Raw genomic sequence first — 115,343 nt, forward strand, 5'->3', positions numbered from 1 at the left:
TCGCGGGTCGGCAGAGCTTTTCGCGCGATTCACAAAAGCGAGATTGCCGCAACCTCGATGGGCGTTGACGTGCGCAAGTTCAAGCTGAACGCCTTCGTGGTCAGCGGGATGTTCGCCGGAATTTCCGGCGGCTTGTACGCCCACTACATGGGGATTCTCGATCCGCAGCCGTTCGGACTGCACGAATCGATCAAATTTCTCACCATGGTCGTCATCGGGGGGATGACGAGTATATGGGGGGCGCTGATCGGCACCGTACTGATCGGCTTTATCAGCGAAGGATTGATTCTGCTCAGCGAAGTCATTCCAGGCTTGCAGGGCGACGTCGATACGATCGTCTTCGGCGGCATCCTCGTCTTGATCGTCATGTTCATGCCAGAGGGACTTGTGCCGCGGATTCGTTCCGCCTATGAAAAAGCGCAAGCGAAAAAGGCAAAAGAACTGGCCGCGAAGACGCAGTCTGGCGAGCGGGTAGAAAGGAAGGCGGCAACATGACAACTCTGTTGGAAGTGCAGGAGCTGTCCCGCGATTTTGGCGGGGTACGAGCTGTCAACCAGGTGAACTTTCAAGTGCGGGAAGGCGAGATTTTGGCGCTGATCGGCCCGAACGGCGCGGGGAAAAGCACCGTGCTGAACATGGTGTCGGGCGTCATTCCTCCCTCCGAAGGCGAGATTCGCTTCCAGAGCAAGCCGATGACGCGAGTCCCCGGCTACGAATACGCCGGATTGGGGATCACCCGCACGTTTCAAAACCTCCAGACGTTTGACGATATGACCGTACTCGAAAACGTCATGGTCGGGATGCATACGAAGACGCGCTCCAGCCTGTTTGCCTGCGGCATGAACCTCGGCAGCGCGAAAAGAGAAGAGAAAATGATGGAACAAAAGGCGCACGCCTGGCTCGGGCGTGTCGGACTGGCGCCGGAATCCCAGCAGCTTGCGGGAAGCTTGCCGTACGGAAAGCTGAGGCTGATGGAGATTGCCCGGGCGATGGTCGCCGGACCGAAGCTGCTCTTGCTCGACGAGCCGGCGGCAGGCCTGAACCATACCGAGACGGCGGAGATGAGCCGGATGTTTTGCGAGATTCGCGACAGCGGCACGGCGATTTTGCTGGTAGAGCATGACATGGACATGATTATGACGATCGCAGACCGCATCGTCGTTCTCGATCAGGGCACGAAAATTGCGGAAGGAACCCCGCGCGAAATCCAGGAGAACCCGCGCGTCATCGCGGCCTATTTGGGAACGGAAGAAGAGTAGGGGGAAAACAGATGGAGAAAGCGATTTTGAAAGTGGACAACATCACGGCTCGCTACGGTCCCGTAGAAGTGTTGCACGGCATTACGATGCAAGTCAACGAAGGGGAGATCGTCTCGCTGCTCGGCGCAAACGGCGCAGGCAAAACGACGTTGTTGAACTGCATCTGCGGGCTGCACAGCGCGAAGGAAGGGAAAATCTGGTTCCGCGATACAGACATTACGGGGATTCCGGCCGAGCTTGTGGTGCCGCGCGGGATGGCGCACGTGCCGGAGCGCAGGCAAATTTTTTCCACGCTGACCGTAGAGGACAACTTGTGGCTCGGCGCTTCTCATCGCATGCCGAAGACGAGCAAAAAAGAAATCGCCAAAGAAATGCAGACAGTTTACGAGCGCTTTCCGATCCTGGCGGAGCGGAAGTGGCAACTAGGGGGAACGCTTTCAGGGGGGCAGCAGCAAATGCTTGCGATTGGCCGGGCGCTTTTATCCAGACCGCAGCTTTTGCTGCTGGACGAGCCGTCGCTTGGCCTCGCTCCGCTGATTGCCAAGGAAATTTTGACGATCGTGCAGGAGATTCGCTCCCAGTGGGGCACGACGGTGTTGCTGGTCGAGCAAAACGCTCGCGCCGCGCTGGCCATCTCCGACAGAGCCTACGTCCTGAGTACGGGAGAGGTCATGCTCGAAGGTAGCGCTGAAGAGATCAGTAACGATCCGCGAGTGCAATCTGCTTATTTGGGTCACTCCCATCAGGCAGTTTGACATTATAGAAGATAGATAATCGAAGGGGGTTTTACGATGAAAAAACGAACGTTTGGCAAGTGGCTGTACCCGGTTGCGATTGCTTCTCTCGTCATGCTCAGCGCCTGTGGCGGCGGCGGGCAGCAAGCACAACAATCCGGCGGCGGGCAGACTGCAGCGACAGAGAGCAAAGAACCGATCAAGGTAGGGGCGATTTTCTCCCTGACTGGTCCGAACAGCCCGCTCGGCGTACCGGAAAAGCAGGCAGTTGAGCTGTTGGTCAAGGAAATCAACGGAGCAGGCGGTGTGGATGGCCGTCCGGTAGAGGTTGTGTTCGAAGACGACAAGTCTGATAACACCGAAGCGGTCAAAGCGATCAAGAAGCTCGTTTCCAAAGAAAAAGTAGTCGCTGTGCTCGGCTCGTCCGGCAGCGGCCCTTCGCTGGGGATGGCGGAGTTTGCCGCAGCCGAGAAGCTGCCGCTGATCTCGATGGCAGCCGCGGACCAGATTACCAACCCTGTGCGCGCAGGCATTTTCAAAACACCGCATACCGATGTGCACGGCACGAAGCGCATTTTTAAATATTTGAAAGAAAAAGGCATTACGAAAATCGCAACGCTCAACGACAGCAATCCGTACGGTAGCGGCTGGACGACCCAACTGCAAAAGTACGCGCCGGAGTACGGCATTACGATTGTGGCAGAAGAGAAGTACGGGACGAAGGACCCGTCCATGAGCTCCCAGTTGACCAAAATCAAAGGCACGGATGCACAGGCGCTGATCGTGGCAGGTACCAACCCTGGCCCGGCGACGATTGTGAAGGAAGCGAAGCAGTTGAACCTCGGCATTCCGATCATCAGCAGCCACGGGTCGGCGAACAGCAAGTTTCTTGAGCTGGTTGGCGACGCGGGCGAAGGCGTCCTGATGGTAGCGGGCAAGCTGCTCGTGCCCGATCAGGTCGATGCGAACGACCCGCAAGCGGCTATCATCAAAAAATTCACAGAAGGCTACCAGGCGGCGTACAACACGCAGCCGGACGGCTTTGCCGGATACGGCTATGACGGCTTGAACCTGCTCGTGGAAGGCTTGAAGCAGGCAGGCGGCGATGCTTCCAAGCTGGGTGAAGTCCTGGAAAAAGTGAAGTACGTAGGCGTTACCGGGGAATTTACGTTCTCGGCAGAAGATCACAACGGCCTGACGGAAGATAGCATGATTATGGTCGAAGTGAAGGATGGCAAATTCCAGATTGTAAAGTAGCAAAATCGATGAGGCAGTAGGAGACGATGGCTGTTCTTTCCGCAGACTTGACGATGGCGGGGAGAATAGCCGTTTTCGTCCCCGCGCCAGGAGGGAAGAAACATGTCGCAGCTTTTAAACAGCTTGCTTACGGTCGCGCCCATTTTGCAAAAAGCGTTTTTGTTCGATTGCATGGTCGGGGTCACCGACCGAGAAAAATTTCTCGCCTACTATCCGGCCCAAGGGCTGAATCTCGGGATCAAAACAGGGGACCCGCTGCGTCCGGGCAGCATCAATGCGACGGCGATTGCAGAAAACAAGCGGGTCGTGAAGAAGATCTCCAAGGAAATTTACGGCATTCCGTACATAGCAGTCGGCTATCCCATCGTCGAAAAGGGACAAGTGGTGGGCTGCCTGGCAACTGGCGTAACGACTGACCAGGAAGACCGTTTGCGCAACCTGGCGGAAAATTTGACGAGCGCGCTGGAAAACATCGCCCTGCATACCGAGAGCCTGGCGAAAGACGCGGAAAATCTGGCGCAGGCCAGCCACACGCTGAGCGACGCAGCGAGCCAGATGGAAGTGAAGATCGCGGAGACGACGCAAATCAACGAGCTGATTCGCAACATTTCCACCCGTTCGAACGTGCTTGGCTTGAATGCTGTGCTGGAAGCAGCGCGTGCCGGAGCGGCCGGGCGGGGCTTTTCCGTCGTCGCAGAGGAGATTCGCCAGCTCTCGCAAACGACTTCGACGTCGGCGAAGGATATTTTTCGCATTTTGGCTGAGATGAACGAACTCGTCGCCACAGTGTCCGGGGAGATGGAAAAGACGCTGAACCACAGCCTGCAGCAGTCTACGCGCATACAGGAGCTGGATGCGGTCATGCAGGAGCTGCGGCATATGGCAGAGCAGTTGAAGAAGGCGGCTGCCCTGTCCGGACGGCTGGAATGAGCTGGTTCACGACGGAAGCGTATTGCAAAAACGTATGACGTTATGTTATTATAACGTTATAAAAACGTATTATAAAATTATCATAATGGACAACGGGTAAAAGGAGGTTTTCTCCATGCAAACACAGATGGAACGTTCTGATTTGACGGAAAACGAAAAAATGGAAGCGTTTTTAGCGAGAATCGATCGTGGAGAAAAGATCGAAGCGGATGACTGGATGCCTGACGATTATCGGAACCAGTTGATTAAGCTGATTTCGATGCACGGCATTAGCGAGATCATGGGCGCTTTGCCGGAAAAGGAATGGGTTCCCAAGGCACCGACACTGCGCCGCAAGCTGGCGATCATGGCGAAGGTACAGGATGAGATGGGACACGGACAGCTTTTGTTGCGCGTAGCGGAAGATTTGCTGGCGCCGCTCGGCAAGACGCGCGAAGACTTGATGCAAGATTTGTTCGCGAAAAGACTGAAATTTCACAATGTGTTCCACATGGAAGCGCCGACCTGGGCAGATGCCGGGGTGATCGGCTGGCTGGTTGACGGAGCCGCGATCATCACTCAGTCCATGTCGCTCGATACATCGTATGCGCCGTATGCGCGGGCTTTGCACCGCATCTGTGCGGAGGAAAAATTCCATGCGCAGCATGGCGAGAGCATCGTGCTGGAGCTGGCAGAAGGCACGGAGGAACAGCGCCAGATGCTGCAAGAGGCGATTACCCGCTGGTGGCCGTCGCTGTTGATGTTCTTCGGACCGCCTGAGAACGGCACGATCACGAGCAACCAATCGACCAACATGCGCTACAAGATTCGCACGCAGACCAACGAAGAGCTGCGTCAGGTCTTTTTGAAAAAGTATTTGCCGCGCATTTTCCACCTGGGCTTCACGGTTCCGGACGATACGATCCACTTCGACGAAGAAAAAGATGAGTGGGTGTATCAGCAGCCTGACTGGGAAGCGTTCAAGCAGATCGTCAAAGGCAACGGCCCTCGCTCTGCTCATCGTCTGAACCTTCGGGAAACATCGTATGAAGAAACAAAATGGGTGCGCGATGCGATTATGTCGTACGGCCGCCACGTAGGGTAGGTGAATGAATATGAACAACGAAACAGAAGCCAAAAACAACTTTTTCATATACGAGGTATTCAGCCAAAAAAGCGTAAACTCTTCGTTTGTCCATCAGTTCAGCCTTCTGGCTCCGAACAAGGAAGTGGCTTTGGCGATGGCGCGCGAGAACTTCTTGCGCCGCGAGACTTGTTTTAATCTCTGGGTCGTCAAGCGCGACGATATTTACGGCTTGTCGCCGGAGGAGCGCCCGTTTTTGGAGCGGATCGACAACAAGAGCTACCGGGAGACGAGAGGCTACGGGGACTTGCAGGCGAGATGGCGCCATCACCGGGAGAAGTACGAAGAAAAACAGAAGCATGCGGAAAGCGGCAGCTAAGCAGGAGGGAAACAATCATGGGCGACTTTTCACGAGTAGAGACAGTAGAAGCGGCAAAGCAGAATCCAGAATACGCGCAAGCCTTGACTGATCTGTTGTTCCAACTGGCTGACGACGATTTTATTCTCGCGTACCGGGGCTCGGAATGGCTCGGGCTTGCCCCGCATATCGAAGAGGACGTCGCATTTTCTTCCATGTCGCAGGACATGATGGGCCATGCCGTGATGTTTTATGAAATGCTGGAGCAGCTTGGCGTGGGCAAGGCAGACGATCTCGCGCAGCTTCGCGAAGCGGATGCGTTCCGCAACGCGATTCTGGTCGAACGCAAAAACGGGGAAGGCGACTACAACAGCGATCCACACTACGACTGGGCGTATGCGATTGTCCGCAGCTACGTGTACGGCTTGCACAAGCAAGTGCGCCTCGAGGCGTTGCTGCAATCGTCCTATGTGCCGCTCACGCTGGTCAGCCGCAAAATGCTGACCGAGCATCGCTACCATCTGATGCACTGGCAAGTGTGGCTGAAGCAGCTTGCGAACAGCACGCCGGAAGCGCGGCAACGGCTGGAAGCGGCGATTGCAAAAGTATGGCAGGATGTTGGAGAGCTTAGCCAGCTCGGTCCGAACGCGGACAGCATCGTCCGCTGTGGCCTGATTGCCGCTGAGAGCGAGCTGAAGCAGAAGTGGCTGACGCTTACGCAAGATATTTTCGAAAAAGCGGGACTTGTCTGGCCGGGAGAGCCGGGAGTGCCGGCGGAGCGCGGCCGTCATGGACAGCATACGGCTGAGCTGGCGCAAGCTTTGGCTACCTTGTCGGAAGTGTATCGCATCGATCCGGCCGCGAGCTGGTAAAAAGGGGTGATCTGCATGGCGCAGGAAGGAATGCACGTACACGATGGGCTGGAAGCGACATGCTGGGAACTGCTGCAGCAAGTGACTGATCCGGAGATTCCGGTCATAAGCATGGTAGAGATGGGGATGATCCACCAGGTGCGGGTAGAGGACGATGTCGCGCATGTCGACGTGCTCCCTACCTTCGTCGGCTGTCCCGCGCTTGAGATCATGAAAAAGAACATCGCAGAAAAACTGGTGGAGGCGGAAGGCATCAGCAAAGTAGAAGTTCAGTTTGTCTACGACCCTGCCTGGACGTCCGATCGCATCGCGCCAGAGGCGAGAGGCAAGCTGAAAAGCTTTGGCATCGCACCGCCGCCAATCGATTTCAAACCGGGAGATGTCTGGGAGGTAACCTGTCCTTACTGCGACTCCCCATATACACAGATTGACAACCTGTTTGGCCCTGCCGCATGCCGCAGCATTTTGTACTGCCGGCATTGCAAAAATCCGTTCGAGGCCCTAAAGCCAATCTATTGAAGAGAGATTGAGAGGAGCGATAGTCATGGGAGAGTACAAGCAAATGTATATCAATGGGGAATGGGTTTCCGCCGAGGGCGGCGAATCGATTCAGATCGTCAATCCGGCTACTGGCGAAGTCGTGGGAAGCGCCGCTTTTGGGGATGATCGCGATGCCAAAAAAGCGATTGATGCCGCACATGAGGCGTTTGGAAGCTGGTCTCGCCTGACTGCTCGCGAGCGCTCCAAATATTTGTACACCTTGTCCGAACTGGTCAAAAAAAGCCGCGATGAGCTGGCTGGCATCATCTCAGCCGAAATGGGCAAGCCGCTCGGCGAGGCAAAAGGCGAAGTGCTGGGCGCGGCCGACAACTTCGTCTGGTACGCGGAAGAAGCGAAGCGCGTCTACGGCGAGACGATTCCTTCGTCCGTGCCGAACAAGCGGATCATGGTGCTCCGCCAGCCTGTAGGCGTGGTCGGGGCGATCACCCCATGGAACTTCCCGGTGAACATGGTCGCTCGCAAAATCGCTCCTGCTCTGGCGGCAGGCTGCACAGTGGTGTTGAAGCCTGCGGAGTCTACTCCTCTGTCTGCGATTCGCCTGTTTGAGCTGATCGAGCAGGCTGGCTTCCCGAAAGGCGTCGTCAACCTCGTCATCGGCAAGCCGGAATCGATCGGCCAGGAGTTTATCGAAAATCCGAAACTGAGCAAAATCGGCTTTACAGGCTCTACTCGCGTCGGCAAGCTGCTGATGGAGGGCGCAGCGAAGCAGGTGAAGCGCGTCAGCATGGAGCTGGGCGGACATGCGCCGTTCATCGTGTTCCCGGACGCGGATCTGGACGCGGCGGTCAAAGGGCTGTTTGAGAGCAAGTTCCGCAACTCCGGGCAAATGTGCATTTGTACAAACCGCCTGTACGTCCACGAAGATGTGGCAGACGCGTTTACCGAAAAGCTGGTCGAGCGCCTGAAACGGGCAAAAGTAGGGGACGGACGCCTGAAGGAGACAGAAATCGGTCCGCTGGTGAACGAGCGCGCGCTGAACAAAGTGCTGGAGCACATTGAGGACGCCAAGGAAAAAGGCGGTCAGGTCGTGTACGGCGGCAGCCGACTGACCGAAGGCGAATACGCGAACGGCTTCTATTGCGAGCCGACGGTCATCACGGGTGTGACAGAAGCGATGAAGATCGTCAGCGAAGAAACGTTTGGCCCTGTCGTTCCGCTCGTTCGCTTCACAGACGAAGCAGACGTGGTGCGACAAGCAAACGACACGCGCTACGGCCTTGCTGCCTACGTGTACACGCGCGACAACCAGCGCTGCTTCCGCATGGCCGAGCAGTTGGAGTACGGCATTGTCGGCATCAATGACGGCTCGCCGACCCAGACGCAAGCTCCGTTCGGCGGATTCAAGGAAAGCGGTATCGGACGCGAAGGCGGACGCTACGGCATGGATGAGTATTTGGAGACGAAATTCGTTTCCTTCGGAGTGTAAGCCAAGCGAGTTTTTTTACGGGACCAGAGGAATCTGGTCTCTTTTTTTACAGATAAGAATTTATAAGATTCTTATCCGGCATAAGTGTATTTGTCAACACTTTGTTCATTTTTCTTATCAAAGAAGAAGAGAATCAGCGGTATAATGGAGATTGTATAGAGGGCACCCTTATTAGGTAGATTAGAATTTAAAAAATTCCAATCGACATAGCGCGCAGCTCGGCCAGATTGTAAAACGAAGCGGGCAGCAAGACTTGCGCCCGGTTGGGAGCACTGGCCCCGCAACGACTGACGTGGCGAAGCCCCAGGCTTTACTATTAGGAAGGGAGGATTTGAATGGGTCAGCATCAACACGAGCTGTCAGCGATGAACGCGACGGCATCCTTTTCAGATTTGTGGAGTCCCGATGTGATGCTTTTCACTCTGCTTATCGCTACGGTATATTTCCTGGTGACAGGTCCCATGCATAAACGTTTTGAAAATGCCACGATGGCAACCACGAGGCAAAAGCTGCTGTTTGTTTTTGCCCTGTTGCTGTTTTACGCAGCACAAGGGAGCCCGATCAGCTATTACGGCCATCATTACTTGTTCAGCTTGCACATGCTGCAGCAATCGATCTTATACTTTGCCCTGCCTCCCATCGTGCTTTTGGCGATGCCTGAGTGGCTTCTGGAAAAAATCTTTCAGCCACGGCCGCTCAACGCGATGCTGCGAGCTTTTACACATCCGTTAGTGGCTGCGCTTTTGTTCAATACGCTGTTTTCGTTTTACCACATCCCGTTTATTTTTGACGCGGCGGCGCTTCATCATCAATGGATGACGGTCTATCACGTTATTTTGATCCTGGCTGCCTTTGCGATGTGGTGGCCGATTGTCAGCCCGTTGTCCGACAGCAAGAGACAACTGGCCGGATTGAAAAAGCTGGCGTACATCTTCGTCAACGGCGTGCTGATTACGCCCGCCTGTGCGCTGATTATTTTCGCGTCCGATCCGCTGTATGCGACGTACATCTCGGCTCCGCAACTGTTCCCGAGCCTCAGCACTTTCAGCGACCAGCGGCTTGGCGGAATCATCATGAAGCTGGTGCAGGAGCTTGTGTACGGCTCTGTACTCGCCTATGTCTTCTACCACTGGTATAAGCAGGAGAAGCAGGACGACCTGCCCATGGATGAACAGCCAGGCGCCCTGCTGATGAAAACGCCGGCTACGGATGAAGGCAGGGTATAGAATTATAGATAGATTATTCGAATGAGGTGTAGAAATGTCCATCTTGCTGCCTACGATAAGCACATCGTTTATCGTCATCAGCGGTATTCTTGTCGCTTGTGGCTGGTATGCGGTCGCGAAGAAACAAATTGACAAACACATGAAGATCATGAAATGGGCTGCCATCTGTGCAACGATCTTCTTTATCACGTATGTATCCAGAACGGCTTTTGTCGGAAACACGCATTTCGGTGGGCCTGACAGCTTGAAGCCAATCTACCAGACGTTCCTGATCTTTCATATCGTACTGGCTACGGTAGGGGGAGTAATGGGGCTGGTGACGCTCAGACACGCCTACAAAAACAACATTGCCGCCCACAGAAAAATCGGGCCGTGGACGTCGATTGTCTGGTTTGTCACCGCCATTACCGGAGCTACGGTGTACACCTTGCTCTACATCATTTATCCGGGCGGCGAGACAGCCGGCGTTCTGGATGTTATTTTTGGCAAGTAGGGCGTGCGCTTTTCAAGTTGACTAGCTTCTTTGGCATTCGATACAATGAAAGTTAGTTTTTCCAATTGGATATTCGCATGTTCAGATAGATTCAGACAGGAGGTACAAAACGTGGACCAGCAAGTGACAATGCAGGAATCGCTTGATACTGAGACGCCCCTGCACGCACAACCGGGAGAGCCGGCAACTTTTCGGGACTACGTAGAACTGACAAAGCCTGGAATTACGATGTCCAACCTGATGACCACTTTCGCTGCTTTATGGCTGGCATCTTACGGTTTTCCAGACTGGAAATTGGCGATTTTCACCATGCTCGGTACAGCTTTGGTGATTATGTCGGGTGCGACGTTAAACAACTACTATGACCGCGATCTGGACAAAAAAATGAAGCGGACCAAAGGGCGCGCGCTCGCAGCAGGGCGGATTTCTCCGCGCACCGCGATTCTGCTAGGAATCGGCTTGCTGCTCGCAGGTTTGGCCGTGCTGGCGGTATTCGCGAATCCGCTGGCTGCTGTCTGGGGACTGATCGGCCATATTTTCTACGTGCTGATTTACACACCGCTCAAGCGTGTGACTACCTTGAATACCGTCATTGGCGGGATTTCCGGTGCGGCTCCGCCAGTCATCGGCTGGGTAGCCGTCACAAACAGCATGGACCCGGCAGCGTGGCTGCTGTTCCTGATTTTGTTCCTGTGGCAGCCGCCGCACTTCCTCGCGCTGGCGATGCTGAAAACAGAAGAATACCGCGCAGGCAATCTGCCGATGCTGCCAGTCGTCAAAGGCTTCGCCGAAACAAAGCGGCAAATGGTGCTGTGGGGCTCTGTCCTGTTCCCGGCTTCGCTCCTGCTCTTCATCCACGGCAGCGTAGGCTACGTCTACCTGGCTGTGATGGGCTTGATGGGCATCGTGTACATGGTGCTGCTGTTCCAAGGCTTCAAGGCCAAGGATGATCTCGCCTGGGCACGCAAGCTGTTCGGCTATTCGATCCTGTATTTGACGATCTTTTGTGCCGTCATTGTCATCAGCACAATGGTGTACCATTATTGACACGAAACACTCACGAAATGTTCACGGAACATCCCTTGCTTAGCAGGGGATGTTTCATTAATGTAAGAGAGGGCAACAGTTAAGAGGCTGCTTCACCGTGAGTCTCAAACATCACAGGAAACAGGGTGTATTCACTATGGAAAAATGGCTGAAACCTCTAGCCGTTCTTGCTACTCTCGTCATGTTTATCGTCATGATCGCCGGGTCGCTTGTGACCAAAACGGATTCCGGTCTGGGCTGTGGAAACGACTGGCCGCTCTGTAATGGCAAGTGGGTCCCGGAATATACATTGGCATCAATTATTGAATACATGCACCGATTGATTACAGGTGTGGCTGGCATCGTTGTGGTTGTTTTTTCCGTGCTGTGCTGGCGCCACTATCGGGGCAACCAGGAAGTGCGCAATCTCGCCCTGTTCGGTCTGTTTTTTATCGTTCTGGAGTCCATTCTCGGCGCTTCTGCGGTCATTTGGCCGCAATCGTCATCCGTGCTGGCTCTGCACTTCGGGTTTTCCCTGCTGGCTTTTACCGGCGTGTTCCTCTTGACCGGGTTCGTGCTGCAGCGGGACAAGATGGAGAGCATGGTGCAAGATACGGCATCGACGGGTTTTCGCAACTGGATGTGGGCCGTGGCGGCCTATACGTACGGTGTGGTCTATCTCGGAGCGTACGTCCGGCATACCGGATCGAGCATGGCTTGTAGCGATTGGCCGCTGTGCCAGGGGCAACTGATTCCACAGCTCTCCGGCCAGACAGGCATTCATTTTGCCCACCGGCTGGGCGCGTTGCTTCTCGTGTTTTTGCTGCTCGGAACGATGATTTATGCCATGCGCCACTTCAAGGAAAAGCGCCGCGATCTGTACGGCGCAAGCATTCTCGCCTTCGTGCTGGTCATCCTCCAGGTGTTCAGCGGCGGATTCGTGGTTCTGTTCCAGCTTCACCTCTATGCTACGCTGCTCCACTCGATGATTATTACGATTCTTTTCGGGGTCATCAGCTACATGTGCTTGCAGTCGCACAAGTCGCCGCAAGCAGGCAAGCTGAGAAGATAGAGACAGTGATTCGCGCTTGAAAAAAGCCGCACTCCCGCTTTTGTGCAGGGGGTGCGGCTTTGTGCATTTTACGTTTGCGAACTGGCTTTACGGAACAGGGGTGAAGACGCCCTGGTCAAATTGGTAGACCACAAGCTTGGTTGCGGTCTTGCCGGGGAGGGGGATTCCAGTGTCCGGGTCAAGCTCTTGCTCTGTCGTCCAGTAGTATAGCTGCGGGATCTCTCCGCTTATAATCTGGTAGCTGCCGAGCGTCTGGAAAAGCTGACCGCCGGGAACGGAGGAGGTTTGCTTCAACAGTCCGCTCCAGGCTTCCACCAGCTTGCCTTTTTCCAAGTACCAGAGGTGAGCTTCGTAGACGCTCAGTCCGGTTCCTCCCGTATGGTCAACCGTTTCAAGCAGACGCGTTCCTGTCAGCTCGATGCGGCTGTCCAAATAATACGGGTCGAGCCCGGGATGGTTTACCTCCTGTGCATAATCCCAGCGTTCCGGTTGCAACTGCGGGACGTTCCACCGCTTTTCTGCGATGAGCGAATACGTGCGGTCGGGCTTTTGATCGAGGACGTAAAACGAGCCGATATGTACGCTTGCATTTTGCTTGGCAATAATCTCCAAATCAGCGTCTTCATCCAGATTGACCAGTTCAAAATCAAAGTGAGGCAGGTCAACAGGATCATGGGCACTTGCATTGATCCAGTTGATGACCTGCTCAGGTGTGGGGGGGACGGAAGCGGGCGACAAGGGAGCGGCAGCGTGGACCAGGCAGGGAAGAGCCAGTCCGGTGAAAGTGAAAAACAGCAGGCGGCGAACCAACAAGGGTAACAAGCTCCTTTCGGCGGATGGTAGGAAAGAACAGGGATCTAGTAGAAAGACGCAGGCAGAGCGCAAAAGTTACCGGCAAGTACCGTAAATTTCAACCACGCACCGCTCTGTCTTTTGTTACAATAAAAAGCAAACACATGATCGTGGAGAAAGGATGGGAGTCATGCGCATTTTACATACGGCCGACTGGCATTTCGGGCGGCAGCTCGAAGGCCGCGACCGCCGGGCGGAGCAGACGGCATTTGTGGACGAGCTCTGCCGGATCGCGGAAGAGCGGGAAGTCGATTTGGTGCTGGTGGCAGGAGATGTGTACGATTCGGTAAACCCGCCAGCGTGGGCGGAGGAGCTTTTTTACGAGGCGCTGGAGCGCTTGTCTGCGGAAGGCCGCCGGGGGGTTATCGTGATCGCGGGCAACCACGACCAGCCTGAGCGGGTCAGGGCAGCATCGCCGCTTGCCGCGAAGCACGGAATCGTTTTGCTCGGCTTGCCGAAGGAAGCGCCTTTGATCGCACAGTCACCGTCCCCGGACCGGGTACAGGTCGTCCAGGGAGGCCCTTCCTGGCTGGAGCTGAAGGTGCCGGGCTGTGAGCATCATGCGGTGGTGCTCGCGTTGCCGTACCCTTCCGAGTCGCGGCTGAAGGAGCTGCTCAGCGAGAGCTTTACGCAGGAGCAGATGCAGCTCGCCTTTTCAGAGCGGATCGCTCGGTTGTTTGCCGATTTGTCCGTCCATTTTCGCGAGGACACTGTGAATCTGGTCACGAGCCACTTGTTTGTGATGGGGGGCATGGAGACGGATTCGGAGCGGCCGATTCAAATTGGCGGCGCTTTGACGGTGTCTCCGCAAGCTTTTCCGAAAAACGCCGACTACGTGGCGCTCGGCCACCTGCATCGCCTGCAAAAGCTCAGCGACAAGCCGCTCGTGCGCTACAGCGGCTCGCCGCTCTCGTACAGCTTTTCCGAGGCGGGGCAGAGCAAGGCGGTGGTGTTGGTCGAGGTGGAGCCTGGGCAGGACGTGCGGGAGGAAATCATTTATTTGACGAGCGGCCGTCCGTTGGCGCGCTGGAAGGCGACAGAAGGAATCGCCCAGGTCGAGCGCTGGCTTGCCGAAGGACGGGACGCAGGCTCCTGGATCGACCTGGAACTGCACGTGACAGACGTGATCGACCCGGCGGAGTTTCAGCGTGTACGGAAGCTCTCGGACGACTTTTTGAAAATCCAGCGCGTCGTCATTCGCGAAGAGCGCGACGAGGAAGAGGCGCAGCGGGTGGAATTGACGGAGCTGACATCGGATCAGTTGTTTCGGCGTTTTTATGAGCGCAAAAAGGGAGCGGCGCCGGATGAGCGGCTCGTTGCCTTGTTCCAGCGGCTGCTGGCGGAAACCGGGGGAGAGGGGGAAGAAGCGTGAGGCCGATTCGATTGAAGCTGGCAGGGATGCACAGCTATCGGGAAATGCAAGAGGTTGACTTCGAAATTTTGTGCCAGGCGGGACTGTTTGGCATTTTCGGACCGACGGGCAGCGGCAAATCGACGATACTGGATGCGATCACGCTGGCGCTGTACGGACAGGTCGTCCGGCTCGGCGGCGGGAACCATCCCAAGGAAGTGCTGAATCAACTGGAGCGGCGCGTCTTCGTCTCCTTTACGTTTGAGCTGGGCACAGGTAATGAGCGCAAGCGATATACGATTGAACGGGAATTTGGTCTGGATAAAAAAGGGAACAAACGCCAACCCGAGGTGCGACTGATTCAGTCCGGCGCGTTGAGCGGAGAGCCGGATGTCGTGCTGGAATCGAAGGCGACGGCAGCTACTGCGGCGGTCGAGGAACTGATTGGCCTGACTTTGCAAGATTTTACCCGCGCGGTTGTTTTGCCGCAGGGGCAGTTTTCCCGCTTTTTGACGCTCAAAGGCAGCGAGCGCAACGAGATGCTGCAGCGGATGTTCCGGCTGCACATCTACGGGGAAAAGCTGAGCGAGCGCGTGCGGCACGCTCTCGACCAGGCAAAGGAGCAGATGCACCGTCTGCAGCTCGAGACGGCGGCGTTGGGAGAAGCGGGGCCGGAAGCGCTGGAGCAGGCGCGACAGACTTTTGAGGAAGCAGCGCAAATGGAGCGGTCGTTCACGGAGCAAAAGCAGGAGCTGGCCGGAAAGCTCAAGGAACTGGAGCAGCTCGCCCAGTGGCAAGGGGAGCTTGCCCAAGTCCAGCAGCAGTTGCAGCAGCAGGCAGCGAAGGAGGCGGAAATCGCTCTGCTCACGGCAAACATCCGCGAGTGGGAGGCGAGCATTCGCCTGTGGCCGCTGGTGCAGCAGTACGAGCGGCTCGATCAGGAATGGAGCGTGACCGGGCAGGCGCTGGAGCAAAGCCGGGAACAGCAGGGGACAGCACGGCTTGCCCTGGAAGCGGCAGAAGCCGAGTACGCGCGGGCGCAGGCGGAGCTGGCCGCGCAGGAGCCGCAACTGATCCAGCAAAAAGGCAGGCTGGTTCAGGCCCAGGAATGGGAAGCAGAGCTGAAAGCGATTCGCGAAGAGCAGTCTGTGCTGGAGCGCGAATGGCAGGAAGTATCGCTTGGCCTGGCGCAGACAGAGGCGCAGCTTGAGCGGGACGAAGCCGCTCTGCAAAAGTGGGAGCAGGAGTGGAACAAGCTTGCGGAAGAAAGCAGGCAGGCGATGGTGGCTCCGGAGTGGCGAGAGCGCGTCGCGCGGGCGCGGGAAGCGAAGCAGCAGTGGGAGCGGGAAGAAAAGAAGCTGCGCGAGCTGGAAGCGGAGCAGGCAACGGCCGTGTCTCGCCTGCAGGCGGCGACGGATAGAGCCAGTGTGGACAAGCGCGATTGGGAACAGTCCGCAAACCGGCTGGCCGAGCTCAAAGAACGGCTGGCAAAAGCGGTGGACAAACCGCTCATGAGCGACGAGGAATGGGAGCGGTCGCGCAATGTGCTGGCGGAAATGAAGCAGGTAGGCCGCCAATGGCGCGAAGGCTTGACGGCGATCGCGAGCTGGCAGGAAAAGTGGCAGCAGATCGAGCAGGAGCGGCAGCAAGCGGCGAAGCGTTACCAGGAGCTGGCTGAGGCGGTTCAGGCGTGCGAAGCCGAGGCTCTTGCGCGGCTTGCCGAACGCGAAGGGCTGCGCCAGGAGTGGGAGCGCTGGCAGCAGGAAAACATGGCCCGCTACTTGCGCGAGCGGCTGGAAGAAGGCAAGGAATGCCCGGTGTGCGGCTCGCTGCATCATCCGCTGGACGGCCAGGGTCATCCGGCAGACGGCGAAGCAAAAGCGGCGGGTGACGACCTGCGCGCCCGGATCAAAGCGTCCGAAGAAGCCGAGAAGGCAGCCGAGCAAAAGACAGCGCAGGCGAAAGAAGCGTGGGTGACGGCCAGGGGGACACTGGCTGCTGCCGAAGAGAGAGCAGCCGCAGCGCAGGCCGAGTACAAAGAGCTGGAAGCGCGGCTGGCCGCCGTCAAGGCGGAGTGTCACGGACATGGGCAGCCTTGGCTGGTAGAGACGTTTGAAGAGCTGATTGCCGTCTACCAGCGCGAGGAAAAGGAGCTGGCGGCCAAGCACGCCGAGCGGGAGCAGGCCAGGGAAGAACGGGAGCGCCTGCAAAAGCAGTTGGAAGTGCTGCGCGAGGAAGAAGCCGAGAAGAAGCGGTTGATGGAAAAAAGCGGCCTGCTGCTCGAACATGCGCAAAAGGTACTGGATGAGAGCATTGCCCGCGTTGCCGTTGCTGTGGCAGCGGCGAAGCAGTCTGGCGAAGAGCTGGATGCGGTGCGCCAAGAGATGTTGATCGAGGAAATTGAACAGCGCTACGAGGAAATCGGCCGCCTGGACCGGAAGCTGGCAGAGCTAGAGCGCATGCGCGCCGAGCAGGAAGCTTTGCGCAGCCAGCTTATGACACAAGTAGAGGCTGCCAAATCGCGAAAAGCCGATTGGAAATCGCGTGAATCCGCTCTCGGGGAAAAGCTGGCCGACCGAAAACGGATGTGGGAGCAAAAGCATGCCCAGTGGCTGGAGCGGACCGGCGGCATTCCTGCGCAGGAGGGGCTGGCGCAGATAGAACAGACGCTAGACTCGCTGCGCCAGTCGCTGACAGAGGCCGAGGCGAAGCGCAAGGCAGCGGCAGAGGCGAGACAGGCAGCCCAAAACGATTTGGTCAAGCATTCGGAGACGCTGGCCGTTTTGACCAGACAGCGCACAGAGGCGCATGAGGCTTTGTATCAGGGGCTGCAGGAGACGGGCTTTGCCGCCTTGGAGCAAGTGCGTGAAAAGTACGCAGAGCGCGGCAAGCTGCCTCAGGCGAAGGAGCAGGTCGAGGCGTATGCGCGCGTTTTGGGACAGCTTCGCTACGAGGAAGACAGGCTGCTGCAAGCCATTGCAGGCCGTACGATCTCGCACGAGGAGCTTGTGAGCGCCAAAGAAGCGTGGGAGACGTGGGAGCAGTCTTTTGCGGAGGCGCAGAAGCAAGTCGCCGTCGCCAAAGAGCACGTCGAGCGCATGGAGAAAAACCATAGCAGGTGGCAGGAGCTGCATCAGCAAATCGTCGAGTTGCAAGACGAGCAGAGCCGCCTGGAAGAATTGAAAAAGCTGTTCGAAGCGAAGGCGTTCGTCCAGTTTATTGCAGAAGAAAAGCTCGTGTCCATCGCACGGGATGCATCCTATCACCTGAAGCGGATGACCGCAAATCGCTACGGTCTGGAAATCGGCGACGAGGGCGAATTCGTACTGCGCGATGAAGGCGCGGGCGGGATGCGCCGTCCGGTCAGCACCTTGTCCGGCGGCGAAACGTTTTTGACCTCGCTTGCGCTTGCGCTCGCCCTGTCGATGGAGATACAGATGCGCGGCGGCCGACTGGAGTTTTTCTTTTTGGACGAAGGCTTTGGAACGCTCGATCCGGAGCTTCTGGAGGTCGTCATGGACGCGCTGGAGCGGCTGCGGATGGACGATTTTACGATCGGCGTCATCAGTCACGTCCCGGAAATACGCGTGCGCATGCCGCGCCGCCTGGTCGTGACGCCGGCAGAGCCGATGGGCAAAGGCAGCACGCTGCAACTGGAGATGGAGTAGGGAAGGGGAAAAAACATGGCAGTCCAATTCATACTGGGACGGGCAGGCACGGGAAAAACGGAGGAGATTCATCAGCAGATTCAAAAGCGGCTGCGCGATACGCCGCTCGGCTCCCCGATGATTTTGCTCGTGCCGGAGCAGGCCAGCTTTCAGGAGGAATACGCCCTCGCCAACCTGCCCGGGCTGGGCGGCGTGATAGGGACCCAAGTGCTCAGCTTCGGCCGGCTGGCTCATCGGTTGCTGCAGGAGCTGGGCGATCTGACGACGGTGGCGGTCGACGATCTCGGGAAGCACATGGTACTGCGCATGCTTCTGGAGCGGCACAAGGAAGAGCTGCAAGTGTTTGGCCGTTCGGCCATGCAGCCGGGCTTCGCCTCTCAGCTTGGACGTTTGATAAGCGAGTGCAAGTCGTACGGCGTCTCTTTTGCCGATTCGGAAAACGTGGACTGGGGCGGAGCCAATCTCAATCAAAAAATCAGCGACCTGCGCCTGATTATGAACGCCTACGAAGGGTACATGGCAGAAGGGTACTGCGATGCTGACGATATTTTGAACCGGGTCGCTGTCATGGTGCGCGACTCGGCCTACATCAGACAGGCGGAAATTTTCATCGACGGCTTTACGGGCTTCACCAACCAGGAGCTGCGACTGATCGAACAGTTGATGCTGCACGCCAAACAGGTGACGATTGCGCTCACCCTGGACCCGGACGAGCGCGACGCGTCTGTCGACGAGCTTGGGTTGTTCCACCCGACTTTGCGCACGTACCAGGCGCTGTCGCTGATGGCGCGGGAATCGGGCGTTTCCGTTGCCAAGCCGCTGCTGTTGACCGAGACGCGCCGTTTTGCCGACAGCCCGTGGCTGCGTCAGCTCGAACAGGTTTATTTTCAATGGGGGGCGCCGCCCGCAGTCGGCGAGCCTCGTCGCAACGATGAGGTTGCCTTGCTCTCTGCCGTGAACAGGCGGGCTGAAGTAGAGGCCGTCGCGCTGAAAATTCTCGCCCTTGCCCGAGAGGAAGGCTACCGCTGGCGGGACATGGCAATTTTGCTGCGGGAAATTGGCACCTATGCCGATGAGATTTCCGCCGTTTTTACCGATTACGGCATTCCGCACTTCCTGGACCAGAAGCGGACCGTGATGAACCATCCGTTGGTGGAGCTGGTGCGCTCGGCGTTGGAGGTCATCGTCACCAGATGGCGGTATGACGCAGTATTTCGCTGTTTGAAGACAGACCTGCTTACGCCAGACCTCGCCCATGAGCGCACGTCCCGCCAGGAGATCGACCGCTTGGAAAACTACGTGCTGGCTCACGGCGTCTTCGGCTACCAGTGGGCGGAGGAATCGGCCTGGCGTTTTCGCGGGCCGTCCGGTGCCGCCGAGGATGCGGAAGCAGACGAGCTGAGGCGCAAATACGCGGCTCCCTTGCTCGCTTTTGAAAAAGAGATGAAGCAGGCGGCAGGCAAAAACGTGCGGGAAATGACGGTGGCGCTGTACAATCTGCTGATCGCCCTGGACGTGCCGGGCAAGCTGGAATATTGGCAACGCAAGGCAGAGCAGGAGGGCGACCTCGATGCGGCACAGGTGCACGGCCAGGTGTGGACGGGTCTGGTCGAGCTGATGGACCAGGTCGTGGAGGTCATGGGCGACGAGAGCATGGAGCTGGCTACGTTTGCCCGCGTGCTCGACAGCGGTCTGGAAACGATTGAGCTTGGGCTTGTCCCTCCGGCCTTGGATCAGGTGCTGGTCGGGGCGATGGAGCGCTCCCGTCAGCCTGATGTCAAAGCTTTGTTTATTCTCGGGGTGAACGAGGGCATCATCCCTCTGCGCCCGAAGGAAGAAGGCATTTTGGACGAGGCGGAGCGCGAGCGGCTGGCGGAGATGGGCCAGGTGCTCGCGCCAAGCGCCAAGCAGAAGCTGATGGCGGAGCCGTACCTTTTGTACCAGGCGCTGACGCGGCCGTCCGAGCGGCTGATGCTGAGCTGTGCCCTGGCCGATGAGGAAGGCAAGGCGCTGCTTCCTTCCTCGGTGTTTTCGCGCATCAAGGAGGTGCTGCCAGACATCTCGCACCAGATGTTTTACAACGAGCCGACGGGCGAGGCGGACACAGATGCCTTTTTGCTCGGACAGCCGAGAAGGGTGTTCCGCCACTTGCTGACCTTGTTGCGCGCGATGAAAAAGACAGGCGAGCTGCCGGTGTTCTGGTGGGAGGTGTACGACTGGTTCGTCCGTTCCTCCCCAGAAGCATTGCGGGAAAAATGGCTGCTGTCCGGCTTGCGCTACCGGAATCTCCCGGACGGGCTGGACAGGCAGACGAGCACGACCTTGTACGGCAAGCAACTGAAAATGAGCGTGTCGCGCCTGGAGCGCTTTCAGGCGTGCCCGTTCTCGCATTTTTCCTCGCACGGGCTGAGGCTGTCGGAGAGAACGATGTACAAGCTGGAGCGCTTCGATGTGGGCGAGCTGTTCCACGCCTCGCTCAAGCGCGCGGTCGAAAAAATGAACGAGGAACATCTGGAGTGGAGCAAGCTGACGGAAGACCACAGCATGCAACTGGCGAGCGAGGTAGTGGCCGAGCTGGTGCCGCAGACCAGAAGCAGCATTCTCACGCGAACAGCGCGCTATCGCTTTTTGGCGGGCAAGCTGATGCGGGCGGTTGGCCGGGCGATCTACGTGCTGGGCGAGCACGCCAAGCGCAGCCGCTTCGCTCCGGTTGGATTGGAAGTTTCTTTCGGACCAAACTCCGACTTGCCGGGCCTCGTGCTCACCCTCGACAACGGCGTGGAGCTGCAACTGATCGGCCGCATCGACCGGGTGGACCAGTCGCTGGACAGCGAGGTTCCGTATTTGCGCGTGATCGACTACAAGTCAAGCCCCAAGCAACTGTCGCTGTCAGACGTGTGGAACGGCTTGAATTTGCAACTGCTCGTCTACCTGGACGTCGTCGTGGCAAACGCGGAGGAATGGCTGGGCAAAAAAGCCGAGATGGGCGGCGTCTTTTACTATCAGGTGGCCGATCCGTTTGTGACGGCGAAGCGGCTGCTGACGTCCGACGAGGCAGCCAAGGAGCGGGCGAAGCGCCTGCGGATGAAAGGCTTGATGCTCGCCGATCCCGAGTTGGCGAAAATGATGGACGGGTATGTAGAGCAGGGGCCGTCCGAGCTGGTTCCGTTTGAACTGAAAAAGGACGGGACGCTTTCTTCGCGTTCCTCTGTCGCTACAGCCGAGCAGTTCCAGACGCTGACGACGTATGTGCGCGACACGGTGAAGCAAATCAGCACGCGCATGACCGAAGGGGAAATCCAGATCAAGCCGTATTCCAACGGGACGATGACTGCCTGCGATTACTGTTCGTACAAGCCTGTGTGCCAGTTCGACGGGGAGACAGGCGGCAACGAGCACAGACAGCTTTCCAAGTGGAACAACAAACAAATCTGGAGCATGCTGGCCGAGCAGCAACTGGCAGGAGAGGGAGGTGCTACCGATGGCGGAGCAACAAGTGCAGGCCAAGCCTGAACAATGGACGGATGAACAATGGCAAGCGATTATTCAGCGCGGGGGCAACTTGCTGGTAGCGGCTGCGGCAGGCTCCGGGAAAACGTCGGTGCTCGTCGAGCGGATCATCCGGCGCATCATGGACGAGAGCGAGCCTGTCGGCGTCGACCAGCTTCTGGTCGTGACCTTTACGAATGCGGCGGCGGCAGAGATGCGGCACAGAATTGGCGATGCGCTGAGCAAAGCGCTGAAAGAAAACCCGTATTCTGCCCATTTGCGGCGGCAACTCGCCCTGCTCCAGCGAGCGACCATTACGACGCTGCACTCGTTTTGTCTGGGCCTTTTGCGCCAGTATTACTACCTGATCGACCTCGACCCGGAGTTTCGCATTGCCGACCAGATGGAGGGCGAGCTGCTGCGGCAGGACGTACTGGAGGAGCAACTGGAGGGCTGGTACGAAAGCGACCCGGACTTCCAGGCGTTGGCCGACATCATGCTGGACGGACAGGACGATCAGGCGCTGGCGACTTTGCTGTTGCGGCTGTACGAGTTTTCCCGCAGTCATCCGTCGCCTGAGCGCTGGCTTGCGGAAGCAGCCGACATGTTTGACATTCGCGCTGGGGCCGGTCTGGACGGGCTCGTCTGGGCGAAAAGCGTGCTGCGGTCTGTGGAGCTTTTGCTCGTCGGCATGGCTGGCAAGCTGCAGAGGGCGGCAGAGCTGGCAGCCTCCCCGGAAGGTCCGGCGGCTTATTTGCCGATGTTGGAAGCGGAAGCAGCGGCTTTGAGGCAGGCGGCTGCGGCTTGCAAGGAAGGTTGGGAGGCAGCGAGCCAGGCTATCCGTGGCGTTGCTTTTGCCAAGCTGCCGCCAGTCAAAGGAACCGATCCCGAGATCAAGGAGCAGGTTCAGGCGCTCAGAAACGGCGTGAAAAAGGAGCTGGCGGAGCAGATCGAGCAGTATTTTTCGATGACGGCCGAGCAATATGCCGCTGATTTGCAGCGACTGGCCCCGCACATGAAGACGCTGGCCCGGCTCGTTACCGAGTTTTCCGACGCGTTTCAGTTGGAAAAGCGGGCGCGCGGAATCGTCGACTTTGGCGATCTGGAGCATCTGGCCTTGCGCATTTTGACGGCAGCGGACGAAGCGGGCGAGGCGGTTCCTTCGCCGATATCGGAGCAGCTTCGCGAACAGTTCGCAGAAGTGCTGGTCGACGAGTATCAGGATATCAATCTGGTGCAGGAGACGATTTTGCGCATGGTTTCCCGCGACGGAACGAACGGTGCTTGCGCCAACCGCTTTATGGTCGGTGACGTGAAGCAGAGTATTTACCGTTTCCGTCTGGCGGAGCCGAAGCTGTTTCTGGAAAAGTACTTGACCTATCAAAAAGGCGCGGCAGGCGAGCAGGATGCGGACGATGACGCTCCGGGACGGCGGATCGACCTTGCCGCCAACTTCCGCAGCAGACGCGAGGTTGTGGATGCGGTCAACTTTTTGTTCAGGCAAATCATGTCGCCGGGCGTGGGCGAGATCGACTACGATCCGTCGGCCGAGCTGATTAACCGCGCCTCTTATCCCGAGGCAGAGCCGGGGAGGCTGCAGGCAGAGGTGCACCTGATTAACCGCAACGTCGAGCAAGAAGCGGGGCAGGAGGCGTCTGCAGAGGCAACGGAAGAGGCAGAGCTGGCGGGAATCCCCGAGGCGACAGGCGACTCGAGCGAGGAAGCGAGCGTCGCGCAACTGGAAGCGCGCCTGATTGCCAGCCGGATTCGCCGCTGGATGGAGCCGGGCGAGGGCGAGTCGCCACTGCTCGTGTTCGATAAAAAGGCAGGGGGAATGCGCCCGCTCGCTTACCGGGATATCGTCATTTTGCTGCGGGCTACGTCCGGCTGGGGGCAGACGATGCAGGAGGAACTGCATGCGGCGGGAATCCCTGTGTACGCCGAGCAGACGGCAGGCTATTTTGCGGCGACAGAAGTAGAGACGATGCTCTCGCTGTTGCGGGTGATCGACAATCCGTTGCAGGACATTCCGCTCGCTGCGGTGCTGCGCTCGCCTATCGTCGGCTTGCGCGAGGAACAGCTTGCCCAAATTCGCATCCAGTATCCGACGGGCCCTTTTCATCTCGCTGTCATCCAGTACGTGAAGGAGCGCCCGCCGCAGGAGTCGTGGGAAAAACGGCTGCGCCAGTTTTTCGCGAAGCTGGAAGGGTGGCGGACGCATGCGCGCAGGGGAGCGCTGTCTGAGCTGCTTTCCGTGCTGTACCGCGAGACGGGCTATCTCGACTACGTCGCTGCCCTGGAAAACGGACAGCAGCGGCAGGCCAACCTGCGTGCCTTGTACGACCGGGCAAGACAGTATGAGGCAGGCTCTTATCGCGGGCTGTTCCGCTTCCTGCGCTTCGTCGGCAGGCTGCAGGAGGCGGGCAATGACATGGGCGAAGCGCGTACGATCGGGGAAAACGAGGATGTCGTGCGGATCATGACGATCCACAAGAGCAAAGGCTTGGAGTTTCCCGTCGTTTTCGTCGCGGGCATGGGCAAGCAGTTCAACACGATGGATTTGAAAAGCCAGTTTTTGCTGCACAAGGACCTGGGCTTCGGGCCGATGGCCGTGGAGCCGTCCATTCAGTTGCGCTACCCGAGCATCGCGGCGCTGGGCATTCGGCAGCAGTTGCGCCGGGATATGCTGGCAGAGGAAATGCGCGTGCTGTACGTCGCCTTGACCCGTGCGCGCGAGAAGCTGATTCTCGTCGGTTCAGCCAAAGACTTGGCGAAGAGCGTCATGGACTGGGGCAGACAAGGTGATGGCGAGCGGCTCAGCGACGAGGATCTGATCCAGGCCAAAGGCTATTTTGACTGGGTAGGCCGCGCCTTGCTGCGACATCCGGCAGCAGGCGAACTGCGCGCGTATCCTGCGAAGCAAGGCGCAGGCGAAGAAGTGCGAGTCAGAACCGTTCCCGATGACTCCGTCTGGTCGTTTCATTTTCATCAGGCGGACGAGCTGAAGGCGCAGCAGGAGGCCATGAGCGATGACATGGCACTGTGGGAGCGCGCGACCAGGCGGGAGGAGATTGCAGAACGGCCAGGCGACGAAGCGCTGCGCAAGCTGGTAGAAGCGAGACTGGGCTGGACCGACCCGCACCCGGTTGCCTCGCGCGTGGCGGCCAAATGGAGCGTCAGCGAGCTGAAGCGGCATGCCAAGATCAGCAAAAGCGGGCAGGCGCTCACACTGCCTTCGATTACGGAAAAGCCGAAGTTTTTGGCGGAACAAAAATCGCACCGCCTGACAGCAGCCGAGAAAGGCACGATCACGCACCTGGTCTTCCAGCATCTCGATTTGCAGCGTCCGCTGGATGAGGCCGACATACGCGAGCAGGTGGCAGAGCTTGCGGCGCGCCGCTTTTTGACAGAGGAGCAGGTGCAGGCGGTGGATGCCGGACAAATTGCCACGTTTTTTGCCGACCCTCTGGGGCAGCGGATGAAAAGGGCCAAGGCGGTTCACCGCGAGCTGCCGTTTACGCTGGTGCTGCCCGCGCATGAAGTGGAGCCGGAGCTGGGCGAAGCAACTTCGGAGCGGATTATCGTCCAGGGTGTGATTGACTGTTTGCTGGAGGAAGACGACAATCGGCTGGTCTTGATTGATTTCAAGACTGACTGGATGGCCAAGGAAGCCTCAGCCGAAGCAATCGAAGAGATGGAGCGCAGGTACAGCGGCCAGATCAGCTTGTACGTTCGGGCGATCAGGCAGATCATCAAGCCGTCTCAGGAAGTGGAGAGCTATCTGTATTTGCTTTCCGGCGGCTTCTCCATCCGGTTTACGTAAAGGCAGACAGGACTGCCGAGCATAAGAGCGCCGTTTTTGAAGCGAATCGAAAACGGCGCTCTTTGTCATGTGCGAAAACACGCTAACGCTCCCTCTGCAAAGTCGGGGGAACGGATGAAGTTGTGGGAGAGCGGGTGAAGTTCAGGACAACAGATAACAAAAGCGGCAAGCAGGCTGGATAATGGCGAACGTACGTGTTAATGTATAGAAAATATTGACATTTCAGTCTATGGGAGGATTCAGGGTGAAAAAGCTGTTGGCGTACAACTGGATGGTGCGGGATGAATGGTTTGCCTGGTGTGCAAAGCTGCCGGAAGAAGAACTGCTGAAAACGAGAGTGGGAGGCGCCGGGACGATTTTGTACACGCTGTTTCATATTGCAGATGTGGAGTACAGTTGGCTGCGGGGCGTACAGGGGAAGCCGGATGTGCAAGTGCCTTACGAGGAACACCAGTCGCTTGCGCAGGTAAAGGCGCTGGCGGCTCAATGGCGGGAAGAGCTGCGCGATTTTATCGAGGCTTGGACAGACGACTGGGAGCGGGAGCCTGTGCGCGTGGCATGGAGCGACAAGGAGTACGCCAAAGGGGAGATCATGCGGCATGTGATCGCGCACGAGATTCACCATATGGGGCAACTGTCGATCTGGGCCAGGGAGCTTGGCTATACGCCAGTCTCCGCCAATTTTATTGGCAGGAACTTGGTGTAAGGCAGCGAGTTTTGCGCGGACAGGGCGCATCACCCAGGACTGCTTCGTTGTAATTTTGCACCGGAATGCAGGCACGGCAAAAAGGAACCGCCACGCCAGAGTCAGTTTGTAACAAGGCAACGCGATTCGCGTCTTCGCTGGTGTGCACCAAAGCAACACATGCCCCTGCCAGTGCCAGTCCGCAACAAAGGCCACGCCGTCCACACCTTCGCGCGACTGCAACCATCCAACTTGATCCCCCATGCATAATTTTCCTCTTGCCTGCCCATACTCCAACTGTTTCGATTGAAGCTGCTGGAGTTGGAATGTCCGGGCGGGAGGTACGCACAATATGTCGTTAAAAGAACAGTTGTTGAGAAAAAAATCGGTTGCCAGCTTGATGGCACAGGTTGAGAGCAGGCAGCTCAAAAAAACGTTGGGCGCTTTTGATTTGACCATGCTTGGCATCGGCGCGATTGTCGGGACGGGCATCTTCGTTCTCACTGGAGTCGCTGCGGCCGAGCATGCGGGGCCTGCGCTGGTGCTGTCGTTTGTCCTGTCGGGGCTCGCTTGCGTATTTGCGGCGCTGTGCTATGCAGAGTTTGCTTCCACCGTCCCCGTGTCCGGAAGTGCGTACACATACAGCTACACCGCGTTTGGCGAACTGGTGGCGTGGATGATCGGCTGGGACCTGATCCTGGAGTACGGGGTGGCTTCCGCAGCGGTGGCGAGCGGCTGGTCGGGCTATGCGCAAGGCTTGCTTGCAGGCTTCGGCATTCATCTGCCTGTCGCTTTGACGAATGCGTTCGACGCTTCTAAAGGAACGATCATTGACTTGCCTGCTGTTGTCATCATTTTTGTTATTACGCTTCTGCTCATGAAAGGGACAAGGGAGTCGGCCCGCTTTAACACGCTGATGGTCATTATCAAGGTCGCGGTGATCCTTTTGTTTCTCATCGTCGGGATCGGTTATGTGAAGCTGGAAAACTGGAGTCCCTTCATGCCGTTTGGCTTTGCCGGGGTCGCGACGGGCGCTGCGACAGTCTTTTTTGCTTTTATCGGATTTGACGCGGTTTCCACGGCCGCAGAAGAAGTGCGCAATCCGCAGCGCGACATGCCGATTGGCATCATCACATCGCTGCTGGTGTGCACGCTGCTCTACATCGCCGTCTCCTTGACGCTGACCGGGATCGTTCCGTACGACATGCTCAATGTCAAAAATCCGGTTGCCTTTGCGCTCAACTACGTGAAACAAGATTGGGTAGCGGGATTCATTTCCCTCGGGGCCATCGTGGGCATCACCACTGTATTGCTCGTGATGATGTACGGACAGACGCGGCTGTTTTTCGCGATGAGCCGCGATGGTCTGTTGCCCGCCGTTTTTTCGCAGGTGCATCCGACCACGCAGGTGCCGCGAAAAAGTACGCTCATCGTCGGCATTTTGGTTGCGATCTTCAGCGGATTGCTGCCGTTGAACAAGCTGGCTGAGCTGACGAATATCGGGACGCTGTTTGCGTTTATTCTCGTCTCCATTGGCGTCGTCGTACTGCGCCGGACGAATCCGGAATTGCGCCGTGCGTTTCGCACGCCGTTCGTTCCACTCGTCCCGATTCTCGCCGTGCTTTTCTGCGGATACCTGGTCTACAGCTTGCCTGCTGTCACGAAGATCGGGTTTCTCGGCTGGCTGGCTGCAGGCGCTGTCGTCTACTTCCTGTACGGACGCAGGCACAGCCATTTGCGGGATGGCGAATACGGCAAATAGCAAAAAAACGAGGCATGTTCTCCTGGGGACATGTCTTTGTTTGCATCTGACAAAACCATCCAATTCATGGTAGAGTAAAAGGAACCAAACTGACGAGGAGAACAGGCCATGAAGCGAAAACGAGCAGACCGACCTGGGTGGAGACGCGTCAAGCGAATGAGCTATCAGGAAAAGTGGGTAGAGGCTTTGTCTTTTTCCGGGTACGCTGTCCGTTTGACCCTGGACGAAGTAACCGAGCCCGCCTACATGCCTGTTGGTGAAAAACTGTTGTGCGTAGGCGACAGAGGGTATGTGTACCTGCAATACTTTCCGGATCAGAAGCCTTATGCCGTCACGAAAATGATGGACGAGCTTGGCAACACCGTGCAGTGGTACATTGATATTTGCAAGGCGCATGGCAAAGATGAGAACGGCCATATCTGGTATGACGATCTCTACCTCGACATTGTGGTGCTGCCGCAGGGCGAGGTTTATTTGCTCGACCAGGACGAACTGGACGAAGCGCTGCAAAAAGGAGTCATCGACAGCGACGAGCACAGCTTCGCGACGGAGGTGGCCGATCAGCTCCTGCGGGATATTTTGGCAGGCAAGCGGGATACCTTTGACTTTCCAAATTTCTTTGCATAAAGTGGGTGCTTTGCATAAAATGAGGAAGAGTTTGGAATGAATCCACATGCAGGAGGGGAAGCGGGATGCAAAAAAAGAGGATGCCAGCCGATTTCCCCTGTTTTTTCAAGAACGAAGGCAACTGTTGCCCTCGTTCTTTTTTTGGTAGAGGGAACCAAAGATTTCGAAAACGTAAAAGACAACGATCGAGGAGGAGGCGCCATGAAGTATAAGCGGGTGTTGGTCAAATTGAGCGGCGGGGCTGTCGCGCAGGAGAACGGGTTTGGATTTGACCCGGGACAACTGGAGCATATCGCGGGGGAGATTCTTTCCTTGCTCGACATGGGCGTCGAGGTAGCGATTGTCATTGGCGGGGGAAACATTTTTCGCGGCAACATGGCGGACCAGTGGGGGATCGAGCGGGTTGAGGCAGACAACATCGGGACGCTGGCGACTGTCATCAACAGCCTGATGCTGCGAGGCGTGCTGAAGGCGCGCGTCAACCGGGAAGTCAGAGTGATGACAGCCGTGCCGATCAATGCCGTCGCGGAGCCGTACATTCGCCTGCGCGCCGTGCACCATCTGGAAAAGGGCTACGTCGTCATTTTCGCGGGCGGAAACGGGCAGCCGTATGTGACGACAGACTATCCGGCTGTGCAACGGGCGCTGGAGGTGGAGGCCGACGCTATTTTGGTCGCGAAACACGGGGTAGATGGCGTCTACACGGCCGATCCGCGCAAGGACGCGACGGCGAGACAGTACGTGGAGGTTTCCTTTGACGAGGTGGTCAGAAAAGACTTGCGCGTCATGGACCAGTCCGCGATGATTTTGGCGCGGGACCACGGCTTGCCGCTGCATGTGTTCAACTTCGACCAGCCCGGAGCGATGGCGCAAATTTGCCGTGGGGAGCAGGCAGGGACTTTTATCAGCCGGGAGCTGGAACCTGTCTTCAAATAAAAGCGGATGAGTTTGGCCCAACCGCTTACTGGGGCGCGGCGCAGGGCCGCTCTTCTTTTTGCCCGAAAGCGACAGCGGGTCACAGCCGCCGCCATTGCCAAATGCTGCAAAAGATTTGGCGTAACCCGCGTTCTCATCTACAATGGATGAGAACACATAGCAGGAATGTGAAGCAGATGTAAGGTGGTGTCACTGATGAGCAAAACGCTTGTGCTGGCGGAAAAGCCATCCGTCGGCCGCGATATCGCGAAAGTATTGCAGTGCCAGAAAAAAGGGAACGGCTTTCTGGAAGGAGATAAATACATTGTGACGTGGGCCTTGGGGCATCTCGTGACCTTGGCCGATCCGGAAGCTTACGGGCAGCAGTTCAGCTCGTGGCGAATCGAGGATTTGCCGATCATGCCGTCTCCGTTGAAGCTCGTCGTCATCCGCGAGAGCAACAAACAGTTTCAGACCGTGAAGCAGCAAATGCGGCGCAGCGACGTCAGCCAGATTGTGATTGCGACAGATGCCGGGCGCGAAGGCGAGCTGGTCGCCCGCTGGATTATCGAAATGGCGCATGTGCAAAAGCCGATCAAGCGACTGTGGATTTCGTCTGTCACCGACAAGGCGATTCGCGACGGCTTCCGCAACCTGAAGGACGGCAAGCAGTACGAAAACCTGTACGCTTCTGCGGCCGCCCGCGCCGAGGCGGACTGGCTCGTCGGAATCAATGCTACTCGCGCCTTGACGTGCAAGCACAACGCCCAGCTCTCGTGCGGGCGCGTCCAGACGCCGACGCTGGCCATCGTCGCGGCGAGAGAAGAAGAGATTCGCCGCTTTACGCCCAAGCCGTTTTTCGGCCTGCGCGCCGTGGCAGAGCAGTCGGTTTCGCTGCAATGGCAGGACCAGAAGACGAAGGACGTCAAAACGTTTTCCAAAGAGCGGGCGGACCAGCTTCTCGCTGCCTTGAAGCAGGAAAAAAGCGCAGAGGTCGTGGATGTGACCCGCACGCACAAAAAGACGTACGCCCCGCAACTTTACGATCTCACCGAGTTGCAGCGGGACGCGAACCGGATGTTTGGCTATTCGCCGAAAGAGACGCTGTCCATCATGCAAAGCCTCTACGAGCACCACAAGGCAGTGACGTATCCGCGGACCGATTCCCGCTACCTCTCGTCCGATATCGTCGAGACGTTGCCAGACAGGATCAAGGCTGTGCAGATGAAGCCGTATGCGCCGCTCGCGGCGAGAATTTTGCGGTCGCCGATCAAGGCGGCGAAGTCGTTTGTGGACGACAGCAAAGTTTCCGACCACCACGCCATCATCCCGACGGAGCAAGCGGTGTTTCTCGGCGATTTGAGCGACAAGGAGCGCAAAATTTTCGACCTGATCGTGAAGCGCTTCCTTGCTGTGCTCTTGCCTCCTTTTGAATACGAACAGACGACGATCCAGGCGAAAATCGGCGGCGAGCTGTTCCTGGCCAGAGGCAAGACCGTGCTGGCCCAAGGCTGGCGGGAAGCCTACGACCACGATGTCGAAGACGAGGAAGGACAGGACGGACTGGCGGAGCAGTGGCTGCCGAAGATCGAAAAAGGCGATCGTCTCGCTATCCAGAGCATCGCGCAAACGAAAGGCGAGACGAAGCCGCCGGAGCCGTTTACAGAGGCCAGTCTGTTGTCCGCGATGGAAAATCCGGCGAAATACATGGCAAACGAAAGCAAGGAGCTAATCAAAACGATCGGCGAGACAGGCGGACTCGGTACTGTGGCGACGCGCGCCGACATCATCGAAAAACTGTTTAACAGCTTCCTTTTGGAGAAGCGCGGCAAGCATATTTTCGTCACGGCAAAAGGCAAGCAGCTTCTGGAGCTTGTTCCCGACGAAATGCAATCCCCGACGCTGACCGCCCAGTGGGAGCAAAAGCTCGCCGCTATCGCCAAAGGAAGCCTGAACAAGCGCGCCTTCATCGAAGAGATGAGAACGTACGCGCGAGAGGTCGTCCAGGAGATCAAAAACAGCGACAAAACATTCCGCCACGACAACCTGACGCGAAGCAAATGCCCGGAGTGCGGCAAGCTTCTTTTGGAGGTAAACGGAAAACGCGGCAAGATGCTCGTCTGCCAAGACCGGGAGTGCGGTTATCGCAAAAGCATTGCCAAGCAGACGAACGCCCGCTGCCCGAAATGCCACAAGCGGCTGGAATTGCGCGGCGAGGGCGAAGGGCAAATGTTGGTTTGCGCTTGCGGGCACAGGGAAAAGCTCTCGACGTTCAAGGAGCGCAGAGAGAAGGAAAAGGGCAGCAAAGTGTCCAAGAAGGAAGTCGCCAAGTATTTGAAATCGCAGGAGAAGGAGAGCGACGAAGGTATCAACTTCGCGCTGAAGGACGCGCTCTCCAAGTTCAAATTCGAGTAGGGAAGCACGTGCGCAGCAACTGACGAAAACCCTGGCCAGCCGTTTTGGCCGGGGGCTTTTCAGCTCCGAACCAGTCTGCGCCTAGGCTCGTGAAAGAAAAGAGGATGGACATGGGATTTTTCGGCAGCCGTAAAGAAGAAACAGACGCAAAAGCAACAGCAAGCGTCCTGTTGACTATCCATGACAACGAACGAACCATCCGGCAGGAAACCGCCGCGATGGCGGCATTTCTGGACACGCTCATCCAGCAGGCGAGCCGGGAACAAAGAGAGGTCGTCTTTTTGTGCATCGGGTCGGACCGCTCGATTGGCGATGCGCTCGGGCCATTGGTTGGAACGATGCTGCTGGAGGCGGGCGTCACCCACCGCGTTTACGGAACGCTGGAGGAGCCGGTTCATGCCTTCAATCTGGAGCCGACCTTGAAGGCGATCAAGCGACAGTTTCGGCAGCCGCTCATCATTGGCATTGACGCCGGGCTGGGGGAGAAGGAGCAGGTTGGCGCGGTCATTTTGAAGGAAGGTCCGCTGCTTCCGGGGCGGGCTTTGCAAAAAATGCTGCCGCCTGTAGGGGACTATCGCATGGCAAACGAGCCTATCATGCCCGCCCCTCCATGTAAAGCCGCCCACGTAACCATCCGCCTGTTAAAAACCCATTTACACAAAAAAATTTACATTCCCAGAAATGGACTGCGAACGCTTAGTCATTCAAGAATCCCACCCGTACACCGCAAGCTGGAAGGCTTGCGGCTTTAGCCGTGGGAGTCTCAAACCGATCTGACTGGCACTTATCGCAAAGCGGCGGACATGGATCTCGCCATTCGCATGATGTCGATGCAAAAGCCGCACCAGGCGCTGGCGATCACGGGAGCGATCTGCACCACGGCGGCCGCTTTTCTGCCTGACACCGTCCTCTCCGAGCTGATCGACATCAAGCGGGAGGTGCTGCGGCTCGCGCATCCCGGCGGCATCATCGAAACGAAGGCGGAATTTGTCGCGGGCCACATCAGCGCAATCAAAGTCGTGCGCACGGCACGGATGATTTTGGAAGGGTATGTGTACACGAAAAGCCATTACGCGCTTGCTGCCCAGTCCCAGTTGGCGTAATGGGGGGAGAGCAGCCCGCGGAACGCCGCCGAAAGCCAGCGAAAGCCGCTGACGGATGCGCTCGTCGAGTGGCATCCCAGGTCCCGGCACTGCAGCAACAAAGAACGCTCCACTACCAAAAAACCTCCGCCAGCCAAAAACGCTCCGGTCGGACTGGGGATGAATCCCTGGTTCTGGCGGGAGCGTTTTTGGCTGTTGACGCGTGTTCACAAAATAAAAATTGCAAGTTAGGCGCAGGGGGCATATACTCACAGTAAGAAGTGAGTAATCACTCGCTTTTCGTGAAGTTCATCCGGCGACGTGCATCATGATCTGCACAAAGAGGGCAAACTGCCCGTTTTTTGGCCGTAAAAATAAAGTGATTACTCACTCATTACAGATGGGAGAGGTTCTGCATGAAACGTGTCTTGCGCGCTGTAAGTATCGGCAGCCTGATTCTCGCTCTGTCAGGCTGCGGCCTGCTCGGGGAAAAGCAGCAGCCACTGTCGGGGACAATCGAGGCGGATGAATGGCCGATCGTGGCCGAGGTAGGCGGGCTGGTGACGAAGGTGATCGCCGAGGAAGGTAGCGAGGTGAAAAAAGGCGAGGTGCTGGCGGAAATCGACCCGCGCAGCTACCAGATCAGCGTGGCGGAGGCCAAGGCCGCATGGGAGCAGGCGAGGGCCAGGCTGGAGGAAGCGAAGGCAGGCTCGCGCGACCAGACGATTCAGAAGGGAGTGGCCGCCGTTCAGCAGGCGAATGCCAGCATCCGTTTGGCGCAGGCGAGAAAAAGCCAGGCAGAGGCCGGAATTGCCCGGGCGCAGGAGCAACTGGCGCAGGCCGAATCGCAGCGCGCAGGAGCGGAGGAGACGCTGCGCTACCAGCAAAAGCGGCTGCAAGAGGCGACGGCCTTGTATGAAAAAGGAGCGATCTCGCAAAAGGATCTGGATACGCAAAAAGAGGCGGTCAGCCAGGCGACTACCCAGTTGAACCAGTGGACAGCACAGGTGGCGCAGGCCAAGGCGGCGTACCGTTCCGCCCAGGAGGACGCGGCAGCGGCGGCTGCCCAGGTCGGCACAGCAAAAGCCCAGCAGCAAGGAGCGCAAGCAGAGCTTGATCTGGTGCGGGCAGGCAGTACGGACTACGCCATCCGGGCACTGCTGGCAGCGGAGGAACAGGCGCAGGCGAGGCTCGACCAGGCGATGCTGCAGCTTGAAAAGACGCGGATTGTCGCCGCAGAAGACGGCGTTTTGCTGCGCTCCTCCATCGAGCAGGGAGAGGTCGCCAAACCGGGGGCTACGTTGTTTACGATGATGAAGGCAGACCAGCTCAAGCTCGTGGTGTACATCCCGGAAGCGCAGTTGAACCGTGTGCAAAAAGGGCAGGAGGTCGGCATCAAGGTCGATGCGTACCCGGATGAGACGTTTACGGGCACGATCAGCCGCATCGCGGACAAAGCGGAGTTTACGCCGCGCAATGTGCAGACGCAAGACGAGCGGACCAAGCTTGTGTTTGCCGTCACGATTGACGTCGCCAAAGGCCAGGACAAACTCAAGCCGGGCATGCCTGCCGATGTGCTGCTGCCAGACGGGGAGGGAGGCCGATGAGCGCCGCCGCCATTACGTGCCAGCAACTGACCAAGCGCTTCGGGGAGCGGGTCGCCGTCAACAGCCTGACCTTGACGGTGCCCAAAGGCTCGATTTACGGCTTCCTCGGCCCGAACGGCTCGGGAAAATCGACGACGATTCGCATGCTGTGCGGGCTGATGACGCCGACGACGGGCAGCGGAACGGTGCTCGGCTATGACGTCATGACACAGAGCGAAGAGATCAAGCAACGCATCGGCTACATGTCGCAAAAGTTCAGCCTGTATGAAGATTTGACAGTGGAAGAAAACCTCGATTTTTACGCGGGCGTCTACCAGCTTGGCGCAGCAGAGCGGCGGAAAAGAAAGGCGGAGCTGATCGAAATGGCAGGGCTGACAGGCCGGGAGAAGCAGCTCGCAGGCTCACTGTCCGGCGGCTGGAAGCAGCGTCTCGCCTTGTCCTGCGCCCTTTTGCACAAGCCGGAGCTGCTGATTCTCGACGAACCGACGGCCGGAGTCGACCCGGTGTCGCGGCGCATTTTCTGGGAAGTAATTCACGAGCTGGCTGAGCAAGGAATTACCGTGCTGGTGACTACGCACTACATGGATGAGGCCCAGACGTGCGACTGGATCGGGTTCATTTTTTTCGGCAACCTGCTTGCGGAAGGAACCCCGCAGGAATTGATCGAGCAGATGGGCGCGGACAATCTGGAGGACGTGTTCATCGAGCTGGTGCGGCGCGAAGAAGCGCGGCAGGTAGCGGAGGGGGGAGCGCGATGAGACGGTTTGTCTGGGGGCGCTACTGGTCCGTCGTCAAAAAGGAAGTGATCCAGATCAAACGCGATCGGCCCAGCCTGGCGATTGCGCTCGTCATGCCGCTGATGCTTTTGTTTTTGTTCGGATACGCCGTCAACACGGATGTGAACGACATCCGCATGGCGGTCTGGAACCAGAGTCCGTCAGCCGCAAGCCGGGAGCTGGTCGATCAGTTCGTGCACACGAAAATTTTTCAGGCGACAGCGAGCGTCGGCGGCTACCGGGAGCTGGAGGCGATGCTGGACGAGGGAACGGCAGATGTCGGGCTGGTGATCGGGCCGGACTACACGCGCCAAAAAGACCGCGGCGAGCCAGCGCATATTCAGCTTCTCGTCAACGGCTCCGATCCGAACATCGCGCGCACGGCTGTGTCCAACGCCCAACTGATCGTGCAGCACCAGGCGATCAGCTTGCAGGAAAAGAAGCTGGAAAAGCAGGGAATGGGCGAGCTGACGCTGCCGCTTGCGCTGGAGACGCGCGTGCTGTTCAATCCGAATATGGAGAGCATCGTCTTCAATATCCCTGGCCTGATCGGGCTGATTATGCAAAACGTCACGATGATTTTGACCGCCTTTTCGCTCGTCCGTGAAAAAGAACGGGGCACGATGGAGCAACTCGTCGTGACGCCGATTCGCCCGCTGGAGCTGATGCTTGGCAAAATTACGCCGTATGTCGGCGTCGGGCTGTTTTCGTTTTGCCTCGTGCTCTTCGTTGGGACTGCCTGGTTCGGGGTTCCGGTCAAAGGCAGCATCGGCCTGTTGGTCGCCTTGTCCGTCCTGTTTCTCGTGACCACGCTGCTGCTGGGAATTTTGATCTCGACCGTAGCGAAGACGCAGCTTCAGGCGATGCAGATGGCCTTCGCGCTCATCCTGCCCAGCGTGCTTTTGTCCGGGTTCATGTTCCCGCGCGATTCGATGCCGGTCGTGATACAATGGTTAGGCGGGCTTGTCCCGTTGACCTATTTTCTGGAAATTTTGCGGGGAATCTTTTTGAAAGGCGTAGGCGCCGAGGCACTCTGGAAAGAGATCGTCGGGATGGGCGCATTCAGCCTGGTCATTTTGGCCGTTGCCATCGGCAGATTCCGCAAAAAGATCGAATAGAGGAGCGTAAACGTCGTATGAACAAGCCGCCGTCGTTTGAAGAGGGCCTGTTGCAATATGTGGAAGAGCTGAAAGACGAGAGCGAGATGACGGAAAAGCAGCGCAATATTTTGCGGGCCTCCGTCAAGCTGTTCGCGGAAAAAGGCTTCCATGCCAGCTCTACCTCGGAAATCGCCAAAGAGGCGGGAGTGGCTGAAGGGACGATTTTCCGCCATTACAAATCGAAAAAAGACATTTTGCTTGCCGTCGTGGCACCCGTGCTGGTGAAATTCGCGGCGCCGTTCATCCTGAAGGACGTGCGCGAGATCTTCAAGGAGCAGGCGCAAAAGCCGTTTGGCGAAATCGTCACGGAGCTGTACCGGAATCGCCTGAACCTGGTCGTCGCCAACGAAAAGCACATTCGCATCTTGCTCCAGGAGGCGTTTTTCCACGACGAGATTCGGGAAGCGCTGATCGCGACTGTCTTTAAGGATGCCAAACTGATGGCGCAAAAGCTGATCGAAGCAAAAGTGGCTGAGGGCGAGCTGCGTCCGCTGCCGAGCCAGGCGGTCTTTCGCGTCGTGCTGTCTGCGATGATCGGCCTGGTGCTGTTTCGCCAGGTGCTGGACGAGGACGATTATGCAGCCTACAGCGATGAAGAGCAAATTGCTATGACCGTCGATATTTTGCTGAACGGGATTGGAAAATGATTTTTTATCGATAAGCAAGCGTTTTCTCTCAAATTGCCTCTAGAAAATCCGCCGAGGAATGGTATAATTGCAAACAACTTTTTGCTGTTTGCTTTTGGAGGAGAGAAACCATGCATTTGTTATCAGAGAGAGAATGGCTCGCGTATCGGGAAAAAAACAAAGACCGCGCGCGCATGCTGATTTCCTGCCCGGACCGTGCGGGGATCGTGGCGGCGGTCTCGAATTTTTTGTTTCAGCAGGGCGCAAACATCGTCCAGTCTGACCAGTACACGACTGACCCGGAGACAGGCCGCTTTTTCATGCGGATTGAATTTGATCTGGTCAACCTGCAAGAGCGCTTCGAGGCGATCAAGGCGGAGTTCGGTCAGGTAGCCGACAGCTTCGGCATGGACTGGTCCCTGGTCGAAGCGAACAAGCGCAAAAAGGTTGCCTTGTTTGTTTCGAAGGAAGACCACTGTCTGTTGGAGCTGCTGTGGCGCTGGAAGTCCGGCGAACTGCACGCGGATATATCCGTTGTGGTCAGCAACCATCCGGACATGCAGGAGACGGTGGAGTCGTTTGGCATCCCGTACCGCTGCATTCCGGTGACGAAGGAAAACAAGCCGCAGGCGGAACAAGAACAACTGGAAGCGGCAGCGGGCGTCGACCTGATCGTCCTGGCGCGCTACATGCAGATTTTGTCCCCGCGCTTTCTTACGGACTACGCGATGCGGATCATCAACATCCACCATTCGTTCCTCCCTGCCTTCGTGGGTGCCAAGCCTTACGAGCAGGCGTATCGCCGCGGCGTGAAGCTGATCGGGGCGACCGCGCACTACGTCACCGAGGAGCTGGACGCAGGTCCGATCATCGAGCAGGACGTGCAGCGCGTCTCGCATCAGGAGGATGTCGAAGCGTTGAAGCAGCTCGGACGCCAGGTGGAGCGCACCGTGCTGGCGCGCGCCGTCCGCTGGCATCTGGAAGACCGCGTGCTCGTGTACGGCAACAAGACGATTGTGTTTCCGTAAACATGATAGAGGGCAAAATGGCTTCTTGTATGTGGTTTGGCCAAGCAGGAAAAAGCTTCCCCGGGGAGGGAAGCTTTTTTTGTGCGCCATGCATGGCGACTAACTAATGGAAAGTGCGTTTGAGTTACATTTGCTGGTCCCTTTGTAAATTCGGTTAAAAGAACGGTGTACGAGATATTTTTGCTTTACTGGTAATTAGTGGTATAATATACACGCCCTTCAAAAAGAAAAAGGGGTGCCGATTTTTGGAAAAAACAATATCAATCTTCCTAGGCTTTTTGATTGGGTTTGTATTCAGTTTTTTTAGAAATTCCAGTCGTTATTCAAAATTTTATCGAGTTCATAATAATGGTGATATTTGGATACTTAACTATAGCCTTCAATCATCCAAAGGTTTTTTCGCGATAAAGGTGCAAAAGGTAAATGGGATAAGTCGTTATTCCTTTCTCTTCATTGATTGTAATCCATACATATCTGTCTAAAAGAAGCGTTTGGATAAGCTTTTCTAACATGGGATGCGGGAGGTCCGACAGATCAAGAAAGTCGGGGGTATTCGGGTTGGTCTCTTCAAAAAGCAGGATCTGATTCAAGTGAACAAGGTCATCTTGCTGTTTTTTCGAGTTAAGTGAACTTGAAATAAATTAAAGATTTTTAGGACCATTCCATTAGTAAATAATTTGGAATTTGAAAGAAAAAGAGCCCTCTTGGTACGGTGCGAGGTGTCCGCAAGTTGCGTAACTAACGGACACCTATACACTGAAAAAGCTGTTTGCGGAAACTCTGCAGTCGTTGCTAGAAACGGAACTCAACACGGAATTCAACTATGAAAAGCATGATGCAGTCGCAACAGGAAGACCGAGAAGACGGTAACGAGCGAATACGGCGAGGTGAATATCACGGTGCCACGGAACATAATGGCAAATTTGAGTTCGTTATCGTTCCAGTCAGAAATTGAGAAACGGTGAAATAGCGAGAATGAATGAGAAAAACTTAATATATATAGGGAGGAATTCTCTTGGATTTAAATTTTACTGTTGCATTTATTATTCTGTTCGTTATTTTGTTAAGTATTTTAAACACACTAAAAAAAATCAACTCATCAGTCGAAACATTAAAGAACAAAATAACCAATAAGAAAGATTAACTTATCGAGTATTCAGTGAATATTACCGATCTGTCCAGGAAGTCGGTTTTGACTGGCTTTCTGGAGCAAAAGCTGGTCCATTAACTACTATGGATCAGCTTTTTTATCTGGAGCGGCAGTCCCCAAAACCATCCCCAAAAACCGCTCCACCACCGGGCGATGGCTGACTTCCTCCTCGCGCGTGCAGATGTAGACAGGGCGCTTGATCTCCACGCCGGGGACGGTCACGCGCCCGATTTCGTTGCGATCGACCATTTCCTTGACGGCCAGCGCAGGGGCAAGCATCGTTCCGTACCCTGCGCGTACAGATTGGATCGACTCGACCAGCCCGTGGTATTGCAGCCCGACGCGCGGGCGCTTGACGCCGTGCTCGCGGCAGAGGGAAAACAGCCATTCCCGCGTCGAGCTGCCTTGCTCCCGCAGCAAAAACGGCTCCTGCACAAGCTGCTCCATGCTCACCTCTTTGCCCGCATACGGGTGATCGGCAGGCAGGATGAACCAGTAAAGCACATCGGTCATGTGTACGCGCCGGACGGGCAGCTCGTCCCACGATTCCTTGATGATGATGGCCAGATCGACCTGCCCGCCGAGCAAAAGCTCGATAGACTGGGCGGAGTTGCGGGTGCGGATTTCCACATCGACCTGTTCGTACTGCCGCTTGAATGCGGCGAGCCACTTGGGCACCAGATAGTGGGAGGGCAGGTAGGTGGAAGCGATGCGCAGTTTGCCCTTTTTGCCCTGTTTGATTTCTGCGAGCTGCCACTCGATCTCGCGCTCCCAGTCGTAAATGCGGCGGGCTTTTTCCAACAGGAAGCGGCCTTCGTCGGTCAAGGCAATTCCCCGGCCGCGAGGGGCGACGAGCGCAACGCCCAGCTCGTTTTCCAGCTTGCGGATTTGCGCGCTGACCGCCGGCTGGCTGATTGCGAGGGCAGCGGCGGCTTCGGTCACGCTTTGGCGCAAGGCTACCTCCACAAAAATTCGCAAGGCATGCAGGTTCATTTTGCTCCTCCATTCATAACTGTTGTTTATGAATTACGCAACAATATGTATTAGATCCGATGAATGATTCCTTGTATGGTAATCCATAGGACGACGGGAAGTAAAGGAGCAAAAAGAGATGAGAGAAATCAGCGGGAAAACGCAGGTCGTCGCGGTTGCATTGGTGACGGCGCTGTGCATGCTCGGAGATTCGATGTTGTATGTGGTGTTGCCGCTCTATTGGCAGGAGGCCGGGCTTGGTTCGCTGTGGGAAGTGGGCGTGCTGTTGTCGATCAATCGCTTCGTCCGGGTTCCGCTCGGGCCGCTCGTCGGGAAGTGGTACGAGCGGACGGGAGGGCGCGCCGGACTGGTTCTCGCAGTGGTGCTTGCTTTTGTGACGACGCTGTCGTACGGCTTCCAAGGTTTTTGGCTGTGGCTTTTGATGCGCTCTTTGTGGGGCGTCGCCTGGACGTTTTTGCGGCTGGGGGCGTATTCCTTGATTGTGGCTGTCGCAGACGAACATAACCGCGGGCAGTTGATGGGGCTGTACAACGGCCTGTACCGTCTCGGCAGCCTGGGGGGAATGCTCGCGGGGGCGCTGTTCGCCTCCTGGTACGGCTTGCTGCCGGCTTCGCTTCTGCTCGCCTGCTGCTCGCTGTTTGCGCTGTTGCTCGTCTTTCTCTACATTCGCCCGGGCTTTACCAACCGGACGGCGGCAGCCGTAGAGGAAGGCGGGGAGTCGCGCAGGCTGAGGCTATGGCGGCAGGCGGCCATGCAAAAGACCATGCTGACCGCGCTTATCGTCACCATGGTTTATCAAGGGATGTTTGCGTCCACGCTGAGCAGGCTGGTAGAGCAGCGGACACCGTTTCTCACGCTCGGGGGCATCGTGCTGGGAGCTGCCGTGCTCGCAAGCCTGGTGCAAGGGCTGCGCTGGTGCTGGGAGCCGTGGGCCGCGCCTGTTGTCGGCAGGCTGGCGGATCGGTACGGCAGAAGGAAAATGTTTGCCGCCACCCTTTTTGCAGGCGCGCTGCTGTTTGCGCTCATTCAGGCGGGGGTGCCGCTTGGCGCGTGGTTTGCGGTGCTGCTCGGCATCCAGTTGACCGCGACGATCATCACCACGGTGATGGACACGCTCGCGGCAGATGAAGCAGCCAGGCATGCGAACAGCACAGCGGTAATGACGTTTTATTCCGTCATCACAGACCTGGGAGCAGCCTTGGGACCGCTATTCGCCTTTTGGCTTGATGAGCATGCCGGGCTGTCCGTCATGTACGTCGGGCTTGCCGCAGCGCTTCTGCTTATAGCTGCGGCGTGGAGCGTCAGACAGAGACGGGAGAGTCTGGAAAGCGCTCCTTGAGCGCAGCGAGGACGCGAGCGATGGCCGCTTCCTTGTCCGGGCCGTGCAGCAGCATGTGATTGGAGTGCTCGTACCAGGTGATTTGCGGCGAGGCGGATTCGTCTACGCTTTTGGCGAGAAGCTGTGCGCTGATGGCATGCACCGTGTCGTCCCGCTTTGCCTGCAGCAAAAGGTACGGGGTCTTGATCTGGCCCAGGAGCGGCTTCGTTTCCGACAAAAGTCGGCGAAACTCCAGCATGCTGCTGACAGGGATTCTGCCGATGCTTCTTACGTAGCGGCGCGAATGGGTAGGGAAGTCCTCGCGCAAGTAGTGTATGGCTTCCTTTACGTCCCAGTACTTGTACGGCGTATTGATCGTAATCAGCAGCTCGACAGGGTAGCGGGTCGTCAGATGAAAGGCGAGCAGGCCGCCCATGGAAAACCCGATAATGACGATCGTGTCTGCGCGCATGGAGAGGCGTTTGTAGCCTTCCTCCGCAGAGCGCAGCCAGTCTTTGCGGGTGCTTCGGGCCATTTGGCGGCGAGTCGTCCCGTGCCCTTCCAGAGTGGGACACTCGACCTGGTAGCCAGCCTCGCGCAGCGCTTTGGCGAGAGGCAAAACGTCGTTGATGTCTCCGGCGAATCCGTGGATGAGCAGACAACCGACTGTTCCTGACATCGTAATCTCTTCCTCTCAAATGTTGGGAATTTGCTTTGTGTACGTATTATATACCGAATGCGGGCGAGAAGCGACTGCGCGGGTGCAGCTTGCGAGTGAAAGCAAAAAGGCCCCATCCCGGTAGGATGAGGCCGATTTTGTGAAAGCGGCGAGCAGGAATGAAGCTGTCAGGTGTAGGGCTGGTCAAAAGGTTACAGGCCAATCGTTTTCAGCTCTGGCGAAATGAGTAGCTTCGGTTCTGTGCACGCCTGGATGTCTTCTGGCGTATAGCCTTCCGCGACTTCGACCAAAAGCAGGCCGTCCGGTGTCACATCGAGAACGGCTCTGTCCGTGATGATCCGGTTGACTACTTTTTTGCCAGTGAGCGGGAGAGCGCACTTGTTCAAAATTTTCGTTTCGCCATGTTTGTTGACGTGGTCCATGATGACGACGATTTTTTTCGCGCCGTGCACGAGGTCCATCGCTCCGCCCATCCCTTTGACCATCTTGCCGGGAATCATCCAGTTCGCCAGATCGCCCTCGGCAGAAACTTCCATGGCTCCAAGAATGGCCAGGTCGATGTGCCCGCCGCGAATCATCGCAAACGACTCGGCGCTGGAGAAGTAAGCCGCGCCGGGAATCGCCGTGACGTTTTCTTTTCCGGCGTTAATCAGATCGGGATCGAGTTCGTCCTCGGTCGGATAAGGGCCGATTCCGAGCAGGCCGTTTTCCGATTGCAGCACGACGGTTTTTCCTTCCGGGATGTAGTTGGCGACGAGTGTAGGCATCCCGATTCCGAGATTCACGTAAAAGCCATCCTCGATTTCTTTGGCAGCCCGAGTGGCAATTTGCTCACGAGTAAGCGACATATCTGTTTCCTCCCTTGAATGACCTTTGTATGTGATCGTGTCGTCGGTTAGGAGCGGACCGTGCGCCGCTCAATCCGTTTTTCAAACGATGGCGCCTGAATCAGCCGCTGGACGTACACGCTTGGCGTATGGATGTGATCCGGGTCCAGCTCGCCTGTTTCCACGATTTCTTCTACCTCGACAATCGTGATTTTTCCGGCGGCGGCCATCATCGGATTGAAGTTTTGCGCGGTCTTGCGGAAGACGAGATTGCCCATCTTGTCGGCTTTCCACGCCTTGATGAGCGCGAAGTCGCCCGTGATCGCATGCTCCAGCAAATACTCCTTGCCGTTGAAGACGCGCGTCTCGCGGCCTTCCGCAATCGGAGTGCCGACGCCCGCAGGCGTGTAGAAGGCAGGGATGCCAGCGCCGCCAGCGCGGATTCTTTCCGCCAGCGTGCCTTGCGGCGTCAGCTCGACTTCCAGTTCGCCAGACAGGAACTGGCGTTCAAATTCCTTGTTTTCCCCGACGTAGGAGGAGACCATTTTTTTGATCTGCTTTTCGCGCAGGAGCAGGCCCAGGCCCCAATCATCCACGCCGCAGTTGTTGGAGACGACAGTGAGGTTTTTCACTGCTTTGTCGCGCAGGGCGATAATGAGATTTTCCGGAATGCCGACCAGTCCGAAGCCGCCGACCAAAAGGGTAGCTCTATCGTGAATATCTGCCACGATCTCCGCATAAGAAGAGTAAATTTTTGCCATGACGATCACTCCCACCATGAAAAAATGTCGTTGTACGCGAGTAAAGGCTTTTTGTAAGCGCTAACAAGCAATCGGACAATTGCTTGAATATTTCCGCCCTTCCATCATACAAGATACGAGTTACAAACAAGTGACGAGAATCCGCCCGATAATAAAAAAATATAAAAAATGACAGAAAAGTGATACAACTGTTTTTATTTTCTGTAAAATATATTTTGTCAATGATTATTCTTCTTGATTCAAGTCAGATGACTTGCCGCTGTTCAGCGAGGCGTTTGCTGGATGAAGCGGGCGGATTATGGAAGGTTGCAGGAGTGAAAGTATGAAAAAATGGATCAGCCTCACGATTGTTGCCCTGCTTTTGACAGGCTGCGAAAAGCTGGACGAAAGAACCGGACAGCTCAAGCGGATGGAAGAAGAGACTGTGATTAAGGTAAAAACGGTAAATGCTTATACGGTAGAGGATAACCAGAACGTGCGCACGATGGAGGTGCCCGGCGTGGTGACGCCTCGCCAGGAGCTGGGGCTGTCGTTTGGCACCTCTGGGAAAATCGCGAGCATTCTCGTCCAGAAGGGGGCGAGCGTGAAAGCGGGCCAGACGTTGGCGACGCTGGACCAGTCGGGATTGCAGGCGGGGATTCAGGCCGCTTCCGGGCAAGTCGCGAGCGCGGCGATCAGGCGCAGCAAGGCGCTGTCCGGGCCGGAGAGCCACGAGGTGCAGACGCAAAAGCTGCAAGTGGAAAAGGCGAAGGAGCTGGCCTTGAAGGCCGAGCGGGAATATTCGCAAGCCACCATACTGTTTGCCAACGGCGCGATTTCCAAGGATGAGCTGGACAGGCTGGCTCTGGCGCAAAAGCAGGCCAGGCTCAGCCTGGAGGAAGAAGAGGTCGCCTACAACAAACTGATGCAGGGTGCGGATCGACTGGACGTCGAAGAGGCAGAGGTCGGGGTGAGCCAGGCGAACGTCCAGCTCAGCCGCGCGAAGCAAGAGGCGGCCGACGCCGTGCTGAAAGCGCCTTTTTCCGGAGTCGTGGCCGAAATCTCGCAAGTTGCCACCCAGCAGACCGGACCTGGCAGTGAAGTCATTCGCCTGGTCGATACGAGCACCTGGATTGTCAAGCTGCAGGTGGACAGCGAGCAGATCGGCAACTGGCAGACCGGGGCGACCGTGCACGTAAAAGCGGCGGACGGCAGCGAGGCCGAGGGCAAAGTGACGTTTGTCTCGCCGACCATGGATCAAAATGTAGGGGCGTATCCGGTCGAGGTGACGGTCAACGGCAGCGCGGTGAACTGGAAGGGCGGCATGACGGTCACTTGCCAGTACGCGCTGTCCGGGAAACAAGGGGTGCTCGTGCCCGTCGCAAGCATCGGCGTTGCGGAAGAAGAGTATTACGTCATGAAAATCAACGAGAACACAGTGGCAAAGACACCTGTCAAAGTAGGAGCGCTGCACGGTACGTTTTACGAAGTCCTGGAAGGGCTTGAGCCGGGCGATCAGATTGTCGGATCGGGTCTTTCCTACGTGGTGGACGGCGAGGCGGTGAAGGTGGCGGATGAATAACAAAGCGTTTCTGTCAATAGCTCCTGCCCTCGCCCGCCTGATCGCTGTGCTTCTCTGCCTGTTTGCGATCAGCGCTTTGTTCAGAATGGATGTGCAGACGTTTTCCGACCGGGGATTGCCGGAGTACAACATCAACCTCATCGCGCCAGGACTGACGGCGGATCAGGTAGAAGCGTCGGTCACGCGAAAAGTCGAGGAAGCCGTGCGCGCGATGGGCAGCGCTGTGATGATTTCCACCGACTCTCGCCCCGGCGCGGGCACGATTACGGTGCAGACGGCGGAAAACCTCGGCTCCGATTACAAGGAACGTCTGGAACAGAAGCTGTCACAGGTCGCGAAGACGCTGCCTGTCCAGGAGTACAGCATCAGCCAGGAAAAGCTGGGAGACAGCCTGGTCGGGTTTTACCTGCTTCATGGCAGCGATGTCCAGACGCTGTCCAATGTTGCGCGCTATACCGTCTATGAAAAGCTGATCCAGACGCCGGGGGTTGCCCGTGTGGAAGTGGACGGCCAGCCGGTTCGCGAGCAGATCGAGGTCGTTTTTCGCCCTTCCATGCTGCTCGTGTATGGCTTGACTCCGAGGGATGTGCTGAACCAGCTTCCGAGTGACGTGATCGGGGAAGAAATCGGTACAGTCGGAAAGACGGCGGATCGCACCGCCTTTACGTGGACGAGCCAAACGGAAGGGCCACAAGGGCTCGGCAAGCAACTGATCGCGACTGGCAAAGGATATGTGCCGCTCTCGCTGCTGGCGGATATCCGCGACACGCGAGGCAGCAAAGGCGAAGAGGTGAGTGTATATCGCGGCTCCCCGGCGGTAGGAATCTCGGTCTACGCGGCGGAAGTGGGACAAATCCCTTCCATCCGCAAAGAAATAGCCAACATGGTGGCCGAGCTGAACGAAGAGGCGGCTGGCAAGTATGAGCTGGATCTGTTCGAAGATCACGCCTTGCCCATCTCGGCGGCGACCGGGCAGTTGGCTTTGCTCGCAGGATTGGCTGCGCTGCTCTGCGCGCTTTTCCTGTTCGCTTCCTTGAAACGCACAGGCCCTGCTGTTCTGTCGCTGCTCGCAGTGTTCATGGCGGCGGGGGGCGTGCTGGGCGGCATGTGGTTGTTTGGGCTGAAACTGACCTTCTTCACACTGGGTCCGCTGCTCGTGTTTACGATTGTTTACCTGATTGCGGGCGTTGCTTTTTTTTCCCGTCTGGACAGGCTTGGCGCCTACTCGTTCTCGGGCAGCCTGAAGACCGCCTGGACGGTGATGAAGCCGCTGCTGCTCGCGCTTGTCGTCATGGCGGCCGCCTGGTTCACCGTCGTCATGACGGATATGCTCAAAGCCGAAGACAAGGTCGTCCTGTTCGACGCCTGGCCCGTGCTCGTTTTGGGCGCGGCGAGCCTTGCGCTCGTGTACGGCTGGGTCGTTCCGGTGCTGGCCGGAACGTGGCTGACAGCAAGAGAGACGCCAGCGGACGAAAGCAGTCCGCGCGCGCCAGGACGGTTGACGCGCACACTCGTTGCCCGCTGGGAGCGGCTGGTGCAGCAAGGCTACTTGCCATTTGGCCTTACGCTCGTATCGTCCGTCGTCTTTGTTTTGCTCTTGCAATCGTTTGTGCTGGTGGAGCCGTTTCGCGACGTGAAGCCAAACGGCAAGACGTTGTCGCTGCCGATGGTTCAGGAAAGCAGCGTAGACGATGCGATCAAGGCGGCGCAGACGGCCGAGGAACGGCTGCGCGGCCTGGCAGAGGTGGCTGACCTGTACACAGTTGCTTCGCGCGAGCGGTTGACGATGCATCTGAAGCTGACGGACAAAGCGGATTGGACCCGCTCCGTTCTCGATCTGGAAAAAGAGCTGGACAAAAAGCTGCGCGATATCCCGCAGACGGACCCGTTCGCGCTGGTCGTCAACGAGGAGCAGAAAACGCGTCTGGAATTTACGGTCAAGGGCCCTTCGCAGGAGACGGCGAACCATATTGCCAAGGAAATTCTCGAATACTTGCAGCAAATGAGGTGGCGCGACAATGACGGCCGGGAGATCGTGACCGATGAACGGATCGGGCCGAAGCCGCAAACCGCGTTGATTGACATTCGCCCGAAAGCGGAGATGCTCGCGCGCTATCATCTGAGCGAAGAGGAGATCAAGCGCCAACTGGAAAGCTATCTGGGGGAAAAGCGGGCGGGAAGCATCCACGTAAACGAGCGCAATGTTTCCGTAGTCGCCCGCTTCCCGGACAAGTGGATGGACCACCCGGAGCAGGTGAAGCAGATTCTCATCCGCACCCAGCAAGGGCCTGTTCGCCTGGCCGATCTGGTCGACTGGTCCAGCGGCGGGCAGCCGCAAGTGTATGAGCGCCAGGACGGCATGTACGTGGTCAAGGTCAGCAGCGCCATCGCCGACCCGAGGTGGATTGACAACCTCGCGTACAACCTGCCGCTGGCGATGCAAGAAAAGATCAACGTCCCGGAAGGCTATACGATTCTCAACGAGGATGAACTGAAAAAGCTGAGCGAGGAGCAGTCAGACAAAAAAGACTGGAGCGGCCGGTTCATCGTGATGATCGCGATGGTCGCTGTCGTCCTGATGGCGAGCCTGCTCTTGCGGCGTAGAACGCGGGATGGCTGGTTCGCCCTGATCCTGCTGCCCGTCCTGTCAGGGGGAGTGACGCTCGGGCTGCTTTTGCTGGATCACCCGATGAACGTGATGGGCTTCTACGGCATCGCGGCAGCGGCTGCCCTGCTCATCTCGCTGGCCTTGCTTCACCTCGACGAACTGTCGGCAGCCCATGACGAGCAGCCGAGCATCTGGGAAGGTGTGCGTGTCGGGGCAAAACGCGCGTGGGCAGCTCAGGCGGGTGTGGCCGCTGCGGTCGCCATCGCCTGCCTGCCCGTTGTCGGCAGGTGGATGGCAGGCGGCGAGTCGTTTGCCTCTTTTGCCAGCAGTTTGTTGTTCGGGACCGTGTTCGCTTCTTTTGTCACCCTCGTGCTCGTGCCGGGCATGCAGCACGCAGCCCAATGGCGCGAGAACGTCCAGTCGGATTTGTCGCTGCCCGTGCTCGTGCGACGCCTTCGCGACTGGCAGGACAACGAGCGGATTCGCCGTCGCGACTTGAGGGAAGTAAAGCGCAGACAAAAGCAGCTCGCAAACGAGCTGCGCAAGGAACAGCAGGACAGCTCCGCCAATTCGAAAAAAGCTTTGTCGCAGGAGGACTTTTTGCCGCTCCCGACAGGCACAGACGACGCCAAGCCGTAACGGCTGGCGTCTTTTTCTTGACTGAAACAACCTTCCGCTGAAACGCGGTCGCTCAGCTTTGAGAAGGCGATGATAAAGGTTTCTTATTTGTTCACAGGCTCGGCAAGGACTTTTGGCGCGATCTCGGGTAAGATGAGGGAAGAACGGAGTATGGGAGGGAACCCAGGCGTGCGCCGCTATCGAAAACTGTTGGATTACTTGCTGTTGACTGCGATTTTGGTGGGCTTGTTCCTGTCGTCCTCCCAGCCATACTACAAACAGGATTTGCGGGGAACCATATCCAAAGTCGTAGATGAAAAAAGCTGGAACGAACGGATGGAAGGGATTACCATTCCGTATGCCGGACGCGAAATCAGCGTCGAGAACAAGGGAGCCGCAGGCTTTATCGAGTTTTTCCTCCGCAAAGGAACGCATTTTACCGTGTTTGCCCTGCTGGCGTTCAGCTTTTACCGCGTGTTTTCCCACCGTCTTGCATTTGCTGTAGCATTGCCCTGGAGCGCCTTTTGCAGCTTGCTGGCGGCGGTTTTGGACGAGTGGCATCAGACGTTTACCCCGGATCGGACAGGAATGGTGAACGACGTTCTGTTGGATTTGTCGGGTTCTGTCACGATGTTGTTGATAATTCTTCTCAATTACATGTATTCACGAAGAGCATATCATTATAAAATGAAGTGAGCGACCGCCATCCTGACCGGGGCTGTTGCTTATTGAGAGATTAGGGAGTGGATGAGATTCGTGTCAGACAAAAAGAACGTGCTCGTACTGAACTGCGGCAGTTCCTCGGTGAAGTACAAGCTTTATGAGATGCCGGGCAAAACATTGCTCGCCCAAGATTATTTACAACAAATTCAACGCGACGAATACGAAGATACGATTCGTGGCGTGTTTGAAACATTAAAGCAATACCGCATTGACATTATCTCGCACCGGGTCGTTCACGGCGGAGAAGCATTCAAACAGTCCGTCGTCATCGACGAACAGGTAAAAGCGGAGATTCGCAGCCTGTCCCGCTTTGCGCCGCTGCACAACCCGATCAACCTGACCGGGATCGAGATCGCGCAAAGCATCTATCCTGAACTGAAGCACGTGGCTGTTTTTGATACCGCGTTTCACCAAACTATGCCGCCATCCTCTTACTTGTACGCGTTGCCATACGAGTATTACGAGCATTACGGCATCCGCAAGTACGGCTTCCACGGCACGTCCCACCGCTATGTGATGAGCCGGGCAGAGGAGATGTTGAACCGGCCGAAGGAGCAGCTCAGGCTTATCAGTTGCCACATCGGCAGCGGCGTCAGCATCACGGCGATTCGCTACGGAGAATCGTTTGACACGTCGATGGGCATGACGCCGTTGGCGGGACTGTCGATGGGAACGCGCAGCGGCAACATCGACCCTGGCATCATTCCTTACATTGAAGAGATCGAAAAGACGGATACAGCGGGCGCGATTACGATTTTGAACAACAAGAGCGGACTGATGGGCGTCTCCGGCGTCTCTAACGATTTGCGCGACGTCATGGAAAAGGCGGCAGAAGGGCATTACCGCAGCCAGCTTGCCCTGGAATTGTTCACGACGATCCTGCATAAACATATCGGGCTGTATCTCGCGCGACTAAATGGCGTCGACGGAATTATTTTTACGGCAGGTGTTGGAGAAAATAGTGCTACCGTCCGTGAAATGGTTTGCACCGGGCTGGAATTCGCCGGGGTCAACTTGGACCGCGAAGCGAACCGGGCAAGCAAAGGCGAAGCGTTTATCAGTACCGAATACTCTCCGGTAAAGGTCATGGTAATTCCTACCAACGAGGAGCTTGTAATGGCTACAGACGCCTACGAGCTGTCTTTTCAATAGCTTGAAGTGCGTCACCTAGAAAGAATAGGCTTTTCAGTATTGGAATTTCTCTGCTATACTAGGAGAATGAGGCTTCTGGTTTGAGGTTCTCACCATTTTTCTGAAATAATAAAAGGAGTGCAAACTGGATGGCAGTACAAGTGGGAAGCATCATCGAAGGAAAAGTGACAGCGATTAAACCGTTTGGGATGTTCGTAGCAGTCAGCGAAACCGAGCAGGGGCTGGTCCACATTTCCCAAGTAGCAAACGGTTTTGTAAAGGATATCAACGATCACTTTACCGTGGGGGCACAAGTAAAGGTCAAAGTTCTCTCCATTGATGATGCAGGTAAAATCTCGCTTTCGGTTCGCGCCGCACTCCCAGCGCCTGAGCGTCCGGAGCGCGAAGAGCGCCGTGGTGGTGGTTATCGTGGAGGCGACCGCGGAGGAAATACAAAACGCGATAGCGCTGCTTCCTTCGAGGACAAATTGAAAAAATGGTTGAAGCACAGCGAAGAGAACCTTGCGACGATCAACAAAAAGAACGCAAAACGTGGCTATTAAAGCCTTGTGATAACGGAAGAAGGACGGGATATCCCGTCTTTTTTTTACGCTTGGAAGCTAAGAAAAGGCAGGGGAATCCCCTGCCTTTTTGCGTGCGCTAATAGATTAATTCCCGAGTTCTGGCTTTACCTTGTTCTTCTTGGGTTTACAAAAAAACGACACAGTGGAAAGACACGATGTCCGGTGGTACAAAAGTCGGCCCTTGTTTAAGGCTTAATTGCAAAATAGACAAAATGACCGCCTTGGCTTGTCAAAGCTCAAAGGCGGTCATTCTGTCTATTTTGCACTATTCCTTTATCCGTTCCTCAGTGACTTTTCCGTCACCGATGCTAAATTGGCCAATAACAGTCTTTCCATCAACGTCATACAGAGGGATGTGGCGACTTCCCTTCGCATTAAGCTGTTTGGTCAAGGCTACTGCTTCACTCGGATTCTTGGGCTTCACCCCTCTTAAATCCTCAGAGCGAACGTATCCAAGAGTCCCGTCCACGCCATATGCCTTAATTAAATCCGGCTCTGCCCCTAGGGAAGTGACATTTAATGCAGAACCATAAGTTTGTCCTTGCTCGTTTATTGGGAACTCTGGAACAGGTGTAGGGTCTTTATCAAGTCCTAATGCAATGCCAGAACCAAAAGATCCTATTACAATCCCGGTTAACAAAGTAGCATAGACAATTACAGTTCGTACACCAAGTCGCTTAATTTGCATTGGGTTCACCTCCTAAAAGTTGATATTTGGAGCAACGTTTGTGAGATAGGTTCGATAGCCGCTACTATCAAAAACTTCAGTTGCACCTCGGCTGTTATAGATACCTGAGCCGCAGTTGCCATACGTTCCAACCCTCATGGAGGCTGTTGCAGAAGAGTTGTAAGTCATTTCTGAAGCTTTACACAAAGCATCCCCTTTAAACAGCCTTGGACCTGCACTCATATATCCCACTGGTATTTTACCCGAATTTTGACTTCCAATCTCTGCTGTATAATACACGTTGTCACCAGTTTTTTCAACAGTTGCCTGATTGTAGTATGAATAGCCACCAATTGGACCAAAGTTGTACACTCGGCTTTCTGCAGCAGATGCATAAACTGCCGTTGCACTTACTCCAATAAGTAAGCCTACCATAAATGACTGGGTGACAACCTTACTATATCTTTTACTTACTAGAAATCGCCTCCCTTCTTAACTTGTTTATACTATACAAAAAGCTTTTTGTATAAAGATGTAAAATTTATAAATGTTTGATTCATCACCATAACCCGTGCTAGACATTGAAAAAACGTAGATGTTCCTCTATCGTGAAAGTTGTCCTGACCATCACAAGATAGGAGGAAATCTACGTTGTCTAACCAGTTTACCACAGACTTAATCGGCCTTCCATCGTTTCAACTTTCCCATTGGGACAAAACGACTGAAACCGATTGGGTAGTGACTCTCACTCCCAATCCAGCCTCTCATCTGTGTCCTCTCTGCCTGAAAGAGAGCACCAATCATGCTCGCCCAGGGCACCGTCTTCTTCGTCACCGCTTTATTCCTTCATGGGGTACTGTCTGGGTACGTGTTCCTGTATATCGACAACGTTGCCACGATTGCCAGATCACCTGGACTCTCGAATGGGATGGAATTCCCTATCGAGGAACGGCTACTTTTGCGTTTCGTCAAATGGCCGTTGAGTTGTGTCAGAAGAGGGATTTGCTTAGCGTTTCCAAACAACTCGGAATCTGCTATACGACATTGGAACGGTGGTATTACCAACTGGCTCCTCAGCTTCTCGCTAAGCCCCAAGATCATCTTACGCCTACTATGGTCTGTCTGGACGAGTTTGCTCTCCAAAAAGGACACAAGTACGGTGTCAACCTCATGGATGCACAAAGCGGGCATATCTGGCAGGTTACAGAAGGGCGTTCACGTGAGCAGGTTCGTCAGGCTCTCATGAACTGGCCCTTTGCTACGCCTCCACAGGTTGTTGTGACAGACTTGGCTCCTGGAATGGCTGAGACGGTTCGCGGTGTTTGGAAGGATGCCACGGTAGTAGCGGACAAGTTCCACGTCATTCAGCTCTTCTCCAAATCGTTAGAAGCTGCTCGTAAACGTACCCGTTCGCGGGGAACTCATCGCCGGGGTAGACATGAACAACGTCTGCTCCACACATCTCCTGATAAACTGAAACCTGAGGAACAGGAGGAATTGAAAGCCTGGTTCGCTCAAGATCCCCATTTGGAACGCCTTACAACGCTCTTCAGCACATGAGAACGGTATATGCAGCTCAGACAGAAGAGTCGGGAAAAGAAGCACTCCAACAATGGATAACCGAGCACCTCACATCTCCCACCTCTGCCGTCCGTTCGATTGCAAAAACAATCGTTCAATGGCGACAGTCGGTTCAGAATTATTTTTCGTTTCGAGTTACAAATGCTCCGATTGAAGGGACACACAACAAAGTGAAAGTCATCAAGCGACGAGCCTATGGGTATCGCAACATCGAGCGGTTCAAGATTCGAATTCGGCTGGAGTGTAAACCAGCCATATAAAAAAGTGAAAAACTACGCTAGAGGAAGATCAAGCACGTTTAATGGTGAAGAGCTATAAAATTGCATAAATAGAAAAAACAGGAAATGTAATACGAGAAAAAAGGAAATACGTAGCAGGATTTGTTTGGCAGGTTGGACCATTTGGCAGCGGTTAAGCCAAGTGATGCCCCTGGCATAAACAAACTCCGCTGCCACACCAAGACGGACGGGAAGAAGATGGCTGTTATCCTTCTACATGGATGACAGCCATCTCTTCTTGTTGCCCGTTTTTATTAACAACCTGATTAGACGAGCTTTCAGGCTTGGGAGCAGTCGCTAACGCCATCATGGGGCGTTCGTTCCACCCCCTTCCCCTCCCGCTGCCAATACTCCATCCCCCAAGCATCTCCTTGACGGCAAAGCCCAGTTCGGCAAGCTTGGCGCACGCTTTCGCTGCACCGTTGCAGGCCGGGCCCCAGCAGTAGACGACGAGCAGCTTGGAACGGTCCAGGAAAGCGGTCGTCTCTGCTGAGATCAGCGGGTGGGGCAGCGAAAAGGCGCCAGAAACGTGGCACTCTCGATACGCCTTTTCGCTGCGGGCGTCGAGAATGACAAAATCGGCTACGCCGTTTTGCAGGTCGTGCGCAACGTTGGACACATCTGTTTCCAGAGCGAGCTTGGCGAGAAAATGACGCTGCGCTTGCGCCAGGGGAGCGGCTGGGGTTTGCAATACGCTTGAGATTCGCATGGACATGTGACATCCTCCTTGGCTTGAGATGATCTCAACTTCAACTTCGACTTCAGCTTAGCATTGATCGAATCATCACCATTATCTATACTATTCCATAAACATCATCATCCATTTCTATAGATGAACAGGAGGGAGCCGCCATGGAGCTGGTGTATCTGCATACGTTTCGCGAGGTGGCCAGATGGGGCAGCTTTACCAGGGCGGCAGAGGAGCTTGGCTATGCGCAGCCGACGGTGACCGCCCAGATGCAAAAACTGGAGCAGTCGTACGGGGTGCCGCTGTTCGAGCGCTATGGGCGCAAACTGCGGCTGACCCAGGCTGGAGAAGCACTTTTGCCGTATGCGAGGGAAATGATTCGGCTATATGGGGAATCTAAGGAGGTCGTGAACCGCCAGGAGAGCGGTCCGCTGACGATTGGCACGATTGACACGCTGGCGGCTTTCTTTTTGCCGCCGTATTTGCAGAGCTTTCGCGAGCATTATCCCAAAGTGGATCTCGTGTTGCGCACGGCCGGCGAGGAAGCGATTTTGCAGCAGCTTCACGAAGGATATCTGGACCTCGGGATCATTTTTGATCGCCGCTGTACCGACAGAGAGCTTGTCGCCGAGACCATTGCCCAGGAGGAACTTGTGATCGTCATGCCTCCCGAGCATCGGCTGGCGGGCTTGCCTACGCTCACCGCCCGCGATCTGGAAAACGAATCGTTCATTCTCACAGAGGAAGGCTGCACGTACCGGGGAATGCTGATTGACGTGTTGAACGAACAAGGCATTGCTCATCGGATCGCGTGCCAGTTCAGCAACCCGGAAGCGATCAAGCAGTGCGTGCGCTGCGGGTTGGGAGTAGCGCTCTTGCCGTCCATGGCTGTGCGCAGAGAGCAGGCGGAGGGGGTGCTTGCTGCCGTGCCTTTTCAAAACGACAAGCCTCCGTTTTTCATCCAGTTGGTCTACCACCAAAAGAAGTGGCTGTCCCCGTCGATGCAGTTTCTTGTAGAAAAATGGACGTCAAAAAGAGCGAAGAGAGAGGAATCGTGAGCAGGATGCAGGTTGATTTATCGCCATTTGTTGCTGTCACTTGCGAAGAGTCGGTCGTGCCGAACGTCGCGCTCTACACGGTCAGCTATTACAGCGACGGCTTGCTGGTCAAGGCGGCTTTGGCTGTACCGGAGAGCTTTTTGACCGACGGGGCCAGACTCCCGGCGCTGCTCTACTGCCGCGGCGGGATCAGAGGGATTGGTCGGGTCCGGCCGGAGCGGATCAGCCAGATGGCGGCCTTTGGCTACGTGATCCTCGCCCCGCACTATCGGGGAAACGAAGGCGGGGAGGGACGCGACGAGTTTGGCGGAGCCGATCGGCAGGACGTGTTTGCGGCGTACGAGCTGCTTGGCAAGCTGAACATCGTCGACGCCCGCCGGATCAGCGCGTACGGCTTTTCCCGGGGCGGGGTCATGGCGTTGTTTGCGGCGATGGAGTGCAAAGGCTTGCTGGCGACGGTCGTCTGGGGCGGCGTCAGCGACATGGCGCTCACGTACGAGGAGCGGGTGGACATGCGGAGAATGCTGCGCAGGCTGATCGGGCACCCGCGCAAGCAGGAGGAAGCTTACCGCTACCGAACCCCGCTGTATCGTGCGGCAGAGATTGCCTGTCCTGTGCTGATTATTCACGGGACAGAAGATGAGAACGTGAGCGTAGAGCACGCCCACAGACTGGCAGAGGCGCTGCGCCAGGCCGGTGTCCCCCACGAAAAATGGCTGGCGGAAGGGGCCAGCCATCTGTTTGTAGGAGACGAAATCGAGTTGTACACGCGCAAAATGTTTGCCTGGCTGGATGAACGCGGCCAGGAACGGGTCGCTGCCACCCAGGCGCTAACCTAATCGACTTTCGGGGTAAGCGGCAGCGTAATCGTAATTTCCGTTCCCTGTCCGGGGGTGCTTTTCACTTGCAGCTCGCCGCCGTGGTTTTCGACCATGCGGCGCGAGATCGGCAAGCCCAGCCCGGTTCCGTCTTCTTTCAGGGAGAAGAACGGCTCGAAAATCCGCACGAGATACTCCGGAGGAATCCCTTCTCCCGTATCTTTCACTTTTATATGTACCGCTTTTTCGTCCAGGTGGCTTTCGATGACAAGAAGGCCGCCTTCTTTCATGGCCTCGATACTGTTTTTCATCAGGTTCAGCAAAATTTGCTTGAGCTGCTCGACATCGGCATGCAGGCGAATATGGGGCGCACAGCGATCCACGATCTCGATGCCGTGCAGCTTCGCTTCGGCATTCATCAACGGGAGAATCGAGTGGATGACGCCCGCGAGATTGACCTCGCGATAGTCCGGCTTGGACGGCTTGGAGAGCATCAACAGTTCGGTGACGATCCGGTTGACGCGCTCGATTTCCTCCAAGATAAGCGGGAGATAGTAGCGATCCCGTTCCTGATCGGACAGGCGCTGTTCCAGCAGTTGGATAAAGCCGTAGATGACGGTCAGCGGATTGCGGATTTCATGGGCGGCTCCGGCTGCCAACTGTCCGACCATGGCGAGTTTTTCCGACTGGTTCAAGTATTCTTGAATCTGCTCCTGTTCGGTAATATCGAGAAAAGCGACCATCCAGCCCGACTCCTGATCGTGCTGGTGATTGTGCAGCGGCACGTACGAGACAAGCGCGATAAAAGGCGTATCATCCTTCTTGTACAGCGTCATTTTGCGATTGACGAACCAGGGGGAGTCCTGACTGTCGGTTGAGGCGGCAAAAGAAGCATCCTTGCACATCGGGTAGCCTGCCTCATCGACCTTGACGAGATCGTTTGCCAGCTTGTTGACGTGAATGCCAGCCCCGGCGTGCGGGTGGGTAATGATCCCGACAGGCAACGAGTTGAGAATTTGCTCGCGAATATTTTTTTCTTCCGTCAAAATTTGCCGTTGCATCGCGTCCTGGGCAAACAAGTTGGCGATGTTGCTCGACATCTTGTTGAACTCGTGGGCCAGCTCGCGGAATTCGTCCTGGTGGGTGTACACGATTTGCTGCCCGAACGTCCCTTTGGACACTTCGCGAGCTTGCTGCATCAACGACTCGATGGGGCGAAGCAGCTCGTTGCGGAAGTAAAACGTGCAGAAAAAGCCGAACAAAATCGCCGCGACCGAAACGGTGTAGGTGAGAATGAGCGATACGCGAATGCTTTCGTTCGTGTGCTGAAACTCTTTGTTCGTCTTGTACTCCAGTTGGTTGAGCGAGAAGGACAAGTCTCGCTCCAACTGGTCGATCAAAGGCTGGACTTCCTGGCTGAGCACATAGCTGACCGCAGGCACGTTGTTTGCCTTGAGCAGCGGATTGATTTTGTTCAAAAAAAGAAAATCCAGCCTGGAAATCGATTCGATGATGGAGAACAAGCCGCTGTTTTCCTCTGTTTTCGTCAGCGAGGCAAAGCGGGCGGTGTCGATCAGATTGGTGTAATACTGGTCGAGATACGACTCGTCACGGGTCAAGGTGTACATGTTCAGGGCGTACGTCTTGGTGTAAATCTGGTTTTTGACCTCCAACAGTGCGCTCGTTTGCGGCAAGACGTTTTGCGTCAGGTGCACTTCATCGGAGGTTACCTTTGTCATCTGGTAGCTGAACAGGCTGGTGACACATCCGATCAAAAGCATCATGACGAGATAGCTGAGCATGATTTTTTTCTGAAATCCAAGATTGCTGAACAGGGACATGCAAATTAACCTCCAAATGAGCCACGGGAAGAAGTGAGACGCTGCAATTCCCGTTCAATATCTTCACGAATTTCCGGGGGCACCATCGGGCCGAACGGGCTGAAATGGTTCACGCCTTCGGCCAGGCCGTACACGACTTTGCCGCTCGGAAGCCGGCCTGCCATGTACTGCTCCAAAATAATCCGGTAGCACTGGCGCACGTCCTGCACCAGCGAGGCGAGAACGTAGTCCGGCGCAATGTAGCGCTGGTCCGCGATGTAGCCGATGGTGTACACCTTGGCCCGCTGCGCTTCGGTAATGACGGCGAGGTTGAAGCTGTCGCCGGTCGTGTAGATGACATCGACGCCGCGGGCGATCATCTCGCGTGTCTTCTGCACCGCATTTTCTATGTCATTAAAATCTGACACTTTTCCGATCACGACCTCCGTTTTCGGGGAAACCTTTTTTACCCCTTCGCGAAAGCCCTCGGCCTGGGCAAGTTCCGGCGGTTTGTCCACCAAAATATAGCCGACTTTGCGGGCGCGGGACATTTTCGCTGCGAGCATGCCGACGAGCTTGCCTGCGGGCTTCATGTCGTAGCGAATCGTCGTCTGGTTGGGATGCGGGGCTTCCCCGTTAAAAGAAACAAAGCGGGTATGCGGATATTGCAGCGCCACGCGGGTAAACGGTTCGGAAAAAATCACGCCATGTCCCAGGATGAGATCGTAGTCACTGGCGGCGTATTTTTGCGCCACGTTCATAATTTGCTCCGGCTTTAAATTGTTCGCGATTTCCAGGGAAAAGCCGAATCTTTTTTGCATTTCCGTGATGCTTTCCATCGCGCTGCTGTTCCAGCCCTGGTCGTAGGTAGGACCTTCCAGCAGCAAGGCCACACGCAATATGTCAGAAGAAGGCCCGCGTTCATTCATGACCTCTTCCAAATGCTTCATACTGGTGATGAACTGGCTGGTAATGAGCAGAAGCAGCCCGACAACCAAAGCGGTGAACAGGGCAAAAAAAGGCTTCAGCTTGAGCATGGATAAATTCTCCTCCAAAGGAAACAGGCGTAGATTCAAGTAATCGGCAAAGAAGTGCACCCCTATTATATCGGAAAAGTGCCGCGATGAAAAAAAGAGGAAATGATGGAGGCAGGTGGAGCTGCATGGAAAAAACGGATCAGGACACGCTAAGGAGGAAAAATACGCAGCAAAAGCGATAAAAAAGGGAGGCGTCTGTCATGGAAAAAGAGATCGTGGAAATCCCGCAAACCGATATACCGGATGAAGTGAGACAGGTCGATTTGCCGGAAATAGGCGAGACGACCCCGCACCCGAAGCCGGAGAGTCCGCTTGCTTCGGGCGCGGGCGAGCAGTCGGTTGGCGAGCGCGGTACAGGCGATGCTACAGGGCCAATCGGCTTTCTTCCATAGGGGAGTGTGCTGCAAACGTTTGTTTCGACAAAAGAAGTCATTTTCTCTCGTGGACAAGGCTTGCGATTTCTGCAAAAGTAATAGGTAGAATGCGAGCAAGATGTGAGGGGATAGGACACCATGGCCCGATTGCTGATTGTAGATGACGCAGCCTTCACGAGAAGGATGCTGACGGATATGCTAGGCGAGCAGCACGAAATTTGCGGAGAGGCGAGCAATGGCTTGGAAGCGATTGAAAAATACAAGGAATTGAAGCCGGACATCGTGACGATGGACATCACGATGCCGCACATGCACGGGATTGAAGCCATGCGCAAAATACTGGATTACGATCGGGATGCCAAGGTGTTGATTTGCTCGGCAGTCGGCCATCGACAAAAGGTGCTGGAGGCGATGAAGACGGGGGCGAGCGACTTCGTCATCAAGCCTTTTCAAAAAGAGCAAATTCTCGATGCGATTTCACGCTTGCTGTAAGCGAACAGGAAACAGCCGCCAAAGCGATGTGCTCTGGCGGCTGTTTGCGTGCAACTTTTGACGCGTTACAAGGAAACTTCCGTGCCGATTCCGGCGGCTTTGGCCCGTTCGTACACCGTCTTGGCTACCGCTGTATCGAGATAGGCGATTCCTACCGACTTGTACAACGTAATTTCCTCTTCGGTTTCCCTGCCCGGCTTTGCGCCGATCAAAATTTCGCCCAATTCCGCATGCAATTGCGCGAAGCTCCATTCGTTTTGCTCAATCGGAATGAGCAGATCGCCTGCCTCGTGCTCGGCGCCTTCCAGCGTGTCGACGACGACCTTGCTTTTTTGCACCGTGGCAGCGTCCACCTCGCGCATGTGCGGGAGAAACGCGCCAATGGCATTGATATGGGTGCCAGGGCGCAGGCTCGCGGCGGCAAACAGCGGCTCGGTCGCTTTGGTGCTGCAGATGACGATCTGTGCCTGCGCGACCGCTTCGTCGGCATTGTCCACGACCGTCAGCTCTCCTTGCCAATCCGGATAGAGCGCCCGCAGGCTCGCTTTCATTTCGTCCGCTTTTGCCCGAGTGCGGTTGTAGAGGAAAATGCGCCGCAGCGGGCGAACCTCCATGACCGCCTGAATCTGGCCGATGGACTGGGCCCCGCAGCCAAGCACTGCGCAAGTGTCGGCATCTTCTTTTGCCAAGTATTTGGTGGCGACGCCGCTGCTTGCCCCTGTGCGCATGACGGTCAAAAGGCTCGCGTCCATCATCGCGACATGCTGTCCGGTTTTGGCTTCGGTCAGCAGGATGACGCTCTGCAGCGACTTGATGTTGTGCTTGTGGTTCTCCGGGAAAATACTGATGACTTTCACCGCCACATAGTCGTCGCCAGCCAGGTAGGAAGGCATGTACAGGCTGGTGGCGCCGTACTTCGGATGGTCAATCGCGGTCCGCACAGGCGTGGTGACCTCTCCTTGCATATGGGCGCGAAAGACGTGCTCCACGTCCTCCAGGCAATCTTTCATCGTGTAGATTTGTTCAATATTTTCGCGGCTCAAGACCAACATGTTGCTCATCCTTTCCATCAGGATTTGTCAAAATCCAAATCCTTCGTTTCCTTCGTTGCGAAGATGGCAACGAGTGAGATCATTCCGCAAAGCACAATGTACAGGGCGACAGGAACCCACGAGTTAAAAGAGCTGAGCAGCGCAGTCGCGATCAGCGGCGCAGTGCCGCCAGCCAGGGCTGCACCGAGCTGATACCCCACAGTTACCCCAGTATAGCGCACATTCGTGCTGAAAATCTCGGAGAAAAGCGTACCGAGCACGGCCGTCACCGGAGCCCAGAGAATGCCCAGACCGATGACCGTGGCGACTGTCAGCCACAGCGCAGACTTCGTGGACAGCATGTAAAAGTAAGGGAAGGCAAAGAGCATCATCGCAATCGTACCGCCGATGTACAGCGGCTTCCGGCCGATTTTGTCCGAGAGCTTGCCCATGAACGGAATCGCAATCGTCGTGACCAGCGTGGCGATAGTGACGGCATTGAGCGCGGTAATCCGGTCGTACTCCAAGTAATTCGTCGCGTAGGCGATGACAAACGTGGAGAAAATGTAGAACGGCCCCGTCTCCACGACTTTTGCCCCGACCGCAATCAGCACGGACTTCCAATGGTAGCGGAACGTATCGACAATCGGCACCTTGGCGATGTTGCCACTGGCTTTCGCCGTCTGGAACGCCGGCGTTTCGTCAATGCCATTGCGAATCCACAATCCCACGAAAACGAGCGCAGCACTCAAAATGAACGGGACACGCCAGCCCCAGGACAAAAACTGTTCCTCGGGAAGCGCACTCATCAAGGAAATCGCCAAAGTGCCGAGCAGCATGCCAATCGTTACGCCCATTTGCGGGATGCTGCCGAAAAAGCCGCGACGGCCTTTGCCGGAATACTCAACCGCGAGCAAGAGCGCGCCGCCCCACTCCCCGCCGATCCCCAAGCCCTGGACCAGACGCATGAGCACGAGCAAGATCGGAGCCCAGACGCCGATGGAGTCGTAATCAGGCAGCAAGCCGATCAGCACGGTCGCGCTGCCCATGAGCGAGAGCGTCAGCACCAGCGTCTTCTTGCGGCCGATCTTGTCACCGATGTGGCTGAAAATGACCCCGCCAAGCGGACGGATGAAAAAAGGAAGACCAAACGACAAATAAGAGAGCAGTAAGCCTACAGTTGGATCGGTAGAAGGGAAAAACAGCTTGTTGAAGACGAGAGACGCCATCGTGCCATAAAGAAAAAAGTCGAACCATTCAATCGAGCTGCCAATCAGACTGGCGAACAGCGCCTTGTTTTGAACTTGCCTGGAAACTCCCGCTTGTGGTTGAAGTGCCATCAGTTTTCAGATCCTCCCTTGGTGTGTAGGATGATGTTAGTTGTAAAGTGGGTGCGTGGCGCAGCAGACCACCTGCCTTTCCGGATTTTTGCACAAGTAAGGAAAAGGGAAGCTGGCGACACCGAATTGAAGTGATACTTCAATTTATAGTTGAAGTGACACTTCAATTTTCGGGCGTAAAAAAAGCGAAAGCGCTTTTTGTCTGATAATAGTAAAGATTATAAAAGATAATAATATTTGCCGCAAGAGCGTTTTGCACCTTTTCTGCACACACGGTATGATAAACCTATCCTGCAAAATTCAATTCGAGGTAGAGCGGATGAAACCTACTATTGGCGTCTTGATTAAGTCGTTGCGGCTTGGCAAGAAAAAGACCCTGAAGCAAATATCGGAAAAAACCGAACTGTCGATAAGCTTTTTGTCCCAGGTGGAACGGGGGAAGTCCTCGATTACGCTGGAGTCGCTGAAAAAAATTTCGGAGGCGCTGGAGGTCAGCCCGAGCTATTTCTTTTCGGAGAAGCCCGCGAACAGGACTGACCGTGTGCGCCGGGGCGGCAACAAGCCGGCTGCGCCAAGCGACTTCCCGTTTGTGTATGAGGACTTGTCCGGCGATCTGGCGACTCGTCTGCTGGAGCCGATCCTCGTCACCTTGCAGCCGCATGAGGACAACGGAACGCCTTTTGTGCATAAAGGACAGGAGTTCATCTACGTGCTGGAGGGCGTGCTGACGCTGCTTTTGGGCGAGGAGGAGCACGACTTGTACCCGGGAGACAGCATCCACATGGAGTCCTCCACGCCGCACAACTGGCTGAACCGCACCGGAGAGGTCGTCCGTTTTTTGTGCGTCAATTCGGTTGCGGAAAAAGAGCAGTAGAAAAATGGTCAACCTATGCGGCGATCGCTTCCAGGTATTGTGCAGGGGAGCGGTCGCCGAGTTTTTTGCGGGGACGTTCGTTGGGGGAGTCGATGTATTCGCCAATGGGTTTGCGTGCCGTGCGTGCCGCAGTTTTGCTGTCAGGTTTCTCAAGGTAAAGCTGAACAGGGGAGTTCCTGGTCTGAATGGAGAATAGCGTCTGCGGACTTCAGGTGTTTTATATATGACAGGAGGTCGTACATTTGGCGAGCAAACTAAACAAGCTGATTTATATAGGAATCCTTTTATGCCTTTCCACATTAATCGCCTGCTCGGTTACTCCCCCAACAGAAAATGTCACGGAAGCAATTAGCCTTCCTAAAATCATAATGAACACGGAAAACATTGGGTGGTCGGTTGTTCAGGAGTCACTCTTATGGACAACGGACGGAGGCGTCCATTGGAAAGTAGCAAGTCCAACGGATGTAAAAGTTTCAGAAGGGCAGTATTTTATCTTGGACGATAAGCAAGCGTGGATTGCATCAGATCATGAATCAACGGTAACGATCCATCATACTAGGGATGGAGGAAAAACGTGGAAAACGATGGGGGAGATAAAAACCAAAGGAATTTTTCCGCGGATTTTCTTCACAGACGAGAAAAGCGGTTGGATGATGGTATCGATTAAAAGAGCCATGAATGCGGATTCTGTCCAAATTCTGCAAACGACAGATGGTGGTGCAAAATGGAGAACGGTTGCAGAATCGGAATCAACCGAAACAGGAAATGTCCCCGTAGAGGGAAATAAGACGGGCATTTCCTTCCGCGATAGGTCTACTGGCTGGATTCGTTCTGTCCAATTGGTGCAGGAATTACCCTGGCTTTCTCATACGAAAGACGGGGGACTTTCGTGGAAGAAGCAGTACCTCATTGTTCCCAAACTAGAGGAACCTGCCCCCTTTACTTTTGATTCGCCAAAGTTTTTCTCCGAGAAAGAAGGAATCCTCGTATTCCACAGTGAATGTGAGCGCCAACAGTGTACCTATTTCTTCCAAACAACAAATGGCGGAGATAGTTGGGTCCATCATACAGTATTAAAATACAACAACCCGAATTTTTACATGAATTACGATTTTGTATCCATCCATACTGGTTGGACTACGGACGGGGAAAACTTGTATCACACGAATGATTATGCAATGAGTTGGAAAATGCTGGTCAAGAACAGAGAAGTCGACAAAACCGTTGCGGATAGCGACCGGATTGTCTCGATTGATTTTGTTACGGATCAAGTAGGATGGATCGTCATTTCCAGTCAAGTGGCGCCAAATCAATTATTCAAGACAACAGACGGCGGCCATACTTGGCGGATCGTCCACCCACGTCTCGTCGATCGTCATTAGATTGTTTTATGCGCAGTATCCGCATGGCTCATTGTTATGCGGCCCCCTCCAGTTGCTCCAAAACAAGGAAAAGGCATGCCTGAGTCTTGCCATGAGGGGAGATTACCAAGAGAGCAGCCATGCGCTGCTGCGCCGGAAAAAGTGCGTCCCTCTCCTGCTTTCTTGTATAATAAAAGCACACGTATGAAAGCGCGGTAAAGAGGTGGAAATGTGTCCGTAGAGCCTAACTATTTTCAACAGTATCAGCATGCCGATATAGACGAACTTGCCGATGTGATTGGCGAGCTTTTGCAAAACCCGATTACGGTTGAAGATGCGGATCACAAGCTGATTGCCTACAGCTCTCACGGGGACAGCACGGATCAGGCGCGCTGGTCGACGATCATGGGGCGGAGGGTGCCGGAAAAGGTGCTGACCCGGCTGTGGAAGGACGGCGTGTTTCAGGAGCTGTTGACGCAGGATGATCCGGTGCACATCCCGGCCAAGGATGAAGTCGGCCTGGGCAAGCGGGTGGCGATCGCCATTCGCCGGGGCAGCGATGTGCTCGGGTATATTTGGGCGCAGGAAGTGAATCGGCCGATTACGCCCGAAGACGATGAGATTTTGCGCCAGGCGGCACGGGTAGCGGTTTCGCGGCTCATGCAGCGGCAAGGCAAGCGCAAGGCCGAGGAGCAGCGGCGCAAGGAGTTTTTATGGGAGCTTTTGCTCGGCAACCACAAGAGCGAGAGCGCCATCCGGCAAAAAGCGGACAGCCTGCAAATGCAGCTTCCGACCTCTTATTTGATATGCATTATCGAAGCGGCCGGAGCGCGGCTCGACCAGTATTTGTACCCGCTCCTCATGCGCGACAAGCTTTTGTGGGTCGTGGACGGCTCGCAAATCATCCTGCTGATCGGGCTTAGCGAGGACGGCAAAAAAGATGTGCGCGAAGTCCTGATTCGCAAGGTCGAGCAGTTTTTAGCCGATTCCTTGGGCAAGCTGGAAGCCCACGTCACAGAAGGGCGCCAGGTAGTTGCCGGATACGGGCTTGGCTACCGGACGTACTCGGAGATTGTGAAAAGCTACAGGGAGGCGCTGCACGCGCTCAAGATCAAAAAGCTGTTCCCAAAGGAAAACGAAGGCGTTTACGGCTACCACGAGCTGGGCATTTACCGCTACCTTTTGCAGTTGAAGCAGTGGGAAGCGGAGCAAGGCTACGAAAATGAACGGCTGGAGAAGCTGCGGCAGTACGACCGCGACAACCAGACGGCGATGCTGGAGACGCTGGAGACGTTTCTCGATGCCGCAGGCAAGGTAAACGTAACGGCCCAGCGGCTGCACATCCACATCAACACGCTGAGCTACCGGCTGCGGCGGATCGAGGAAATCATGCGGGTCGATCTGGAAAATATGAACCAGCGGGCGGCGCTCTACCTGGAGCTGAAAATGGCGAAGCTCGATCAGGAACAATAGTTCGTTTGTGAATTTTCACAAAAAGAAGGACGGCAAAATTAAAGGAATCCCCAAGGAAACGCTACCAACTGTCGCTGTACAATGATAGTAATCTCATTAAATCGGCGTTTCCAAGGAGGACTACCTATCATGATCGTTGGCATTCCAAAAGAAATAAAAAATAACGAAAACCGCGTAGCCATCACGCCTGCAGGCGTAGCCGCTCTGGTGCAAAACGGACACTCTGTCCGCGTAGAAACCGGCGCAGGCCAAGGCAGCGGCTTCACCAACGAAGACTACACTGCAGTAGGCGCTGAGATTGTCGCGACCGCAGCAGATGCGTGGGCCGCTGACATGGTCATGAAAGTAAAAGAACCGCTTCCAGCCGAGTACGGCTACTTCCGTGAAGGTCTGATCCTGTTCACGTACTTGCACCTCGCTCCAGAGCCTGAGCTGACTCGTGAACTGATTGATAAAAAAGTAATCGCAATCGCGTACGAAACCATCCAGCTCGACAACGGCGCTCTGCCGCTCTTGATGCCGATGTCCGAAGTTGCGGGCCGCATGTCCGTGCAAATCGGGGCGCAGTTCCTGGAAAAACAATACGGCGGAAAAGGCGTGCTGCTCGGCGGCGTACCTGGCGTGCCAAAAGGCGAGGTCGTCGTCATCGGCGGCGGGATCGTAGGGACAAACGCTGCGAAAATGGCGCTCGGTCTCGGTGCAAACGTAACGATCATCGACGTGAACGCAGACCGTCTGCGCCAGTTGGATGACCTGTTCCAAGGTCGCGTGCAAACGCTGATCTCCAACTCCTTCAACATCGCAAACGCGGTGAAAAAAGCAGACCTGCTCGTAGGCGCTGTCCTGATCCCTGGCGCACGCGCACCTCGTCTCGTAACGGAAGACATGGTCAAAGCGATGACACCTGGTTCCGTGATCGTAGACGTGGCGATCGACCAAGGCGGTTCTATCGAAACTATCGACCGCATTACGACGCACGACAACCCAACTTATGAAAAACACGGCGTGATCCACTACGCAGTAGCGAACATGCCTGGTGCGGTAGCTCGCACTTCCACGCTGGCGCTGACCAACGTAACCGTTCCTTACGCTGTGCAACTGGCGAACAAAGGCTACGCCCAAGCGATCCGCGACAACCGCGCGCTGGCTAAAGGCGTAAACGTCATCGACGGAAAAGTAACCTACAAAGCGGTAGCCGATGCGCACAACCTGCCATACGCTTCCGTGGAAGAAGTTCTGCTGGTGAAAAACTAATCCGGTTTTCTGAAAACAAAACTGCTTGCCGCAGATGTCGGCAAGCAGTTTTTTGCTGTCTGGGCTGTTACTCGCGTCCGAGCGGGGACGGGTATTTGGTGGATTCCATTTTCATCTTGCCCGAGTCGCTCAAATGGACGTGGATTTGGATGCTGGCAATCGAGTCGCGCGTAGGCGCGGTGCGCTGCGCTTTTTCATACGTTCGCCACGCCCGGTAGTCTTTTTTGAACAGCTCCTTTTCCAGTCCGTACAGATCGGTGCCTTTTTGCACCCCCTTCAAAAACGTTCCGCGGATTTGCTCACGCACTTGTTCCTCCGAGTTTTTTTGGATCTGCTCTGGACTGATCTCGGGGCTTATCAGCTCGCGAATGAAGCCGAGCAAATGGACGTGCAAATGGTAGCGCGGCATAGGCCCGGTCGTAACCGGGACGATTTTCAGCCCGACGTGCTTGATGCGGATCGTGGCTTTCGGGGTGTTACCATCGCGGATGATGAGTCCGGCAAAGTCGGTATCCTCGTCCATCCAGCGCAGTCCCATCAGGTCCCGGCTCGGAAAATACCCTTTCCATGTGCCGCGGTGGAGCGCGTGTACCCCGTCTATGGTCAGCCGCGAAACATAGTGGTTGTTTTCTTTCCAGGAACGCTCGTAGATCGTGATGTTGGGCAGCAGCACCGTGTTCGATGGTTCCCAGAAATTGGAGATGAATCGGTAAAACTGCATCGGCTCGATAAAGGAGCGCTGCTCGTAGACGTCCTTTGGCTGATGCAAGAGGGACGTCAGCGGGGAGAAGCCGGAAAGGGAATGGTTGCCAAGCACCTTGTCGATCGGCTCCCGCGTCCCGAACACCCATTTTGTATAGCGAATCAAGCCGTAGCGGTTCAAAATGTCATGCGTCGAAATAATGCCTTTTTGCAAGATGCGCTCGTGAACAACGAGGGACGACACAAACCCGAGAAACAGCGGAATCTGCGAGTTTTTTTGCAGATTGTCAAACGCGGTCATCAGCGTCTTGCCTCTTCCGATGGAAATCGTGGCGGGAGGCGATTTCGGGGTGGCGCTCGTCTCCTGTTTGGCTACGCTTGCGAGGTCGACCGACTGGGCGTAAAGGACGTATTCGTTGTTGATAAAGTCAACGCCGAACGCGGACAAATAGCTCAAATCCTGAATCGATTTCTGGTCCCAGCAGCCGCTGAGGAGCGTGGTGGCCAAGAGCAGCAGCGCACAGGCGATTCGGGCGGCCTTCATTTGGCACCTCCGTTCCGCATCGGTTTTTTTCGGAAAAAGTAGATCAGCGGCCGGAACAAGACAAGGTGCAGATCGGAGAGCACGTTCGACGAGCCCATCAACAAGTATGGTCTGCCGAACGAGGTCAAGGTGGACAAGTAATAAATAATCGCGATCATGCCAATGACGAACCCGTACATGCCGATCGTGGAGGACAGGATGAACACAATGAAGCGGGCGACCGTAACCGCGCCGCTGAGCGCCTGGTTGACCAGCGTGAAGGATGCGACGACAGTCAAGGAGCCTACGAACAGCATCGAGGGCGAAGTCAGTCCCGCGCGAATGGAAGCGTCCCCGATAATCAGCGCGCCGACAAGCGCCAGCGTCTGACCGACGTTTTTCGGCAGACGGGCTCCGGCCTCGCGCAGAAATTCAAAGATGAACAAAATCATGAACAGCTCCATGGGCGCGGAAAAAGGCAAGCCTTTTCGCCCTTGGGTGACAGTGGCGAGCAGTTGAAACGGGAACTGCTCCACGTTGTAGGCGGACAGGGCAATCCAAAACCCCGGGAGAAACGCTGCGATCCAAAACCCGCCGAGGCGCAGCAAGCGCTCCAGCCAGACGTAAACGATCGGATACTGGTCGTCCTCGGGAGATTTAATCAGCTCCAGCAGCGAGACGGGAGCAATCAGCGCCAGAGGCGAGCCGTCGACCATCACGATTACTTTTCCTTGCAGCAGCATGTAAATGGCGAAGTCGGGCCGCCCTGTGTAATCTACCAGAGGAAACAAGGAATTGCGGTTGTCGCTCAGCATTTTTTCCAAAAGAGCGCTGTTCAATATTTTTTTGTTGTCGCAGAAGAGCAGCCGGTCGCGCATCATCTCCACCAGGTCAGGCGGTGCGCTGTCGGTCATGTACATCAGCGCAATTCGGCTGCGAGAGCGTGTGCCGAGAATGAACGGCTCATAGGCGAGCGTGATCGTGCGCAGCCGCTTGCGGATGAGTGCCACATTGGTAGACAAGTCTTCCACGAAGCCGTCCCGCGGCCCTTTGATCGAAATCTCCGTGTTGGCTTCTTCCGTGCCCCGCTGCGGACGGTTGGAAATGTCCCAGGCAAAAGGCGGCGACCCTTTCAAAAAGATGAGCAAATCTCCCGAGAAGAGCCGCTCCGTCCACAGCTCAGGATTGGTGTAGAGCGGAATCAGCGGGAGCGAACGCAAGTCTCCGGCGGTCAGGCAGCGTTCCAATTGCGGCAAAGCCGTCTCTTGCAAATGCCGTACGTCGGCCAGACCTTCGCAGTACAGCATGAGAACCGACTGATCGTTGGGGGTGACTGTCCGCAAAAAGATGACATCCGCGCAATGCGTGAATTTTTCTCGCAGCTCTTCTTCAAGGGTCATGGCTCACATCCTCCAATCCGGTTGGTTTGCGCAGCGACAGCAGGAACAAGACGAGCGTGACAGCTACCATAACCAGCAAATAAAGCGGATAGTAAATCTTCGACAGAAACGTGACGAACTGCATGTCGTTGTAGGGGAGGCTGGTGAGAACGATCATGCTGGCGCCGAGGGCGAGCATGACGTACTTGCGCTGCTTTTTCGTTTTCAGGACCAGCAGCTCCCCGAGCAGCAGCAGGCAAAGCGTAATGCGGATAAACGAGCCGGACAGCCATTGAAAGATGGAAAAAAACTCCATGTTTTCGATGTCTTTTCCGATCGTCAAAAGCCGCCATTGTTCAAAGGCAGGAAAGCGCTGGCGCATCGACTCCACAGGCCCGAACTCGGCGATGGCTCCCGTCAGCGGGCTGAGCGTCAGGACCAAGGTAATGGCAATCATGACGATGTAGTGGATGAGCCGCAGCGGTTTGCGCACGTGATGCTGCAGCAACAGCAGCAGGAACAGCTCGGTAAAGCCACCCCCGACAAAAACCATGGCGTGCACGGTAGGGGCAATTCCGTTCTGGAACAGCGGCAAGAGCTGGGAGTAGTCTTTTTTCGGTACGTTGCCGAATGCGACGAACATGCCAAGCAAGGAGACAATGGGCAGCAATATGCCCGAAGTAATGCCGACTGAGGCAATGCCGCCGTAGGATGCGAGAACGCACAAGATCATCAGGGCAAGCGCAGTCACCCACTCGGGCGTCTGCGGCAAATAGTTGACGGTTGTCCACGTTTGGGTATCAACCAGATTGACGAGTGCCATCATGTACAGGCAGAGCATGATGGGGATGAGCAGCAGGAAGCGGACGGCTTTTCCGGACCGTAGCAAGAGCCAGTGGGACAACGACTGCTGTCCGATGCGGCTGTTGATGAAATAGAGCGCGTACGCCCAAACACAAAAGGGGATCATGCCAAAGATGACACTCAGCCAGGCATCGCGCCCGGCTTTGCTGAGCAGCAGGGGGATAAGGGTGACATGATTGGTGATTCCGATCGACAGCATCATCACCATGATCGCTTGGCCAATCCCGATTTTTCCGTCTGCTTTCATGAACCAACGTCCCCCCGACTTGGTGGTTTTGTTATGGTTTGTTTGCCCGGCTGGAAATATGTATCGCGTATAAAGGTTAGCCCACGATAAATAAAGTGTGGTATTCTACAATGAGGTAAAAATGGAGTAAGGAGTGCAGCCGGGATGTATAAGCTCATTAGGAAATATCTGTTCCAGATGGATACGGAAGAGATTCATGAAAGAACGGTTGATGCCCTGAAGCTGGTGGAAGATTCTGCTCCGGGAAAAAGCTTGCTGCGAATGATGTTTCAGGTGAAGGACGAGCGTCTTGCCACAAAGCTGTGGGGAATGACGTTTCCCAATCCGGTAGGGCTCGCCGCCGGTTTTGACAAAAATGCCGAAGTGTATCATGCACTGGGTGCGCTCGGGTTCGGGTTCGTGGAAGTCGGGACATTGACCCCGCAAGGACAGCCGGGCAATCCGCGGCCGCGCCTGTTTCGCCTGCCTGAGCACGAGGCGATCATCAACCGGATGGGCTTCAACAACCACGGTGCTTATTTGGCTTCGCAGCACCTGGTCGATTACGCGTATTCCGATGTTCCGATCGGGATCAACATTGGCAAAAACAAAGTCACTCCCAATGAGGAAGCGGCTTCTGACTATATCAAATGCCTGGACATGCTCTATTCGTACGGCCATTATTTCGTCATTAATATCAGCTCTCCGAATACGCCCAATCTTCGCGATTTGCAGGAAACCGAGAGCATGCGGCTGCTGGTGCGGGCGGTGCGCGAAAAAGCGGCGGAAATGGAAGCGCGCGGCATTCAGAAAAAGCCGATTCTGCTCAAAGTAGCCCCCGACATGTCCGACGAGCACATGCGCGATGTCGTGCAAGGAGCGGTGGAAGAGGGCATTTCCGGCATTATTGCCACCAATACGACCTTGTCGCGTGAAGCCGTTCAAGGGCATCACTATGCCGAGGAAGCGGGAGGACTGAGCGGAAAACCGCTGACAGAGCGTTCGACTGCCTGGGTAAAAGAAATTTACCAGGAAGTGGGCGACAAGGTGCCGATCATTGGCGTAGGGGGCATTTTCACGGGGGAAGATGCGTACGCGAAAATCCGGGCGGGCGCAAGTCTCGTGCAAGTGTACACCGGAATGATTTATCAAGGCCCGGGCATCTCCAAGCAAATCAACAAAAAGCTTTTGCAACTGTTGAAGCGCGACGGCTTTTCCCACATCAGCGAAGCGGTCGGCGTGGACGCCAGGTCGTAAGCATAAAAAAGAAGCGGATGCAACAAAGACCGATGACTCCCGGAATGGCGGGGCATCGGTTTTTTTACGCAGTTATACTCCGCTGATTATATTCTTCCGCTTTTTCCCTTGATTCTGTATAATAATGTGGGACAAGCAAGAACTATCTAACAATTGCATATCGTCGGCGATAGGTGCCTTTATGTGCAAGCCGCATAAAGGGTAACAGGGAATCGGGTGAAAGTCCCGAGCGGTCCCGCCACTGTAATCAGGGAGTTCTCTTTGAGATAGAGCCACTCATATTCATATGGGGAAGGACAAAGAGCGCGATGAGCTGAAAGCCAGGAGACCTACCTACTTGCCACACCCAGGAATACCTTCGCGGAAAGGAGCGGTGAATACGAAGCAATAGGACTGTGCCAACGGTCTGTTGTTTTTGTGCGCATACCTCGTCTGCTAGCGGATGAGGTTTTTTTGTTGGTGAAAAAAGAAAGAACAGCAAAGGAGGAGGAAATGTCTTGAATCGATCCCGTTTCGTTTCGACCTGTCTGTTGATTGCAGGCTTTGTCCTTTATTTTCTCGTAAATGAACCGCAGACGTCCCACGCGATGCACATCATGGAAGGGTATTTGCCGCTGGGCTGGGCGCTGTTTTGGTGGGTAGTATTTATTCCATTTTTTATTTTCGGCATTCGTTCCTTGAACAAAATCGTCAAGGAGCATCCGCAAATGAAGCTGCTGATCGGCGTATCCGGCGCGTTTGCCTTTGTGTTGTCTGCGCTGAAAATTCCTTCGGTGACGGGCAGCAGCTCGCACCCGACGGGAACCGGGCTTGGCGCGATCATGTTTGGCCCGTGGGTCATGTCCGTGCTCGGCAGCCTGGTGCTGCTGTTCCAGGCGCTGCTTTTGGCGCATGGAGGGCTGACGACGCTTGGAGCCAATGCGGTGTCCATGGCAGTAGTAGGGCCGATGGTAGCTTACGGCGTCTATCGCCTGATCGTGCGCGGAAACGGCGGACAGCGTTTGGCCGTATTCGCTGCTGCTGCGCTCGCAGACTTGGCTACTTATGTCGTGACCTCCGTGCAGTTGGCTTTGGCTTTCCCGGCTGAATCCGGCGGCGTTATGGCATCGTTCGCGAAATTCGCAGGAATTTTTGCCATCACCCAAGTTCCGTTGGCGATCAGCGAAGGGCTTTTGACCGTGCTCGTCTGGAACTGGCTGCAGTCTTACAATGCAAAAGAGCTGGCGCAACTTCGCCTGCTGAAACGGGAGGAATCGCTGTGAAAAAAGGGATGAACTGGCTGCTGCTCCTGGGCGTAGTCTTGCTGGCGGTTGTGCCGTTGCTGTTGGTGCAGGATTCGGAGTTCGGGGGAGCAGATGGAGCGGCTGAGGAAGCGATCAAGGAAATCGCCCCTGCTTACGAGCCGTGGTTCGAGCCGCTGCTTGAACCGCCAGGCGGCGAGACAGAGAGCTTGCTGTTCGCGGTGCAAGCGGCGCTCGGGGCGGGCGTTGTCGGCTATGCCGTGGGATTGTACAAGGGCCGGCTGGATAAGCATAAAAAATGAATTGGCAGCAGCTTGATTCGCTTTCCTATCAAAACCGGCTGCGATTTTTGCCGCCTGAGCACAAGCTCCTGTTTGCGGGCGTGCTGATTTTGCTCGTTTTGACGGGACATGAATGGTTGCAGATGGCGATTTGTCTATGGATGGGAGTATGGGTAATGGTGTATGCCCGTATTCCCGTCCGTTTCTATTTCGGATTTTTCATCCTGTCCCTGTCGTTTTTTGTCCTGGGGCTTCCGGCGCTGTTGCTGGAAGCAGTAAGAGCGGATGCAGGGGCGGTCGTCCAGGCAGTTGCGGCGTGGAAGATCGGGCCGTATCTGGTCTACGTTCCGGCAAGCGCGCTCGACAAGGTGTGGGTGCTTTTTTGGCGGACGATGGCCAGCCTCGCCTGCTTTGCTTTTGTCTTGTTTACCGTGCCGTTTGCCGAGATTTTGCAAGTGCTGCGCAAGCTGAAACTTCCGGTCATCGTGACGGATTTGCTCATGATTATGTACCGTTTTATTTTCGTGCTGCTTGGCGTCTCTCATCAACTGTGGATTGCCCAGCGCGCGCGCGGAGGCCATCGCGGGTTCCGGGCGATGCTGCGGGATGCGAGCGGACTGGCCGCGCAGTTGTTCGTCAGGTCCATGCGCAAGTACGATGCGCTGTACAAAGGGATGGCAGCGAGAGGCTTCGGGGAAAGCCTGCAGGTGCTTTCCTTGCACACTCATTCTCGCTCCGGCCGATATGAAGCAGAGTCAATCGCAGGCTGTATTTTGCTGATTTTGCTGGAGTGGTGGACAGGAGGGTAATGCTTTGACATCATGGCTGTTGGAATTTGTTGATTTGCACTACGCCTATCCAGGCGGCCGTGGCCCTGTCCTGAAAGGGTTGTCCCTGGGCATTCCGGAGGGGAAAAAATGCGCCTTGCTCGGGCGAAACGGCTGCGGCAAGTCCACCTTGTTTTTGCACGGGAACGGCATCATCCAGCCGCAGCAAGGGCAAGTGCTGTGGCGAGGAACGCCCCTCAGCTACAAACGCGCTGCCTTGCAAGAGATGACGCAAAAAGTCGGGCTGGTCTTTCAGGACCCGGAGCATCAGTTGATCGCCAGCACGGTCGCCGAGGATATTTCCTACGGGCTGTGCAACCGGAACTTGCCCGCCGACGTAATCCGCGAGAAAGTGCGGGCTGTCCTGGACGCGTTTGGCATGACAGAGCTGGCGGACGTTCCGATTCACCACCTCAGCCTGGGACAAAAGCGGCGTCTCGCCCTTGCCGGGGTCATGGTGCTTGCGCCGGAGCTGCTGCTGTTGGATGAGCCTACGGCCTACCTCGACCGTTACCAGACCAAAAATTTGCTGCGCGAGCTGGATGCCATTCACCAAAACGGCACGACCGTGCTGATGGCGACCCACGATATGGACATCGCTTTCGAATGGGCGGAGTGGATTTGCGTCATGGATGAAGGCCGGCTGATTTTTGCCGGAGAGCCCCAGGAGGCGCTGGCGCGAAGAGAAATGCTGGAAAGCCTGCATTTGGGCATGCCGCTGATCGCCGAGCTGTGGGATGCGTTGCCGCCTGAATGGAGGCGGGAGGCGGGCGAACGGATTCCGTGTTCGCTGGAGGAATTAAAAACACGGCTGGCCGGACAGGTGATGGTCCGGTAGATAAGGTACAGGCAAGCGGTCGTCTCGGCGGCCGCTTTTTTGCGTGCCAAACGTCGCGCGGTTTTGGGCATAAGAAAGGGGGGCGGCTGCTGAGCCTGTGGTCGGTTTGACGTTTTGGATGACCGCTTTTGCTTGGCGCTGTCTCATTCTCTTCAATGGGGCTTTTCCTGCCTGCCGGATAACGGGGATTGCGCTGATTGGTGGCGAACGCCGTGTATGGGTGGTTTCCGAGCGCCGTGCATGGCCGCTGTTTTTTTGGGGCATCTTAACCTCAAAATTCCTCTGGAGGTATCGCGATGGAACACGATTCCTTGAGCTCAGGGCTTGCTGGCGTGGAGCAAAAAGAATTCCCCGGCAAAGTCAAAGACCAGCTCATGTTCAATGTCCTGGAAAAAGAAATGACCAACGAAGAACAGGAAAAAAAGGCGAAAGACGAGTATTTGACAGGAAAGTCGTAGCCCGCGCCAAAAGCCCTTCTCGGCCTGGTCATAGCCCCGTCAAGTAGACACTAAAAAAAGACGCTATCTTAAGCGGCGATCGATTCCCGGTATTGGACTGGGGAGAGGTCGCCGAGTTTTTTCTGGAACCGTTCTGTATTGTAGAATTCGATGTATTCAGCGATCAGTTTGCGAGCGTGAGCTATATCTCTTGGTTTCTCCAGATACAACTTTTCCGTCTTCAGGTGTGAAAAAAACGATTCAACACAAGCGTTGTCGAAGCAGTTCCCCCGTCTGGAATGGCTTCCGGTTAGCCCTTGTTCTTGCAACAGATTTGCGTATGTCTTGGTAGTGTACTGGAATCCTTGGTCGGAGTGCAGGATCGCATCTCCATTACCCAGTTGCTTCACCGTAGACAGCACAAGATCAAGATCGTTTCTCTCCGACACTTCCCAAGCAACCGTTTCGTTATTATACAGATCCAGGACCACGGACAGATAAATGAAGTCATCGACGACTCGAATATAGGTAATATCGGTTACATATTTCTTTCTAGCCTCGTCCGCAGCGAACTGGCGATTAAGGACATTGTTGAACACGATGGAGGGCTTGCGGCCGGCAAATGGACGCTTTTTGCGGATCACTGAGCGGATGCCCAATTCTCGCATCAGTCGGCGAACTTTCTTCGTATTTACTTGTAGTCCCTCTTTGCGTAGAGCCGTGCGCATTCGTTTATACCCAAAGTATGGGCGAATGCGGTGAATTGCCAGTATATGTTCCTTTAGGTCGGCATCCTGCTCCACACGTACCTTACGAACCTTCTCCGTCGCCTTCCACTTGTAGTAGCCCGCCCGGGAGACCTCCGCTATTTCGCATAGCATGACCACAGCGTACTTGCGACTCATTTCTTCGATCGTCCTAAACCGGGTTTGCTTATCCAACTTCCCTCCCCGTGTAGATTTGGATTGAGCTTTTTTAGGTATTCGACCTGCGCTTTCAAGTAGTTGTTCTCTTCCTCTAGACTGCTGAAATACTTCTTGATCCATCGCCCTCTATAGTCTTCAAACGTTTCACCGTTTTGCCGTTTCTGTACCCACTCCCGAATCTGCGTCTTACTTTTAATGCCTAATTTCTCCATTATCATTGGGTAGCTCCAATGCTCCTCAACCCGCAAACGTACTGCTTCGCTCTTCGTTGCTTCGTCATATTGCTGCTGTTTTTGCCCTTTACGTGGCGGCATAAGAAAATCCCCTCCGGTCAACAGTGTTGATCTCATCATACCATGAGGTCTTTTTTCACTGTCTACCATGAGGGGATAATACCAGGCCTGCACAAGACGAGAAGGGCTTTTCCTTTTTTCTGTAGCGAAAGGTGCGTATGTAAACACGCTTGTTTTGCATGCTTACTTGTCCTTCTTTTCTGCTTTTTCCTGCCGGTCTTTCAGGATTGATAAAAAGGCCAAAAAATCGCCCAACAGAACCAGCACGGCAGCCATCAACGCCAGATCTTCCGCAGAAAAACCATTGTTCTGCTTCATTTTCCAGCCTCATTTCCGTAGGGATATCCGCCCTTTTTATCTTATGCGCAGCCGTCTGGGACCGTCACGCTTACTGCTTGTCCTGTCGTTTTACTCCCCGTTATCCTGTTGGCTTACTAACCGCTTATTCTGTTCGTTTGCTGACGGGGCCGCATTTGCCTGTACGGAGACAGGCTCCCGAGCGGGTCGTTGAGAAAGTCGGCGAATTTTGTAGGGATATGTCTTTTTCTAGCGAATAAAAGAGAAGGGACCTACTTAAAACGGGAGAAGTGGTGAGATTGTGATTTCAGCTTTGAACAAGACGCTCTGTGTGCAACAGCTTGTCGAGAAGTTAAGGGATAAAGAGCTCGTTCATGTTTCGAGCTTTGATTTGAAAGAAACCAACAAAGCCTTGTATGAATACGTCCATCGGCTAAGCAGCTCGATCGCGATCATTCCCACCACGATTGATTCTGTCATTACGGGGGTCATCCGCTTTCAGGAGGGCTATTTCATTACGCTCGGCATGCTGATCTGGAAGGACGCCACGCAAAAAGGGCCGTTCAAGGAAGGGACGTTTCTGTTTTACAAGCACGACGCAAGTGACGCTCTTGATGATTGCATTCATATTACGAACTCGATTGAAAACCACAACCTGATGGAAAGCCTGTTTTTCGCCTGCTGCGAGAGCAAGGGCGATGATATGGTGTTGAACTATTCGCACATCGAGCACGCTATTAAATACGGCGAGACGTATCGGGATTTGATGGAGAAGTGGAAAAAAGGGTTTGCCTGAAGCGTGGGAGCATTTCCATTATTTAGATGTGAAAGCCAGCCGCCATTCCGACGATATGAATAATGTCATCTAGTATAAGTTCAATTGGGGATAGGCGCGCGACTAAACGAGCAGCATGGTCGGCGCCGTTTTTTTATGTGGCGGAGATGTGGGGGGAGCGGCTATGTCGAAACGTTTGGCGGCCCCGATCCGTAGCCGTGACGATTTCTTAATCGGGAAGCGGCTCTAATCTTTTGCCTGCGTCAATCCATAAGTAAGTTTGTAGCAGCATGCATGGAAGGTATAGTTTGTTTCAATAAATTTTAATGTTTGAGTCATTAGCGTTGCATAAAAAATGAATCCATCTATTGTCAAATTATTCTGAATGACATTTTCAACTTCACAACCAAAAACGAGAACAGCCAAGCAAAAGGTAGCCACTATCCATTTGGTAGTTTTATACATTTATTACAACATCGACAACAACAAACAACACTTACTTCCTTTTCTGTCGCCCTCTGGATGTTCGTTTGGATTGGTAATCCATTCTGCCTATCCATTGTTCAAAGGTCTGCCAGAGAAACACTTTGAGCCATCTACTGATTTGCAGCAGACTGTGCTGACTGTTTCTTTCCAGCTTTACAAGAAGCAACAAGCAGTAAGCAATGAGAGCGAGAAAAACTTGATTCCAGACCGCATTTTCACTTGTTCCATAGAACGTCTTGATCTTTGCGTGTTGTTTCATCCATTTGAAAAACAGTTCTATTTGCCAGCGCCAACGGTAGATGTCGCTCAATTCTTCTGCTTCTAAGTCGAACCGATTGGTGATGATTCGAATACGATTTCCTTTCGAATCATGCGTTTCAATCAGTCGTAACACATTATCCACCCGTTTTTGTGGCGTTCCAAGAAGGATCATGGAGTCGGATAAAACGGAGCTTTCTGGTGGTACTTTGAAAGTATACAAATGACGAGTTTCCGCGTTATCCTTGAGACGTGAAGCAAAAAAGATGCCCTGATCGGTATACTCATCGAACTTTTCATAATCCACGTACCCTCGATCAAAGACGTACATGGCTCCGATCTCATCAATCAGCGACTCCATTTGGGTGCGGTCATTGGATTTGGCACAAGTTAGGGAAATCTTTTCAGGATAGACATCCTCCTGGCTTGCGAAAACGAGACGAAGATGAATTTTGATTCCTGCCTTTGTTTCGCGAAAGGTTGCCCACTTATACTTTTGCAAACATAATCCAATTGTAGTGGAATCAATGATCTTTATGTGTTTTCGAAGAGAGCAGGCTTTTCCAGAAACGCGTTGAATTTGCTGGACAAGGTCGACAAAAACTTCTTCAAGCAAAGCAGGTTCTACCCGATTGTTTTTTCGACTAAGCTGTGCGGGGCTGATCGATGACAGTCCTAATTCTTGCTGAAATTTCTTTGATAGAACATCGTCAGCAATGGCTCGAAGCCCTTCGCGTTGCTGAAGTTGGGCATGTAAAAATAGGAGAAGATACGCTTTTGTCGTCAGCTTCTTCACGTACTTGTCTTGATCCGTTTCGTCAATTCGTTGTTGAAGTTTCATAATATTGATGGGTGCAACCCATTTACCAAATGAAGAAAATAGGGTATTCTTGTCCATGAGCTATCCTTTGCGTTGGATTTGGACAGGAACTACCTGACCTTTCCAGTGTAAAGGATTTTTTTGTTCCCTAGACAACCAAATACCAAAGATTATGTGTATTTTGAATGATGGGAAAAGATTAATGCAACGCTAGTGTGTTTGAGTACCAAACAAAATTCAAAACCCCGATGATAAGCTGGAGGCAAAAAGAAGTAGCGGCGACGTATAAGGCGACTCGCCCGACGCTTTTGAATTGCTGGTTTTGATTAAACATGGAAACGATCCAGACAATCAACCCGACGGGGCAAAAAATAAAGCTGAACAAATAAATAATTCCCTTTTCCAGTTTGCTCATTTGGTTTCCTCCACCTGACAGTCGAATGATTTTGGGGAGGCTGCTTCTGTGTGGAAGCAGCTTTCCGCACATGGAAAACGTGGAAGGCGCAGTTGTCCCTGCTGGAGCTAGCTTTTGCTTCGCTCGTTCTTCAGTAGCAGCATCCCTATGACGTTTCCAATCAACTCGAACAAAGCAAAAAGCAATTCCATCCGGTTTTCCCCTCCAAAAAATCCTTTTTTTGTATATACGACTGTATTCATGTCTTGGTTTCGGATAGGAGCGAAAGGAAAGTGTGGCTTCCGCTAGCGCATCGCTCCCATGACTTCGTCAAACGCTTTTGACCTCTACGTTTACAAACATGGGCATGACGTAATAATCAGACATGACAAAATATCCTTTCGTATGTGAGTCGGAATGACTGACATCAACGCTAAAGGATGACGCTGGCGGGAAGGCAAGGGGGAAGACTTTACTTTTTGGACGTTTTACAGATTTTCCGAACGAGAAAGCCCGCTACGGTGCGATAGCACCCCCTTTAGGGGCGGGATGAGAGTGAGGTCAAAGACGGAGTACCACGAATAAACCGAAGGTTTGTGGTACTTCAAGTATTTGAAAATTCCACTCTTTTTTGTTGTTCAGCTGTTGTAGTATATAAAACAAACTGATACAATAGGTGTATGAACGAATACAGAAGAACAAGCACAACCCTTTCATTATTAAACTACCATTTTGTGTTCTGCCCTCGGTACAGAAGAAAAAATGGTAGTTTAATAATGAAAGGGTTGTGCTTGTTCTTCTGTATTCGTTCATACACCCATCGTATCAGTTTGTTTTATATACTACAACAGATGAACAACAAAAAAGAGTGGAATGTTCAAATACTTGAAGTACCACAAACCTTCGGTTTATTCGTGGTACTCCGTCTTTGACCTCACTCTCATCCCGCCCCTAAAGGGGGTGCTATCGCACCGTAGCAGGCTTTCTCGTTCGGAAAATCTGTAATCTCTTTTGTTCGTCAACCATTGCTTTTCGCTCTTCTTCTTGAGCACGGGAGTAACTTAGTGTTGGTAACCAGTCTTTGATCTGCTGATGGTAATATTGGCTGGATAATCCCCACTCCCGACTGAAATGCAGCCTGCCCATCCCTTTTGAATGCGTAATCAGATAATGGTATAGCTTCTTTAGACTTCGGTTTTTGCATTGGTTTACGCCTCTTTCAGTCATGTTAAGCTCTTTACTGATTTCCTTACATGTGAATCCCTCTAATACGGTTTTTTGAATAATGTATCGTTCTTTTTCATTTGAAAGCTGTTTCAGCAGTTCTTCAACAAGAACATTTTTCCCAATATAGTCTGAAATGTTTTGTCGATCACCAAAGCCATACAAAATTGGGCATTCTTTGCTCAACTTTTTTCTTTCACGATAGTTTAAGTTCCATGCTATACGTCGGATTAGTTTCCTGCACTCATCTTTCGTCATCTGATCCTACCTTTCTTATCGATATCGCAATAGTTACTCAGGCTTGAGGTTAAGTTATATAGAGTGACATTCGTAGTTGTATGCCGCAAAAACAAGAACATTCGTTCCCGTTAATTGTAGCATATTTTTCCTAATGTAAGCAAAATTAGGTAAGATTATCTATTTTTCTGAAAAAAAGCCCTCCCGGTTAGGAGAGCTTTACATCGGCCAGAAATCAACCTGATCCAGCTCGTTGACAATCTCGACTTTCGAAATCCGATTTTCCAAAAGACAATAAAATTTCTGTCATTCGCTTGGAACAACTGGCGAATATTAGACAGACGGCAAGAACAAGCCGTAAAAACGAAAAGAATCTGCATACTTGGTCATTTTATCGCCTGTCTCAGTTCATTGAATATAAAGCGAATTTAGTTGGTATTAGAGTTGAGCATGTGAATCCTGCATACACAAGTCAGACATGCCCTAAATGCTCTGAGAAGAATAAGGCACAAGACCGTAAGTATAAATGCAAATGTGGATTCGAAAAACATCGTGATTTAGTCGGTGCTATGAACATTCGATATGCACCTGTGATTGATGGTAACAGTCAATCAGCCTAAGATGCTATATGCACTGTCTTAGGAGGGGCAATGAGATGTCCTCATCTTGAAGGCTGTTCAAAACAGAAATGGACTGCGAACGTTTAGTCATTCAAGAATCCCACCCGTACACCGCAAGGTGGAAGGCTTGCGGCTTTAGCCGTGGGAGTCTCAAGAGATTGTTTAGGTGAAAGAAAAAGAGCAGATAGTGAAAGCATGGAGGGGTTAGCGTGAACTTTGATCCGAAAGATTATGAAAAGCACTACTCTGAACAATCCTTTTGGGAAAAACTCTCAAAGCATGCTGCCAAAGCAGGAAAAAAAGTCGTATATACCGCCCTTCTCGGTTACTACGCTCTGGAAAATCCAAAAGTATCTGCATGGGCTAAAGCTCGCATCTACGGAGCGCTCGGCTACCTCGCTTTTCCTGTAGACCTGGTGCCAGACATTATTCCTGCTGCTGGATACACGGATGACTTCGCTGTACTGATGTTTGCCATTGGACAAGTGGCGTTAAATATCGACAAGACAGTTAGGCTCAAAGCCGTTCAAAAGCTGGAGGATTGGTTTGGCAACGTATCGGAGAATGATAAGGATATTATTGATGTGGAGGCAAAAGTGTCTGAGGTAGAAAAGGCTACAAAAGAGGGGCAATTGATAGAAGAAGTGGAGAAGTAACCGTGGTTTGTTGCAAGCTATTTGCAAAGAAACATTATGGCTATATTAACTATTTTCAATACTCTGTCACAAACGAAATTTCTAATCTTATTAATTACCTACCTACGAGAAATTGTTCCCGCCAATATAAAGAGCCCCTCCCAAACGGGAAGGGCTAAGTTGTTTTATGGGTAAAACCTGTGCCTTTTTGTGTAAATTATCACCGAAGTGTCCCTATTTTGAGGAATCAAGGGTGAAAAACCAGCGTAATTAACGGGCTATTTTGTATGAACAAATCTTACAGATCGTAGTACAACTCAAACTCTTTCGGATTCACCGTGCGCTCTACTTGTTGAATATCCGCGCGCTTCAGGGCGATCCAGCTTTCGATGACTTCCTTGTTGAAGACGTCGCCTTCGAGCAGGAAAGCGTGGTCTTGTTCGAGGGCAGTCAAGGCTTCCTCCAGGGAGCCAGGAGCGCGCTTGATTTCATGCTTTTCTGCGTCGGACAGGTCGTAGATGTTGCGATCCAGCGGGCCGTAGCCGAGTTCGCGCGGGTCGAGCTTGCGCTTGATGCCGTCCAGGCCAGCCATCAGCATGGCAGCGAAGGCCAGGTATGGGTTGGCGGTGGAGTCTGGCGTGCGGAATTCGATCCGGGACGCTTTTGGCGTTACAGCGGCGACTGGAATCCGTACGGCGGCAGAGCGGTTTCCTTTGGAGAAGACCAGGTTAACAGGCGCTTCGTAGCCAGGAACCAGACGCTTGAACGAGTTGGTGCTCGGGTTGGTCAGCGCGATCAGGGCTGGGGCGTGGTGCAAAATGCCGCCGATGTAGTAGAGCGCTGTCTCGCTCAGGTTGGCGTAGCCGCCTTGCTCGTAGAACAGCGGAGTGTCGCCGTTGAACAAGCTTTGGTGGACGTGCATGCCGGAACCGTTGTCGCCGACGATTGGCTTGGGCATGAAGGTCGCTGTTTTGCCGTGCTTCGCTGCTACGTTGCGCACGATGTATTTGAACAAGAGCAGGTTGTCAGCCGTGCGAGTCAACGTGTCGAAGCGGAAGTTGATCTCGCCTTGGCCGGCGGTCGCCACTTCGTGGTGATGACGCTCTACATGCAGGCCGGCTTTGGTCATCAGAGTGCACATTTCGTTGCGGATGTCCATTTGCGAGTCAGTTGGCTGTACCGGGAAGTAGCCGCCTTTGTTGCGCACTTTGTAGCCCAGGTTTTGCCCTTCTTTTCCGGTGTTCCAGAACGCTTCCTCCGAGTCGATGTGGAAGAACGAACCGGATGGGCCGGAGTCGTAGCGCACGCTGTCGAACAGGAAAAATTCCGATTCCGGGCCGAAGTAGGCGGCCGTAGCCAGTCCGGTTTGTTGCAGATACGCCTCTGCTTTGAGGGCAATGCCGCGTGGATCGCGGGTGTATGTGGTGTTGTCCGGATTGACAATGTTACAGATGATGTTCATCGTTTTCGCTTCGACAAACGGATCGATGAAAGCGGAGGAAGGATCAGGCATCGCGACCATGTCGCTCTCTTCGATGGATTTGTAGCCGATGAGGCTGGAGCCGTCGAAGGCGACGCCGTTACGGAAAGTGCCTTCGTCTACTGCGTAAGCAGGAACCGTAACATGGTGCTGGCGGCCAAGCAAATCGACAATGCGGAAGTCCACATATTCCACTTTTTCTGCATCAATGGTGGACAAGACAGTTTTCATATCCAAAACAACCCACTCCATTCGCGAAATATTTTCGTATTTGAATATTTATTGTTCGTGTTTTCGTGAATTTCTATATTTCGAATTATAGCTATAACAGACAATGTTCGTCAAGAGGTTTTCTTACTTCAAATGTTAGTTTTTCTAACATGATATTGCGGGGTTTAGAATTTGGTTCCGTTTTTGTAGAATATAGACGAACTATTATGAATAAACGCGGAGGCGATCATGATGAAGGTACTGGTACTGGGGGCAGGAGGAATCGGAGGTTATTTTGGCGGCCGACTGGCAGAGTCGGGTGTGGATGTAACGTTTCTGGTGCGTGAACGTAGATACAAGCAACTGCAGGAGCGAGGCTTGCGGGTGCTGAGCATCCATGGCGACCTGCACCTGGAGCGTCCGCAGATGATTCAGGCGGGCGAGGCGGCAGGGTCGTTCGACGTCGTCCTTTTGTCCAACAAAGCGTACACGCTCGCAGAGAGCATGGATGCGATTGCCCCTTATGTCGGAGACGACACGATCGTGATTCCGCTGTTGAACGGGATGGCTCACATGGAGCCGCTACGGGATCGCTTTGGACGCGAACGGGTGCTTGGCGGCCTTTGTTTCATTGAAACGACGTTAAACGCAGAAGGCGACGTCGTGCAGACAAGTCCGATTCACGATGCGGTGTTCGGCGAGTGGGAAGGCGGAAAAAGCGAGCGCGTAGAGCGGCTGGAGCAAGCTTTTTCCAAAATCAATGGAACGATGCGGGCGAGCAACAACATCCAGCGCGAGGCTTGGCACAAATATTTGTTCATCGCGACGTTCTCCGGAATTACGACGCTCATGAACTCGGCTGTCGGTCCGATTCGCGAGTCCGCCTATGGCGTGGAGCTGACCAGACAGTTGGCGGAGGAGATCGTGTCCGTCATGCAGGCACTGGAAGCGCCGATCAAGCCGGATATCGTGGAAAAGCAAATGGAAACGTTCCAAAACCAGCGCCCGCAAGCGAAATCGTCCATGCTGCGCGACATGGAAAAAGGACTCCCGGTCGAAGCCGACCACCTGCAAGGCTACCTGTTAAAGCACGCCGAACAAAAAGGCTTGTCCACGCCGCTCCTGAAAGTTGTCTACAATAATCTGAAGGTTTACGAACAGAAGCGGGCAGCAGGCAAATAAGGTATAATAGTGGGCGAACGTCATTAGAAATTTAGGAGGGGTACAGATGGAAGTCATCAAGATTTCCCCCCGCGGATATTGCTACGGTGTTGTCGATGCCATGGTTTTGGCGCTGCGTACAGCGCAAAACTTTGACCTTCCCCGCCCGATTCACATTTTGGGCATGATCGTACACAATGCCCACGTCGTCGAGGCGTTTGAAAAACAAGGCATTAAAACATTGGATGGAGAAGATCGGCTGGCGCTTTTGGACCAGGTGAACGAAGGAACCGTCATCTTCACCGCCCATGGCGTCTCTCCGGAGGTGCGGAAAAAAGCGCGGGACAAAGGCTTGACCGTTGTCGATGCGACCTGCCCGGACGTGACGAAGACGCACGACCTGATCCGCGAAAAAATTGCGGATGGCTACCATGTGATCTACATCGGGAAAAAAGGGCATCCGGAGCCGGAGGGGGCAGTCGGCATCGCGCCGGACCGCGTGCATCTCGTGCAAAAGCTGGAAGAGCTGGACGCGCTCGACGTCCCGACCGACAAGCTGATTGTCACTAACCAGACTACGATGAGCCAGTGGGATGTCAAACATTTAATGGATGCCATCCTGCACCGTTTCCCTGGGGTAGAGGTGCACAACGAAATTTGCCTGGCTACCCAAGTGCGCCAGGAAGCAGTCGCGACGCAGGCGGGCGAGGCAGACCTGTGTATTGTCGTGGGCGATCCGCGCAGCAACAACTCCAACCGTCTGGCGCAGGTGTCGGAAGAGATCGCGAATGTGCCGTCCTATCGGATTGCGGATTTGTCCGAGCTCGACATCGAGTGGCTGCGCGGAAAGAAAAACGTTGCGGTGACGTCGGGCGCTTCCACGCCAACTCCTTTGACCAAAGAAGTCATTACCTTCCTGGAGCAATTCGATGAGTTCAACCCGGCTACATGGGAGAAGAAACGAACCGTCGACATGGAGAAAATATTGCCGAGGGTGAAATAGGAGAACGATATGCCAGGATCACATTCCGGTATGGGACTTTCGGGCGCTGGCGGAAGATACTTCAGTCTTTGCGCCCTTTATCTTTTTGTTTACTACGGGTTTGGTGCGTTTTCTCCGCTGATTACGCAGTACTACAACTCGATTTCGCTCACGGGCACCCAGATCGGCTTGATTAGCGCAGTCGCTCCCATCGTTTCGATTGTCGCCCAGCCGATGTGGGGGCTGTTTTGTGACCGCTTTCAAATTCGCAAAACTGTCTTGATTCTGACGCTTGTCGCTTCGGGACTGGCCGGACTTTTCTTCGTCGGCGTGTCCAGCTTCGCCTTTGTTTTCCTGCTCTATTTGATCCTCTCATTTTTTCAGAGCGCCGTCATTCCGATTTCGGACAGTTTGGCTTTGGGCTACGCGAAAAAAAACGGCCTGCAATTCGGCGACATCCGGCTGTGGGGAGCGGTTGGCTTTGCGCTCGCCGCCTTTGTGACAGGGCTTCTCGTCGAACAGTGGGGGCCATCCGTGCTGTTTTACTCCTACTGTCTCGCGCTGTTGATCGCCATGCTGTTTTTGCTGCGGGTGCCGGACGAGTCCGAGGAGACGTCGCGCTTTCGCGTCGGCATGCTGGCTGGCATGCGGGATTTGCTGCGGCTTCCGCGCTACCTGCTGTTTTTGCTGGCGTCCTTTTGCGTGCTTGGCGCGGTGAACGCGAACAACATCTGGTTTTCCTTGTTTTATCAGGAGATTGGCGGCACGGTGGCGGGAGTGGGGCTGGCTTTTCTGCTGTTTGCAGGCAGTGAAGCGCCGTTTATGAAGCTGGCAGGCGTTTTCGTGCGGAGGTGGGGCCTGGAGCTGACGCTGCTGCTCGCTGCTGTGTGCGGGGCGGCGCGCTGGCTCTGGTACAGCTCGGCACCCAGCACGACGTTCGTTATCGCCATGTTTTTCATTCAAGGCATCTCGGTAGGCTTTTATTTGGCGACGGCTGCCCAGTTTGTGCGCGAAAATACGCCCCCCTCCCTGCAGGTGACGGCGCTGGCCATCTTCTTTTCGGTAGGAGGCGGGCTGGGGACGATGCTGTGCAATCTCGTGGCTGGCTGGATCAAAGATTCGTATTCTACGCTAGGCATCTATTTGTTTTTTGGCATCATCACGGTAATCGGGATCATTCCGCTTGTTTTGATTACGTATGGGCCGTGGAAGCAAGCGGCTCCCGACGACAAAGTCGAGGCTACTCAATGACAAGCATGCCTTGGTAGCCGCTCTCCGGGTAGCCGGGGGCGTCCGAGACAAAGAAAAACCGCCCTTTTTTATCGGCAGAAAACTGCAGCATCGTAGACTGCGTCGGCTTCAGCTCTGTCGAGGACAGGTTCAGATCGCGAATGGAGAGATTGTGCGGGCGCGTATCCGCGTTGACGATCATTAACGAGACGCGCTCGCCTGCCCGCGCCGTTAGCTGGTTGGGCAAAAAGCCGGCGCTGGAGATCGTGACGGTGTGCGACCGCGTAGTGGCGGCGTAGGAAGTATGCAAGCGCTGGTGATGCGTCCAAAGCAGCGTTAATGTTACGGCCAGTGCGATGAGGGGATAGCGAAGCTGCCGGAACCATTGACGAGACATTTGCAAATCAGCTCCTTTGCGGCAATAACATGATGAAGTTACTATTATCCTGTCCCCACTCTGTGAACAGTAAACACATTTTTCCTCATCGACAGACGATGGGCATTCCCGAACTCTTGCTGGAAGATTTTCTCCTGGCGGGAGTTTTTTCATGTTGGCATGCGTGCAACAAAAGGCGTGGCGGGGGAGAAATTTTCCAAGCGGCAAATACGCGCTCACTTTGCCAATTCTCCGTATTGAAATATCCGTACTTTTGTAGTAGGATTACTTTGCTTTTATAGTGCGCAACACGATTCCCGCACGTGCAAAGGAGTAGAGAACGATGAAATACGGCTTTTGGCTCCCGATCTTTGGCGGTTGGCTTCGCAATGTGGAAGATGAACAAATGCCGCCTACCTTTGATTACGCAAAACAAGTCATCCAGTCAGCGGAGAAGTGGGGATTCGATACGACGCTCATCGCCGAGCTGTACTTGAACGACATCAAAGGTCCGGAACAAGACTCGCTCGAAGCGTGGTCGACAGCAGCGGCACTGGCAGCCGTGACGGAAAAAATCGAGATCATGACCGCTGTGCGCCCTGGTTTTCACAACCCGGCCGTTACGGCAAAAATGGCGGCAAACATCGACCACATCAGCAACGGACGCTTTACCTTGAACGTCGTCTCGGCCTGGTGGGAGGAAGAAGCCCGGCAATACGGCGGCATTTTTACCGAGCACGACGAGCGCTACGAGAGAACGCTGGAATTTTTGGACGTTTTAAAAGGGTTGTGGACGCAGGAAACGTTCAGCTATGACGGAAAATTTTATCAAATTCGCGAAGCCAAACTTGCGCCAAAACCAGTGCAAAAGCCGAATCCGGTATTGTACGCGGGCGGGGAAAGCGAGCGTGGCAAGCAGGTGATTTCCGCAGCGTGCGATGCTTATGTCATGCACGGCGGCACCGTAGAGGAAATCGAGCGAAAAATCAACGACATGAAACAGCGTCGCCAGGCGACGGGACAAGCGCCGTTTGCAGCGTTTGGCATGGCGGCCTACGTCATTTGCCGCGCGACGGACGAAGAGGCGCAGGAGGAGCTGGCGCGCATCACCGACGTGAAAGAATCGAGCGGCTATGCAGGCTATCAGGACTTTATCAATAAATCCCAGTTGGAAACACAGATTCAATTGCGGGACTATTCCGTCTCCAACCGCGGCTTGCGCCCGAATCTGGTCGGCACGCCGGAGCATATCGCCAAGACGATTCTCGCCTACGAACAAGCGGGCATTGATCTTCTGCTGCTGCAATTTTCGCCGCAACTGGAGGAAATGGAGCGGTTTGCCAAAGAAGTCATGCCGCTGGTAGAGAGCTTGCGCGAAGCGAGCCACAGCCTTTCGTAAGCCATCCGTTCCGGTCACAGCGATGAGCGGGCAGTCTGACAGAAAAGAGGAGATTTTTCGATGAAAAAGATTTACGTCATCCATGAAAACAGCGAGTGGACCGTGCATTTGACCAAACGTTTGCAAGAGCTGGGACTGCCGTATGAGGAATGGCATCTGGACGAGGGCGCTGTCGATTTGACGGCAGAGCCGCCGAATGGCGTTTTTTACAGCCGCATGAGCGCTTCCTCCCACACCCGCGATCATCGCTATGCGCCGGAGCTGACGGCAGCGGTTCTGAACTGGCTGGAAAGCCACGGGCGCAAGGTGTTCAACGGCACGAGCGCGCTTCGGCTGGAAGTGAGCAAGGTGGCGCAATACCTCGCGCTTGGCGAGTTCGGAATTCGCACGCCGAAGACGATCGCCACCGTCGGGCGCAAGCAACTGATAAATGCGGCACAGTCGTTTGCAAGCCAGCCGTTCATCACCAAGCATAACCGAGCAGGAAAAGGCTTGGGCGTACAGTTGTTCCATTCGCAGGAAGCGTTGGCGGCTTATGTGAACGGCCCGGATTTTGACGAGCCGGTAGACGGCATTACGCTGATCCAGGAGTACATCCAGGCGCCGGAGCCGTACATTACCCGCTGTGAGTTCGTGGGCGGCCGCTTCATTTATGCGGTGAAGGTCGATACGTCGGAAGGCTTCGAACTGTGCCCGGCAGATGCGTGCCAGATCGGCGACCTGTTCTGCCCGGTGGGCGAGGAAGTGCCTGCGAAGCCGAAGTTCCAGGTGATCGAAGGCTTTGCTGATCCGATTATTCAGCAGTACGAGCGCTTTTTGGCGGCGAACAAAATCCAGGTCGCAGGCATCGAGTTCATCCGCAACCGCGACGGGGAAATTTTCACCTATGACATCAACACGAATACGAACTACAACTCGGACGCCGAAGCGGCTTCGGGAATTTACGGCATGCTGGAAGTAGCCAAATTCCTCGGACGCGAGCTGGCGGCGATCGAATAGCAGCATACAGGCAGACAGACGGCAAAAGCTCTCTTGCAAAAGAGGGCTTTTTTGTTTTGCGCACGGGCACAGCAGCACAGCTTCCGGCGTTATCGGTCCAGTGCGCCTGGGCGGCGGCGGGCGCTCAAGCATGCGCGCCATACTTCTTCATACACATTACTTTGTCATGCGTAGTAATATGTGTTATGCTGTACATGCGAGGTGAACCGGATGGGCGACAAAAGCATCAGCAGCGACATTATTCGCGGGCATATTGATGCGATCATTTTGCGGGTGCTGTGCGAAAAAGACAGCTACGGCTACGAGATCATCAAAACGATTTTCAAAAACAGCGGTGAACAATACGAGCTGAAAGAGCCTTCCTTGTACACGAGCCTGAAAAGGTTGGAGGCGCAAAAGCTGATCGTGTCGTACTGGGGCGATGAGAGCCAGGGCGGAAGGCGCAAATATTATCAGGTGACCGAGGCAGGAAGAGCGGCGTATGCCAGTGCGCTCGCGTCCTGGAAGGTTGCCAGGCAATTAATCGATCAGCTTATCGAAAGGCGGGAGGAAGCGTAATGCATAGTCTGCAAATCCATGTGGAAAAGCTGTTCGCCAAGTACAAAAGCAGCAGGCAAATCGAAGAGCTGAAGTGGGAAGTGCTGAGCAATCTGGAGGCGCGAGTGGCGGATCTGGTCGCAGACGGGATGCCGCTGGAGCAGGCGGTGAAAAAGGCGACAGACCAGCTTCCCTCGGTCGATTCGCTCGTCGGGGAAAGCCGGTCGGTCTATGTCCTTGCTTTTTGGCAAGAGCTGCTGCAGCGGGCCCTGCTCTACACTTTGGTAGCCTGGATTGCGACGATGCCGCTGCGCATTTGGGGGATGGGCATTTCGGTAAACCACGGCTTGTTGGTACTATGTTTGCTCGAAGGAATCGTCTACGCCGTCTTGCTCCGGAGCAAGCGCCTGTCCGCTGCCGCAAAAAAGAGCGAGCTGAATTTGCGCACGGCGTTTCGGTTGCGCAAAATCGGGTGGTCGCTGTGGGCGCTGTATATGGCGGTTTCTTTCGCGTACACGACAGCGATTCACTTTGCCAGCCATATATGGTTCGCCAGAGCGGTCAGCCTGTCAGGGCCTTACCAGTTTGCCACGGTAGCGGTAGAGTACGTGCTGCCCGCCGTGTCGATCATCGTGCCGCTTTTGCTGCACGCGCTGCCAGAAGCGATCATGAAATGCGAAGCGAGAGAGGAGGAGTGACGTGAAAAATAAGCTGATTTTGTTGCTCGCCTTGCTCGGGATTGGCCTGTTTGCTGTCATTCAAGGCTGGATTCTCCCGAAAAAGGAGCTTGCTGCCGAGCAGTACCTCGCTGACCAGCAAAGCCCGCTGACGCACGATCTGCAAACGATTTTGCCGTACAAAAACAAGTACATGGGCGATGTTTCCAACCTGAATCTGTTCAACCATCTGCCGTTGAAAGACTTGAAACGGTCGTATCAGTTGCGCTCCGACGAATTTGCCATAGAAGTTCATTACGAAGCCGACGAGCTGCGCGAGGATGAAAAAGCGATCCGGCAGATGCTGCTCTACAATTCGGTCGCCGCCTTCGCCTTGATCGACAATTTGCAGACGATTGACTACCGGTTTTTGGACCGGACGCTGACTGTCTCCCGCTCCCGGATTCAGCAACTGTTCGGGGACGATCTGGCAGCGCTTTTGACGACGGAAAAATGGCGCGCAAACGTGCAGCAGAAATGGCAGGATGCCCGGTTTTTGCAAGAAGGCGTGAAGGCGCTGGAGGAAAAGCAGTAGGAGGCCAAAGCCAAAAGGCGCATCTTCTCTGGTCGACCGCCTCTTCGCCCAATACCAGCGGGAGATGAAACACGGTCGGCGACGAGGGGACATGGCCGTGAAGTAGAAAAGCCTTTTCCCGTCTACGCTCTGCGCAAAGCAGTTGCGATGAAGGGAAAAGGCTTTTTTGTACGCTTTTTTCAGCCAGAAAAAGCAGGCGAATAACGCACCGTGCCATGAACCCCGTCCAGGCTGCCGGGCGCAAGCTCCAGCGCCATAAACAGCTCGTCGGGAATCTCGAACGGAGCGCGGATGCCCCAATGAGAGGCGGGGCGGAAGCCGAATTTGGGATAGTAGCGCTCATGTCCGAGCACGACAAGCGCTTTGTAGCCGAGCGCTCGGGCGGCATTGATCGAATGGTTGATGAGTGCCGCCCCGATGCCTTTTCCCTGATGAGAGGGGAGTACGGAGACGGGGGCGAGAGCAAGCGCCTCGTCAAAGGAGCCGCCATCGTGCTCGATCTTGATTTTGCTCAGCAGCAGATGGCCGACGATGCGGCCGTTCTCTTCGAAAACGAGCGAGAGCGCAGGCACGAACTCGGCTGATTCCCGCAGGCGCTTGACGAGCAAATGCTCCGTTTGATCGCAGAAAGGCTGGCCAGCAAACGCTGCTTGCACCACCTGCTCGGTCGTATGGTAGTCTTGCGGTTCTTCTGTGCGAATGGTCATGAACAATCCTCCGCTGTATTCAGGTTTTCGTCCATTATATACCAGAGAGGGTTACAATCGCCTTCGCTCAAAAAAACAAACTCAACATGTAGTAGAGCGCCGCTGAAATCAGTGCGGAGATCGGCAGCGTAATAAACCAGGTGATGATGATCCGTTTGGCGACGCCCCAATTGACGCCCTTCAGCCGTTTCGCTGCGCCGACCCCCATAATCCCCGAGGAAATCACGTGTGTCGAGCTGACCGGAAGCCCCAACTGCGTAAATGTAAAAATGATCGTGGAGGAGCTTAAATCAGCGGTAGCGCCGTTGATCGGCTCGATTTTCGTAATTTTGCCGCCGACCGTCTTGATGATCTTCCAGCCGCCGACAGACGTTCCCAGCCCCATGGAAATCGCGCAAATAAGCTGGACCCAAAACGGAATCGACGCGGTATCCGCATGCAAATCGGCAGCCACCAGGGCGAAGACGATGATCCCCATTGCTTTTTGCGCGTCGTTGGTGCCGTGGGTAAAAGATTGCAGGGCGGCGGTGAGAATCTGGAAGTAGCGAAAGCCCCGGTTTACTTTGGCGGGCGGTATCTGGATGCTGCGGAACAGGGCGTAGACCAGCTTCATGAGCAGAAAAGCAGCCACAAGCGCGATGATCGGCGACAAAATCAGCGCCTCGAAAATTTCCAAAAAGCCGTTCCAGTTGATTTGCGAAACGCCAGCCGAAGCGAAAACGGCACCTACGACGGAACCGATGAGCGCATGGGACGAACTGCTCGGAATGCCGTACCACCAGGTGACCAGATTCCAGAAAATCGCCGCGACCAAGGCAGCCAGCACGATCAGCACGCCGTATTCCAGCTTGGCGGGATCGGCAATCTTTCCCCCGATTGTTTTGGCGACTCCTGTAAAAGCAAGCGCGCCGACGAAGTTCATGATCGCGGCCAGGGCGATGGCGGTTTTCGGCGGCAAAGCTTTGGTCGAGACTGTGGTGGCGATGGCATTGGCTGTATCGTGAAAGCCGTTGATGAAGTCAAAGGAAACGGCCAGAACAATGACAGCGATCACAAGAGGCAGGCTAGTGTGCATGGAAGGGAGCCTCCTTCGTTTATGTATTGCTCATAATCACCGTCTCCATCGCATCGGCGACGTCCTCGCAATGATCCATGACATCCTCAAGCACATCGTAAATTTCCTTGAACTGCATGATGTGAATCGGATCGCTCGTCGACTTGAAAAGCCGCCGGATGCTTTCCCGCACCAGCTCATCGCCGGCGCTTTCCAGATCGTTGATGCGAATGATGTACTCCTTCATGCCGGGCAGCTTTTGTTTTTGCAACAGTTCAATCGCGAACAAAATTTGCTGGGTCGCATCCTCAATCAGTTGGCCGAATTTGACCATCGTCTCATCCGGCTCCATGATGTCGTACATGTACAGGCGAGCGGCACACCCCTCCAGGCCGTCCAGCACATCATCCAGCTTGACGGCCAGATTCAGCACGTCCTCGCGTTCAATCGCGGAAATAAACGTTTTGTTGATCCGGACGATGATCTCGTGAATCAGTTTGTCGCCTTTTGACTCATACTCTTTCATTTCCTCGGAAAAGCGTTTTAGCGTATCCAGCGACTTGATTTTATACTTATTGAAATAAATGGCCGAGTCGTACACGTTTTTGGCGATGGCGTATAACTCATCCAGCAGGGCGTCCGATTTGGTAAAAAGCATAAAAAGACCTCCACATAGGAATCCGACTAGGGATATTTTAAGTGGAGGCGTGAGCATTTATGCACTTTTCGCAGAGCTAGGCAAAATATAGCTGGCTTGCCATGTAGGCGGCGACTCCCCACATGATGAGCGCAGAGACGATGTTGAGGCTGCGCAGCAAGGACCCTGACCGATCCAGCTTGCCCATGATTCTGCCTGCCACGGACAAGCCGAAAAACCAGAGGCAGGAGACGAGGATGCAGGCGATGGTGAAGCCCCATTTTTCTGCACCGACATAGCTGAGCGAGCTGGTCCCGATGACCCCGATTGTGTCGAGGATCGCGTGCGGATTGAGCAAAGAGACGGAAGCGGCGAACATCATCTGCTTTTTGGCGGAAAAGCTTGCTTTTTCCCCGTTATCCAGGCTTGGTCGGCTGCGCCAGGTCAGGTAGCCCATGTACAGCAAAAAACAAACCCCGATGACGTACAAGACGGTTTTCAGCCAGGCAACAGTCAAGACGACCAGCGAAACGCCGAGGACGGCGAGCAAAATCAGGAGCGCATCACAGGCGGCTGCCGTCAGGACGACGGGAGCAGCTCTCCACAGCGTAGGCTGTGCGGCCCCTTGGTTGAATACAAACACGTTTTGCGCACCCAGCGGCAAAATCAGCCCGAAGGCGAGCACAAACCCGTGCAAAATGGCTTCCAGCACAATTCCTTCCTCCTTTTACGATAGAAGCAAACAAAATAATGGCGCTATGGACATTATTCATGAGGAAGGGCAGAATGTCTCCAGCCAATTGGTTTACTCCTGGACCAACCAATTTGTACAATAGAGCAAAGGAGAGGGGAACGGATGCTGACGATTGACTGGAAGCCGGACAAATCCGGTGACATGCCTGTTTACGCGCAAATTGTCGCGTACATCAAAGGAAAAATTGCCGGAGGGGAGTGGCCGGTCAACAGCAAGCTGCCTACACAGCGCGCATTGGCTGCTGCCTTCGAGGTGAACCGCAGCACGGTTGTGACTGCATTGGAGGAGCTGAAAGCGGAAGGGCTGATCGAATCGACGGTCGGGAGCGGTTCGGTCATCTGCAACAACACATGGTCGCTGTTGACGACCACACCGCCGCCGGATTGGCTGGGCTATGTGCGGGCGGGCACGCACCTGCCCAATTCGCCGACGATCCAGGACATTAACCGTTATGAGCCAAACCCGCGCTTCATCCGCCTGGGTACAGGAGAGCTTTCGCCCGCGCTGATCCCGACGACGGAGATGGAGGAAGTGCTTGGCGACCTGCGGGGAAAAATGATTCAGCTCGGCTACTCCGAGCCGAAGGGGCTTTTGCCGCTGCGCGAGGCGATCAGCGCTCACCTGCGCACGCGAGGGGTCGAAGCTTCCCCGGCGTCCATTTTGGTTGTATCCGGTGCGTTGCAGGCTTTGCAGTTGATCTCGCTCGGGATTTTGCACCGTGGCTCGACGATTTTGCTGGAGCAGCCCTCGTACTTGTTTTCGCTGCCGTTATTCCAGTCGTCAGGGATGAGGCTGGCTGGCGTAGCGATGGATGGGGAAGGGATAGCGCCTGCCTCTGTCGTCCGGCAGAAGCAGCTTCATAACGGAGCGCTGCTCTATACGATCCCGGCTTTTCACAATCCGACCGGGATTTTGATGAGCGAACAGCGCAGGCGGCAGCTCATGGCCGTATGCGAACAGGAGCGGCTGCCTGTCCTGGAGGACGATGTGTACGGCGAGCTGTGGCTGGACGAGCCGGGGCCAGCGCCGCTCAAGGCGAGCGATCAGAGCGGGTTGGTGCTCTACCTTGGCAGCTTGTCGAAAACGCTTAGCCCGGGCCTGCGAATCGGCTGGATCGTAGGGCCGCAGCCTGTGATTGAACGGCTGGCCGATGTGAAAATGCAGATTGACTACGGGTCCAGCGCCCTCTCGCAATGGGCGGCGACAGAATGGCTGACGAGCGGGCGCTATCAACGTCACCTCGAACGAATCCGCACGGCGCTCAAGGAGAGAAGAGGGCGGATGGGCGAGCTTCTCGAACGTTGGTTTTCCGACTTGGCCGACTGGCAGATGCCGCAGGGCGGCTTTTACATCTGGCTGTGTCTGCGCCAGCCCGTGTCGATGCGCAAGCTGTTTACGCAGGCGCTGGCAGATGGCGTCCTGCTCAATCCCGGTTTCGTGTACGACCAGACGGACAGCCAACATCTGCGCTTGTCTTATGCGTACGCGGCTGACGACGAGCTGGAGCGGGCGCTGTTCACTGTCGCCCAGCTTTTGCGGGCCAATGGCTGAAAACAGGTGGAGGCTGCTTGCTGAAAGCGCAAAGCCGAAAGTCGCTCAAGGATTCCAGCGTGCTTTTGCCGTCCTCCCTTTCAACACGGCGGACAGCAAATACAGCAAGGAGGCAATGAGAAAGAAGGAAAATTTGTCTGCATTCATGGACAAGTACAGGCTGAGCGGAAAGGAGACGATAAAAGAAAGCAAAATAACGGGCGGCTTTACAAAGGAAGCAAGCAAGCCGAGCAACGCCGGGAGCCCGAGGCAAAGAAACGTCAACACAGAACTGGGGGACTTTTCAGAAAGCAAAACGTACCACAGAACAAGGGAGCCTGCAGAAGCGAGCAGGCCGCAAAGCAAAGAGAGCCAAAACCAAAAACGGTTTTTCACTTGAATCCCTCCTTCTCCAATAAATTAGATTCATCACCATAACCCGTGCTAGACATTGAAAAAACGCAGATGTTCCTTTATCGTGGGAGTTGTCGAGACAACCACTGAAAAGGAGGAAATCTGCGTTGTGCCTTGATTTTAGCACAGACTTTATCAGACTTCCATCATTCCATCTCACACATTGGGAAAAAACAAAGGAAACGGATTGGATCGCTGTTCTGGAACCGCATTCTGCCTGTCATCTTTGTCCGATCTGCCTCGGAGCCAGTACCAACCATGCACGTCCTGGACGGCGTATTCTTCGTCATCGTTTCGTTCCTTCTTGGGGGACCGTCTGGGTATCCGTTCCCGTGTATCGCCAGCGCTGTGCTAGTTGTATGCTTACATGGACAGTGGAATGGAACGGTATCCCGCCTCGAGGATCCGTCACCTCTGCTTTTCAAGAGATGGCGGTGGATATGTGCCGCAGTCGGGATTTGCTCTCGGTTGCCAAGCAATTAAGTCTGGCCTACTCGACACTCGAACGCTGGTACTACCAACTGGCCCCCCAACGCCTTGCTCAACCAAAAGAACATGAAGCTCCTGAAGTGGTCTGTCTGGATGAGTTTGCGTTGCAAAAAGGACATAAGTACGGCGTGAACCTCATGGATGCTCAAACCGGTCATATCTGGCAAGTCACAGAAGGACGTTCACGTGAACAAGTACGAAACGCGCTGCAGCAATGGCCTTTTCGTAAGGCTCCCCATGTAGTTGTCACGGATTTGGCTCCAGGAATGGCTGAAACAGTATGCCAAGTCTGGAAGCATACCCTTGTGGTAGCAGATAAATTTCACGTGATCCAGCTTTTCTAGAAAGCGTTGGAAGCTACCCGAAAACGCACTCATGCTCGTGGAACACATCGTCGGGGCAGACATGAGCAACGCCTGCTCCATACGATCCCTGACAAGCTGAAGCCCGAAGAGCTTCAGGAACTGAAGAATTGGTTAGCAGAAGATCCACACCTCAAACGACTCTACTTTGCGCTTCAAGACATAAGAACCGTGTATGCCGTTCAAAACCCAAGAGACAGGCGAGGAAGCACTTCAGAAATGGATTGACGACCATCTCTATTCTCCGACTCCTGCGGTTCGTTCCATTGCCAAAACGATTGCACAGTGGCAAGAGCCCATTCAGCATTATTTTTCCTTTCGGGTAACGAATGCCAAGATTGAAGGGACACACAACAAAGTGAAAGTCATCAAGCGACGAGCCTATGGGTATCGCAACATCGAGCGGTTCAAGATTCGAATTCGGCTGGAGTGTAAACCAGCCATATAAAAAAGTGAAAAACTACGCTAGAGGAAGATCAAGCACGTTTAATGGTGAAGAGCTAACAATAAACATAATTGTAAATATTTTCTTAATAGAATCCGATAACTATACCACACGATTGAAAACGTTTTTTCGAAAATAACGAAAATAAAATCAATAGGTGTCGGGATACAAACGGACAATGCTGAAGGGATTCGATATGGATGGGTCCAAATAACGTCTTCCACCTTTTCAGAAACGCAAACTATTTGAAACTTTTTCTCGCAGAATTTACTTCGCAACTGGGAAATGTCATCGGGATTATGGCGATCACATTTTATTTGCTTGATAAATTTAGCCAACAACCGTACTACACTACCATGAAAGACATGATGCATGCCGCACCCGCATTGGTCGTTTTTCTGTTTATCGGCGTTTTTGCGGATCGCTTTGACCGTCAGAAAATAGCGGTCCATTGCGATCTGATTCGCGCATTTCTCACTGTATGTCTAATGATTTGCATTTGGTACGATTCGCTTGCCTTCATTTTTTTAGCCATTTTTCTCCGAAGTGCTGTAGGGAAATTTTTTCCTCCCGCCCAAAGTGCAATCATTCAAGGCGTACTATCAAAAGAAGAATATCCCCTTGCCGCTGGATTAAACTCTATGCTCGTAAGTGTATTTTTGCTTAATCCAGCGGCAAGGGGAAGGCGTAGCAAAGGGCCAGTTCATGAGAGCCTGACGAACCTGCTCACGTGAACGCCCTTCTGTAACCTGCCAGATATGCCCGCTTTGTGCATCCATGAGGTTGACACCGTACTTGTGTCCTTTTTGGAGAGCAAACTCGTCCAGACAGACCATAGTAGGCGTAAGATGATCTTGGGGCTTAGCGAGAAGCTGAGGAGCCAGTTGGTAATACCACGGTTCCAATGTCGTATAGCAGATTCCGAGTTGTTTGGAAACGCTAAGCAAATCCCTCTTCTGACACAACTCAACGGCCATTTGACGAAACGCAAAAGGAGCCGTTCCTCGGTAGGGAATTCCATCCCATTCGAGAGTTCAGGTGATCTGGCAATCGTGGCAACGTTGTCGATATACAGGAACACGTACCCAGACAGTACCCCATGAAGGAATAAAGCGGTGACGAAGAAGACGGTGCCCTGGGCGAGCATGATTGGTGCTCTCTTTCAGGCAGAGAGGACACAGATGAGAGGCTGGATTGGGAGTGAGAGTCACTACCCAATCGGTTTCAGTCGTTTTGTCCCAATGGGAAAGTTGAAACGATGGAAGGCCGATTAAGTCTGTGGTAAACTGGTTAGACAACGTAGATTTCCTCCTATCTTGTGATGGTCAGGACAACTTTCACGATAGAGGAACATCTACGTTTTTTCAATGTCTAGCACGGGTTATGGTGATGAATCAACTTTTACATTTTTGGTATTATATGGTATGAATATAAAGTATTTTAAAAATATGGAGGTTGAATTGTCTTGAAGCTAACTAAATCTCTTGTTTCATTAATCTCTATCAATTGCACTTCTGCTCGGAAGTTCTTCATCTCTTATATCAGCAAAATCACATGAAGAATCTGTTTATTTTGAAAATTTGCCAATTTCCATTGCAGAGGGAATTAGTCTTGAAGAACTTGCTGAAGCTCTTGACGAACCACGTATTCTTGAAAGTAAAAACGTAACGATTTTAGGCAAAGAAGAAATTAGAAGCTTATCAAATGTTGTAGGGGAAAGAAAAAAAGTTTACGGTGCCAAGAAAGACGATGATTCAAAAATCGACTACGTTGCAAAAGAATCTGTGAAAGGTGTGCAGCCTTTTATTATCAATGCTATTGCGTTTGATCATTATATGACGAGTGATTTTGGTAATGGAGAAGTTTACTCTAATATCGAGGTTAGTGCGGTTGTTGGTGATGTAGCATCGGTTTCGTTTACACATTCCATCACAAGATCTAACTACGAAAATGGTTCTTATAAAACTTCTAAATCGAAGTCCTCAAGCATGTCAAATCCACGGGTTGGAAGGTCACACCAAGTTTATGCCAATTCAGATACTGCGTGGTGGTCTGGTTATCTAACAGGTACTTTTACATCAAGCAAAGGAACAACTCGCTCTATTGCTGAACTAAATGGGCCAGAAAAGATCTTAACAAACACTTTAGGTGATGTGTATCCAGATTACGTGGACCCTCAATCGAACATTGAGCTTATCAAGCCGGATGCAAATCTTGTAAAGAAAAAAAGGCAAAGAGAAAGTAACTATAGAAGTAATTTTATTAATTACTATGAATTGAATTATGGGCGTCCACAGTATTTTGATTGGACTGAAGTAGAAATTCATCATATGATTCCATTAGAATACTATGGTTCGAATGATGTCGATAACCTTATTCCCCTTCTGAAGAAAGGTTATTCAAATGATTACATTATGTACCACCATGAAGTAACAAATTGGTGGAATAATTATTAAAATTACTTTGAATCACTAGCGTTGCATAAAAAATGCGTTCGTAATTTGTCGAAGTATTCTGAATGACATTTTCAGCTACACAACCAAAAACGGCAGCAACCAAGCAAAAGGTAGCCACTGTCCATTTGGTAGTTTTATACATTTATTACAATCGTGATAACAGCAACCAATACCTAATTCCTTTTCTGTCGCCCTCTGGATGTTCGTTTGGACTGGTAATTCATTCTACCTATCCATTGTTCGAACGTTTGCCAAAGAAACACTTTTAGCCATCTCCTGATCTGCAACAAGCTGTGCTGACTGTTTTGTTCCAGTTTGACAAGGAGCAACAGGCAGTAGGCAATGAGTGCGAGTAATACTTGGTTTCGTACCGCATTTTCACTCGTTCCATAGAAGTTCTTGATCTTTACATGCTGCTTTATCCACTTGAAAAACAGCTCAATTTGCCAACGCCAACGATAGATGTCGCTGAGTTCTTCTGCTTCCAGGTCGAACCGATTCGTAATGATTCGAATGAGATTTCCCTTCGAATCAAGCGTTTCAATGAGTCGCAGCACGTTATCTACCCGCTTTTGAGGCGTTCCAAGAAGGATCATGGAATCCGATAAAACGGAGCTTTCCAAGGGGATTTTGAATTCATAAAGATGACGGATTTCGGCGTTATCTTTTAGACGAGAAGCGAAAAAGATGCCTTTGTCCGTGTATTCATCAAATTTTTCATAATCCACATACCCTCGATCAAAGACGTACATCATACCGATCTCATCAATCAACGATTCCATTTGAGTGCGGTCATTGGACTTGGCACCCGTGATGGTTATTTTTTCAGGATACACATCCCCCTGGTCGGCAAAGACGAGACGAAGATGAAGTTTGATGCCAGCCTTGGTTTTACGGAAAGTTGCCCATTTGTACTTCTGCAAACACAGCCCAATCGTTGTAGAATCAATGATTTTCATGTCTTTTCGAAGGGAATACGTGTTGCCCGAGTGTCTCTGAATTTGCCCTACAAGGTCAACAAATATTTCTTCAAGCAAAGCTGGATCTACTCGATTGTTTTTGCGACTAAGCTGAGCGGGACTAATCGACGACAGTCCTAACTCTCGCTGGAATTTCTTTGATAAAACATCATCTGCAATGGCTCGGAGTCCTTCTCGTTGCTGAAGTTGAGCATGCAAAAACAGGAGTAGATATGCTTTGGTCGTTAACTTTTTCACGTACTTGTCCTGATCCGTTTCGTCTATCCGTTGTTGAAATTTCACAATATTAATGGGTGAAATGTATTTACCAAATGAAGAAAATAGGGTATTCTTGTCCATGGTCTATCCTTTGCGTTGGATTTGGACAGGAACTACCTGACCTTTCCAGTGTAAAGGATTTTTTTATGCCTGAGAACACTTGAACGCTGAAAGTTATGATGATTTTGAATGGTATGAAAAGATTAATGCAACGCTAGTGACTTTGAATAGAAATGGCTACCATTATAAATTATAATGGTAGCTCATTTCTATATTATGGAATTATGGAGGAATACGTTATGACTACTGATTTCAAGGCGATTATTTCATCAATTCCAGGAGAATATGTAATTAACGAGTCTAAACTAATAATTCGAAATGAATCTATTCAATCTATTTTTCACCTAGCAGAATCGTCAGAAGCATTAAACGTTCTTACTGAAAAATATAAGTTTGTTATTCCTGATGATTTTCACTCTTTCTTAAGTCAATACAGAAAAGCAGTGTTATTCCAACATAGTCATTTTGGGGGGGGATATGATATTTTGAGTGTTGAAGGAGTAGTAGATTATTGGAAATCATACAGTATTGATGCTCCTTATTATCCAATCATCTGGAGTAGTCACTCAATTGGCAGCATATGTGTTAATCAAGAGCAAGTGGGTTCAGAAAATGGATACTTAACTTGGATTGATTCAATGGATCCTGAAAACCCAATTGACTTAAATCTGAGTTTTACCGATTGGTTAGTTAAACTTATTGAATGCGATGGCAAGGAATTTTGGCTGGAATCATAAGTGGATTTCTCCTTACGTTGAGAATCGTATGGCAACCACGTACTTTTCGATCTGCTGTGGAGACAGCGGCAATACGGACGCAAGCTCCTGCCATTCCTCTTGCCTGATCGCATACGGATCTAGCCCCCGCTTTTGTGCAAAGGCGTGGAGCTGGCTTGTCGAGCTCTTGTACCCACGTAAACAAATTGGGTGTTCTGGCCAGATTCAATGTAGTGGCAAACGTCCCCAGGTCCAGATTGAAATCAACTGTAAGCACTTTTAAAGGGTAGGTGCCCTCCCTTTTTTTTACAAGAAAGAAAACTGGACAGCCCTTCGGCTGTCCCAAAACTTATAAAGTCTTATCTGTTAAAAAAAGAGTGGGTAAGTACCCGCTCCCTTTTCTTTATTGTATAGCGAAAACCCCCAGTTCGACTGGGGGTTCAGGAAAGCTTATAGCTATGAGTAGCCATCCTTTGAACCCAGTGATAAGATGAGAGCCGGTCTGCCAACCGCTCACATGAATCACAGGAGGACAAAGGATGGACAAAAGCAGTCTAGCACATACCAAATGGAACTGCAAATACCATATGGTATTTGCACCGAAATACCGCAGACAAGTGATATACGGAAAGTTGAGAAGAGAGATCGGAAAGATATTGCGGGAGTTATGTGAACGAAAAGGGGTGGAGATTATCGAAGGAGAAGCCTGCGTGGATCATATTCACATGCTGGTGAGCATTCCACCGAAATTAAGTGTATCTGAATTTATGGGCTACTTAAAAGGGAAAAGTTCTCTGATGATTTTTGATAAGTTTGCAAACATGAAATACCGATATGGGAACCGACAATTCTGGTGTAGAGGGTACTATGTGGATACGGTGGGGAGAAACAAAAAGGTAATAGAAGAGTTGGACTGTCAACACCAAACTAGACGGATTTCTTAAGTGCCTTCTGTTTGTAAACGAGTGGACTCAGATACCCCAATGTCGAGTGAATTCTTGTTTCGTTAAACCACTTGACGTATTTTTCTAATTCTAGCTTCAACTGTGTCAACGACTCAAACTGCCGATTCTTTACGAACTCTGCTTTGATTAGCTTAAAGGTAGCTTCAGCAACTGCATTGTCATAGGGACAGCCTTTCATGCTCAGGGAACGTTTGATTTCGAACGTGTGGATGACTTCATCAATCGTCTGATTTTTAAATTCACTACCACGATCCGTATGAAAGAGCTGGATCTGACGCAAGTCTCCCTTTACGCTTGAAGTTTTGCTTTGATCTTCCTTGCTCCATACACGCGCTGATTCTCTTCAAAAATACGGATAATTGCTTGTTCCACTTCATCATTGACAGATGATTGCTCATTACTCTCGTAGTAGTAGGTACTCCTATTGACCTGAAGAATCTTGCACATGGCCGATATGGGATACTTATGAGCGTTTTGCTGGATTACCGTTATTTTCGTCCGAAGATCAGCGCTGCTTGCTTTAAAATATCGTTCTCCATTTTCAATCGTTGAATTTCCTTACGTAGCGCAAGGAGTTCATTCTGTTCCTCTGTCCGGTTGTCCTTTTCTTTGAAAGAACCTGTTGTTCTACTCTGTTTGACCCAACGGTCAAACGCAGATGCACTCAGATCATATTCTCTCAAAATATCTGCCCGCGGTTTCCCATTCTCGTAAAGTTGAACCATCTGCTGCTTGAACTCGTCTGTAAATGACCGACGCTCACGTTTCTGCATGACATTCTCTCCGTTCCTTGTCGATTTGATTTCAATCTACTAGACCTTAAGAGAATTGTCCAATTCAGTGTAGCCGATCCAATCTGCGTTGTGCCTTGATTTTAGCACAGACTTTATCAGACTTCCATCATTCCATCTCACACATTGGGAAAAAACAAAGGAAACGGATTGGATCGCTGTTCTGGAACCGCATTCTGCCTGTCATCTTTGTCCGATCTGCCTCGGAGCCAGTACCAACCATGCACGTCCTGGACGGCGTATTCTTCGTCATCGTTTCGTTCCTTCTTGGGGGACCGTCTGGGTATCCGTTCCCGTGTATCGCCAGCGCTGTGCTAGTTGTATGCTTACATGGACAGTGGAATGGAACGGTATCCCGCCTCGAGGATCCGTCACCTCTGCTTTTCAAGAGATGGCGGTGGATATGTGCCGCAGTCGGGATTTGCTCTCGGTTGCCAAGCAATTAAGTCTGGCCTACTCGACACTCGAACGCTGGTACTACCAACTGGCCCCCCAACGCCTTGCTCAACCAAAAGAACATGAAGCTCCTGAAGTGGTCTGTCTGGATGAGTTTGCGTTGCAAAAAGGACATAAGTACGGCGTGAACCTCATGGATGCTCAAACCGGTCATATCTGGCAAGTCACAGAAGGACGTTCACGTGAACAAGTACGAAACGCGCTGCAGCAATGGCCTTTTCGTAAGGCTCCCCATGTAGTTGTCACGGATTTGGCTCCAGGAATGGCTGAAACAGTATGCCAAGTCTGGAAGCATACCCTTGTGGTAGCAGATAAATTTCACGTGATCCAGCTTTTCTAGAAAGCGTTGGAAGCTACCCGAAAACGCACTCATGCTCGTGGAACACATCGTCGGGGCAGACATGAGCAACGCCTGCTCCATACGATCCCTGACAAGCTGAAGCCCGAAGAGCTTCAGGAACTGAAGAATTGGTTAGCAGAAGATCCACACCTCAAACGACTCTACTTTGCGCTTCAAGACATAAGAACCGTGTATGCCGTTCAAAACCCAAGAGACAGGCGAGGAAGCACTTCAGAAATGGATTGACGACCATCTCTATTCTCCGACTCCTGCGGTTCGTTCCATTGCCAAAACGATTGCACAGTGGCAAGAGCCCATTCAGCATTATTTTTCCTTTCGGGTAACGAATGCCAAGATTGAAGGGACACACAACAAAGTGAAGGTGATCAAGCGAAGAGCCTACGGCTACCGCAATCTAGAGAGATTCAAGATTCGCATTAGACTGGAGTGTAAACCGGCTACATAACTACGAAAAACTGCGATAGAGGGAGATCAAGCACGTTTTACGGTGAAGAGCTATAAAATTATACAATTTGGAAAAAGAAGTAAAAAGCCCCTCCACAAGAAAACGCCGCAAGCACAACAAACAGCCCCGGCCCGAATGGGAATCGGACCAGGGCTGCATCACCCATGCTGGAAAAGCCAAACTATTGATACGGAAACTGACTGGAGTAGCCGGAGAACTGCTGGTAAGCTTGCTGCAGCTTTTGCTGTTCCTCCGCTTCGAGCTTGTACCAGCCTTTTTGGAACATGAGGTTGAACGTATCGCGCGCCGACTGGTGCGTCTCGTTCAACAGTTGCAGCATGTCGCTGTACAGTTGCTGGTGGCTCATCTCGCGCACCGCGACGTTCAGGCTGTCGGTGACGTATTTGCAGGTCGCCAGACAATCGTTGAGAAAATCGCGGTCATTCATTTGCGGCCCTTTGATTTGCGGCAACTGTCCGGATTGCGGGTTTGCGATCTGGTTTTGGTTTGGCATCCTTGTTCTCCTCCCTTACTGCATCTGTTGTTGCTGTTGTTGGGATTGGGTCTGCGGCAAGGTCGCCATGACGGCTGTGTTGTTGTTTTGCAGGTGGGAGAGCAGCTTTTCGTAGTGCTGCTGGTGCATGCGGCCCGTTTTCTCCAGACATTGCTTCACGTCCGGGTCTGTGGCTTGCTGGGCAAAGAAATGCAGCTTTTTAAAGGCGAGCAGCTCCCAGGACAACGCATCTTTCAGGTAGCTCAAGTCTTTGGTCGTGATGACTTTGGGCGGCTCGGGAATCGGCGCTTGTTGAAAAGGCGTGGAAGACATGATGGATGGCATCTGATTGCTCCTTTCATGTGTGATACACGTATAGGATGGGCAACAAGACAGCAAGTAACCCTGCCTCTTTCCGCCAAAAAAAGAACCGATCCGAGAAAGGACCGGTTCCGCTATTTTGCAGAGGCCAGCTCCAGCGAGGCGACCTGAATGTCGATGCTGGCCGGGGCGATGTTGAGGCAAAAGCTGGCTTCCTTGTGCAAATCTTCCTGAATGTCCCGGATCAATCGGGTCATATCCGCCAAATAAGGCAGCTTGAGGGCCAGCGTGATCTGCAGGCGAGGCAAATCGTCGAAGGAAAAGGCAACTTTGACGACCTGGCTGACTTCTTCGTAACGGCTGCAAGCAGCCAGCGTAATTTTGCGCAGCACTTGGGGATGAATCAGGATGCGGCCGCCGGAAAAAGGCGGGTGAACCACGGTCGATTCGCCGATGACTTCCTTTTTCGAGCTGAAAATGCGGGTGGCAGAAGCAATCAGCCGCTGCAAATAGTCTTTTTCAACCTCGACCCGCGGGATCGGGATGACGTGCCTGCCCATCGTCTCCCGCACGTAGCGCGCCGCCTCGATTTCCTGCGGCGGCTTGATGGACTCGATGGGAATGTATTCAATAGAAGCAGGAAGGTGCAGCGCCTCGACAATCCGTGTAATCATGCGCTGCGACGTACCGAGAATCAGCAAGCGTCCCGGCTGAATCTGCTCCAGGCTGCGCCGCACTTCCTCTGCGTGCTCGTCGTAGTGAAAAATCGCCCGCTTGACCGCCTGGATTTTTGTCTTTTCGTACTTGGCGGAGGTACCAGCCACCTTGCGACCCTGGTAGATCAGGATGCCGTCGTCAATAATGGCGTCGATATTCATGCGGTGGGCGAGTTCTAGTGCACTGGAGCTTTTTCCTGTACCACTGGTGCCGTACAAGGCGTAGATTTCCATCGGATACCTCCCTCGTTAAGCTTCTCGCAAAAAATAGGGCAACGGTGCGCCTGCTTGCGTGCGCGCCCGGACATGCTTTGTTTCAACATGGTAACGCACAGGCGGCTCACGAAGCAACCATCTTTGCGAAAAGCTCTTACCGATACTTACCGATACTGCGCGCCCATTTCCCTGGCGCGCTCTGTCGCCCGCAGGATGGCTGCTGTTACCGCCTCCTGGAACCGATACGACTCCAACACTTCCAGCCCGGCCTGCGTAGTTCCGCCAGGGCTGGTGACTTGCCTGCGCAGCAGGGCAGGCTCTGCGCGCGTCTCCAGCAGCATATGGGCCGCGCCGATCACCGTCTGGAGAGTGAGCTGACGGGCCATTTCCCGATCCAGCCCGGCTGTCGCGCCTGCTCCCATCATCGCTTCGACCAAATAATAAATATAGGCCGGGCCGCTGCCGGACAGCCCTGTGATAATATCGAGCTCTTCTTCTGCGACTTCGTGCACGGTGCCAATCGCTTCAAACAGGCGCGTGGCGAGTGCAAGCTGCTCGGGACGCACAAACGCATTGGCACTCAGTCCTGTCGCAGACAGCCCGACAGCGGATGACGTGTTCGGCATCGTGCGAATGATCGGGCAGTCTACCCCCAGCCATTCGCCGATCAGGCTGGTAGGAACGCCTGCGATGACGGAAATAATCAGTTGGTTCGGAGAGATGGTTCCGCGCAGTTCGAGTAGCGCTTCCCCCGCGTCCTTTGGCTTGATCGCCAAAATCAAAATGTCAGATGCCCGCGCCACCGCCAGTTTATCCGTGGTGGCGTTGACCCCGTATGCGTCCGTCAACTGCTCCAGGCGCTCCGCGTTGTTGCGGTTGGTGACGAAGATGCGGTCTGCTGCGGTCAAGCCTTTTTTCAAAATCCCCGAAAGCATCGCTTCCACGATGGAGCCTGCGCCGAGAAAGCCGATTTGTCCGGTTGTTATACTGGCTGTTTGGTTGCTCATCGCTGTTTCCTCCCTTTGGACTAGCGGATTTGTCCCGTTCCACGTACGACGTACTTGTAGGAAGTGAGTGCGGGCAAGCCCATCGGCCCGCGGGCGTGCAGCTTTTGCGTGCTGATCCCGATCTCGGCGCCAAAGCCGAACTCTCCGCCGTCGGTAAAGCGGGTAGAGGCGTTGTGATAGACAGCAGTTGCGTCGACAGCGGCCAAAAATTGATTCGCTGCGGCGTCGTCTTCCGTCACGATCGCTTCGGAGTGGCCTGAGCTGTGCGCGGTTATATGCTCAATCGCTTCGGCCAGACTGTCGACTGTGCGGACAGCCAGGATGAGAGCGGAGTATTCCGTATCCCAGTCCGCCGCCTGGGCTTCGCGGAGGAGAGAAGCGAGCTCATGGTGCGCCTCTTGCGTTTTGGCGCAGACGCGCAGTTCGACTCCTTGATCGAGCAGCTTTTGCAGCAGCGCCCGCTGGTAGTCGTGCGGCCAGTTGCGGTGGAGGAGCAGCGTTTCGGCTGCGTTGCAGACCGCGGGGCGGCTTGTTTTCGCGTTGACGGCGATTGCTTCTGCCATGTCGTAGCGGGCCGCCTGATCGATATAGATGTGGCAGTTGCCTACTCCCGTTTCCAGCACAGGCACGCTGGACAGTTGCAGCACGCGCTGGATCAGACCTGCTCCGCCGCGCGGGATGATGACGTCGACCAGTCCGTTTGCGGTACATAACAGGTCGACAGAAGCGTGCTCGGCAAAAGGCAGGTATTGCACAGCGGCTTCGGGTAGTTCTGTCGCTGCCAGCGCCTCGCGAATCGAGCGGGCCAGCGCGACGTTGCTGTTGACGGCGCTGTGGCTGCCGCGCAGGACGATCGCATTGCCGGTTTTCAGCGCAATCGCCGCCGCATCGACGGTGACATTCGGCCGAGCTTCGTACACCATGCCGATGACGCCAAGCGGGACGCGAATCTGTTCGATGACGAGACCATTCGGCTGCGTCCAGGAATCCATTTTTTGTCCGACAGGATCATCGAGAGCGGCCAAGGAAGCCAGGCTTTCCACGAGATCGTGGACACGCGCAGGTGTCAGGCGCAGGCGGTCGAGGTAAGAGGCGGGCTGTCCGTCAACTTCCGCCTTGGCGATATCCAGCTCGTTTGCCGCCAGGATGGTTTTTTCGTCGGCCAGCAGCTTTTCGCCGATGGCAGCCAATGCCCTGTCTTTTTCTGTACGGGTCAAGAGCGCCATTTGCCGTGAAGCCTGTTTAGCCAGCGAGAGTTGTGCATACACTTTTTCTTTCAAGCTTTCCATTGTCTCCCCATCTCCTTTTCTCTCTTTCGGTTTCAAAACGTTTTCGAGCGTGCCGGGGTCCATTCATCGCGGTGGATTACGGTACCGCTGCGTCGCGTCAAGCCGGAAGGTGAGAGCGAATCCAGGAGCTGGGCAGCGCCGTACCTGCTGACGCCCCGGCCGATCAGAGCGCCTTCGCAATACACCTCGATAACCTCGCCTTCCTCGAACATCCCCGAGACATCGCGTACGCCCGCCAGAAGTAGGCTGCGGCTTTTTTCCAAAATCGCTTCCGCCGCCCCGCTGTCGACCGTGATCGTGCCGCGAACAGGGGAGTGGAGCGCGATCCATTGCTTGCGCGTGGAAACGCCGGCTGTTGCAGGGGATTCGGGACGGTAGCCGACGTAGGTGCCATCGCCGTTGCCCGCAAGCACCTTGATAAGATCAGCCGATTGCGCCAATTTTCCGATAAAGCTCGGGATTCCCAAGCCTTGCGCCGTTTTCGCGGCGATCAGCTTCGAGCGCATTCCGCCCGTGCCGAGCTGTGACGCGCCTCCTGCCAACGCCTCGATTTCCTCTGTCACCTGCTCAAGCGAGCCGATTCGCCGGGCGTCCGGATGGTGGCGTGGGTCTTTGTCGTACAGTCCGTTCGTATCGGTGAGAATCATGTACAAATCAGCGTGGACCAGTCCGGCCACCAGCGCGCCGAGCATGTCGTTGTCGCCAAAGGTCAGCTCCGCCACAGATACCGTGTCATTTTCGTTGATGATCGGCAAAATGTTTTTGTCCAAAAGCAGCGACAACGTTTGAAAAGCGTGCTGGTAGCGCTCGCGATCGGAGAAGTCTCCCCGCGTCAGCAAAATTTGCGCCACGCTGAAGTGATGGGCCGCGAACATTTGCGTGTACGTCTGCATCAGCAGGCTTTGCCCGATGGCTGCGGCGGCCTGCTTGGCAGCGAGAGAGCGGGGGCGCTGCTGGTAGCCAAGACGTTGATAGCCGCTCGCGACCGCGCCCGAGGAAACGAGCACGACCTGGTGCCCTGCCTCGCGCAGCTTGCTGACAGCGGAGACGAGCAAGGACATTTTCGCCGGGTCCACGCCACCGCCTGCCGCGGCAATCGAACTGCTGCCCACTTTGACAACCAAACGCATTTTTCCCTTCTTCATACTTTGACCTCCTAGCACTTACTTGTATCCATGTGAAAAAGCAATAAAAAAAGCCCAATCGTCTCTTTGATAAGGACGAAAGGGCATGTTAGCCTTACGCGGTACCACCTTAATTGACGTCTGCCGACAGAAGATACCCGTCAAGTCGCAAACATCCAGCTCTCTTTCTTTGATAACAGGTGAAAGAAACCCGTCCAGGTCTTCCCTGGATGCTCTGGGGTGGGTTCAAACCGATTCATGGACGAAACCTCTCAGCCGTTGGATTTCGCTCTCTGGACCTGAAGGGCGGTTTTACTGTTCCCCGTCATTGCCGCTCGCTATGCGCTTGTTAATTCACTATTATTCGCCGGGCCTATAAGAAATGTCAAGAGGGTTTATTGAAATTGTTCGCTGCCGTACGTGCCCGATCTTGTTTTGATCTCGAACCGCTTCGTCTTCTGATCGCGAACGAGGCGGTAGTGCAGCGTGCGGTCGGAGGCAAAAGACGAGTCGGTCGCGTCCTGGACCGTTACGTTCAGCTCGCCGTTTGCTTTGGCGACCGTCGTATTGCGGACGGAGATCAGGACCGGATAGTCGACGCGCGGAATCGCAATGTACAGCTTTTCCTTGACCAGCTTCGTCGTCAGCTTGTCGTACATCGCCAGCGCGAGCGGCGTGCTCCAGAAACGGCCGAAGTACTTGACGATTTTGTCCTTGCTGTCAAATTGCTTCGGCAGCTCGCGGAACGCCAGCCCGTCCTCGTAGACGGTTTTGCCTTTGGCGTTGTCGAGTGCGGCGAAGTACACTTCCTCCAGCAGATGTTCGGCACGGTTGAGGAACAGGACGACATCCATTTTGTTGTCGCCGAGCTTCTGCATGGCAGACAGCTTCACGGGCTTGCTCTGGGCTTTCGTCTTGCTTTTGCTCTCTTCCTTGGCGGGAAGGGCACAGCCTGTAACGATCAGGGAGAGGGACAGAAAAATCATCCATTTTTTCCAGTTGGTTTTCATAGCGCACCTCACTTGAAAAGCCGTTGTTACCTGTTAGCGTGTGTGGCAAAAGAAATAAATAACCATGTGAAAAGATGCCAGTTGAAAAACAGGGCGGGATCACGGAAAAAGGAAACAGGATAGGGGTTGTCTGACAACGGGATTATGTCTATCATGGAGAGAGTTGTGCAGATCGAACGATTGAGGTGGAAAATACATGTTTGGATTTGGAAAAAAGGCAAAGAAGCTAGACGGCATTGATATTTTGATTATCAAGACCATTGAGGCGAAAAACCGCAACTTTTACCAGGTTGCTTTTCCCAGCGTGGTAGCAAACGATGTGATGTCCATGCTGCAAAAGCTGGAAAAATCGAAAATCAACCAGCAAGAATTTTTGGGCGAGATCGGCGGCTTTCGCATCGTGACTCACCTGGAAGCGCTGACCAGTTACAATGTGCTCGATGACGCGGATATGGAAGCGCAGCCTGTACAAATTGCCGATTTCGCAAACATCCTGCTCCGCCGCCTGGAAGCGCTGGCGGAAAGCGGCAAGCTCGGTGAATCCGAAGAGTTGGCGTTCATCATGGGCGAGCTGACGATGCTGCGCGATGGCAGCTTTGTACCGCAAGAGTAAAGAATACCCGGATGTTGAAGCCGGCCTTACGCTGGGCAGAATACATGATAAGCCGTTGGGAAACCGACGGCTTTTTTCGTATCCGCAACTTTTTCCTGCCGTTGGGCGTATAGCATAAAGTGGAATCTGTTGGAAATGGGAAAAGTAAAACAGATAGAAGGAGGGACGGACATGATCGAGCTGGTGAATGTGACGAAAAGCTACAACGGGACAAACAAAGCGGTCGATCAGCTAAATCTGACAGTGCCGAAGGGGGAAATATTCGGCTTCCTCGGCCCCAATGGAGCAGGGAAGACGACGACGATCAAGATGGTGACCGGAGTGATCCGCCCGGACCAGGGCGAAATTACGATTAACGGAAAAAACATCGCTTCCCAGCCGCTTGAAGCCAAGCAGCAGTTTGGCTATGTACCGGACAGCCCGGACCAGTTTTTGCGGCTGAAAGGGCTGGAGTACGTCAGCTTCATGGCCGATATGTACGATGTGCCAAAAGACGTGCGCGGGAAGCGGATTCTGGAACTGGCGAACCGCTTTGAAATGACGAACGCGCTCGGCGACCCGATTCAGAGCTACTCGCACGGGATGCGGCAAAAAATCATGATTATGGGCGTGCTTGTGCACAACCCCGAGGTGTGGATTCTCGACGAGCCGTTGACCGGGCTGGACCCGAAGTCGTCGTTTACGCTGAAAGAGATGATGCGGGAGCATGCCGACAGCGGGCGCACCGTATTTTTTTCGACCCACGTGCTGGAAGTGGCGGAAAAGCTCTGTGACCGTGTCGCGATCATCAACAAAGGGAAAATTTTGTTTTGCGGTACCTTCAAAGAGATGCAGCAGCATTTTCAGTCAGATGTTTCGCTGGAGAGCCTGTTCCTGGAGCTGACGAAGCATGAATAAAGTCCTGCTGTTATCCAAAGTGCTGCTTAAAAATGCGGGCTCGACCTGGGGGGCGAAAAAAGGAAGCGGCTGGAAGAAACTGCTGCTTGTCTTGGCGATTTTGATCGGACTGATTCCGATGATGCTCGGGGCTGTCGTCTTTATTTCCGCGATGTACGACGGGCTGGCGCTGCTCGGACAGGAAGCGGCGTTGCTCGGACTGGGAGTGACGGTGGTTTCGGTGGCGATTTTCGTCTTCGGGATTTTGTACGTCCTGAGCGTGTTTTACTACTCGCAGGATGTCGAGCAACTGTTGCCGTTGCCGCTTCGGCCGATGCACATTCTTGGGGCCAAATTCATTGTCGCGCTCTGCTATGAGTATCTTACGGCACTGGTCTTGCTGGGACCGCTTCTGGTAACATACGGAGTGAAGAGCGGGGGAGGCTTTCTGTACTACCTGTTTGCCGTCCTCATTTTTTTGCTCGTGCCCATCGTTCCGCTTGTGATGGCGGCAGTTGTGGTCATGCTGTTCATGCGCTTTACGAACGTGGGCAAAAGCAAGGAGCGCTTCCGCTTAATCAGCGGCCTGTTTGCGATTTGTCTGGCAGTCGGGTTTCAAATGGTCGTGCAGCGCCAGACGAGCGGCGGGGTAGACAGCATAGAACAACTGCAGGAGCTGATTGCCAGCCAGGAGAACGCGTTGTTGAACCTGGTGACGCAGTTTTTCCCTGCGGGCAGGCTCGCGGCACTCGCCTTGCAAGACAGCGGCACGCTGGAATCGCTCGGCTATCTGGCAGTCTTTTTCCTGGTGGCGGTTGCCAGTCTGATCGTCTTTCTTGTGGTCGGAAACAGCTTGTACTTCGCTGGGGTCATGGGGATCAGCGACGCTGTGGCCAAACGAAAAACGGTCGGAGATGCGGCTTTTCAAAAGCTCGTGAAGCAGCGCTCAAGACTCTTGTCCTACTTCTGGAAGGAATGGAAAATGCTCTGGCGGACGCCTGCCTTTTTCCTGAACTGCACGCTCTCCGGCATTCTCGTGCCGATCCTGGCTTTGCTGCCTTTGCTCGCCCGCCGGGATAGCGGAGAGATGCTCGCGCGCCTGCAAGCGACGCTACAGGGCGAGCACGCCGGTGCCATCAGCCTGGCGATTGCCTTCGCCGCTTTTGTGATGCTGGGTGCCCTCAACAGCACTTCGGTTACGGCGATTTCCAGGGATGGACAAGGGTTCTTTTACAACAAGACATTGCCGATTTTGCCCCAGCACCTTTTGCTGGCAAAAGTCATGCCGGGCATCATCCTCAGCACGATCAGCATGCTGTTGCTGCTGGCCGAAGCTGTCTGGCTTCTGGCGCTGTCCGGGGAGTTCATCGTCTGGGCGATCCTGTGCGGGA

Annotated in this window: 102 protein-coding genes, 10 pseudogenes and 1 riboswitch (2 of these 113 cut by a window edge); of the genes and pseudogenes, 74 read left to right on the forward strand and 38 right to left on the reverse strand. The window is 54.0% G+C overall.

The window, feature by feature from the left end:
• From M655_RS04540 to M655_RS04605, 14 genes are all read left to right on the forward strand, one after another.
• Positions 1-495, forward strand: the 3' end of a protein-coding gene (locus M655_RS04540; protein ID WP_005830733.1) for a branched-chain amino acid ABC transporter permease. It extends 534 nt beyond the left edge of the window; the window shows 495 of its 1,029 coding nt (coding positions 535-1,029); its start codon lies off the left edge, out of view; it ends in the stop codon at positions 493-495.
• Positions 492-1,259 carry an ABC transporter ATP-binding protein gene (locus M655_RS04545; protein WP_007782926.1) on the forward strand — a complete coding sequence of 256 codons (768 nt, stop codon included), beginning with the start codon at positions 492-494 and terminating at the stop codon, positions 1,257-1,259. Before M655_RS04540 ends, M655_RS04545 begins: the two co-directional genes overlap by 4 nt.
• An 11-nt stretch (positions 1,260-1,270) precedes the next feature.
• Positions 1,271-2,014, forward strand: coding sequence for an ABC transporter ATP-binding protein (locus M655_RS04550; RefSeq protein WP_005830736.1), 744 nt, complete (start codon positions 1,271-1,273; stop codon positions 2,012-2,014).
• Between the two features lie 36 nt (positions 2,015-2,050).
• Entirely contained in the window at positions 2,051-3,250 is a 1,200-nt protein-coding gene (locus tag M655_RS04555) for an ABC transporter substrate-binding protein (RefSeq protein ID WP_005830738.1), read from the forward strand.
• A gap of 102 nt (positions 3,251-3,352) precedes the next feature.
• Positions 3,353-4,180: a methyl-accepting chemotaxis protein gene (locus M655_RS04560; protein ID WP_007782919.1), complete on the forward strand. Its 828-nt coding sequence runs from the start codon at positions 3,353-3,355 to the stop codon at positions 4,178-4,180.
• A 115-nt stretch (positions 4,181-4,295) separates the two neighbouring features.
• Positions 4,296-5,264 (forward strand): 1,2-phenylacetyl-CoA epoxidase subunit PaaA, encoded by a 969-nt coding sequence (paaA, locus tag M655_RS04565; RefSeq protein ID WP_005830742.1) that lies wholly within the window; start codon positions 4,296-4,298, stop codon positions 5,262-5,264.
• A gap of 10 nt (positions 5,265-5,274) precedes the next feature.
• On the forward strand, positions 5,275-5,622 hold the full coding sequence (gene paaB, locus M655_RS04570; protein ID WP_005830744.1) for a 1,2-phenylacetyl-CoA epoxidase subunit PaaB: 348 nt from the start codon (positions 5,275-5,277) through the stop codon (positions 5,620-5,622).
• 17 nt (positions 5,623-5,639) lie between these two features.
• Positions 5,640-6,473, forward strand: coding sequence for a 1,2-phenylacetyl-CoA epoxidase subunit PaaC (paaC, locus tag M655_RS04575; protein ID WP_007782916.1), 834 nt, complete (start codon positions 5,640-5,642; stop codon positions 6,471-6,473).
• 15 nt (positions 6,474-6,488) lie between these two features.
• Entirely contained in the window at positions 6,489-6,992 is a 504-nt protein-coding gene (gene paaD, locus M655_RS04580) for a 1,2-phenylacetyl-CoA epoxidase subunit PaaD (protein WP_005830748.1), read from the forward strand.
• Between the two features lie 25 nt (positions 6,993-7,017).
• The gene (locus M655_RS04585) at positions 7,018-8,460 is read left to right on the forward strand and encodes an NAD-dependent succinate-semialdehyde dehydrogenase (RefSeq protein WP_026558008.1); all 1,443 of its coding nucleotides are present in this window, start codon (positions 7,018-7,020) and stop codon (positions 8,458-8,460) included.
• 335 nt (positions 8,461-8,795) lie between these two features.
• On the forward strand, positions 8,796-9,686 hold the full coding sequence (locus M655_RS04590; protein WP_007782911.1) for a cytochrome c oxidase assembly protein: 891 nt from the start codon (positions 8,796-8,798) through the stop codon (positions 9,684-9,686).
• Between the two features lie 34 nt (positions 9,687-9,720).
• Positions 9,721-10,179 (forward strand): DUF420 domain-containing protein, encoded by a 459-nt coding sequence (locus M655_RS04595; RefSeq protein ID WP_005830753.1) that lies wholly within the window; start codon positions 9,721-9,723, stop codon positions 10,177-10,179.
• Between the two features lie 111 nt (positions 10,180-10,290).
• Complete coding sequence (gene cyoE / locus M655_RS04600; RefSeq protein WP_025848327.1) at positions 10,291-11,226, forward strand: heme o synthase; 936 nt, start codon at positions 10,291-10,293, stop codon at positions 11,224-11,226.
• A 136-nt stretch (positions 11,227-11,362) separates the two neighbouring features.
• Positions 11,363-12,277, forward strand: coding sequence for a COX15/CtaA family protein (locus M655_RS04605; RefSeq protein ID WP_026558007.1), 915 nt, complete (start codon positions 11,363-11,365; stop codon positions 12,275-12,277).
• An 87-nt stretch (positions 12,278-12,364) separates the two neighbouring features.
• On the opposite strand, the gene M655_RS04610 is transcribed toward M655_RS04605, so the two are convergent.
• Positions 12,365-13,090 (reverse strand): hypothetical protein, encoded by a 726-nt coding sequence (locus tag M655_RS04610; protein WP_026558006.1) that lies wholly within the window; start codon positions 13,088-13,090, stop codon positions 12,365-12,367.
• Positions 13,091-13,259: 169 nt separating this feature from the next.
• Here M655_RS04610 and M655_RS04615 point away from each other — a divergent pair, with 169 nt between their 5' ends.
• From M655_RS04615 to purU, 16 genes are all read left to right on the forward strand, one after another.
• A complete protein-coding gene (locus tag M655_RS04615; RefSeq protein ID WP_026558005.1) occupies positions 13,260-14,501 on the forward strand; it encodes an exonuclease SbcCD subunit D in 1,242 nt (413 codons plus the stop codon).
• Entirely contained in the window at positions 14,498-18,148 is a 3,651-nt protein-coding gene (locus M655_RS04620; protein ID WP_026558004.1) for an AAA family ATPase, read from the forward strand. The genes M655_RS04615 and M655_RS04620 overlap by 4 nt, the downstream gene beginning before the upstream one ends.
• A gap of 15 nt (positions 18,149-18,163) precedes the next feature.
• Positions 18,164-21,661 carry a helicase-exonuclease AddAB subunit AddB gene (addB, locus tag M655_RS04625; RefSeq protein ID WP_005834951.1) on the forward strand — a complete coding sequence of 1,166 codons (3,498 nt, stop codon included), beginning with the start codon at positions 18,164-18,166 and terminating at the stop codon, positions 21,659-21,661.
• Positions 21,630-25,460: a helicase-exonuclease AddAB subunit AddA gene (gene addA, locus M655_RS04630; RefSeq protein WP_026558003.1), complete on the forward strand. Its 3,831-nt coding sequence runs from the start codon at positions 21,630-21,632 to the stop codon at positions 25,458-25,460. The genes addB and addA overlap by 32 nt, the downstream gene beginning before the upstream one ends.
• 244 nt (positions 25,461-25,704) lie before the next feature.
• The gene (locus tag M655_RS04635; RefSeq protein ID WP_007783975.1) at positions 25,705-26,166 is read left to right on the forward strand and encodes a DinB family protein; all 462 of its coding nucleotides are present in this window, start codon (positions 25,705-25,707) and stop codon (positions 26,164-26,166) included.
• A gap of 331 nt (positions 26,167-26,497) precedes the next feature.
• The gene (gene bcaP, locus M655_RS04640; RefSeq protein ID WP_026558002.1) at positions 26,498-27,907 is read left to right on the forward strand and encodes a branched-chain amino acid transporter BcaP; all 1,410 of its coding nucleotides are present in this window, start codon (positions 26,498-26,500) and stop codon (positions 27,905-27,907) included.
• 108 nt (positions 27,908-28,015) lie between these two features.
• Positions 28,016-28,534, forward strand: a complete 519-nt coding sequence (locus tag M655_RS04645) for a ribonuclease FAU-1 family protein (protein WP_026558001.1) — start codon at positions 28,016-28,018, stop codon at positions 28,532-28,534.
• Between the two features lie 201 nt (positions 28,535-28,735).
• Entirely contained in the window at positions 28,736-29,470 is a 735-nt protein-coding gene (gene pyrH / locus M655_RS04650; protein WP_026558000.1) for a UMP kinase, read from the forward strand.
• A 195-nt stretch (positions 29,471-29,665) separates the two neighbouring features.
• Positions 29,666-31,864 (forward strand): DNA topoisomerase III, encoded by a 2,199-nt coding sequence (locus M655_RS04655; protein ID WP_026557999.1) that lies wholly within the window; start codon positions 29,666-29,668, stop codon positions 31,862-31,864.
• Between the two features lie 110 nt (positions 31,865-31,974).
• The gene (gene yyaC / locus M655_RS04660; RefSeq protein WP_051353947.1) at positions 31,975-32,616 is read left to right on the forward strand and encodes a spore protease YyaC; all 642 of its coding nucleotides are present in this window, start codon (positions 31,975-31,977) and stop codon (positions 32,614-32,616) included.
• Between the two features lie 51 nt (positions 32,617-32,667).
• A complete protein-coding gene (locus tag M655_RS04665; protein WP_007787556.1) occupies positions 32,668-32,967 on the forward strand; it encodes a PrpF domain-containing protein in 300 nt (99 codons plus the stop codon).
• 395 nt (positions 32,968-33,362) lie between these two features.
• Complete coding sequence (locus M655_RS04670; protein WP_026557998.1) at positions 33,363-34,553, forward strand: HlyD family secretion protein; 1,191 nt, start codon at positions 33,363-33,365, stop codon at positions 34,551-34,553.
• Positions 34,550-35,311 carry an ABC transporter ATP-binding protein gene (locus tag M655_RS04675; protein WP_025848357.1) on the forward strand — a complete coding sequence of 254 codons (762 nt, stop codon included), beginning with the start codon at positions 34,550-34,552 and terminating at the stop codon, positions 35,309-35,311. The genes M655_RS04670 and M655_RS04675 overlap by 4 nt, the downstream gene beginning before the upstream one ends.
• Complete coding sequence (locus tag M655_RS04680; RefSeq protein WP_025848358.1) at positions 35,308-36,447, forward strand: ABC transporter permease; 1,140 nt, start codon at positions 35,308-35,310, stop codon at positions 36,445-36,447. The genes M655_RS04675 and M655_RS04680 overlap by 4 nt, the downstream gene beginning before the upstream one ends.
• 17 nt (positions 36,448-36,464) lie before the next feature.
• Positions 36,465-37,136, forward strand: a complete 672-nt coding sequence (locus M655_RS04685; RefSeq protein ID WP_005836380.1) for a TetR/AcrR family transcriptional regulator — start codon at positions 36,465-36,467, stop codon at positions 37,134-37,136.
• Positions 37,137-37,246: 110 nt separating this feature from the next.
• Positions 37,247-38,143 carry a formyltetrahydrofolate deformylase gene (purU, locus tag M655_RS04690; RefSeq protein ID WP_007784458.1) on the forward strand — a complete coding sequence of 299 codons (897 nt, stop codon included), beginning with the start codon at positions 37,247-37,249 and terminating at the stop codon, positions 38,141-38,143.
• A gap of 392 nt (positions 38,144-38,535) precedes the next feature.
• On the opposite strand, the pseudogene M655_RS04695 reads toward purU, so the two are convergent.
• A pseudogene (locus M655_RS04695) lies at positions 38,536-38,769 on the reverse strand (helix-turn-helix transcriptional regulator); the annotation flags it as partial.
• Between the two features lie 127 nt (positions 38,770-38,896).
• Between M655_RS04695 and M655_RS28260 the strand changes: the two are divergent.
• Positions 38,897-39,054, forward strand: a pseudogene (locus M655_RS28260) (IS256 family transposase); the annotation flags it as partial.
• Positions 39,055-39,374: 320 nt separating this feature from the next.
• On the opposite strand, the gene M655_RS04700 reads toward M655_RS28260, so the two are convergent.
• Positions 39,375-40,286, reverse strand: coding sequence for a LysR family transcriptional regulator (locus M655_RS04700; protein ID WP_026557997.1), 912 nt, complete (start codon positions 40,284-40,286; stop codon positions 39,375-39,377).
• Between the two features lie 118 nt (positions 40,287-40,404).
• Here M655_RS04700 and M655_RS04705 point away from each other — a divergent pair, with 118 nt between their 5' ends.
• On the forward strand, positions 40,405-41,625 hold the full coding sequence (locus tag M655_RS04705; protein ID WP_007784462.1) for an MFS transporter: 1,221 nt from the start codon (positions 40,405-40,407) through the stop codon (positions 41,623-41,625).
• On the opposite strand, the gene M655_RS04710 is transcribed toward M655_RS04705, so the two are convergent.
• From M655_RS04710 to M655_RS04720, 3 genes are all read right to left on the reverse strand, one after another.
• Positions 41,588-42,283, reverse strand: a complete 696-nt coding sequence (locus M655_RS04710; RefSeq protein ID WP_005835683.1) for an alpha/beta hydrolase — start codon at positions 42,281-42,283, stop codon at positions 41,588-41,590. The genes M655_RS04705 and M655_RS04710 overlap by 38 nt on opposite strands.
• 191 nt (positions 42,284-42,474) lie before the next feature.
• Positions 42,475-43,131, reverse strand: coding sequence for a CoA transferase subunit B (locus tag M655_RS04715; RefSeq protein WP_026557996.1), 657 nt, complete (start codon positions 43,129-43,131; stop codon positions 42,475-42,477).
• Between the two features lie 47 nt (positions 43,132-43,178).
• Complete coding sequence (locus M655_RS04720) at positions 43,179-43,871, reverse strand: CoA transferase subunit A (protein ID WP_026557995.1); 693 nt, start codon at positions 43,869-43,871, stop codon at positions 43,179-43,181.
• A gap of 322 nt (positions 43,872-44,193) precedes the next feature.
• On the opposite strand from M655_RS04720, the gene M655_RS04725 reads away from it, so the two are divergent.
• The 5 genes from M655_RS04725 (at position 44,194) to M655_RS04745 (ending at position 51,075) form a co-directional block, all read left to right on the forward strand.
• Positions 44,194-45,432: an efflux RND transporter periplasmic adaptor subunit gene (locus M655_RS04725; protein WP_026557994.1), complete on the forward strand. Its 1,239-nt coding sequence runs from the start codon at positions 44,194-44,196 to the stop codon at positions 45,430-45,432.
• Positions 45,425-48,679 (forward strand): efflux RND transporter permease subunit, encoded by a 3,255-nt coding sequence (locus tag M655_RS04730; protein WP_026557993.1) that lies wholly within the window; start codon positions 45,425-45,427, stop codon positions 48,677-48,679. The genes M655_RS04725 and M655_RS04730 overlap by 8 nt, the downstream gene beginning before the upstream one ends.
• Before the next feature lie 150 nt (positions 48,680-48,829).
• Positions 48,830-49,354: a VanZ family protein gene (locus M655_RS04735; RefSeq protein ID WP_206699243.1), complete on the forward strand. Its 525-nt coding sequence runs from the start codon at positions 48,830-48,832 to the stop codon at positions 49,352-49,354.
• Positions 49,355-49,414: 60 nt separating this feature from the next.
• Positions 49,415-50,533 carry an acetate/propionate family kinase gene (locus tag M655_RS04740; protein ID WP_005835693.1) on the forward strand — a complete coding sequence of 373 codons (1,119 nt, stop codon included), beginning with the start codon at positions 49,415-49,417 and terminating at the stop codon, positions 50,531-50,533.
• Positions 50,534-50,661: 128 nt separating this feature from the next.
• On the forward strand, positions 50,662-51,075 hold the full coding sequence (locus M655_RS04745; protein WP_005835695.1) for a S1 RNA-binding domain-containing protein: 414 nt from the start codon (positions 50,662-50,664) through the stop codon (positions 51,073-51,075).
• Between the two features lie 286 nt (positions 51,076-51,361).
• Here M655_RS04745 and M655_RS04750 read toward each other — a convergent pair whose 3' ends face one another.
• Positions 51,362-51,784, reverse strand: a complete 423-nt coding sequence (locus M655_RS04750) for a hypothetical protein (RefSeq protein ID WP_005835697.1) — start codon at positions 51,782-51,784, stop codon at positions 51,362-51,364.
• 12 nt (positions 51,785-51,796) lie between these two features.
• Positions 51,797-52,198 carry a hypothetical protein gene (locus M655_RS04755; protein ID WP_152344126.1) on the reverse strand — a complete coding sequence of 134 codons (402 nt, stop codon included), beginning with the start codon at positions 52,196-52,198 and terminating at the stop codon, positions 51,797-51,799.
• A gap of 735 nt (positions 52,199-52,933) precedes the next feature.
• Between M655_RS04755 and M655_RS27970 the strand changes: the two are divergent.
• Positions 52,934-53,604 (forward strand): annotated as a pseudogene (locus M655_RS27970) (ISL3 family transposase).
• Between the two features lie 223 nt (positions 53,605-53,827).
• Here the strand turns inward: M655_RS27970 and M655_RS04765 are convergent.
• Positions 53,828-54,337, reverse strand: coding sequence for a rhodanese-like domain-containing protein (locus tag M655_RS04765; protein ID WP_007786331.1), 510 nt, complete (start codon positions 54,335-54,337; stop codon positions 53,828-53,830).
• 137 nt (positions 54,338-54,474) lie between these two features.
• Here M655_RS04765 and M655_RS04770 point away from each other — a divergent pair, with 137 nt between their 5' ends.
• Positions 54,475-55,368, forward strand: coding sequence for a LysR family transcriptional regulator (locus M655_RS04770; RefSeq protein ID WP_026557992.1), 894 nt, complete (start codon positions 54,475-54,477; stop codon positions 55,366-55,368).
• A gap of 5 nt (positions 55,369-55,373) precedes the next feature.
• Positions 55,374-56,207, forward strand: coding sequence for an alpha/beta hydrolase family protein (locus tag M655_RS04775; protein WP_035423181.1), 834 nt, complete (start codon positions 55,374-55,376; stop codon positions 56,205-56,207).
• On the opposite strand, the gene M655_RS04780 is transcribed toward M655_RS04775, so the two are convergent.
• Both M655_RS04780 and M655_RS04785 read right to left on the reverse strand, forming a co-directional pair.
• Positions 56,204-58,027, reverse strand: a complete 1,824-nt coding sequence (locus M655_RS04780) for an ATP-binding protein (protein WP_026557990.1) — start codon at positions 58,025-58,027, stop codon at positions 56,204-56,206. The genes M655_RS04775 and M655_RS04780 overlap by 4 nt on opposite strands.
• A 5-nt stretch (positions 58,028-58,032) precedes the next feature.
• The gene (locus tag M655_RS04785) at positions 58,033-59,043 is read right to left on the reverse strand and encodes a BMP family ABC transporter substrate-binding protein (RefSeq protein WP_005835849.1); all 1,011 of its coding nucleotides are present in this window, start codon (positions 59,041-59,043) and stop codon (positions 58,033-58,035) included.
• Positions 59,044-59,243: 200 nt separating this feature from the next.
• On the opposite strand from M655_RS04785, the gene M655_RS04790 reads away from it, so the two are divergent.
• Entirely contained in the window at positions 59,244-59,435 is a 192-nt protein-coding gene (locus tag M655_RS04790; protein WP_005835851.1) for a hypothetical protein, read from the forward strand.
• Between the two features lie 120 nt (positions 59,436-59,555).
• Positions 59,556-59,909: a response regulator gene (locus M655_RS04795; protein ID WP_005835853.1), complete on the forward strand. Its 354-nt coding sequence runs from the start codon at positions 59,556-59,558 to the stop codon at positions 59,907-59,909.
• A gap of 65 nt (positions 59,910-59,974) precedes the next feature.
• Here the strand turns inward: M655_RS04795 and M655_RS04800 are convergent, their stop codons facing one another.
• Positions 59,975-60,961: an ornithine cyclodeaminase family protein gene (locus M655_RS04800; protein ID WP_007786343.1), complete on the reverse strand. Its 987-nt coding sequence runs from the start codon at positions 60,959-60,961 to the stop codon at positions 59,975-59,977.
• Between the two features lie 17 nt (positions 60,962-60,978).
• A complete protein-coding gene (locus M655_RS04805; protein ID WP_005835856.1) occupies positions 60,979-62,280 on the reverse strand; it encodes an MFS transporter in 1,302 nt (433 codons plus the stop codon).
• Between the two features lie 319 nt (positions 62,281-62,599).
• Here M655_RS04805 and M655_RS04810 point away from each other — a divergent pair, with 319 nt between their 5' ends.
• The 4 genes from M655_RS04810 (at position 62,600) to ald (ending at position 67,242) form a co-directional block, all read left to right on the forward strand.
• A complete protein-coding gene (locus tag M655_RS04810; RefSeq protein WP_025845871.1) occupies positions 62,600-63,154 on the forward strand; it encodes a helix-turn-helix domain-containing protein in 555 nt (184 codons plus the stop codon).
• A 242-nt stretch (positions 63,155-63,396) separates the two neighbouring features.
• Positions 63,397-64,536 carry a WD40/YVTN/BNR-like repeat-containing protein gene (locus tag M655_RS04815; RefSeq protein ID WP_026557988.1) on the forward strand — a complete coding sequence of 380 codons (1,140 nt, stop codon included), beginning with the start codon at positions 63,397-63,399 and terminating at the stop codon, positions 64,534-64,536.
• 210 nt (positions 64,537-64,746) lie between these two features.
• Positions 64,747-65,988 carry a PucR family transcriptional regulator gene (locus M655_RS04820; protein ID WP_005835864.1) on the forward strand — a complete coding sequence of 414 codons (1,242 nt, stop codon included), beginning with the start codon at positions 64,747-64,749 and terminating at the stop codon, positions 65,986-65,988.
• 129 nt (positions 65,989-66,117) lie between these two features.
• Positions 66,118-67,242 (forward strand): alanine dehydrogenase, encoded by a 1,125-nt coding sequence (ald, locus tag M655_RS04825; RefSeq protein WP_007785762.1) that lies wholly within the window; start codon positions 66,118-66,120, stop codon positions 67,240-67,242.
• A 67-nt stretch (positions 67,243-67,309) separates the two neighbouring features.
• Here ald and M655_RS04830 read toward each other — a convergent pair whose 3' ends face one another.
• Genes M655_RS04830 through M655_RS04840 form a run of 3 tightly spaced genes read right to left on the reverse strand, consistent with a single transcriptional unit; the run spans position 67,310 to position 70,957 of the window.
• Entirely contained in the window at positions 67,310-68,488 is a 1,179-nt protein-coding gene (locus M655_RS04830) for a Ger(x)C family spore germination protein (protein ID WP_026557987.1), read from the reverse strand.
• Positions 68,485-69,867, reverse strand: coding sequence for a spore germination protein (locus tag M655_RS04835; protein WP_026557986.1), 1,383 nt, complete (start codon positions 69,865-69,867; stop codon positions 68,485-68,487). Before M655_RS04835 ends, M655_RS04830 begins: the two co-directional genes overlap by 4 nt.
• Complete coding sequence (locus tag M655_RS04840) at positions 69,857-70,957, reverse strand: GerAB/ArcD/ProY family transporter (RefSeq protein WP_005835871.1); 1,101 nt, start codon at positions 70,955-70,957, stop codon at positions 69,857-69,859. Before M655_RS04840 ends, M655_RS04835 begins: the two co-directional genes overlap by 11 nt.
• Before the next feature lie 144 nt (positions 70,958-71,101).
• Between M655_RS04840 and M655_RS04845 the strand changes: the two genes are divergently transcribed.
• The 6 genes from M655_RS04845 (at position 71,102) to M655_RS04870 (ending at position 75,838) form a co-directional block, all read left to right on the forward strand.
• Complete coding sequence (locus M655_RS04845) at positions 71,102-72,193, forward strand: quinone-dependent dihydroorotate dehydrogenase (protein ID WP_005835873.1); 1,092 nt, start codon at positions 71,102-71,104, stop codon at positions 72,191-72,193.
• Positions 72,194-72,347: 154 nt separating this feature from the next.
• A riboswitch (cobalamin riboswitch) is annotated at positions 72,348-72,544 on the forward strand.
• Between the two features lie 146 nt (positions 72,545-72,690).
• Positions 72,691-73,455, forward strand: a complete 765-nt coding sequence (locus M655_RS04850) for an energy-coupling factor ABC transporter permease (RefSeq protein ID WP_025846860.1) — start codon at positions 72,691-72,693, stop codon at positions 73,453-73,455.
• A complete protein-coding gene (locus M655_RS04855) occupies positions 73,452-73,736 on the forward strand; it encodes an energy-coupling factor ABC transporter substrate-binding protein (RefSeq protein WP_005835876.1) in 285 nt (94 codons plus the stop codon). Before M655_RS04850 ends, M655_RS04855 begins: the two co-directional genes overlap by 4 nt.
• Entirely contained in the window at positions 73,733-74,524 is a 792-nt protein-coding gene (cbiQ, locus tag M655_RS04860) for a cobalt ECF transporter T component CbiQ (RefSeq protein ID WP_005835878.1), read from the forward strand. The genes M655_RS04855 and cbiQ overlap by 4 nt, the downstream gene beginning before the upstream one ends.
• Before the next feature lie 4 nt (positions 74,525-74,528).
• A complete protein-coding gene (locus M655_RS04865; RefSeq protein WP_025846863.1) occupies positions 74,529-75,380 on the forward strand; it encodes an energy-coupling factor ABC transporter ATP-binding protein in 852 nt (283 codons plus the stop codon).
• A gap of 296 nt (positions 75,381-75,676) precedes the next feature.
• Positions 75,677-75,838 carry a hypothetical protein gene (locus tag M655_RS04870; RefSeq protein ID WP_005835728.1) on the forward strand — a complete coding sequence of 54 codons (162 nt, stop codon included), beginning with the start codon at positions 75,677-75,679 and terminating at the stop codon, positions 75,836-75,838.
• Between the two features lie 68 nt (positions 75,839-75,906).
• Here the strand turns inward: M655_RS04870 and M655_RS04875 are convergent.
• Together M655_RS04875 and M655_RS04880 are read right to left on the reverse strand one after the other, a co-directional pair.
• A protein-coding gene (locus M655_RS04875; protein WP_369750415.1) for an IS3 family transposase occupies positions 75,907-77,057 on the reverse strand; the annotation gives its coding sequence in 2 pieces (ribosomal slippage) (positions 75,907-76,799 and positions 76,799-77,057; 1,152 coding nt in all).
• A gap of 162 nt (positions 77,058-77,219) precedes the next feature.
• Positions 77,220-77,354 carry a hypothetical protein gene (locus tag M655_RS04880; RefSeq protein ID WP_007785753.1) on the reverse strand — a complete coding sequence of 45 codons (135 nt, stop codon included), beginning with the start codon at positions 77,352-77,354 and terminating at the stop codon, positions 77,220-77,222.
• Between the two features lie 280 nt (positions 77,355-77,634).
• On the opposite strand from M655_RS04880, the gene M655_RS04885 reads away from it, so the two are divergent.
• Positions 77,635-78,129 (forward strand): hypothetical protein, encoded by a 495-nt coding sequence (locus M655_RS04885; protein WP_005835726.1) that lies wholly within the window; start codon positions 77,635-77,637, stop codon positions 78,127-78,129.
• Between the two features lie 475 nt (positions 78,130-78,604).
• On the opposite strand, the gene M655_RS04890 is transcribed toward M655_RS04885, so the two are convergent.
• Positions 78,605-79,750 (reverse strand): IS4 family transposase, encoded by a 1,146-nt coding sequence (locus M655_RS04890; protein ID WP_025845287.1) that lies wholly within the window; start codon positions 79,748-79,750, stop codon positions 78,605-78,607.
• A 121-nt stretch (positions 79,751-79,871) separates the two neighbouring features.
• Positions 79,872-80,087: a hypothetical protein gene (locus M655_RS04895; protein WP_286085964.1), complete on the reverse strand. Its 216-nt coding sequence runs from the start codon at positions 80,085-80,087 to the stop codon at positions 79,872-79,874.
• A gap of 659 nt (positions 80,088-80,746) precedes the next feature.
• On the opposite strand from M655_RS04895, the pseudogene M655_RS04900 reads away from it, so the two are divergent.
• A pseudogene (locus M655_RS04900) lies at positions 80,747-80,827 on the forward strand (IS200/IS605 family transposase); the annotation flags it as partial.
• A 202-nt stretch (positions 80,828-81,029) separates the two neighbouring features.
• Here M655_RS04900 and M655_RS04905 read toward each other — a convergent pair.
• Positions 81,030-81,548, reverse strand: coding sequence for a sigma factor-like helix-turn-helix DNA-binding protein (locus tag M655_RS04905; protein WP_025845620.1), 519 nt, complete (start codon positions 81,546-81,548; stop codon positions 81,030-81,032).
• Positions 81,549-81,805: 257 nt separating this feature from the next.
• Between M655_RS04905 and M655_RS04910 the strand changes: the two are divergent.
• Together M655_RS04910 and M655_RS04915 are read left to right on the forward strand one after the other, a co-directional pair.
• Positions 81,806-82,147 (forward strand): annotated as a pseudogene (locus M655_RS04910) (RNA-guided endonuclease TnpB family protein); the annotation flags it as partial.
• A gap of 209 nt (positions 82,148-82,356) precedes the next feature.
• Positions 82,357-82,803: a YkvA family protein gene (locus M655_RS04915; RefSeq protein WP_007787426.1), complete on the forward strand. Its 447-nt coding sequence runs from the start codon at positions 82,357-82,359 to the stop codon at positions 82,801-82,803.
• Positions 82,804-83,080: 277 nt separating this feature from the next.
• Here M655_RS04915 and glnA read toward each other — a convergent pair whose 3' ends face one another.
• Positions 83,081-84,499: a type I glutamate--ammonia ligase gene (glnA, locus tag M655_RS04920; protein WP_005835723.1), complete on the reverse strand. Its 1,419-nt coding sequence runs from the start codon at positions 84,497-84,499 to the stop codon at positions 83,081-83,083.
• Between the two features lie 225 nt (positions 84,500-84,724).
• Here glnA and M655_RS04925 point away from each other — a divergent pair, with 225 nt between their 5' ends.
• From M655_RS04925 to M655_RS04935, 3 genes are read left to right on the forward strand one after another with little or no spacing between them, the layout of a single operon-like run.
• Positions 84,725-85,654: a ketopantoate reductase family protein gene (locus tag M655_RS04925; protein ID WP_026556995.1), complete on the forward strand. Its 930-nt coding sequence runs from the start codon at positions 84,725-84,727 to the stop codon at positions 85,652-85,654.
• 46 nt (positions 85,655-85,700) lie between these two features.
• Positions 85,701-86,636 (forward strand): 4-hydroxy-3-methylbut-2-enyl diphosphate reductase, encoded by a 936-nt coding sequence (locus M655_RS04930; protein WP_005835719.1) that lies wholly within the window; start codon positions 85,701-85,703, stop codon positions 86,634-86,636.
• 9 nt (positions 86,637-86,645) lie between these two features.
• On the forward strand, positions 86,646-87,866 hold the full coding sequence (locus tag M655_RS04935; protein WP_007787419.1) for an MFS transporter: 1,221 nt from the start codon (positions 86,646-86,648) through the stop codon (positions 87,864-87,866).
• On the opposite strand, the gene M655_RS04940 is transcribed toward M655_RS04935, so the two are convergent.
• Complete coding sequence (locus M655_RS04940; RefSeq protein ID WP_005835716.1) at positions 87,856-88,242, reverse strand: cupredoxin domain-containing protein; 387 nt, start codon at positions 88,240-88,242, stop codon at positions 87,856-87,858. The genes M655_RS04935 and M655_RS04940 overlap by 11 nt on opposite strands.
• A 322-nt stretch (positions 88,243-88,564) precedes the next feature.
• On the opposite strand from M655_RS04940, the gene M655_RS04945 reads away from it, so the two are divergent.
• From M655_RS04945 to M655_RS04965, 5 genes are all read left to right on the forward strand, one after another.
• Positions 88,565-89,620: an LLM class flavin-dependent oxidoreductase gene (locus M655_RS04945; protein WP_005835715.1), complete on the forward strand. Its 1,056-nt coding sequence runs from the start codon at positions 88,565-88,567 to the stop codon at positions 89,618-89,620.
• A 60-nt stretch (positions 89,621-89,680) separates the two neighbouring features.
• A complete protein-coding gene (locus M655_RS04950) occupies positions 89,681-90,619 on the forward strand; it encodes an ATP-grasp domain-containing protein (protein WP_026556994.1) in 939 nt (312 codons plus the stop codon).
• Between the two features lie 210 nt (positions 90,620-90,829).
• A complete protein-coding gene (locus M655_RS04955) occupies positions 90,830-91,177 on the forward strand; it encodes a PadR family transcriptional regulator (protein WP_005833681.1) in 348 nt (115 codons plus the stop codon).
• Positions 91,177-91,854 carry a permease prefix domain 1-containing protein gene (locus tag M655_RS04960; RefSeq protein WP_025846277.1) on the forward strand — a complete coding sequence of 226 codons (678 nt, stop codon included), beginning with the start codon at positions 91,177-91,179 and terminating at the stop codon, positions 91,852-91,854. Before M655_RS04955 ends, M655_RS04960 begins: the two co-directional genes overlap by 1 nt.
• Before the next feature lies 1 nt (position 91,855).
• Positions 91,856-92,407 carry a DUF4825 domain-containing protein gene (locus M655_RS04965; protein ID WP_005833679.1) on the forward strand — a complete coding sequence of 184 codons (552 nt, stop codon included), beginning with the start codon at positions 91,856-91,858 and terminating at the stop codon, positions 92,405-92,407.
• A gap of 179 nt (positions 92,408-92,586) precedes the next feature.
• On the opposite strand, the gene M655_RS04970 is transcribed toward M655_RS04965, so the two are convergent.
• The 4 genes from M655_RS04970 to M655_RS04985 all read right to left on the reverse strand — a co-directional run bounded on the left by M655_RS04970 (position 92,587) and on the right by M655_RS04985 (position 95,517).
• Positions 92,587-93,114 carry a GNAT family N-acetyltransferase gene (locus M655_RS04970; protein WP_081414677.1) on the reverse strand — a complete coding sequence of 176 codons (528 nt, stop codon included), beginning with the start codon at positions 93,112-93,114 and terminating at the stop codon, positions 92,587-92,589.
• A gap of 67 nt (positions 93,115-93,181) precedes the next feature.
• Positions 93,182-94,189 (reverse strand): inorganic phosphate transporter, encoded by a 1,008-nt coding sequence (locus M655_RS04975; protein ID WP_005833676.1) that lies wholly within the window; start codon positions 94,187-94,189, stop codon positions 93,182-93,184.
• A 19-nt stretch (positions 94,190-94,208) separates the two neighbouring features.
• Entirely contained in the window at positions 94,209-94,826 is a 618-nt protein-coding gene (locus M655_RS04980; RefSeq protein ID WP_005833675.1) for a DUF47 domain-containing protein, read from the reverse strand.
• A 76-nt stretch (positions 94,827-94,902) separates the two neighbouring features.
• On the reverse strand, positions 94,903-95,517 hold the full coding sequence (locus M655_RS04985; RefSeq protein WP_026556993.1) for a LysE/ArgO family amino acid transporter: 615 nt from the start codon (positions 95,515-95,517) through the stop codon (positions 94,903-94,905).
• 144 nt (positions 95,518-95,661) lie between these two features.
• On the opposite strand from M655_RS04985, the gene M655_RS04990 reads away from it, so the two are divergent.
• Positions 95,662-97,110, forward strand: coding sequence for an aminotransferase-like domain-containing protein (locus tag M655_RS04990; RefSeq protein ID WP_026556992.1), 1,449 nt, complete (start codon positions 95,662-95,664; stop codon positions 97,108-97,110).
• A gap of 45 nt (positions 97,111-97,155) precedes the next feature.
• Here the strand turns inward: M655_RS04990 and M655_RS04995 are convergent, their stop codons facing one another.
• Complete coding sequence (locus tag M655_RS04995; protein ID WP_081414676.1) at positions 97,156-97,485, reverse strand: hypothetical protein; 330 nt, start codon at positions 97,483-97,485, stop codon at positions 97,156-97,158.
• A gap of 125 nt (positions 97,486-97,610) precedes the next feature.
• On the opposite strand from M655_RS04995, the pseudogene M655_RS28265 reads away from it, so the two are divergent.
• Positions 97,611-98,802 (forward strand): annotated as a pseudogene (locus tag M655_RS28265) (ISL3 family transposase).
• 197 nt (positions 98,803-98,999) lie between these two features.
• Entirely contained in the window at positions 99,000-99,533 is a 534-nt protein-coding gene (locus tag M655_RS05005) for an MFS transporter (protein WP_286085966.1), read from the forward strand.
• Here the strand turns inward: M655_RS05005 and M655_RS28270 are convergent.
• Positions 99,483-100,097, reverse strand: a pseudogene (locus tag M655_RS28270) (transposase); the annotation flags it as partial. The gene M655_RS05005 and the pseudogene M655_RS28270 sit on opposite strands and share 51 nt — an antisense overlap.
• Positions 100,098-100,379: 282 nt before the next feature.
• On the opposite strand from M655_RS28270, the gene M655_RS05010 reads away from it, so the two are divergent.
• Positions 100,380-101,255: an HNH endonuclease gene (locus tag M655_RS05010; protein WP_286085967.1), complete on the forward strand. Its 876-nt coding sequence runs from the start codon at positions 100,380-100,382 to the stop codon at positions 101,253-101,255.
• Positions 101,256-101,428: 173 nt separating this feature from the next.
• On the opposite strand, the gene M655_RS05015 is transcribed toward M655_RS05010, so the two are convergent.
• Positions 101,429-102,574: an IS4 family transposase gene (locus tag M655_RS05015; protein ID WP_005837477.1), complete on the reverse strand. Its 1,146-nt coding sequence runs from the start codon at positions 102,572-102,574 to the stop codon at positions 101,429-101,431.
• Between the two features lie 218 nt (positions 102,575-102,792).
• Here M655_RS05015 and M655_RS05020 point away from each other — a divergent pair, with 218 nt between their 5' ends.
• Complete coding sequence (locus M655_RS05020) at positions 102,793-103,290, forward strand: SMI1/KNR4 family protein (protein WP_005836914.1); 498 nt, start codon at positions 102,793-102,795, stop codon at positions 103,288-103,290.
• 518 nt (positions 103,291-103,808) lie between these two features.
• Positions 103,809-104,177, forward strand: a pseudogene (gene tnpA, locus M655_RS05025) (IS200/IS605 family transposase); the annotation flags it as partial.
• 19 nt (positions 104,178-104,196) lie between these two features.
• Here tnpA and M655_RS05030 read toward each other — a convergent pair.
• Positions 104,197-105,007: pseudogene (locus M655_RS05030) on the reverse strand (IS3 family transposase).
• A gap of 88 nt (positions 105,008-105,095) precedes the next feature.
• Here M655_RS05030 and M655_RS28275 point away from each other — a divergent pair.
• A pseudogene (locus M655_RS28275) lies at positions 105,096-106,287 on the forward strand (ISL3 family transposase).
• A 181-nt stretch (positions 106,288-106,468) separates the two neighbouring features.
• Here M655_RS28275 and M655_RS05040 read toward each other — a convergent pair.
• The 7 genes from M655_RS05040 to M655_RS05070 form a co-directional block, all read right to left on the reverse strand.
• Positions 106,469-106,801: a spore coat protein gene (locus M655_RS05040; protein WP_005826671.1), complete on the reverse strand. Its 333-nt coding sequence runs from the start codon at positions 106,799-106,801 to the stop codon at positions 106,469-106,471.
• Positions 106,802-106,816: 15 nt separating this feature from the next.
• Complete coding sequence (locus M655_RS05045; protein WP_005826669.1) at positions 106,817-107,125, reverse strand: ferritin-like domain-containing protein; 309 nt, start codon at positions 107,123-107,125, stop codon at positions 106,817-106,819.
• Positions 107,126-107,235: 110 nt separating this feature from the next.
• Positions 107,236-108,051, reverse strand: a complete 816-nt coding sequence (locus M655_RS05050; RefSeq protein ID WP_026558494.1) for a hypothetical protein — start codon at positions 108,049-108,051, stop codon at positions 107,236-107,238.
• A 146-nt stretch (positions 108,052-108,197) separates the two neighbouring features.
• A complete protein-coding gene (gene proC / locus M655_RS05055) occupies positions 108,198-109,040 on the reverse strand; it encodes a pyrroline-5-carboxylate reductase (protein WP_025844033.1) in 843 nt (280 codons plus the stop codon).
• Positions 109,041-109,060: 20 nt separating this feature from the next.
• A complete protein-coding gene (locus M655_RS05060; protein WP_026558495.1) occupies positions 109,061-110,329 on the reverse strand; it encodes a glutamate-5-semialdehyde dehydrogenase in 1,269 nt (422 codons plus the stop codon).
• A 32-nt stretch (positions 110,330-110,361) separates the two neighbouring features.
• The gene (proB, locus tag M655_RS05065; RefSeq protein ID WP_005826664.1) at positions 110,362-111,474 is read right to left on the reverse strand and encodes a glutamate 5-kinase; all 1,113 of its coding nucleotides are present in this window, start codon (positions 111,472-111,474) and stop codon (positions 110,362-110,364) included.
• 374 nt (positions 111,475-111,848) lie between these two features.
• On the reverse strand, positions 111,849-112,463 hold the full coding sequence (locus tag M655_RS05070; protein ID WP_026558496.1) for a hypothetical protein: 615 nt from the start codon (positions 112,461-112,463) through the stop codon (positions 111,849-111,851).
• 196 nt (positions 112,464-112,659) lie between these two features.
• On the opposite strand from M655_RS05070, the gene M655_RS05075 reads away from it, so the two are divergent.
• The 3 genes from M655_RS05075 to M655_RS05085 all read left to right on the forward strand — a co-directional run.
• The gene (locus M655_RS05075) at positions 112,660-113,076 is read left to right on the forward strand and encodes a hypothetical protein (RefSeq protein WP_005826661.1); all 417 of its coding nucleotides are present in this window, start codon (positions 112,660-112,662) and stop codon (positions 113,074-113,076) included.
• A gap of 171 nt (positions 113,077-113,247) precedes the next feature.
• Complete coding sequence (locus M655_RS05080; RefSeq protein WP_005826659.1) at positions 113,248-113,973, forward strand: ABC transporter ATP-binding protein; 726 nt, start codon at positions 113,248-113,250, stop codon at positions 113,971-113,973.
• Positions 113,966-115,343: the 5' portion of a putative ABC transporter permease subunit gene (locus tag M655_RS05085; RefSeq protein ID WP_007787397.1), read on the forward strand. Its footprint extends 290 nt past the window's final position; the window shows 1,378 of its 1,668 coding nt (coding positions 1-1,378); the start codon lies at positions 113,966-113,968; its stop codon lies off the right edge, out of view. The genes M655_RS05080 and M655_RS05085 overlap by 8 nt, the downstream gene beginning before the upstream one ends.

The organism is Brevibacillus sp. NSP2.1 (assembly GCF_000470975.2).
GTDB classification, from domain to species: domain Bacteria; phylum Bacillota; class Bacilli; order Brevibacillales; family Brevibacillaceae; genus Brevibacillus; species Brevibacillus agri.

Coding starts and splice junctions, on each gene's coding strand:
- M655_RS04545 (WP_007782926.1), top strand. CDS start 492: ATGACAACTCTGTTGGAAGTGCAGGAGCTGTCCCGCGATTTTGGCGGG.
- M655_RS04810 (WP_025845871.1), top strand. CDS start 62,600: ATGAAACCTACTATTGGCGTCTTGATTAAGTCGTTGCGGCTTGGCAAG.
- M655_RS05020 (WP_005836914.1), top strand. CDS start 102,793: ATGACTACTGATTTCAAGGCGATTATTTCATCAATTCCAGGAGAATAT.
- M655_RS04955 (WP_005833681.1), top strand. CDS start 90,830: ATGGGCGACAAAAGCATCAGCAGCGACATTATTCGCGGGCATATTGAT.
- ald (WP_007785762.1), top strand. CDS start 66,118: ATGATCGTTGGCATTCCAAAAGAAATAAAAAATAACGAAAACCGCGTA.
- M655_RS04960 (WP_025846277.1), top strand. CDS start 91,177: ATGCATAGTCTGCAAATCCATGTGGAAAAGCTGTTCGCCAAGTACAAA.
- addB (WP_005834951.1), top strand. CDS start 18,164: ATGGCAGTCCAATTCATACTGGGACGGGCAGGCACGGGAAAAACGGAG.
- M655_RS05060 (WP_026558495.1), bottom strand. CDS start 110,329: ATGGAAAGCTTGAAAGAAAAAGTGTATGCACAACTCTCGCTGGCTAAA.
- M655_RS04705 (WP_007784462.1), top strand. CDS start 40,405: ATGAGAGAAATCAGCGGGAAAACGCAGGTCGTCGCGGTTGCATTGGTG.
- M655_RS04670 (WP_026557998.1), top strand. CDS start 33,363: ATGAAACGTGTCTTGCGCGCTGTAAGTATCGGCAGCCTGATTCTCGCT.
- M655_RS05015 (WP_005837477.1), bottom strand. CDS start 102,574: ATGGACAAGAATACCCTATTTTCTTCATTTGGTAAATACATTTCACCC.
- M655_RS04980 (WP_005833675.1), bottom strand. CDS start 94,826: ATGCTTTTTACCAAATCGGACGCCCTGCTGGATGAGTTATACGCCATC.
- M655_RS04890 (WP_025845287.1), bottom strand. CDS start 79,750: ATGGACAAGAATACCCTATTTTCTTCATTTGGTAAATGGGTTGCACCC.
- M655_RS04905 (WP_025845620.1), bottom strand. CDS start 81,548: ATGACGAAAGATGAGTGCAGGAAACTAATCCGACGTATAGCATGGAAC.
- addA (WP_026558003.1), top strand. CDS start 21,630: ATGGCGGAGCAACAAGTGCAGGCCAAGCCTGAACAATGGACGGATGAA.
- M655_RS04800 (WP_007786343.1), bottom strand. CDS start 60,961: ATGTTGGTCTTGAGCCGCGAAAATATTGAACAAATCTACACGATGAAA.
- M655_RS05080 (WP_005826659.1), top strand. CDS start 113,248: ATGATCGAGCTGGTGAATGTGACGAAAAGCTACAACGGGACAAACAAA.
- M655_RS04765 (WP_007786331.1), bottom strand. CDS start 54,337: ATGTCCATGCGAATCTCAAGCGTATTGCAAACCCCAGCCGCTCCCCTG.
- M655_RS04730 (WP_026557993.1), top strand. CDS start 45,425: ATGAATAACAAAGCGTTTCTGTCAATAGCTCCTGCCCTCGCCCGCCTG.
- proC (WP_025844033.1), bottom strand. CDS start 109,040: ATGAGCAACCAAACAGCCAGTATAACAACCGGACAAATCGGCTTTCTC.
- M655_RS04830 (WP_026557987.1), bottom strand. CDS start 68,488: ATGAAGGCCGCCCGAATCGCCTGTGCGCTGCTGCTCTTGGCCACCACG.
- M655_RS04930 (WP_005835719.1), top strand. CDS start 85,701: ATGGAAGTCATCAAGATTTCCCCCCGCGGATATTGCTACGGTGTTGTC.
- M655_RS04780 (WP_026557990.1), bottom strand. CDS start 58,027: ATGTCCCTGTTCAGCAATCTTGGATTTCAGAAAAAAATCATGCTCAGC.
- paaA (WP_005830742.1), top strand. CDS start 4,296: ATGCAAACACAGATGGAACGTTCTGATTTGACGGAAAACGAAAAAATG.
- M655_RS04675 (WP_025848357.1), top strand. CDS start 34,550: ATGAGCGCCGCCGCCATTACGTGCCAGCAACTGACCAAGCGCTTCGGG.
- M655_RS04895 (WP_286085964.1), bottom strand. CDS start 80,087: ATGAGCAAACTGGAAAAGGGAATTATTTATTTGTTCAGCTTTATTTTT.
- M655_RS04950 (WP_026556994.1), top strand. CDS start 89,681: ATGAAAAAGATTTACGTCATCCATGAAAACAGCGAGTGGACCGTGCAT.
- M655_RS04715 (WP_026557996.1), bottom strand. CDS start 43,131: ATGTCGCTTACTCGTGAGCAAATTGCCACTCGGGCTGCCAAAGAAATC.
- M655_RS04870 (WP_005835728.1), top strand. CDS start 75,677: ATGGAACACGATTCCTTGAGCTCAGGGCTTGCTGGCGTGGAGCAAAAA.
- M655_RS04720 (WP_026557995.1), bottom strand. CDS start 43,871: ATGGCAAAAATTTACTCTTCTTATGCGGAGATCGTGGCAGATATTCAC.
- purU (WP_007784458.1), top strand. CDS start 37,247: ATGCATTTGTTATCAGAGAGAGAATGGCTCGCGTATCGGGAAAAAAAC.
- cbiQ (WP_005835878.1), top strand. CDS start 73,733: ATGAATTGGCAGCAGCTTGATTCGCTTTCCTATCAAAACCGGCTGCGA.
- M655_RS04785 (WP_005835849.1), bottom strand. CDS start 59,043: ATGCTCAAGCTGAAGCCTTTTTTTGCCCTGTTCACCGCTTTGGTTGTC.
- M655_RS04735 (WP_206699243.1), top strand. CDS start 48,830: ATGGGAGGGAACCCAGGCGTGCGCCGCTATCGAAAACTGTTGGATTAC.
- yyaC (WP_051353947.1), top strand. CDS start 31,975: ATGGGATTTTTCGGCAGCCGTAAAGAAGAAACAGACGCAAAAGCAACA.
- M655_RS04940 (WP_005835716.1), bottom strand. CDS start 88,242: ATGTCTCGTCAATGGTTCCGGCAGCTTCGCTATCCCCTCATCGCACTG.
- pyrH (WP_026558000.1), top strand. CDS start 28,736: ATGAAGTATAAGCGGGTGTTGGTCAAATTGAGCGGCGGGGCTGTCGCG.
- M655_RS04655 (WP_026557999.1), top strand. CDS start 29,666: ATGAGCAAAACGCTTGTGCTGGCGGAAAAGCCATCCGTCGGCCGCGAT.
- M655_RS04805 (WP_005835856.1), bottom strand. CDS start 62,280: ATGGCACTTCAACCACAAGCGGGAGTTTCCAGGCAAGTTCAAAACAAG.
- paaB (WP_005830744.1), top strand. CDS start 5,275: ATGAACAACGAAACAGAAGCCAAAAACAACTTTTTCATATACGAGGTA.
- paaD (WP_005830748.1), top strand. CDS start 6,489: ATGGCGCAGGAAGGAATGCACGTACACGATGGGCTGGAAGCGACATGC.
- M655_RS04725 (WP_026557994.1), top strand. CDS start 44,194: ATGAAAAAATGGATCAGCCTCACGATTGTTGCCCTGCTTTTGACAGGC.
- M655_RS04605 (WP_026558007.1), top strand. CDS start 11,363: ATGGAAAAATGGCTGAAACCTCTAGCCGTTCTTGCTACTCTCGTCATG.
- M655_RS04560 (WP_007782919.1), top strand. CDS start 3,353: ATGTCGCAGCTTTTAAACAGCTTGCTTACGGTCGCGCCCATTTTGCAA.
- M655_RS04700 (WP_026557997.1), bottom strand. CDS start 40,286: ATGAACCTGCATGCCTTGCGAATTTTTGTGGAGGTAGCCTTGCGCCAA.
- M655_RS04685 (WP_005836380.1), top strand. CDS start 36,465: ATGAACAAGCCGCCGTCGTTTGAAGAGGGCCTGTTGCAATATGTGGAA.
- M655_RS04615 (WP_026558005.1), top strand. CDS start 13,260: ATGCGCATTTTACATACGGCCGACTGGCATTTCGGGCGGCAGCTCGAA.
- M655_RS04595 (WP_005830753.1), top strand. CDS start 9,721: ATGTCCATCTTGCTGCCTACGATAAGCACATCGTTTATCGTCATCAGC.
- paaC (WP_007782916.1), top strand. CDS start 5,640: ATGGGCGACTTTTCACGAGTAGAGACAGTAGAAGCGGCAAAGCAGAAT.
- M655_RS04770 (WP_026557992.1), top strand. CDS start 54,475: ATGGAGCTGGTGTATCTGCATACGTTTCGCGAGGTGGCCAGATGGGGC.
- M655_RS04975 (WP_005833676.1), bottom strand. CDS start 94,189: ATGCACACTAGCCTGCCTCTTGTGATCGCTGTCATTGTTCTGGCCGTT.
- M655_RS05005 (WP_286085966.1), top strand. CDS start 99,000: ATGGGTCCAAATAACGTCTTCCACCTTTTCAGAAACGCAAACTATTTG.
- M655_RS04750 (WP_005835697.1), bottom strand. CDS start 51,784: ATGCAAATTAAGCGACTTGGTGTACGAACTGTAATTGTCTATGCTACT.
- M655_RS04990 (WP_026556992.1), top strand. CDS start 95,662: ATGCTGACGATTGACTGGAAGCCGGACAAATCCGGTGACATGCCTGTT.
- M655_RS04645 (WP_026558001.1), top strand. CDS start 28,016: ATGAAGCGAAAACGAGCAGACCGACCTGGGTGGAGACGCGTCAAGCGA.
- M655_RS05040 (WP_005826671.1), bottom strand. CDS start 106,801: ATGCCAAACCAAAACCAGATCGCAAACCCGCAATCCGGACAGTTGCCG.
- M655_RS05045 (WP_005826669.1), bottom strand. CDS start 107,125: ATGCCATCCATCATGTCTTCCACGCCTTTTCAACAAGCGCCGATTCCC.
- proB (WP_005826664.1), bottom strand. CDS start 111,474: ATGAAGAAGGGAAAAATGCGTTTGGTTGTCAAAGTGGGCAGCAGTTCG.
- bcaP (WP_026558002.1), top strand. CDS start 26,498: ATGTCGTTAAAAGAACAGTTGTTGAGAAAAAAATCGGTTGCCAGCTTG.
- M655_RS04935 (WP_007787419.1), top strand. CDS start 86,646: ATGCCAGGATCACATTCCGGTATGGGACTTTCGGGCGCTGGCGGAAGA.
- M655_RS04925 (WP_026556995.1), top strand. CDS start 84,725: ATGAAGGTACTGGTACTGGGGGCAGGAGGAATCGGAGGTTATTTTGGC.
- M655_RS04840 (WP_005835871.1), bottom strand. CDS start 70,957: ATGAAAGCAGACGGAAAAATCGGGATTGGCCAAGCGATCATGGTGATG.
- M655_RS04945 (WP_005835715.1), top strand. CDS start 88,565: ATGAAATACGGCTTTTGGCTCCCGATCTTTGGCGGTTGGCTTCGCAAT.
- M655_RS04710 (WP_005835683.1), bottom strand. CDS start 42,283: ATGTCAGGAACAGTCGGTTGTCTGCTCATCCACGGATTCGCCGGAGAC.
- M655_RS05075 (WP_005826661.1), top strand. CDS start 112,660: ATGTTTGGATTTGGAAAAAAGGCAAAGAAGCTAGACGGCATTGATATT.
- M655_RS04775 (WP_035423181.1), top strand. CDS start 55,374: ATGCAGGTTGATTTATCGCCATTTGTTGCTGTCACTTGCGAAGAGTCG.
- M655_RS04755 (WP_152344126.1), bottom strand. CDS start 52,198: ATGGTAGGCTTACTTATTGGAGTAAGTGCAACGGCAGTTTATGCATCT.
- M655_RS05050 (WP_026558494.1), bottom strand. CDS start 108,051: ATGGAAATCTACGCCTTGTACGGCACCAGTGGTACAGGAAAAAGCTCC.
- M655_RS04680 (WP_025848358.1), top strand. CDS start 35,308: ATGAGACGGTTTGTCTGGGGGCGCTACTGGTCCGTCGTCAAAAAGGAA.
- M655_RS04585 (WP_026558008.1), top strand. CDS start 7,018: ATGGGAGAGTACAAGCAAATGTATATCAATGGGGAATGGGTTTCCGCC.
- M655_RS04790 (WP_005835851.1), top strand. CDS start 59,244: ATGGAAAAAGAGATCGTGGAAATCCCGCAAACCGATATACCGGATGAA.
- M655_RS04745 (WP_005835695.1), top strand. CDS start 50,662: ATGGCAGTACAAGTGGGAAGCATCATCGAAGGAAAAGTGACAGCGATT.
- M655_RS04590 (WP_007782911.1), top strand. CDS start 8,796: ATGGGTCAGCATCAACACGAGCTGTCAGCGATGAACGCGACGGCATCC.
- M655_RS04550 (WP_005830736.1), top strand. CDS start 1,271: ATGGAGAAAGCGATTTTGAAAGTGGACAACATCACGGCTCGCTACGGT.
- M655_RS04835 (WP_026557986.1), bottom strand. CDS start 69,867: ATGACCCTTGAAGAAGAGCTGCGAGAAAAATTCACGCATTGCGCGGAT.
- M655_RS04970 (WP_081414677.1), bottom strand. CDS start 93,114: ATGACCATTCGCACAGAAGAACCGCAAGACTACCATACGACCGAGCAG.
- M655_RS04845 (WP_005835873.1), top strand. CDS start 71,102: ATGTATAAGCTCATTAGGAAATATCTGTTCCAGATGGATACGGAAGAG.
- M655_RS04665 (WP_007787556.1), top strand. CDS start 32,668: ATGGATCTCGCCATTCGCATGATGTCGATGCAAAAGCCGCACCAGGCG.
- M655_RS05070 (WP_026558496.1), bottom strand. CDS start 112,463: ATGAAAACCAACTGGAAAAAATGGATGATTTTTCTGTCCCTCTCCCTG.
- M655_RS04555 (WP_005830738.1), top strand. CDS start 2,051: ATGAAAAAACGAACGTTTGGCAAGTGGCTGTACCCGGTTGCGATTGCT.
- M655_RS04795 (WP_005835853.1), top strand. CDS start 59,556: ATGGCCCGATTGCTGATTGTAGATGACGCAGCCTTCACGAGAAGGATG.
- M655_RS04880 (WP_007785753.1), bottom strand. CDS start 77,354: ATGAAGCAGAACAATGGTTTTTCTGCGGAAGATCTGGCGTTGATGGCT.